This window comes from Kribbella steppae (assembly GCF_004342025.1).
GTDB lineage: Bacteria > Actinomycetota > Actinomycetes > Propionibacteriales > Kribbellaceae > Kribbella > Kribbella steppae.
Genome location: NZ_SLWN01000001.1, coordinates 293,972 through 406,618 on the forward strand (window position 1 = coordinate 293,972; position 112,647 = coordinate 406,618).

The window sequence follows — 112,647 nt, forward strand, 5'->3', positions numbered from 1 at the left end:
TCCGCCCGCCGCGCCAGCCGCCTCCGCCGGCCGCCTCCGCCCGCCGCGCCAGCCCAACACCTGAGGGGTTAACCCCTCACCTTGTGGGTTGCCCACCGAGATTCTCAGTGGGCAACCCCCCAACTGAGTAGGCAACCGGGCTGCGTCGAGGGGGTGCGGGCGCGGCTGTGTGTGGCCTAGGTTCGGGGTTTGTGACGTGAATATGTCTATTTCTTGAATTCAAGTCTTGACGTCAAAGCTTCACGCCGCTTGACTTCGGTCAGGCCTACTCGGGCCATCACGTCAAGGAGCCGCCACATGTTCGTCTCTCCAACTCGTCTCGTCGGCCTCGGCCTGACCGTCTCGGCCCTCGCCCTGTCCCTGGTGGCTTGCGGGTCGGACGAACCCGCCGCCGGAGGCTCCGGTGAGGCCAAGAAGATCGCGCTCCTGCTGCCCGAGTCGAAGACGACCCGCTACGAGGCGCTCGACCGGCCGCTGTTCACCGAGGCGCTCAAGGCGGCCTGCGCGAACTGCGAGCTGATCTACAGCAACGCCGACCAGGACGCGGCGAAGCAGCAACAGCAGGCCGAGGCGGCTCTCACCCAGGGCGCGAACGTGCTGGTCCTCGACCCGGTCGACGGCAAGGCCGCCGCCGCGGTGGTCGCCTCCGCCAAGGGTCAGAGCGTTCCGGTGGTCGCCTACGACCGGTTCATCGAGAACGCCGACTACTACGTCTCGTTCGAGAACGAGGCGGTCGGCAAGCTGCAGGCGCAGACCCTGGTCGAGGCGTTGCAGGCGGCCGGTAAGACCTCCGGCAACCTGGCCATGATCAACGGCTCGCCGACCGACCCGAACGCGGCCGACTTCAAGAAGGGGCGCGCACAGCGTGCTCGACTCCAGCGGCTTCAAGGTCGCCGCCGAGTTCGACACCCCGGACTGGAGCCCGGACAAGGCGCAGGCCTGGATGGAGGGCCAGCTCAGCGCGATCAAGAACGGCCTGGTCGGTGTGTACGCCGCCAACGACGGTACGGCGGGTGGCGCGATCGCAGCCCTCAAGGGTGGTGGCGTGACCCCGCTGCCGCCGGTGACCGGTCAGGACTCCGAGCTGGCCGCGATCCAGCGGATCGTCGCCGGCGACCAGGCGATGACCATCTACAAGGCGGTCAAGCCGCAGGCCGAGGCGGCCGCCAAGGGCGCGGTGGCGCTCGCGAACGGCGACAAGCCGGAGTCGACCACCGACAAGAGCGGCGTACCGTCGACGATCCTCGACCCGGTCGCCGTCACCAAGGCCAACATCAAGGACACCGTGGTGAAGGACGAGCTCTACAAGGTGACTGACATCTGCACCGCCTCGTTCACGGCCGCCTGCACCGCCGCCGGCCTCAGCTGACCCGCCCCCTGGCGTTGCCCCCGCAGTGAGGTGCGGGGGCAGCGCCGGGTCAGCACCATCCCGACGGCCGCGGCGCCGCGTCGCGCTGTCCCCAGCGGCGCATCGCCGGGATCATGGCCTGAAGACAAGCCCAGGAGGCTGATCGAGTGACTGTCACCCCCACACCGGCCCCGGTCGGCACCAGTACGGTGCTGGCCCTACGGGGCATCTCCAAGCGCTTCGGCGCGGTCCAGGCCCTGAAGAACATCGAGCTGGACGTCCGGGCCGGTGAGGTCCTGGCCCTGGTCGGCGACAACGGCGCCGGCAAGTCGACGCTGGTGAAGACGATCGCCGGCGTCTACACCGCCGACGACGGCACGATGGTCTTCGACGGCCGGGAGGTGCGGGTCGGCAGTCCGGCCGAGGCGCAACAGCTCGGTATCGCCACGGTCTTCCAGGACCTGGCGCTGTGCGACAACCTCGACGTGGTCGCGAACCTGTACCTCGGCCGCGAGCTGCGCAAGGGCCGGGTCCTCGACGAGGTCGAGATGGAGCGCTCGTCCTGGGAACTGCTCCGCCAGCTGTCGGCGAAGATCCCGTCGGTCCGGATCCCGGTGGCCAGCCTGTCCGGCGGCCAGCGGCAGACCGTCGCGATCGCCCGCTCGCTGCTCGGCCAACCCAAGGTCGTGATGCTGGACGAGCCGACCGCGGCCCTCGGCGTAGCTCAGACCGCCGAGGTCCTCAACCTGGTCGAGCGGCTGCGCGAGCGGGGTCTCGCGGTGATCCTGATCAGTCACAACATGGCCGATGTGATGGCGGTCGCCGACCGGGTCGCCGTACTCCGTCTGGGCCGCAACAACGGCGTCTTCGAGGTCAGCGAGACCAAGACGCAGGACATCATCGCCGCCATCACCGGCGCGACGAACAACGCGGTCTCCGAGCGCGCAGCGCGCCGGACCCGTGAGGAGGGGACCGCATCATGACGCTGCACGGATCAGAGATCCGGCCGCAGGACACCCCGGGCCCGGCCGCCGGGAACGGGAACGGCACGCCGGCCGAGCTGCCGGCCGACCTGCAGGACGAGCGGCTGATCGCCAGCCACGGCATCAGCGGCGCCGTCTCGGCCTTCACCGCCCGGCTCCGCTCCGGCGACCTCGGCTCGGTGCCGGTGGTGGTCGGGCTCATCATCATCTGGGCGGTCTTCCAGATCGCGAACAGCTCGTTCCTGTCCAGCCGCAACCTGGTCAACCTCACCCTGCAGACCACCTCGGTCGGGGTGATTGCCATCGGCATCGTCCTGGTCCTGCTGCTGGGCGAGATCGACCTGTCGGTCGGTTCGGTCAGCGGGCTGTCGGCCGCCGTCCTCGGGGTGACGTTCGTCAACCAGGGCTGGCCGCTCGTGCTGTCGCTGCTGACCGGGGTCGCGCTCGGCGTCGTGATCGGACTCTTCTACGGCGCCCTCTACACCAGGTTCGGCGTACCGAGTTTCGTGATCACGCTGGCCGGTCTGCTCGGCTTCCTCGGTCTCCAGCTGCTGGTGCTCGGTAAGGAGGGTTCGCTGAATCTGCCCTTCGACTCCGCGCTCGTCGGGTTCGCCACTCGCAGCTTCCTCTCCCCCGCGTTGGCCTACGGGCTGGTCGCGGCGGTCGTCGCGGTGTACGTGCTGACCCGGCTGCGCGGCCGCGGTGCCCGGACGGCGGCCGGGTTGTCGGCGGCACCCAACTCGATCATCGCGATCAAGGCCGGCGCGCTCGCCGTCGTCCTGCTCATCCCGGTGATCGTCCTGAACGGCGACCGCGGTGTGTCATCGATGTTCCTGCTCTTCCTCGGGCTGGTGGTGGCGACCGATTTCGCCGTACGACGGACGCGCTGGGGCCGCTCGGTCGTCGCGGTCGGCGGCAGTGTGGAGGCCGCCCGGCGGGCCGGTATCAACGTCCGGATGATCTACCTGTCCGTGTTCGCGGCCTGCTCCACCTTCGCCGCCGTCGGCGGTCTGCTGGCCGCCGCCCGGCTGGTCGCGGTGAACCAGAGCAGCGGCGGCGCCGACACCAACCTGAACGCGATCGCCGCCGCGGTCATCGGTGGCACCAGCCTGTTCGGCGGCCGTGGTTCGGCGTACTCCGCCCTCCTCGGCGCCCTGGTGATCATGTCGATCTCCAACGGTCTCGCCCTGCTCAGCCTCGACTCCAGCGTCCGCTACATGGTGACCGCCGGCGTCCTGCTGATCGCCGTCACCATCGACTCCCTCAGCCGCCGCAGCCGCCAGGCGCACGGCCGCGCCTAGAGCACGGTGGGCTCTCTCTTCTGACCCTGACCAGGCGGGAGCCCACCGTTTCCAATCCGGCAGCCTGATCTGGTGGCAGGATGTGCCGCATGACGTCCCGAAAGCCCATCAGGGCGGAGCAAACCAGTGAGGACCAGACGGTCACGCCGCTGGAGTTGTTCTTCGACCTGGTGTTCGTGTTCGCACTGACTCAGATCACCGCGCTGATGGCGCACGACCTCAGCTGGCACGGCGTACTGCGCGGAGTCCTGCTGACCGGATTGCTGTGGTGGAGCTGGATCGGCTTCTCCTGGTTGTGCAACCTGGTCAAGGCCGACGAAGGGTCGGTCCGCGGTGTCCTCCTGCTGGCGATGGCTGCGATGTTCATGATCGCGCTCGCCATCCCGGAGGCGTTCCACGATCTGCCCGGCGGCCTGTCCGGCCCGGTCGTGATCGCCTGCGCGTACTTCGCCTTCCGCACCTTGCACCTGGTGCTGTTCTGGTTGATCGCCGACGGTGACGCGGTGCTGCGCCGTACCCTGATCCGGTTCGCGCCGTCGATGCTGGGCGCGACCGCTCTGCTGCTGATCGCCTCGCAGCACCACGGCAGCACCCAGACCATGCTGTGGGCCGCAGCTCTGCTGGTCGACTACGGCGGCACCTACCTGATCGACGCGCGGGGCTGGCGATTCCGGTCGGCCGCGCACTTCGCCGAGCGGCACGCGCTGATCGTCATCATCGCGCTCGGCGAGTCGATCGTGGCGATCGGTGTCGGCGTCACCGACCTGCCGATCTCCTGGCCGATCATCATCGCGTCGCTGCTCGGTCTGGGGGTCTCGGCCGCGCTCTGGTGGATCTACTTCGACGCCACCGTGCACTACGGCGAACACGCCTTGGCCGCGGAACCGGCGGAGACCCGGGCAAAGCTGGCCCGCGACGCGTACACGTTCTGGCACTTCCCGATGATGGTCGGCGTCGTCCTGCTGGCGCTGGGATTGAAGAAGGTGCTCGAGTACGTCGGTGACACCGAGCACCATCACCTCGACGACCCGCTCAAGGGCGTCGGCCTGTTCGCACTCTTCGGCGGCGTGGCGGTCTACCTGCTCGGCCACGTCGGCTTCAAGTGGCGGACGATGCACAAGGTGGGTGTTTCGCGACTGATCACGGCCGCGCTTGCGCTGATCGCCGTACCGCTGGTGGCGAAGGTGCCGGCGTTGGGGCAGCTCGGCGTACTGGCCGCTCTGCTGGCCGGGCTGGTGGCGTTCGAGTCGGTCCGGTTCGCGCAGGAACGCGATCAGCTCAAACACGGCGAACAGCACGCATGAGAAAAGCCCCCGACGAGCGGGGGCTTGCTCAACAGCAGGTGCCTCAGGCGGTGGCGGCGGTCAGGTCGACCTTGGGCTCCGCGAAGTGGCAGGCGGCGGCGTGGCCGGAGCCCGACTGCGGCTTGGCCTCGAGCGGCGGCTCGTGCGTCACGCAGATGTCCTCGGCCTTCCAGCAGCGGGTCCGGAACCGGCAACCGCTCGGCGGGTCGATCGGCGAGGGTACGTCGCCGACCAGCCGGATCCGCTCCTTCGGCGGGACACCGCGGATGGTGCCCAGGTCGGGAGCGGCGGACAGCAGCGCCTGCGTGTACGGGTGCTGCGGAGCGCCGTAGATCTGGTCCCGCGCGCCCTGCTCGACGATCTTGCCCAGGTACATCACCGCGACCCGGTCACAGAAGTGCCGGACCACGCCCAGGTCGTGGGCGATGAAGACGAACGCGATGCCGAGGTCGCGGCGCAGGTCCTCCAGCAGGTTCATCACCTGGGCCTGGATGGACACGTCCAACGCGGACACCGGCTCGTCGGCGATGATCACCTCGGGCTCGACCGCGAGCGCCCGGGCGATGCCGATGCGCTGCCGCTGGCCGCCGGAGAACTCGCTCGGGTACCGGTTGTGGTGCTCTGGGTTCAGGCCGACCCGCTCCAGCAGCTCCTGGACCCGGTCGAGCTCCTTGCCCTTCTTGACCAGGTTGTGCACCCGCAACGGCGTACTGATGATGTTGCTGACCGTCTGCCGCGGGTTCAGCGAGCTGTACGGGTCCTGGAAGACGATCTGCAGCTCCCGGCGGAACGGGCGCAGTTCCCGCTCCTTCAGCCGCGCGATGTCGGTGCCCTTGAAAATGATCTGCCCCGCGGTCGGGGTCAGCAGCCGGGTGATCATCCGGCCGGTGGTCGACTTGCCGCAGCCGGACTCGCCGACCAGCCCCAGGCTCTCGCCGGCGTTCAGGTCGAAGCTGACCCCGTCGACGGCCTGGACGACCTTCTTGGTCCGGCCCAGACCGGCCGCTTCCTTGATCGGGAAGTGCATCTGCAGATCGCGGACCTGCAGCAGCGGGGTCCCGGAATCGGGCGCCGAGCTCGCCCCGGGAACGCTGTCGATCTTGCGCACAGTCTTGCTCATCTCTCTCCTCAGCCCCTGTCAGCCCAGTCTCGGCGCGACCTCGGCCTCGTAGATCGAGGCCTTGTCGTGCAGGTGACAACGGGACGTGTGGGCACCGGCACCGTCGACCGGCAGCAGCTCCGGCAGATCAGTTGTGCAGCGCTCGCCCTTCACCCGGTCCGTGTACGGACAGCGCGGGTTGAAGGAGCAGCCGGTGGGCAGGTTCAGCAGGCTCGGCGGCAGGCCCTTGATCGGCCGCAGCTTCTCGGTCGCGGCCGAGACGGTCGGAATCGACTCGAGCAGACCCCAGGTATACGGCATCCGCGGCCGGGCCAGCACGTCCTCGGCGGTGCCGTACTCGACGCAGCGACCGGCGTACATCACCAGGACGTCGTCGGCCATCTCGGCGACCACACCGAGGTCGTGCGTGATCAGCACGATCGCGGAGCCGAACTCCTTCTGCAGGTTGTTCAGCAGGTCCAGGATCTGTGCCTGGACGGTCACGTCGAGCGCGGTGGTCGGCTCGTCGGCGATGACCAGCTTCGGGTCGTTGACCAGGCCCATCGCGATCATCGCGCGCTGCCGCATACCGCCGGAGAACTCGTGCGGGTACTGCGAGAAGCGGCGCTGCGGGTTCGGGATGCCGACCAGGTCGAGCATCTCCAGCGCACGCTTCTTGGCGGCGTCCTTGGACACCTTGTTGTGCACCCGGTACGCCTCGGTGATCTGGTTGCCGACCGTGTACAGCGGGTGCAACGAGGACTGCGGGTCCTGGAACACCATCGCCACCGCGTCGCCGCGGACCTTCATCAGCTCGTTCTCCGGCAGGCCGACGATCTCGTCGCCGCCGAGCCGGATCGAGCCGGTGATCCTGGTCCGCTTGCGGTCGTGCAGGCCCATCACGGCCATGCTGGAGACCGACTTGCCGGAGCCGGACTCACCGACGATCGCCAGCGTGCGGCCGAGCGGGACCGAGTAGCTCAGCCCGTTCACCGCGCTGACCACGCCGTCCGCGGTCGGGAACTTGACGGTCAGGTCCTCGACCACCAGGTACGGCGTCTCGCCGCTGGGGTTGATCAAACCCTGCCGGCGCTCGCGGGTGGCGATCGCCGGGCCTCGCTTGGCCTCGGCCGCCGGCGTCTCCGGCTGGCCGGCTGCGCTCTCGACCATGGTGTCCTTCCGGTCCTCAGGGGCGGGTGTGCTCACGAAAGCCTCACCCGCGGGTCGATCAGGCTGTAACCGATGTCCACCAGGAAGTTCATCACAACGATCATCACCGATGCGACAAGCACTGTGCCCATGATGACCGGCAGGTCATAGCTGTTCAAGCTGTCAAGGACCAGCACGCCGAGGCCCGGCAGGTCGAAGATCCGCTCGGTGAAGATCGCGCCGGCCAGGCTGGCGGCGACGTCCAGACCGAAGATCGTGACGACCGGGATCAGGCCCGAGCGCAGCGCGTGCTTGTAGGTGACCTTCCGGTCCGACAGGCCCTTGGCCCGGGCGGTCCGGATGAAGTCCTCGCTCAGCGTCTCGACCATGGAGCCACGGGAGTAGCGAGCGTAGGAAACACAACTGTAGATGCCGAGCACCAGCCAGGGTGTCAACAGACCCGCGAACCACTTCCCGATGTTCTCCGACGGCGGCGTCCAGGACCCGCGCGGGAGGATCGGGTAGAGGATGGTCAGGTAGAGCGAAATCATCAGGGCGACGATGTAGTACGGCACCGAACTGAGCACCAGGGTGCTGGTCATCAGGCCCCGGTCGCCCACCGTGCCGCGTCTCTTCGCGGCCATCGAGCCGACGAAGACACCGACGGTGAGGACGATGACGGCGTACCCCATCACGAGCGACAGCGTCACCGGGAACCGCGCGGAGAGCATCTCGAGCACGGGGCGGTCGTTCTTGAACGAGTAGCCCAGGCAGGGTGCGTCACAGTGCCTGACGACACCGGACGTGGTGAAGTCGCGGCCGGCGAAGATGCCCGCGGTGTACTCCGCGAATTGCTGCGCCTTCGGCTGGTCCAGATGCAGGTTTGCCTTGATCTCGTTGTATCGCTGCTCGGTGCAGTTCCGCTCACCACAGATCGCACCGGCCGGGTCGGTCGGCGCGATGAAGAAGAGCGCGAAGGTCGCGGCGAGCGTGACCAATATGACACTGAGCGCGCTGACCAGCCGGCGCGCCACGAAATAGATCACGGGGTTTGTCTCCTCACCGATCGGAGTGGTGCCCGGACGAATCCGGGCACCACTCCACCGTTCAGATCAGATCTACTACCTCAGGTGCGAGGAGGAGATCAGGGCTGCTTCAGGTACATCGACGTGAACTCGGGCATGCCCTGCGTCATGTCGTTGACCGCGTGGCCGATGTTCTTGCCGATCGGGGAGTTGGTCGCGCTGTAGTACAGCGGCAGAGCCGGGAGGTGCTTCTCCAGGATGTCCTTGTCGACCTTCGTCCATTCCTTCAGCTGCGCGTTCGGGTCCATCGCCGCGACCTTGTCGATCTCGGCGTCCAGCGCCTTGTCCTGGAGCTGACCGATGCTGTTGCCCAGGGCAATCGCGTCGGACTTGAACAGGACCGGGAACCAGCTGGTGCCGGACGGCCAGTCGGAGCACCAACCGGTCGGGGACTTGCCGATGTTGACCGGAGCGTCCTGGTCACCGATGAAGGTGCGGTACTTGGCCTTCGGAACACCGATCGCCTTGACCTTGAAGCCGGCCTTCTCGTAGACCTGCTTGCGCAACTGGGTGACCTGGGTCGAGATCTTGTCGTCGATCTGGTAGTACCAGCTCAACTCGAAGTTCGCCTTGCCCAGCTTGGCCAGCTCCGACTTGACCTCGGCGGCGACGGCGTCGTCCTCGGCGCCCTTGCCGGTTCCGGTCAGGCCCGCCACCTCGTACTTCTCGAAGCCCGGAACGGCCGGCGGCAGGATCGTCGAAGCCGGCGGCGAGTCGTTCGGGTTCAGACCGGCGACCTTACGCCACGAGTCGTACGGGTGCGCCTTGGCGATCAGCTTGCGCACCTCGAGCGGGATCTTCCGGGTGTCCATCGGGTAGGTGATGGTGCACGGACCCTGGCCCTTGACGAGCTGAGCCTGGTCCTTGACCTCGGGCAGCAGGCTGACGTCGAGGTTGGTGTAGTTCAGCGCGTTCGCGTCCGGACCGGCGCTGGCCAGCACCTGGCGCTGGGCCTTGATCAGGTCCTGGCTGAACTTGAAGTCCCAGCCATCGACGTACTGGTGCCGCACCGGGTCGGTGGCCGGGTCCCAGTTCGGGTTCTTCGACAGCTTGAGCTGCGTACCCGGGGTGTACGAGTCGACCTTGTAGGGGCCGGTCGCCATCGGGCGCTGCTCGTAGTTCTTCTGGGTGTCCTTGGCCTGCGGGATCGGCGTGAACATCGGGAACGCCGCGTAGAACGGCAGGTCGTCGAACTTCTTCGCCAGCTTGATGACCAGGGTGCTCTCGTCCGGCGTCTCGACACCGGCGTAGTTCGCGCCGTTCGCGCCGTACGGACCCTTGTACTTGTCGCCGTCCTTGAAGAACTGCAACTGGTACGTCGGTCCGGCGTCGTACAGGTCGTGCGCGAAGGACCGCTTGATCGCGTACGCGTAGTCGGCGGCCTTGACCGGCGTGCCGTCCATGTACTTGATGCCCTGCTTCAGCTTGAACGTCCAGGTCAGGCCGTCGGCCGACTTGGTGCCCAGGTCCTCGGCCAGGTCCGGCACGAGGACCGGCTTGCCGGTGCCCTCGTCCAGCCGGTACTGGGTCAGGGCCCGGTACATCAGCTTGCCGATCTGGTTGCCGTCGACGTAGTAGATGTTCGTCGGGTCGAAGGTGTCCGGCGTGACGTCGGACAGGACGGTGATCGTGCCGCCCTTCTTCGCGCCATCGACCTCCTTGGCCGGCCCCTTGGCAGTCGGGTCAGTGGCCTTCTCCTGCGCGGTTTCATCGCCGGTGCCGCCACCACCGCCAGAGTCGTTGCTCGACGACGGGCTGCCGCATGCCACGGCGGCCAGCATGACCGTCGCCGCTACTGCGGTGATCCGTTTCCACTGCATGGTCGTGTTTCTCCTTTTCTGCCGCTGGGGCAATCGCCGCACTACCGGCGAGTCTTGGGGTCGAAGGCGTCGCGGACGGCGTCGCCGAGGAGGGCCAGTGCGAGCACCAGCATGGTGATACCGATCACCGGCAGCCACAGGAACAAGGGGTAGGCCTTGAACCAGTTGGTGGCGACGGCGATCGTCTGGCCCCAGGACGGGATCGGTTCAACCAGACCGACACCGAGGAAGGACAGACCGGCCTCCGCTGTCACGTACGCGGGCAGCGACAGCGATGCCGAGATGACAATCGGAGCCACCAGGTTCGGTAGCAGTTCCTTGAACAGTACCTGGCGGGTGGGAACGCCGATCGCCTTGGCAGCCAGGACGAACTCGCGCTCGCGCAGCGACAGCACTTCGCCGCGGATGATGCGCGCCAGCCCGGCCCAGCCGAAGAACGACAGCACGAAGATCAGTACGTAGAACCTTGTCGACGCCTGTTGCTCCGGCGAGAGGTTGAACGAACCGCCGCGCCAGGACTCGACGATCGGAACCATCGCGATCGCGAACAGCAGGTACGGCAGGCTCAGGACGAAGTCGATGAACCAGGAGATGACCCGGTCCACCCAGCCGCCGAGGAAGCCGGCCAGCAAGCCCATCACGACACCGACGACGGTGCCGAACAGGGTCGCGGTGAAGGCGACGATCAGCGACGGGCGGGCGCCGTAAACCCAGCGGGCGAAGTTGTCCCGGCCGGTCTTCGGCTCGACGCCGAACCAGTGCGTACTGGTCGGCCCGCTGATCGGGAAGCCGAACTCGTCGACCAGGTCGGTGTGGAAGGTGCCGTAGTCCTGGCCCTCCAGCTTGGACAGCAGCGGCGCGAAGACGGCGACCAGAATGAACAGCAGCACGACGGTCGCGCAGATCACGGCCACCTTGTCCTTGCGCAACCGGTCCATCGCGATCCGGGTCGGGGACTTGCCATGCGCAACCGCGGCACCACGTACAGGTTCCGCCGACGCCGGGTGTTCCTCGACGCCGACCGAGGCGTCCGGGGGACCAATTGTCATTCGCGCTCCGTCAGCTCTTTCAGCCAGATTCGGTTCGTATGATTCGGCAGCAATCGGGTAGATCGTGCCGAACCTTTTGCTGTGTGGAGGGCCTGCGTCAAATCCCCTTGACACCCGCGATCCCCCACAACCGCGCGCTAGCCTGCCTGACACTGTGACACCAAACCAGCGGTGCTAGGCACCAGTGCACAAATCGTTACCGGAACGGGTACCGGACCGGAACATTTGCCCCGATTCGTCACCCTTTGCGATCAATCCTTCGCAAAACGCGTCGGCACAGCACCGACAGTGGCCAATTTGTGCCACATTATGACGCTATGTGATGGCGAGACACGTTCTGTGTCTGGTTGCTAACTGTGACGGAACAGCCGAGGAGCCTCTGGCTGGTGCTCCAGCTCCCGGACTGCGTGACCGGGTGACGATCTCCCGCGCGTGGGTAAGAACAGTCGGCAGCTCGGCCAGAAGGAAGCCGTTGAACCGCACCGCGGCAGCTGACTTACCAGTCCCGGCCGCCCCATATAGACAGACAACAGCCGGTACGCCGGACCTGGGAATGGTGACCGCTCCACGGCCGGGCGGCAGACAGGCCTGCCGCCCTGGCCGTGGTGGTCAGCTTTCGCGCACGTGGACGGTGACGAACGGCGGCTTGACCACGTCGAAGGACTCCTGGCGGCCACGGATGTCGACGGTGACCTGATCGCCTTCCTTGATCGTCGCGTCGAGCAGGGCCAGCGCGATGCCCTTCTTCAGCGTCGGCGAGAAGGTGCCGGAGGTGACCTCGCCGAGGGCGGTGCCGGACGGGTCGAGGACCGTCATGTGCGGGCGCGGGATGCCGCGGCCGACGGCGCGCAGGCCGCGCAGGATCCGGGCCGGGCCGCGCTCCTTCTCCGCCCGCAGCGCCTCGTCACCCCAGAAGTGCTCCTTCTTCCACCCGACCGCCCAGCCGGACCGCGCCTGCACCGGGGTGATGTCCGGGGAGATGTCCTGACCGTGCAGCGGGTAGCCCATCTCGGTCCGCAAGGTGTCCCGCGCACCCAGTCCGGCCGGGACGATCCCGTACTGCGCTCCGGCCTCGAGCAGCGCGTCGAACACCGCGACCGCGCCCTCGTTCGGCACGACGAGCTCGTACCCGCGCTCACCCGTATAACCAGTCCGGCAGACGACAACCGGCGTACCGGAGAACTCCGCGGTCGCGAACGACATGTAGTCGTGCCCGGTCGGCAGTCCGATCGCGTTCAGCACGTCGTCGCTGTTCGTGCCCTGGACCGCGAGGATCGCGTAGTCGTCGTGGGTGTTGGTCACCACCACGCCGTCCGGCGCGTCCGCCTGCAGCAGCCGGACCACCTCGGCCGTGTTGGCCGCGTTCGGGATCAGGAACACGTCGTCGTCGGCATGCAGGTAGGCGATCAGGTCGTCGACTACTCCCCCGCGCTCGTTGCAGCACAGCGTGTACTGCGCCTGGCCGGGAGCGATCTTGCCCAGGTCGTTGGACAGGCAGGAGTTCACGTACGCCGCCGCACGGGGGCCCTTCACCGTCGCCTTGCCCAGGTGGCTGACGTCGAAGACACCGACCGACGTACGGACCGCGGTGTGCTCCGCGACCACCCCGCCGTACTCCAGCGGCATCTCCCACCCGCCGAACTCGGCGAACTTGGCTCCGAGGGCGACATGGCGCTCGTGCAGCGGCGACTTCTTCAACTCAGGCGACTCGGTCATGGAGGGGAAACTACCCGACGCGTAGCATGCGGAGGCAGCATTCACGTACCGTCACGACCGGCCTTCTGCCCGCCGGTCAAGGAGGACTGAGATTTCCGTGAGCACCATCACCCTGAGCAAGTCCGATGCGGCCGGTGTCCGGACCGACGCCGTGGTCATCGGCGTGGTCAAGGTCGGCGGCGGTGTCGCCCTGCCGGCCGGCACCGAGTCGCTGAACGCCGCGTACGGCGGGAAGCTGGCGGAGGTGCTGTCGGGTCTCGGCGCCACCGGCAAGGCCGGCGAGGCCACCTTGGTGCCCGGCCCGAAGCCGGGCAAGTCGGCCAACCTGATCGCGGTCGGTCTCGGCGAGGCGCCCGACGGTGCGCTGAAGACCGAGGACCTGCGGACCGCGGCCGGCACCGGTGTCCGCGCCGCCAAGACCACCCAGTCGGTCGCCTTCGCGCTGCCGACCCCGGATGCCGACTGCATCCGCGCGATCGCCGAAGGCGCCCTGCTCGGCCGCTACTCGTTCACGGCGTACAAGTCCTCCTCGGAAGGTGCCAGTGAGGTGCCCGGCGCCCTGACGGTGCTGACCGACCTGGCCCGGAACAAGGAGGCCAAGGCCGCGCTCGAGCGGGCCGAGGTGACCGCCGACGCGGTCCACCAGGTGCGCGACTGGGTGAACACCCCGCCGTCGGACCTGAACCCGGCCGACTTCGCCGCGCAGGCGCTCAAGCTCGGCAAGGAGTACGGCGTCAAGGTCGAGGTGCTGGACGAGAAGGCCCTGGCCAAGGGCGGGTACGGCGGCATCCTCGGCGTCGGCCAGGGGTCGAACAACCCGCCGCGGCTGATCCGGATCAGCTACACCCCGAAGAAGCCGGTCACCCACCTGGCCTTCGTCGGCAAGGGCATCACCTTCGACTCCGGCGGCCTGTCGCTGAAGACGGCCAGCGGGATGGTCAGCATGAAGGCCGACATGGCCGGTGCCGCCGCGGTGATCGGCGCGACCGTCGCGATCGCCCGGCTCGGCCTGCCGGTCCAGGTGACCACGTACGCCGCGATGGCCGAGAACATGCCGTCCGGGTCGGCGGCCCGGCCGTCCGACGTCCTGACCATGTACGGCGGCAAGACCGTCGAGGTGCTGAACACCGACGCCGAGGGCCGGCTCGTCCTCGGTGACGCCCTGGTCCGCGCGTCCGAGGACCAGCCGGACCTGATCGTCGACGTGGCCACCCTGACCGGCGCCTGTGTCGTTGCCCTGGGCACCAAGGTGGCCGGCGCGTTCGCGAACACCGACGCCGCCCGCGACCGGGTCGTGGACGCCGCGATCGCGGCCGGTGAGGCCATGTGGCCGCTGCCGATCCCGGCCGAGATGCTGGACAAGCTGAAGTCGCACTCGAAGGTCGCAGACCTGGCCAACATCACCGGCGAGCCATGGGGCGGCGCGCTGGCCGCGGCCGCGTTCCTCGGCGACTTCGTTGCCGACGGCATCGACTGGGTCCACCTCGACGTGGCCGGCCCGGCCTTCAACGAGGGCGGCGCCAGCGGTTACACCCCGGGCGGCGGCACGGGGTACGCCGTACGCACCCTGGTGGAACTGGCCGCGTCAGCGAGCTGAGTAGCGAATCTCCAGCATCGTGCAGCCGCCGGTCGTGACGTACGGACCGTGCGGCATCCCCGGCGGCCTGCACGCGTAGTCGCCGGGGCCGAATGTCCGCTCGAGGGTGAGATCGGTCAGCTCACCCTCGAGCAGATAGACCTCCTCGACGTACTCGTGCCTGATGACGTCGTTCCCTGAGATGGTGCCGGGCGCCCAGCGGGCGATTCTCGTGAGCGTGCCGTCGTGGGGATCCTGACTCAGGATGCGTTGGGCGATCCCGCCGCCCGCATCGGTCCAGGCCAGATCTGTCGTGGTGAAGAACTCTCGCTCGTCCTTCATGTGTCAGTCCCAGGCCGGGGCGAGCTCTTCGACTGTGTAGTGGATGCGGCTGGTGAGGCGGCGGGGGTCGGTGAGCTCGACCCGCCACGCGTCGGCGAACTGGTCGACGCCGGCGATCATCGGGATCGTCCCACTCAGCAGCACTGTGCCCGGGACCACGCGGTCGCCGAGTTCCTTCAGCCAGTACGACGGCGGCAGCAACTGCGCGAGGGTGCCGTCCTGGATCAGCTGCTCGGTGTCGCCGTGCCGGACCCACGCCTTCAACGTGAACTGGTCCAGCTCGTGCTCGATCTCGCTCAGCGGCCAGGCGACGTCGCCGAGCACGTCCGGCGCGGACTGCTTGCTCCAGGCAACACCGTGGACCTCGAGCGCCCGGTCGGTGTGATCACACGCGACCGTCAGCAGAACGTCGTTCTCCCCAACGACCAGCGCCCATTCCGCCTCGCCGGACGTCTTGGCGTGTGCGACCTGGACGACGTCCGGCCGTCCGACCAGTGACGCGGACAGTGGGTACAGGGTCGGGATGCGGCGCGGTGCCGGTATGCCGAGCTCGGCCAGCTCGTCCACGTGGTGCTGGACCTGCTCGGTGTCGCGGCCGGCGTACCCCGCGTTCAGGGCGTAGCGGACTGTGATCTCCCGCTCACGGCCGCCGGGAAGGGTGAAGCGCAGGGTCTGGGTCATCGGGCTTCCTCCGAAAAATTCTGGGTCAGCGCTTGCGTGAACACGTCGTATACAACGAGTATGGAGCATCCACCCAAGGAGGTCCACCTCGATGTCCAGCTCTCCCACTGTCGTCCACGGACCTGTCTCAGAGCGCCGCAGTCTGTACAAGGCGTTCGCCGCGAGCCTGTCCGGCACGTCGCTGGAGTGGTACGACTTCGCCGTCTACAGCTCTGCCGCCGCGCTTGTCTTCGGTGACCTGTTCTTCCCGGGCAGCGACCCGCTCACCGGTACGTTGCAGGCCTTCGCGACGTACGCGGTCGGGTACGTCGCCCGTCCACTCGGCGGCATCTTCTTCGGCCGGCTCGGCGATGTGATCGGCCGCAAACGGGTCCTGGTCGCCACGCTGCTGCTGATCGGCGTGGCCACGTTCTTCATCGGCCTGCTGCCGACGCATGCACAGGCTGGAGCGATCGCACCGACGATGCTGGTCGTACTCCGCTTCGCACAGGGCGTCGGGGTGGGCGGCGAGTGGGGTGGAGCCGTTCTGCTGAGTAGTGAGTTCAGCAAGGCCGGTGAGCGTGGCTTCTGGGCTTCAGCGGCTCAGGTCGGGCCGCCACTCGGCACGCTGATGGCGAACGGCGTACTGGCTGTTCTGGCCGGCACACTGTCCGAGGAGGCGTTCTTGAGCTGGGGTTGGCGGCTCGCCTTCCTGTTGTCCGCCGTACTCGTTGCCTTCGGTCTGCTGATCCGGACGAAGCTGGAGGAGACTCCGGTGTTCCGCGAGTTGGAGGCGCGTGGCGATCGGCCGACCGCACCGGTGTCGGAGGTGCTGCGGACGCAGACCCGGCCGTTGATCGCGGCCATCCTGGCGCGGGTCGGACCGGATGTGCTCTACGCGATGTTCGCGGTGTTCGTGCTCACCTACGCGACCAAGGAGTTGGGGATGAGTCGCGGTCAAGCCGTCACCGCCGTGCTGGTCGGCTCTGCGTTCCAGGTCGGGCTGATCCCCTTGTCCGGTTGGCTTTCGGACCGGTATGGCCGTCGTACGGTCTATGCGATCGGAGCGGTCGGTGGAGCGGTGTGGTCGGTGGTGTTCTTCGCCGTGGCGTCGTCATTCGCGACTGTGCTGCCTGGTGTGGTGATCGGGCTGCTGTTCCACTCACTGATGTACGGGCCGCAGGCTGCCTTTGTGTCGGAGCAGTTCACGGCGCGGCTGCGGTACACGGGCAGTTCGCTGGCCTACACCTTCGCGGGCGTGATCGGCGGTGCGCTGGCGCCGCTGGCGTTCACGTACTTCCTGGCGAAGTCCGGCACCGAGTACGTCATCGCGGCGTACATCGTGGTGGCGTGCGCGGTCACCCTGGTCGGTCTGCGGCTCGGTCAGGCGGTCGACGACTCCGTCGACGCGGCGGTCAGCCCTGCATGAGCAGAGAGCCGGTGCTGTCGAGGTGGCCGAGGATCGCTTTCTCGGCCACCTCCGGCTTGCCCGCCGCCAGACCGTCGACGATGGCCTGGTGCTCATCGAGAACCTCCTGCCGGCGGGTGGCGCTGCGCTGCAGGGCGACGACACCGAGCAGCACGTGCTTGGCGCGGAGGTTGTCGTACAGCCGGCCGAGCACCGAGTTGCCGGCCGCATCGACCAGGAGCGCATGGAACTGGCTGTCCAGCTCGATGAACTCCTTCGCGTCGCCGTTGTCGACAATCGACCGCTGCTGCTCGAGTACGGCGGACATCGCCTCGACCGGGGCGTCGCCGGCCGCGAGCGAGGTGGTCGCCGCCCAGGTCTCGATCACCCCACGGGCCTGCATCATCTCCGCGATCTCCCGGCCCGGCACCGGTGCGACGAACGCACCCCGGTGCGGCACCAACTGGACCAGGTCCTCGGCTGCGAGCATCAGCAATGCCTCGCGGACGGGAGTCCGGGAGATCCCGACCTCGGTCGCCACTGCCTGCTCGTTGATGAACGTCCCCGATACCGCGGGGTCGCTCAGGACCGTCCCCCGCAGGTATTGATAGGCGCGATCCCGGCCGGAGTCCCCACTCAATCGCATACTCAATGTATACAGCCTTGGAGGCCAAGATGTCAGATCGCAGCACGGCACGTCTGCGAGTCGCCGCCGCTCAGGTCTCGGCCGGTCCGGACCCGGTCGCCAACCTGGCCGGCGCGGTGGAAGCGGTACGACGAGCGGCCGCCGACGGAGCCTCGTTGGTCGTGCTGCCGGAGGCCGTCATGGCCTGTTTCGGCACCGACCTGGCGTCGGTCGCCGAACCACTCGACGGCCCGTTCGCGACCGGCCTGCGCAAGGTGGCTGCGGACCTCGGGGTCGTGGTCGTGGCCGGTCTGTTCGAGCCGGCTGAGGACGGGCGGGTGCACAACACGCTGCTCGTCACCGGTCCGGGCGTGGAGACGTCGTACCGGAAGATCCATCTGTACGACGCCTTCGGATCGCACGAGTCGGACACCGTTGCCCCCGGCAAGGAGCTGGTGACCTTCGGCTACCGCGATCTGACGATTGGGCTGGCGACCTGTTACGACCTGCGCTTCGCGGATCAGTTCACGGCACTCGGTCGGCTCGGTGCGGAGTTGATCGTCGTACCGGCGTCGTGGGGTGCGGGTCCGGGCAAGGAAGAGCAGTGGGATCTGCTGACGCGGGCGCGGGCAGCGGATGCGCAGGCCTGGGTGTTGGCGTGCGACCAGGCTTACGTGCCGCCGGTCGGCACGGATCCGCTGGGTATCGGCCGGAGCAGCCTGACTACTCCCTTGGGGCAGACGGCTGCTCGGTTGGGTGCGGGCGCTGACATCCTGCAGGCGACCGTCGACACGGCTGTGGTCGCGACGGTGAGGTCGCGGGTGCCCATTCTTTAATACAGCCCTTTAGGCGAGGCCGTTCTTCTTCATGCGGGCGTTGTACTCGCGCATGCGGGGCGGGTAGCCGACCACCGCGGCGTCGTACGACGGAATGCCCAATCCGTTGGCGAACTTGTGCGCCCACTCGACCGACGGGACCCGGCGCCGGGTCCACTCGCCGTCGATGGCGACCAGCAGAAGGGTGTACTCCGTCACCGCCGTCCGCGGCTCGACGAATCCCTCGACGCCTTGGCGGGTTTGGGCGAACTCCCGCAGGTGTGCCTGGTCAGGGTTGTCCGACCGGCGCATCGTGCCCGGCTTCTGCCGGCGACCGAACCACTTCATGGGGCAAGTGTCCCCTATCCGGGCAACTCTCCGCAGAAATCCTGCATAACGGTTCCGGCCAGCCCGGGGGTGGCGCCGGGCGGCATCGGTGAAAAGATGACGCCGGGCCGGAACCGCGATCCGGGGCCTGCCCGCCGACCAGACCCACGGAGGAACCTGTGACTGAGAGTGGTACGACGTACGACCTGGTGATTCTTGGTGGCGGCAGCGGTGGCTATGCCGCCGCGCTGCGGGCCGCGACCCTCGGCCTGTCGGTCGCAGTGGTGGAGAAGGACAAGGTCGGCGGGACCTGCCTGCACCGCGGCTGCATCCCGACCAAGGCGCTGCTGCACGCCGCGGAGGTGGCCGACTCGGCCCGCGAAGGTGAGCAGTTCGGTGTCCGGACGACGCTCGAGGGCGTCGACATGGGCGGGGTGAACAAGTACAAGGACGGCGTCGTCGACCGCCTCTTCAAGGGTCTCCAGGGTCAGCTCAAGGCTCGTGGCATCACCGTGATCGAGGGCGAGGGCCGGCTCACCTCCCCGACCACAGTGGATGTCGGCGGTACGTCGTACACGGGTAAGAACGTCATCCTTGCCTCCGGCTCGTACTCGCGATCGCTGCCCGGGCTGGAGTTGGACGGTCACCGGGTGATCGCGAGCGAGCACGCGCTGACGATGGACCGGGTGCCGGAGTCCGCTGTGGTGCTCGGCGGTGGCGTGATCGGTGTGGAGTTCGCCAGCGCCTGGACCTCTTTCGGCACCAAGGTGACCATCGTCGAGGCGCTGCCGCGGCTGGTCCCGGCCGAGGACGCCGACTGCAGCAAGACGCTCGAGCGGGCGTTCCGCAAGCGGAAGATCGCCTTCAAGACCGGCACCGCCTTCGAGTCCGTCGAGGTTGTGGACAACGGCGTGAAGGTGACCGTGGCCGGTGGTGAGGTGATCGAGGCCGAGGTGCTGCTGGTCGCCGTCGGCCGTGGCCCGAACACCTCGGGCCTGGGGTACGAGGAGGTCGGCGTCGCGCTCGACCGTGGATTCGTGACTGTCGACCCGAACACCCTGCTGACCAGCGTGCCGGGGGTGTACGCGGTCGGCGACATCGTGCCGGGGCTGCAGTTGGCGCACCGCGGGTTCCAGCAGGGCATCTTTGTTGCCGAGCACATCGCCGGGCTCAACCCGACCCCGATCGACGAGGCCGGCATCCCGCGGGTGACCTACTCCGAGCCCGAGGTCGCCTCCGTCGGCCTGACCGAGGAGCAGGCCCGGGACAAGCACGGCGAGGTCGACATCCTGAACTACAACCTCGGCGGCAACGGCAAGAGCCAGATCCTGAAGACGGCCGGGTTCGTGAAGCTGGTCCGGGCCAAGGACGGCGCCGTTGTCGGCCTGCACATGGTCGGCTCCCGGGTCGGCGAACTGATTGGCGAAGCCCAGCTGATCTACAACTGGGAGGCCTACCCGGCCGACGTCGCACCACTCGTCCACGCCCACCCGACCCAGAACGAGGCCCTCGGCGAAGCCCACCTCGCGCTTGCCGGGAAGCCGCTGCATTTCCATGACTGAGATCCCCGGACGGACCACTGGACCGTCCGAGTAGGTTTATGGCCGTAGGGGCGTGCGGGTCGCCTGTGACCCGGATCCCGCGCGCTCACGCGGCACCGTAGGCTGACCTCGACCGATCGACGAAGGAGCAACGACCGTCATGCCGACCTCTGTATCCCTGCCGGCCCTCGGGGAGAGCGTCACCGAAGGAACCGTCACCCGCTGGCTCAAGCAGGTCGGCGACACGGTTGCCGTTGACGAGCCCCTGCTGGAGGTCTCGACCGACAAGGTCGACACCGAGATCCCCTCGCCGGTGGCCGGCACCCTGCTCGAGATCAAGGCCGCCGAGGACGAGACCGTCGAGGTCGGCGCCGAACTCGCCGTGATCGGCGACGCCGGCGAGAGCTCCGGCTCTTCCGCTCCAGCCGAGGCACCCGCTGAGGCCCCGGCCGAGCAGGCCCCGGCTGCCGAGGCTCCGGCCGAGCAGGCCCCGGCTGCCGAGGCTCCGGCCGAGCAGGCCCCGGCTGCCGAGGCTCCGGCCGAGCAGGCCCCGGCCGAGTCGGCGCCCGCTCAGGAAGCTCCCGCGGCCGAGGCCGAGCAGGCCCCCGCGCCGTCGCAGGCCTCTTCCGACTCCTCGGCGCCCGCGGAGGCTCCGGCCGCATCCGGTGGTTCGGGTACGTCGGTCACCCTGCCGGCGCTGGGCGAGAGCGTCACCGAGGGCACGGTCACCCGCTGGCTGAAGCAGGTCGGCGACGACGTGGCGGTCGACGAGCCGCTGCTCGAGGTCTCGACCGACAAGGTCGACACCGAGATCCCCTCGCCGATCGCCGGCAAGCTCCTGGAGATCAAGGTCGCCGAGGACGAGACGGTCGAGGTCGGCGCTGAGCTCGCCATCGTCGGCTCGGGCGACGCCGCCCCGGCGTCCTCCCCCGCACCCGCCGACGCCCCCGCCGAGTCGGCACCCGCCGAGTCGGCACCTGCCGCCCAGGCTGAGGCTCCGGCTGCTGCCCCGGCTCCGCAGGCCGCGCCCGCGCAGGCTCCCGCCGCTGCACCGGCCCCGCAGGCCGCACCGGCTCAGGCTCCGGCCGCAGCCGCTCAGCCGCCGGCCGCCGCACCCGCTCCGCAGGCCGCACCGGCACAGGCTCCCGCAGCTCCCGCTCCGGCCGCATCGGCGCCGGCTGCTTCCCCGAATGGCTCCACCTCTGAAGGCCCGAACTACGTCACCCCGCTGGTGCGCAAGCTCGCCGCCGAGCATGAGGTCGACCTCAACGCCGTACAGGGCACCGGCGTCGGCGGCCGGATCCGCAAGCAGGACGTCATCGCCGCCGCCGAGGCCAAGAAGGCCGCCGCCGCCGCACCGGCCGCCGCGCCGGCTGCTGCTGCCCCGGCCGCCGCTGCCCAGGCCGCTCCGATCAGCCCGCTGCGCGGCACCACCGAGAAGATGAGCCGGATCCGCAAGGCGATCGCGTCCCACATGGTCAACTCGCTGAAGGTCTCGGCCCAGCTGACCACCGTGGTCGAGGTCGACGTCACCGAGATCGCCAAGCTGCGGAACGCGAAGAAGGCCGAGTTCGAGGCCCGCGAGGGCGTCAAGCTGTCCTTCCTGCCGTTCTTCGCCCTGGCCGCGATCGACGCGCTGAAGCAGTACCCGAAGCTCAACGCCTCGATCGACGACGAGAAGGGCGAGATCACGTACCACGCCGCCGAGCACCTCGGCATCGCCGTGGACGTGGAGAAGGGCCTGATGGTCCCGGTCGTGCACAACGCCGGCGACCTGAACATCGCCGGCCTGGCGAAGAAGATCGCCGACCTGGCCGAGCGCACCCGCACCAACAAGGTGCTGCCGGACGAGATGGCCGGCGGTACTTTCACCATCACCAACACCGGCAGCCGTGGCGCGCTGTTCGACACGCCGATCCTGAACCAGCCGCAGGTCGGCATGCTCGGTACCGGCGCCGTGGTCAAGCGTCCGGTCGTGATCACCCACCCGGAGCTCGGCGAGACGATCGCGATCCGGCAGATGGTGTACCTGGCGCTCACCTACGACCACCGCCTGGTCGACGGTGCCGACGCGGCCCGCTACCTGACCGCCGTCAAGCAGCGCCTCGAAGAGGCCCAGTTCGACGTCTGATCCACACCCCGGCGCCGGGTCCGTCCCTCTCGGACGGGCCCGGCGCCGTGTGGTTTCCGCCCGGGTCCAGCGCCGTTTCGTTTCCGGCCGGGGTACCGCGTCGGCAGGACGATCCTCAAGGAGCAAGCAGGATGAAGTACGTGCTGGCCGGCGCCTCCGGCTTCCTCGGTACAGCGCTCGCCCGCGACCTGACCGCCGATGGCCATGAGGTCGTCCGCCTGGTACGTCGTACGCCCACCACACCGGACGAGGTCCGCTGGGACCCGGCCCGCGGTGACCTGGATCCGGCCGCCCTCGGCGACCCCGACGTGATCGTCAACCTGGCCGGCGCGAACATCGGCCGACCGTGGACCCCGACGTACCGGTCGGTGCTCCGCGAAAGCCGGGTCAGCACGACAAGCACGCTGGCGAACGCCGCCGCAGAACTCGAGCGACGGCCGGTGCTGATCACCCAGAGCGGCATCGGCGGATACGGCCTGGACTGCGGCGACCGCATTCTCACCGAAGACTCCGAGCTCGGCGACGGCTTCCTCGCCGACGTGGTCCGCGTCTGGGAAGGCGCCCTCGAACCTGCCCGCGCCGCCGGCTGCCGCGTCGCCGCCATCCGCACCGGCATCGTCCTCGACCGCAAGGCCCCAGCGTTCCAGTTGCTGATCCTCCCCTTCCGCCTAGGCTTCGGCGGCCGCCTAGGCCCAGGCACCCAGTACTTCCCGATCCTCTCCCTCACCGACTGGCTCCGCGGTGTCCGCTTCGTCGCCGAACACGACGCCGTCAGCGGGCCGGTCAACCTCGTCATCCCACACCCGGTCACCAACCAGGAATTCACCGAACTCGTGGCCACGGCCCTCCACCGCCCCGCCCTGTGCCCCGTCCCGGCCTTCCTCATGAAGGCCGCCCTCGGCGAGTTCGCCTGGGAACTCCTGGGCAGCAACCGATCCCTCCCCACCCGCCTCCAATCCCAAGGCTTCACCTTCCACCACCCCACGCCCCAATCAGCCCTCTCCGCCGCTCTAGCGACCTAATCACCACCAGCCAGCCCCGCCCGCTTGTTGGGTGGTGTGGTGGGTGCGGTTAGGCGGAGGTGATGGCGGCAATCCGCCAGGCGGATGTGGTTGAGCGTTGGGTGGTTGGCGTGCTGGTGAGGGTGATTCGGCGGGTGGCGGGGGCGCCGGCCGGGAGGGTCGCTGTGGTGCCGGAGGGGTCTATGGCTTGGCCTCCTGTCAGGTGGTCGACGGTGCGTAGGACGACCGTCGACGGGGTTTGGCTTTCGATGGTGGTTTTGTCGATGCGGATCTGCAGGCCACGGACTCGGATCTGATGCTTGCGGTACGTCGTTAGTAGGGCGCGATCGGCTTCCCACGGTTCGGTGCCGGGCACATAGATGGCGTCGAGCAGGGCGAGGTCGAGCGTCCAGAACGCTTGTGCGCGTTGGGTGTCGAGCGCCTCAAGCGTTCGGGTCCACTCCCCCGCGTCAACGCGTGATGGTTGCGCTGGCGCGGTCGGGCGCGAGGTAGTTGCCCGCGCATTGGGTGTCGTAGGGCTCGGCGAGCGTGTGGGTGTCGTAGGGCTCAGTGAGCGTGTGGGTCTCGCAGGGCCCGGTGATTGGGCTGGCGACTGCTCGGTGCGGTCGGCAACTGCTGCTGTGCCAGCCGGGTTGTCCAGGACGCCGACAGTGAGCAGGCCGAAGATGAGTACAACGACCGCACCGACTCCGACCGCAGCCAGTACGCCGTACGCCGATTGGCGGAACCCAAAGCGTCGGCTTCCTCTCGTCCCCGAAGCCGGACCTGACGCCGCCAGGGCCGAACCCGATGTTCCCGAAGTCGAACCTGACATCTGCACAGCCGAACCAGACGTGCCCGAGGCAGATCCTGATGCCCTCGGCACCGACCCCAATCCACCTGCTCTGCTTAGCGCCATCCTCGACCCGGGCCCATGAACAGATCGCATGAACCGTCTCCAGCGTGCATACCTTCGCCGCCAGGTACGACGGCGGCGTAGGGCTGTGCGCGACGACCTGCCCGGCGGACGGACGAATCCGGCCGCACCATCACCCCACGCAACGCTCGTGGAGGTTGCTGCGCTGGATGTCGGGTCGCCGGCGCTGGTTGCGGGATGGTCAGCGTCGCTTGCGGGGTGGAAGGCGTCCAGGATGGGTGCGGCTGCGAGCTCGGGCGGCACTGGTGTGTGGGCGGGCTCGGCGACGGCCTGGTCGGGTACGTCTCCCAAGCTCGCCCCGGCGACCCCGAGTCTGAATGCGGGGTCGAGGGCTGGGGTGTGGGCGGGGGTGGTTGTGGGGTCGGGGGTGAGTGGGGTGGTGGCGGGTGGGGCGAGGCGGGACAGGGGGTTGATTGGGGTGGGGGTTGGACGGGTGCGGCGGGTGAGGTTGGGGAGGCGGGGTTTGCGGCGGGCGCGCTTGGTGGATCCAGGGGTTGGTTTGGGTGGGGGTGGTTGGGGCGGGGTGGGTTGAGAGGGGTGTGGGGAGGACGGCTTCTTCGGGGGTGGGGCTAGGGGGTCGCGGGCGCGGTGGATGGGGTCGTCTGTGGTTGGGGGCTTGGTGGTTGGGCGTGGGCGTGGTGGTGGGGTGGTGCTGTTTGTGGAGGTGGAGTCGTCGGTGGGCGTGGGGTCTTGGGTGAAGGCGAGGTTGATGGGGATGGGGGTTGTGAGGGTCAGGAGATCGTGAGGGCGGGTGGTGGTGAAGAGGTTGGGCGTGAAGATGCTGGGGTCGCCTCCTGACTGGTGGGCGACTGCGGGCAGGGAGGTCAGGTCGTCAGTAGGTGTGGCGGGGCGGGCGGTGTGGAGCACGGCATCGGTGAGGACCGGGCGGCCGTCGGCGTCGAACATGATGTTGGCCGGGGTCACTCGGCCGTGAGTGAGGCCGGCGTGGTGGAGGTAGTCGATGGCTGCGGCGAGTGGGCTCAGGAGCGTGACGAGCTCGCCGTCCGTGAGCGGTCCGCGGCGACTGAGTAATGCGGTCAGCGTGCCGGCTACGACGTACTGGCTGAACAGGAGCCACTCAGTGCCGGTCTCGCGGACCTCTCGGAGGCGCGCGACGTGCGGGTGATCGATGCGCTGCAGGACTGTGAGGTCTTCACGGAGCTCATTTGGGTGTGAGATCGCTGTCATCGGGACGCGTTTGAGCACAGCGTTGCGGCCGGAAGCGCGGTCGCGAACGAGCCAGACGGTGCCGGCCGATCCGGACCCGAGCTTCCGGCGCAGGCTGTAGCCGGCGATGTCTTCGAGTGCCATGCCTTAGAGAGTGCACGAATCGCCGCCACCGCCCCGAAAGTTATCCACAGTGATGATTTGGGTTGCCCCGCGCGGATGACCCAGTTATCCACTGACGATGCTGTCTGTGGCTTGATCCGTCTTCGTGCGGGGTGCACGTACCGGCCGGACGGAGCGTGACCTGATAGGAGCTTGGCCGCGATCGTCATGCCGACTCAGCTCTGTTCACCGTCACGATGGTGCGAATGTGCCACCACCAACCCACCCGCGACTATGTAACCCGCCGGCCCGCCCAGGGCCTCACCACGAAAGAGATCATGCGCTGCCTCAAGCGCCACATCGCCCGCGAACTCCTGCCCCACATCCACCAAGCCCTCACCTCAACTCCTTGACGATCTAAAGGAGCGTAGTGAAGATCCGACTGGACCTCGGTCAGTCGATGCCTTCGACGATGCGGAAGTCGCGCTCGACGCCGTCGGAGAGGGCGACCAGCGCCTCCTGGTAGGCCGCACTCTCGCGCGCCGCGACGGCCTGCTCGAAGCTGTCGAACTCGACCAGGACGGTGCGTTCGGCGATTCCGGCGTCGTGGGCGACGACCCGACCGCCACGGATGAGGGTCCGCCCGCCAAAGGCCTGGACGGCCGGACGGGTCAACTTGTTGTAAGCGGCCAGCTTCTCAGGGTCTGAAATGGTGCGGTAAACGCTGACCCAGTAGCCCTTGGGCATGGAACCTCCAGTGTTGGGATGAGTGCATCTGACTTACGGGTTGGTCTCGGACGAGCGACGGCGGGCGAGAGCGAGGCTTGTCAGCGTCGTGATCGCCATAGCGCCGATGCCGACCAGCGCCGCGGTGGTGTAGGCGCTGTCGTCGGGGAAGAGGTGGCCGGGGCCGGTGCCCGCGGCGAGGATCAGGCCGCCGATGGCGCTGCCCAGGGAGTACCCGACGCTGCGGACGACGTAGTTGAAGCTCATGGCGCTCGACGTCTCGCTCTTGGGGGTGACGGCGAGGATGACGCCGGGCATCGCGGCCGAGAAGCCGCCGACGCCGAAGCCGAGCACGCCCATCGCCACGAACAGTTCGGCCAGGTCCGACCGGGCCGCCGCGAACAGGGCGAACCCGCCGCCGACCACGACGGCGCTGCCGGCCAGGAGCAGGGGGTCGGCGATCCGCGTCCGGACCCGCGGCGTGAGCTTGCCGGCGACGAACCCCAGCACCGAGAACGGGATGAGGACCAGCCCGGCGACGAAGGTCGTCAGCCCGAAGCCGTAGCCGGCGCCGTGCGGCGTCTGCGCGTACCGGGTGATGAGCGTGAGCAGGAGGTACATGCCGATCCCGCCGACGAACATGGCGAGGTTCGCTCCCGCGACCGCCGGGTGCCGGACCGCCCGCACATCGACCAGGGGCGTCGTGCTGCGCAGCTCGATCACGGCCCAGACGCAGAGCAGCACCACCGCGACGACGGCGAGGCCCGCCGCCACGGCGAGGTGCCGGCTCCACAGATTCCGTTCGCCGGCGAGGAACAGCACCAGGAGCAGCGCAGCGGCCAGGACGACCGCGCCTGCCACGTCCACGTGGGCGGAGCGGCCTTCGGGGGCTTCGGGCATGGAGCGCCACGCGGTCAGGAAGGCGACGGCGGTGACGAGCAGACCGAAGCCGTAGGCGGCGCGCACCCCGCCGAGTTGGGCGAGCAGCCCGGCGAGGGGGTAACCGACACCGACCCCGATGATCGAGACCACCGAGATCAGGGCGATGGTGGCCGCGCTGCGCGCCTCGGGGAGATGGTCGCGGGCCACGCCCATCATCAGCGCCGTCAGACCGAGCCCCACACCTTGAGCAGCCCTGCCGACGAGCAGCCACGCGAACGGCAGCGGCAGCACGGTGAGCGCGCTGCCGGCGACGACGACCGCCAGCGTGACGAGAATCGTGGCCCGCCGGTGCGGGCCTGCTCCGAGCCGGCCCAGGACGGGCGTGGCGACGGCGCCGCTCAGCAACGCGACGGTCAGCGTCCACTGCGCGCTGCCGAGCGAGACGTGGAACGACGTCGCCACGCTGGTGATGAGCGGCGCCCCAAGGCTGGCGACCGCTGCCACGACCAGCGCGATGAACATCAGGGCGGGGACCAGCAGCCGCGCCTCGGAACGCGCCACCGGGAACGCCTTCACCGGAACCCCGCCGACCGGCTGCCCGGTCACTGCTTCGGCCCCTCGCGGTCCTGGCCTTCGAGCTCTGCCAGATGCTTCAGCGCCGGAAGGGCCGCCACCAGCGCCTCGACCTCGTCGCCGGTGAGCTCGCCGATCAACCGCTCGAACGCGTGGACGCCCGCCTGGCGCCGCGTCCGGACATAGGCGGCGCCGGCCTCGGTCAGGCACACCAGCGTGACCCGCTTGTCGGACGCGTCGCCCCACCGCTCGACCAGGCCGGACTCCTCCATCACCCGGACCAGGGCGGTCATCGCGGGCTGCGTGACGCCCTCGACCGCGGCCAGATCGGTGATGCGCCGCGGGCCGGTCCGGTCCAGGGTGGCCAGGGTGGCGGCGGACGTCAGGCTCATGTCCCGGGGCAGGCGTCTCACGGCCCTGGTGGCCAGGCCGTAGAGGGCTGCCCCAATGGCGGCGGACCCGCCAGGAGCGGTGTCTTGACGACTCATGCTCGAAGCATAACATCCTTATATTCATAGTTTATGGAAATGGTCGACTGGCGCGGGCGGCCTCGATCCGCACCCGCGACGGCGGCCGGCGCCCTCACCCCACTCCTTGACGATCTATAGGAGCGTCAGGCTGCCTGGCGAGAGCGCCGTACGACGGTGGGCTGTGGACGGCGGCGTACGGCGGGTGCGAGGGCCGCATACACTCGAGGGCGTGAGGGAGATCAGGTATGTGGAGGCCGGGTTCGGTGCCGGCGCGGTGGACTACGAGACCGCGTGGGCCGAGCAGCGGCGCCTGCACGCGGAAGTTGCCGAGGGCACCGGTGCGGACACGGTCATCCTGCTCGAGCACCCACCGGTGTACACGGCGGGCAAGCGGACCGAGCCACACGAGCGGCCGCTCGACGGGACGCCGGTGGTCGACGTCGACCGCGGCGGGAAGATCACCTGGCACGGTCCGGGGCAGCTGGTGGGCTACCCGATCGTGAAGCTGGCCTCACATGTGTACGTGGTGGACTACGTACGGCGGCTGGAGGAGGCGCTGATCGCGGTCTGCGCCGACCTCGGGGTGAAGACCGGGCGGGTCAAGGGACGCAGCGGCGTCTGGGTCGCGGCGGACGATCGCGGCCGGGAGCGGAAGATCGCGGCGATCGGGATCCGGGTCTCGCAGGGCGTGACGATGCACGGGTTCGCGCTGAACTGTGACAACGACCTGGGGTGGTTCGACCGGATCGTGCCGTGTGGGATCTCGGATGCCGATGTGACCACGCTGTCCAAGGAAGTCGGGCGGGATGTGGCGGTGACGGAGGTGCTCGAGTCGGTACGGCGGCATCTCGACCGGATGCTCGCGTGGGAAGAGTACGAGCGGACTCCCGACATCGGGCACGAGGAAGAGCCGACGGCGATCACTTACGGGCTGACTGTCTGAATCAGCATCGCTACCGCGATGTTCTGGGTAGCTCCCAGCGGTTGTGGATGGGGCCAATTGCTGGGTGCCTGGCGGCTCCGGGCATGGAGTGCCGCGCGGATGGCGTTACGGGCCGATTGCTAGGGGTGGCGGGCTCGGGAGGCCTGGTGCGATTTGGCGGTTTGGTTGGTTTGGTCGGGGTTGAGGATTGTTCTCAGCTGGGCGTCTAGCTTGGCTGTTTGGGTATTCTTGGTGGATTGGTCTTGGAGTTCGTGGGGGTCCGCCTCGGTATTGAAGAGTTGCGGCGGTTGGGCGGGGCCGTAGTAGCAGTATTTCCAGGGGCCGGACTTGAGCATGTAGCCGGCGTCGGGCATGCCCTGGGCGTGGTACTCGGAGAGGACCGGGCGGTCGACCGGATCGAGCAGGCTGTGGCCGGGGAGGGCTGGGTCCGGGGGTAGGCCGGCGATCTCTCGGAGGGTCGGGAGTACGTCGATCAGGCTGACGTGGGAGGTGATCCGCGCCGGAGCCAGCGACGGGTGGCGGAGCAGGAGCGGGACGCGGACGGCTGGTTCGTAGAAGCATTGCTTCTGCCAGATGGCATGGTGACCGGCCATCTCGCCGTGGTCGCTGGTGTAGATCACGACCGTGTCGTCGGGGATGGCGGCCAGCAACCGGCCGATCTGGTGATCGAGGTGGCTGATCAGCGCCCAGTAGCAGACCGTTGCCTCGCGAACCTGTTCCTCGGTGATCGGCTCGTCGTTGCGGAACCCGTGCCGCAGCAGCGAAATCACCGGATGCTGCGACGACACCGACTCATCCCACGACGGAGGCAGTTCCACCTCGGCCGGATCGTAGAGCGCCCGGAACTCCGGCGGTGCCACCAGCGGGAAGTGCGGATGCATGTACCCGACGTACAGCAGGTACGGCTCCGGTCCCGGATCGCGGAGGAAGTCGAGAGCAGCGTCGGTCGCGTCGACGTCGTGCTGGGTGTGCACGTGATCGCCGGCGCCGTGCTCGGTCACGTGGGAGTTGGTGGGTCGTTGCCAGTCCGGCGTACGACGAGGTGGCCGGCCACTGTGGTCGAGCCAGAAGTCCAGGTCGTCGGTGAGCCGACGGTCGAAGCCGAGCAACCGGTCCGGTCCGTTGAAATGTGTCCGGCCGGCGATCACGGTCTGGTAGTCGGTCAGGTGATGGCCCCACGACCGAAACTCCGGGCCGGGGATGACACCGTTGTCCCAGGCCCCGATCTGGTGGACGTACTGGCCGGCCATCAACGACAGGCGCGACGGGACGCACATCGGGCTGTTCGTGTACGCGCGGTCGAACGACAGGCTCTGCGCGGCGAGGCGGTCGAGGTTCGGTGTTCGCACCCCTGGGTGACCGGCCCATCCCGCAGCGGTACCGGTGTGTTCGTCGGACAGCACAACCACGATGTTCGGTCGGTTCACGACGTACCACCCTATGTTCAAGGAAGCGTTTGCCTGGCGGCGGTCCAGCCGCCATCCGGTGGGTTGCGAAGTGTCTGCCGGGTGTGACGGCAAAACGTCGCTACCTTGGTGGTGTGTCCAAATTTCTTGGGTTCTTGCTCGGGGTGGTCGTTGCACTGGCCGGGCCTGCGGTGTTCGGAGTCCTTGCCGCGCCGGGCGGTATCGAGCTGAATGCGAAGGAGATGGCGCTTGCCTACGGCATCGGCGCGCTGATCTTCTGGACCGTGGTGTCGTACTTCTCGGGCGCCGGTGCGCTCGGTGCGTTCGTCGCCTTCGGCACGCTGATCTATTGCTGGCTCTGGATCCCGAACCGGACCACGAACTTCCTCAACGACGTCCCCGGAGTGACCACGGGGATGATCGAGGGGTCCAGGCAGTACACGCTGAACGGCGTCGTACCGATCCTGACAGTGATCTCGCTGGTCTACGGGATCCAGTTGATCGTGCAGAGCGCGCAGCGTCGGCGGCGGGAGCGCGCGGAGGCCGAGCGGCTGCAGCGCGAGCAGGAAGCCGCGCAGGCGCAGCAGGAGGCCGAGTCGGCAACGCTCTACCCGGTTGCTGGGAGCACCTATCCGGCCGAGGGCGGTCCGTACGCCGGTTCGTACGGGAACAGCAACCGGTTCGACGACTTGTTCGACGAAGACCCGGAGCCGGTCCGGCCGCGGAATCAGGCGGACGAGCAGACCTCGCAGTTCCCGGTCTCGGCGCCGGACCAGACCGCGCAGTTCCCTGGTAACGACGGGCCGGACAACGGTGCCCAGGGCAACGATTCGGCCGACGACACCGTGCTGGTCCCGACGGATCGCGACGAGACGACGCAGGTGCCGGTCGAGAACGACGAGACCGCGCAGGCGCAGGCAACCGGGCCTACTCCCCCGCAGTCGGAGCAAGAGCAGCCGACCGTAGATGCGGACGAGCAGACGGTCGCGGCACCTGGCGGTGCGGAGGAGCAGCGGCCGGCCGAACCCCAACCGCAGGAGCAGCCGGTCGCCAAGGCAGACGCACAGCCGGTCGCCGCCGCGACGGCACCCGCCGGGGCGACGGCACCCGCCGGGGCGGACGAGCAGCCGACTGCCGCTGCTCCGGTCGAAACGGGTGAGCAGCCGACTGCGGTGGCGCCAGTCGCGGCGGAGGAGCCGAAGGCGGAGCAGCCGGCTGGGGCGGATCAGGACGAGACGGTTGTGGCGCCTGTTAAGGCGCCGGAGCAGGTGGATGAGCCTCGGCAGGAGAAGAAGGGTGCTGACGGCGGTCAGCAGGCTATGGCTGCGCCGGTGACGCAGGCCAAGGGGCCGGCGGCGTCGACGGCTAAGGAGCAGATGGGGCAGCAGTACCGCGAGCGGATGGACAACCCGGAGGACACCGGGGAGCTCTACATCAGTGCGTTCGAGAACCCTACCCAGGTGAGCATCCGCCCGGCCGGAGCCTAGAAGCGCTGGAGACAGAAGCCCGGCTGGGGTTCACAAGCCCAGCCGGGATTGGGAAACCTGCTGGGATTCAGAAGCCTCGCTGGGGTTAGAAGCTCACGCCACGTGCATGCGTTGGACCTGGTCGCGGCGGGCGTGTTCGGCGAAAGCTTCGTCGTACGCCAAAGTCGCCATCTGCAGCACGTCGCGCGCCATCTGCGCTCGCGGCGACTCCATGCTCCACGCCAGCATCAGCTTGCGGTGGATCGGGTCGCCGACCAGTGTGCGGGTGGTGACGTCGCTGGAGAGCATCCGGTACGACGTCGGTGAGATCAGCGCGACGCCCTGACCGCTCGTCACGAAGCCCATCAGCACCGAGGTGTCCACCGAGTGGTGCTCCACCTTCGGCTGGAATCCGGCCTGCTCGCACGCGGCCCGGAAGAGTACGTGGAACCCGCTGTCGTCCGGCGGCTCCCCGATCCACTCCTCCCCCGACAACGCCGAGAGCTCGATCTCACCGCGATGCCGCGACGCCATCGCCAACGGGTGGTCGGCGGCCATCACGACGTACGCCGATTCCGACTCGACGACTGTGCAGAACTCGACACCACTCGGCAGCCGCAGCTCGAAGCCGGGGAACTCCCGTAACAGCGCGAAGTCGAGCCGTCCGCTCTCCAGCTGCTGCAGCAGCACGCTGGTGGACCACTCGACCTCGATGCTCACCTGCTCGATCTCACCGTGGTCGCGCAGGCGGCTGGCGATCCCGGACATCGGCGCGGTAGGGAACCCGCCGAGCCGTACGGCGCTGGACTCGACCGCGGTCATCGCGGACACGGTCGCGGACAGGTGGTCGACGTCGACCAGGATGGCCCGGGCGCGATCGACGGCGTACCGGCCCAGTGCGGTCGGGGTGACGCCGGTGCGGGAGCGTTCGAACAGCTCACCACCGAACGCGGCCTCGATCCGTTTGAGCTGCGCGGTCAGGCTCGGCTGGCTGACCTTGAGCCAGCGGGCGGCCCGTCCGACGGACCCCGCTTCAGCCACCAGGACCACCACCCGCAGGTGGCGCAGCTCGACGTTCATGCGTTGAGACCGTAGTCCAGGTCTCCCTACAGCACACAGCTATCGAGTGTTGCGGTTTCGTCTCAGCCAGGACCAACCCTGTAACGCTGGCCCCGGCTGTGACGATAGGTCAGGACGATTCGAGGGCCAGTGCCTCACGGTAGCCGAGCCGGCGGCCGGTCTGCAGCAGCGTGCGCTCGTACAGCCGGGCGCCGAGGCGGACGATCAGCACCGTCGCGACGAGCAGGATCGCGATCGCGAGCAGCGGCTGCCACAGCGGCACCTTCTCGGTCAGCATCCGCCCCGGCATCGCCATCGACGACGCGATCGGCACGAACGACGCGACCGTCTTGGCCGACGCCCCGGCGAACACCGCGAAGAAGAACGGGATCATCAGGATCATCTGCCCGGGCAGCGTGGTCGACCCGAGATCCTCCTGCCGGGTGGCCAGCGATCCGGCCACCGCCCACAACCCTGCCAGCGCGACGAACCCGAGGACGAAGAACACCACGAACCAGCCGGCCACCGGCGCGACCACCTGCAGGATCGCGAGCTGGTCGGTCGCGACCAGGCCGATCACCGAGGCACCCGCGATCACGACGATCTGCGACAGCGCGAGCACGGTGTTGCCGAGCACCTTGCCCCACAGCAGCGAGCGGATCGGTACGGCGGCGGCCAGGATCTCGACGACCCGGCTCTCCTTCTCCTGCACGACGCTCTGCGCGATCATCATGCCGAAGCCGAGCGCGGTCATGTAGAACACCAGCGCCAGACCGATGTTGACGAAGTCGGCCACGATGTCAGGCAGCGGTGCCGGCTTCAGCAGCTCCAGCTGGATGTTCGTCCCGGCGCGCAACTGCTCCGGCGTGAGACCGGCGCGCGCCGCGTTCTGCTCCATCCCGACGCTGACGGTTGCTTCGCGCAGCGCCCTCTCCAGCCCGGAGTCGACCCGGTCCTTCCCGAGGACGACGAACCCGTCGGTGCCGGGCAGCAGCGCCGCCTCCGCCTCACCGTCGGTGACGAGCTTCTCGGCCGCCGGACGATCTGCCGCCCGGGTCACCTCGAAGCCGTCGTCACCGTTCGTGGCCGAAGCCTGCTGGACGACCTTCGCGCCGCCGTCGTCGATCACCGCGATCTTGTCCGGACCGCCGCGGCCCGCGAGCAGCGCCGGGATGATCACCGCGGCCAGCACCAGGACCAGCATGAACGCGGTCGAGCCGAGGAAGGTCTTGTCCCGCAGCTTGGTGGTGATCTCGCGCTCGGCGATCAGCAGCGCGGGACGGTCAAGGGTACGGTCGTTCATCGGGTCGCCTCCCGGAAGACGTCGCTCAGTGCCACCCGTTCCGGCGCGAACTGCAGCACCGGCCCGCGGGTGATCGCCTGCTGGAGAACCTGCTGCGCAACACCGTCGTCCTCGACGTCGAAGAGCGCCGTACCGCCGGCGACATCGCGCACCCGGATGCCGCGGACGTCTCGCAGCCAGCCCGCGTCGCCGTCGACGATCAGCTTGTAGGTCAGGGACGGCCCGGCGGCCAGTTCGGCAACGGGGCCTGCGGCAACGACTTTGCCGCGGGACAGGACGACGAGGTCGTCGCAGAGCCGCTCGACCAGGTCGAGCTGGTGGCTGGAGAACAGCACCGGCACCTCCTCCGTGACCTCCTCACGCAGCAGGTCCACCATCGCGTCGACCGCGAGCGGGTCGAGACCGCTGAACGGCTCGTCCAGGACCAGCGCGATCGGCTCGTGCACCAGCGCCGCGGCGATCTGCACCCGCTGCTGGTTACCGAGTGACAGCGTCTCCAGTACGTCGGTCGCCCGCTCGCCCAGCCCGAGTCGCTCGAGCAGCTTGTCGGTGCGCTCGGTCGCCCGGATCGGGTCGAGCCCATGCAGCCGGCCGAAGAACACCAGCTGGTCGCGGATCTTCATCTTCGGATACAGCCCGCGCTCCTCCGGCATGTATCCGAAGTCACGCCGGATCACCTGCGTCAGCGGCGCGTCGTTCCACCGCACCTCGCCCGCGTTCGCGGCCAGCACGCCGAGGATGATCCGCATCGCCGTCGTCTTGCCGGCCCCGTTGGCCCCGACGAACCCGGTCATCCGTCCCGGTACGACGTCGAAACTCACGTCGTCCAGCGCCAGCTGTTCCCCGAACCGCCGGGTCAATCCAGCCACGCTCAGCATCCGTCACCGTTCCCATTCACTTCGGCCCCCTCGCCAGGCCCGCGCCTGACCGCCTCCGTCAGGAAGTAGTTCAAAGTTAGTGAACCGGTGCCACACGCACGTCGGCCCCCAGGGTGATCACGCAGGTCATCCGCACGGCGGACCTGGTCACCACCCGGGGGGCCGGGACGGACCGACTTCAGCTGTCGGCGTCACCCTCCAGCGCCTCGACGGCGCCGAGCAGGCTCCGCAGACCGATCTCCTCCCGCTCGACGTCGGCCGGGTCGACCGTCCACTCACTGGGCGGCAGCGCGGCGGCCTCCGTGGGGTGACTGGACTCGACCATGCTCAGGTCGGCCTGGACCTCGTGCTCGAGCTCGTGCAGGAAGTCACCGCTCATGACGGGTTCCACTCGCCGTAGTGGACCCGGCCGAGGGTGGCCTCGCCGATCGGGACGAGCGAGTCCTCGACCAGTTCGGAGCCGAAGTAGGTCGCCTTCGGGTCGGTGATCACCTCACGCTTGTCGCCGAGCTCGGCGAGTGCCTTGCGGAAGAACTCGTCCATCCGGTAGCGGTCGGGCCCGGCGATGTCCTTGCGCCCGTTCAGCGGCTCACCGACCGCGACCTTGGCGACCTGGTCGGCGACGTCGTCACCGGCCATCGGCTGCCAGCCCACCGGCGCCATGTGCACCCCGTCGTCCTGGGCCGAGGAGTCCGCGATGGCCCGGACGAACTCGAAGAACTGGGTCGCGTGCACCAGCGAGTACGGGACCCCGGACTCCTTGATCAGCCTCTCCTGGGCCAGCTTGGCGGCGAAGTAGGCGTTCTCCGGCATCCGCTCGGTGCCCACGATCGACACCGCGACATGGTGGCCGACCCCGGCGGCGGCCTCCGCGGCGAGCTGGTTCGAGGTGGAGGTGGTGAAGAAGTCCATCACCGCCTTCGCCTCGAACGAGGGCGAGTTGGACACGTCGACCACCACCGAGGCGCCCGCCACCGCCTCGGCCAGGCCTTCGCCGGTGAGGGTGTTCACCCCGGTGTTCGGTGACGCCGCGACGACCTCGTGTCCGTGCGCCTCGAACCGCCGTACCAGCTTCGAACCGATCAGCCCCGTGCCACCGATCACCACGATCTTCACAGCCACTCTCCTGTCCCCGGGCACCCCGCTGGCGACCGGTCGCCAGCTAAGACAGGACAGCCCCTGGACTTGTGACCGTCACAAACCGCGAGCCTGTCCTGTCTTGGCTGGCAGACCGAACTGACTGGGGAGGACAAGGACCGTTGCCCATTGCATCGAGCCGCTTCAGGATCCGGATGACGGCCCGGCCGATCGACGAGCCGCACCGGACCTCGAGCCCGCTGGAACTGCTGTTCGATCTCACCTTCGTGGTGGCGGTGGCCGCAGGGACGGCCGAGTTCGCGCACACCATCGCCGACGGTCACGCCGCGGTGGTCGAGTTCCTGATGGTGTTCTTCTGCATCTGGTGGGCCTGGATGAACTTCACCTGGTTCGCCTCCTCCTACGACACCGACGACGTCCTCTACCGGCTGCTGACGATGCTCCAGATGGCCGGTGTGCTCGTGCTGGCGGCCGGAGTCCCGGCCGCGACCGCCGAGTCCGACTACAGTGCCGTGCCGTTCGGGTACCTGATCATGCGGATCGGCCTGGCCGCCCTGTGGCTGCGGGCCGGCTACGAGGACCCCGAGCGTCGCCGTACGGCGTTCCGCTACGCAGGCGGGATCCTGACCCTCAACGCGTGCTGGATCCTGGCACTTGTGCTCACCCACATGGCGTTGTGGCTGTTCGTCGTACTGGTCGTGCTCGAGCTCGCTTTGCCGTTGTGGGCCGAGCGGCCGCGGGCCACCAACTGGCACCCGCATCACATCGCCGAGCGGTACGGACTGTTCGTGATCATCCTGCTCGGCGAGAGTGTGCTCGCGGCCAGTCGAGGCGTCCAGAAGGCACTCGCGGCCGGTGACATCAGCAGTTCCTTCCTGCTCGTCGCCGGGGCCGGCCTGGTCCTGCTCTTCGCCCTCTGGTGGCTGTACTTCCTGCACCCAGCCGGCCACGGCCTGAGCGAGCGACGGGCCGCCTCCTACCGGTGGGGGTACGGTCACTTCTTCCTGTTCGCCGCTCTGGCTGCCGTCGGAGCTGGGCTCGAGGTCGCCGTCGAGGAGGCGGCGCACCACTCCACCTCGACGACGGTCGGGTACGCCGTCGCGATCCCGGTCGCGGTGTACTTGCTCACGCTCTGGCTGGTGCACGCGCCGATCATCTCGCCGCCGGTCACCACACCCGCCCTGATCCTGGGCAGCGTTGCGCTCGTCCTGCTGTTGCCGCTCGTGCTTCCGCCGGTCGCCGTGGTGGTCGCGGTCGCGGGTGTCGTCGTACTGATCGCGGCTCTGGTGATGATTCGCGCGAATCAGCTGGCCGGGTCGTCGCCGGGGGTCACCAGTCCGCATTCGTAGGCGAAGACGACGGCTTGGACTCGGTCGCGGAGGCCCAGTTTGAGCAAGACCCGGGAGACGTGGGTCTTGACGGTGGCTTCGCCGACGTAGAGCTGGTTGGCGATCTCGGTGTTGGTGAGACCGCGGGCGATCAGGCCGAGGACCTCGCGCTCGCGGTCGGTCAGCTCCTCGAGCAGGTCGGGGCGGTAGACGCGCTCGCCACCGCCGGTGAACCGCTTGATGACCCGCCGGGTCACCTCGGGAGCGAGCAGGGCGTGACCGGAGTGCACCACCTGGATGGCGTCGACCAGGTCCTCCGGTGCAGTGTTCTTCAGCAGGAACCCGCTGGCTCCGGCGCCGAGCGACTCGAACAGGTAGTCGTCCCGGTCGAACGTGGTCAGGATGACGACCTTGCCGGCATCCGCCGCGACGATCCGCTGGGTCGCGGTGATCCCGTCCATCCCGGGCATCTGAACATCCATGAGTACGACGTCCGGCCGCAGCGCGAGGGCGAGGTCGATCGCCTTCTCGCCGTCCGAGGCCTCACCGACCACCTCGATATCCGGCTCGACCGACAGGATCATCCGGAACCCGGCCCGGACCAGATCCTGGTCGTCCACCAGCAGCACGCGCATCGGCGCGGTATCTGCCTCACTCACGACTGCTCCTCCTTGGCCAGCGGGCGATTCTGGGGGTCGAGCGGGATCCGGACCCGGACCCGGAAGCCACCGACCGGGCGAGGTCCGATCTCGGTCTCGCCACCGAGCAGACCGACCCTCTCACGGATCCCGACGTGGCCGAGCCGGCTCCCCACCGGGGCGTGTTTCGGCCGGCCGTCGTCGATCACCTCGAGCTCGACCGAGTCACCGAGATAACGCAGCGTGATGTGTGCGCTACGAGCGGTCGAATGGCGTCGTACGTTGGTCAGGGCTTCCTGGGCGATCCGGTAGACCGAGACCGAGACCGTCTCCGGCAGCTGGACCGGGTGGCCGATCTGGTGGAACCCGACCGACAGACCCTCGCCGTTCACGTCCGCGATCAGTGCGGGCAGCCGGTCGGCGCCGGCCTGCGGGGCCTTCGCCGCCGGGGCCTCGACGTCGAGGTCGGGGTCGGCCGCGCGGAGCATGCCGAGCAGCTGGCGCATCTCGTTCACCGCGGTGCGGCTGGAGTTCTCGATCACGCTGAGCGCGTTCTTGGCCGCCTCCGGGTCGGTCTCCATCACGCGGCGGGCACCGCCGGCCTGGACGCCGATGCTGCTGATGTGGTGGGCCACGACGTCATGCAGCTCACGGGAGATCCGGAGCCGCTCGTCGATCACCGCGCGCCGGGCGTTGGCCTGCTGCTGGGCGGCGAGCTCGGTCGCCTGCTGCTCCAGCTCGTAGCGCTGCCGCGCGGTCCCCCACGCCGTACGTCCCCAGAAATAGGCGCCGAAGAAGTAGAGAACGTTCAACGCGAGCGTGATGACGACGCCGGAGATGTACGGCGACAGCAGGCCGTTGTTGGGGCCCTTGATCTCGTCGTTCTCCAGGGCCCGGACGAAGTTGAGCACGAGCCAGCCGAACATCCCGATGAAGACGAGGCCCACCGCGGCCTTCATCAGCCGCCGGTCCCGCGCCCAGGCGACCGCCGCGTAGATCGCCATGAACTGGGTCGCCTGGGTGATCAGGTTGCCGGCGAAGGCGAAGGTCGCGCGCTCGCCGGCGACGACGAACAGCACGGAGACGACGAGCAGCACCGGGATCGGCCACCGGCGCCGGAAGCACAGCGGCAACGCGCCGGCCGCGCTCAGCACGTACGGCTCGACACCACCGATCCCGAGGTCGACCTGGTTCGGCGCCGCTCCGCGGGCCAGCTCGGTGCCGATCACGGCGGCGACCGCCATCCCGAGCCCGAGCAGGATGTCGTACTTCTGCTCCTTCGGCGTCGGCCCGGGCCGGCGCCAGCCCTGCACGGTCGTCCCGGTCGCGGGCGGTGTCCCCGGTTCGGACACCTTCGATTCCCCGGTACGACGTCCCACCGGGGACTGGGCCGTAGTGGACATAGTCCATCAGCCTAAGGGGTGATAGCTGCTGTCCAGGGGACGCGTACCCTGGAGGGCGTGACGATCGCCCCAGAAGGACGGAAACTGCTCAGGCTCGAGGTGCGCAACGCGGAGACCCCGATCGAGCGCAAACCCGAGTGGATCAAGACCCGGGCGAAGATGGGCCCGGAATATCAGGCGCTGCAGAAGCTGGTGAAGTCCGAGCAACTGCACACGGTGTGTCAGGAAGCCGGCTGCCCGAACATCTTCGAGTGCTGGGAGGACCGCGAGGCGACCTTCCTCATCGGCGGCGACCAGTGCACCCGGCGGTGTGACTTCTGCCAGATCGACACCGGCAAGCCGGAGGCGCTGGACCGCGACGAGCCGCGCCGAGTAGCCGAGTCGGTCCGGACCATGGGCCTGCGCTACGCGACCGTGACCGGTGTCGCCCGCGACGACCTCGACGACGGCGGCGCCTGGCTGTACGCCGAGACGATCCGCCAGATCCACGAGCTCAACCCCGGCACCGGGGTGGAGATGCTCGCGCCCGACTTCAACGCCGTACCCGAGCAACTGGCCGAGGTGTTCTCCTCCCGGCCGGAGGTGTTCGCGCACAACGTGGAGACGGTGCCGCGGATCTTCCGCCGCATCCGGCCCGGGTTCCGGTACGAGCGGTCCCTGAACGTGATCACCCAGGCCCGCGACTACGGCCTGGTGACCAAGTCGAACCTGATCCTCGGCATGGGCGAGACCCGCGAGGAGGTCAGCCAGGCGCTGCGCGACCTGCACGACGCCGGCTGCGAGATCATCACCATCACCCAGTACCTGCGCCCCTCGGTGCGGCACCACCCGGTCGAGCGGTGGGTCAGGCCGGAGGAGTTCGTGGAGTTGAACGACGAGGCCGAGCAGATCGGCTTCGTCGGAGTCATGTCCGGGCCGCTCGTACGTTCGTCGTACCGGGCCGGTCGGCTGTACCGTCAGGCTGTGGAGTCGCGGATGAGTTCCGCGAAGCAGGCATAAGAGGACACGGACAAAGGTAGAGATGGCCAAGAAGGACGCACCCGCCGAGAAGACCGGCCGGCTCAAGCAGATCCGGTCGGCGTATCAGCTGACCAAGAAGTCCGATCCGAAGATCGGACTGGTGCTCGCCGGGATCTTCCTCGGCATCGTCGCCGTGTTCGTCGCGGTCTCCATCCTGGTCGGACCGCTGCTGGTCTGGCTGCCGCTGGGGGTGGCGCTCGCCTTCCTGGCCACCACGATCATCTTCGGTCGCCGGGTGGAGAAGGCGGCGTACAGCCAGATCGAGGGCCAGGCCGGTGCGGCCGCGTCGGCGCTGCAGACGCTGCGCCGCGGCTGGAACGTGACGCCCGCGATCGCGGTCACCAAGAACGCCGACATCGTGCACCGGGTCGTCGGCCGGCCAGGCATCGTCCTGGTCGGCGAGGGCCAGCCGAGCCGGGTGAAGAACCTGCTCCAGGCCGAAGGCAAGAAGCACACCCGGGTCGCGGGTGGCGCGCCGGTGATCCAGATCGTCGCCGGTCAGGGCGAGGACGAGATCGACATCCGCAAGCTGACCAAGCACGTGATGAAGCTGCCGGCCGCACTGCAGCCGTCCGAGATCACCGACCTGCTGCAGCGGCTGAAGGCGCTGGACGCCGTCCGGCCGCAGGTGCCGATGCCCAAGGGCCCGGTGCCGACGAGCCTCAAGGGTGCCCGTCAGGCGATGAAGGGGCGCTGACGGGCGCTGGGGGTTCTCTCAGCGTGAGATGCCGGTAACCCGGCGGCCGCTGAGTAGTTGATCTGTCGTGACGTGGCACGAGTGTGCCTTCGTGTCGCGCTGTGGGGTGGGGGTCGGGCCTTAAGGTGCGACCAGGACAGATCGAGACACGAGGTAGACGGATATGACGGATCTCATGCCGAGGGTGCACCAGCCGGCGGCTGACACGTGGCCCTCGCTGGCCCGGCCGCGGTCGAACCCGGTCCGCCGGGCCGGCGCGATGGCCGCGATCCGTCTGATCGCCAAGGACCTGCCGGCCACGATCCATCTGGACAACAACCGCTCGTACGGCCTGGGCGGGCCGGCCATGCGGGTGCACCGGAGCTCGGCCTTCCTCGACCGGCTCGGGCAGGACGCCGGGTCCGGGTTCGGCGAGGCCTATCTGGCCGGCGACTGGGATCCTGAGCCGGGGACAGACCTGGCCGACCTGCTGGTCCCGTTCGCCGAGCGGTTCAGCAACGAGGAGACCCGGCACCTGCTGCCGAAGTGGGCCCAGTCGCTGCGCTGGCTGGTCACCCGGTCCCAGCCGGGCGACCAGGAGAACGACCGGGCCGGCGCCCGGGAGAACGTCAGTCGCCACTACGACCTGAGCAACTCGATGTTCGCCGAGTTCCTCGACCCGACCCTGACCTACTCCGCGGCGTACTTCGGCGACGCCGCCACGGCCGATCTCGCGACCGCGTCGTACGACGAACTGACCCAGGCCCAGCTGAACAAGCTCGACTCGATCCTGGATGCGGCCGGGGTGGAGTCCGGATCGCGGGTGCTCGACATCGGCTGTGGCTGGGCGAGCCTGGCGATCCGCGCGGCCCAGCGAGGTGCGTGGGTCACCGCGATCACGATCGCCCCGCAGCAGGCGTTGCTGGCGCAACGCAAGATCGCCGAGGCCGGGGTGAGCGACCGGGTGCAGGTCGCGCTGCGCGACTACCGCGACCAGATCGGCGAGTTCGACGCCGTGCTGAGTGTGGAGATGATCGAGGCGGTCGGCGAGCGGTACTGGCCGGTCTACTTCGACGCGATCGAGCGGCGGCTGGCGCCCGGCGGGGTCGGCGTGGTGCAGGCGATCGTGATGCCGCACGAGCGGATGCTGGCCACCCGGAACACCTTCACCTGGGTGCAGAAGTACATCTTCCCCGGCGGCCTGATCCCGTCGATCAAGGTGATCGAGGACGTCACCGCCACACACACCGGCCTGCACGTCGACGTGATCCGGCACCTCGGCGCCGACTACGCCCGGACGCTGCGGATCTGGCGCAACCGCTTCGTCGACCGCTGGCCCGCGATCGCCGACCTCGGCTTCGACCACACCTTCTGCCGGATGTGGGAGTTCTACCTGGCCTACTCCGAGGCCGGCTTTCGCACCAACTACCTCGACGACGTCCAACTCCGCCTGACCCGGCGCTGACAGCGGTACGACGTACGCCGGCACCGCGATCGGGCGTCGTACCGGTGGATCAGCGGTGGACGACGACGGTGTTGGCGGCGCGGTCGTGGAGGCCTCGGCGGTCGCGGTCGTAGACGACGGCGGGGATGAGCAGGCAGAGCAGGAAGGCGCGGATCACACCGGCCAGCAGGCCTGGCTGGGTGGTGTAGCCGGCGCTGCCAGGGCGGACCGGGATGACGCGGAGGCCGCAGATGCGGTGGCCGATGGTGGACCCGGCCAGACCGGTCAGGATCGCGGTGATAGCGAAGAAGGTGACCAGCTGGGCGATGCTGTAGTCGTTGCCGCCCGCCCACATCGGCTGGGAGGTGATCGCGGACGCGACCAGACCGGCGATCAGCCAGTCCAGGAACAGCGCGAGCACCCGGCGGCCCCAGCCCGAGACCGAGCCCGGGCCCTCCTCGGGCAGGCCCAGCCGATTGCCCGGAAACCGGAATTCTTGGGTGGGTCCTGTGCCCGGCTGCGGGGATGATGCCATGATGGCTAGCCTACGGACACGGCCTGGACCTGATCACAGCGGATCGGGATATCTCAGGGCGTAACCGCCGTACACCAGTGGGTCAGCGCGGACACGCTGGGCGTAACATCCGCGAAACATCAGGGTCACGACGGGTTAATCGTCGGGCCCTACGTTCAGATGCAATCTCTGAGCCACCCCGAGGAGTACGAATGTTTTCCAGCGCTGAGGAGCTGCTCGCCTACGTCAAGGACGAGGGCATCGAGATCATCGATGTCCGGTTCTCCGACCTGCCGGGCATCATGCAGCACTTCACCGTCCCGGTGTCGTCGTTCGGACCTGAGGTCTTCGAAGAAGGCCTGATGTTCGACGGCTCGTCGGTGCGCGGGTTCCAGCAGATCCACGAGTCCGACATGAAGCTGCTGCCCGACCCGACCACTGCCTTCCTGGACACGTTCCGCGGGACGAAGACGCTGGCGATCAACTTCTTCGTGCACGACCCGCTGACCGGCGAGGCCTACAGCCGTGACCCGCGCAACATCGCCCGCAAGGCTCAGGAGTACCTGAAGTCGACCGGTATCGCGGACACCGCGTTCTTCGCACCCGAGGCCGAGTTCTACGTCTTCGACGACGTCCGGTTCGAGACCAAGCAGAACTCCGGCTACTACTCGATCGACTCGGTCGCCGGCGCCTGGAACACCGGCCGGGTCGAGGACGGCGGCAACCGCGGCTACAAGGTCCGCTACAAGGGCGGCTACTTCCCGGTCGCGCCGACCGACCACTTCGGCGACCTGCGCGACCAGATCACGCTGAACCTGGAGAAGTCCGGTCTGCTGGTCGAGCGCGCCCACCACGAGGTCGGCACCGCGGGTCAGGCGGAGATCAACTTCCGCTTCGACGAGCTGCTGAAGACCGCCGACAACCTGATGAAGTTCAAGTACATCGTCAAGAACACCGCCTGGCAGGCCGGCAAGACCGCGACCTTCATGCCGAAGCCGATCTTCGGCGACAACGGCTCCGGGATGCACGTCCACCAGTCGCTGTTCTCCAACGGCGAGGCGCTGTTCTACGACGAGGCCGGCTACGGCGGCCTGTCCGACGTCGCCCGCTGGTACATCGGCGGTCTGCTCAAGCACGCCCCGTCGCTGCTGGCCTTCACCAACCCGACGGTGAACTCCTACCACCGCCTGGTGCCGGGCTTCGAGGCGCCGGTCAACCTGGTCTACTCGCAGCGCAACCGGTCCGCCTGCATCCGGATCCCGATCACCGGCTCGAACCCGAAGGCCAAGCGGATCGAGTTCCGCTGCCCCGACCCGTCCGCCAACCCGTACCTGGCCTTCTCGGCCCAGCTGCTGGCCGGCCTGGACGGTATCCGCAACAAGATCGAGCCGGCCGACCCGGTCGACAAGGACCTGTACGAGCTGCCGCCGGAGGAGCACGCCGGTATCGCGCAGGTGCCGACCTCGCTGCCGGCCGTGATCGACTCCCTCGAGGCCGACCACGCCTTCCTGCTCGAGGGTGACGTGTTCACCTCCGACCTGATCGAGACCTGGGTCGACCTCAAGCGCGAGCAGGAAATCGCCCCGATCCAGCTCCGCCCCCACCCCCACGAGTTCGAGCTCTACTACGACGTCTGAGTTCAGAACTCCGAAACACCAGCGGCGGCTGCTGTGCTCCGGCACAGTGGCCGCCGCTGTGCGTCAGGCATCCAGTGGGCTGTGATCGCCCACGAACCAGAGGTGCCCGAACGGATCTGTGAACGTGCCTTGCCTGTGCGGACCCCACGGCATGGAATGAACCTCGATCGGATCTACCGCTGTCGCTCCAGCAGCGACCGCGCGACCTACGAACGCATCGGGATCCGCGACGAAGACCTCGATTCGGGTCGAGGTCGTCCCCAGCACCGCCGGCGCGGCCCAGCCGTTGTTGCCAGGTTCACCGAGGAGAAGCGGCGCACCGGCGACCCGCAATCCCGCCACCGACCCGAGGTCCCATTGAAGCTCCGCCCCGATCGCCGTGCGGTACCAATCGACGGCTGCCGGAACGTCCTCGACTGCGAGCATGACCGAGATGGTCAGAGAGCGCACGTCCTCCATAGGCCCATCCTGTTCGATGAGTACGCCGACCGTCCACAACCCGGCCCTCGACGCTCAGCCGCTCAGCCACCCCGCAGCAGACGGCCGACCCGGAACCTGGGTTCCGGGTAGGCCGCCGGTCTCGTTTCTGCTAGCCGGTGTACGTCGCGGTGACGTGGTACACCCGGCCGCCCCAGCCTTCGTCGGGGAATGAGTCGGAGATGCGGATGTAGGCAGCCTTGTTCGGGCCGAGGTGGGGGGTCAGGTCGAACGTCTGGGTGGCCTTGTTCTGGCCGTCGTGGACGTGCTCGGTCTCTCGCGCGACAGTGGTCCACTGCTGACCGTCGCCGCTCACCTCGACGACGTACTCGTTGTCGAGCGTCAGCGTGGCGGACGCCGAGGTGGTGTCGGACGGGAACGGGAAGCGGTAGACGAAGTACGCATGACCGTCGGCGAAACGGTTCTGGATCCCGTTGCTCTGTGAGCCGCCGGCGTCCCACAGCCACGGGCTCTCCGCCGCCGTACCGGTGTCGAAGTCCGCGGTGTGCGCCACCAGGATCTCGGCCTGCGTGCTGAACGACAGCAGCGGACCGGACGTCGCGGTCACGGTCACGGGGTAGCGGCCGTCCGGCGTACCAGCGGGAATCGCCACGTCGAGCTCAACGTTCGCCCGCGCGGGTACGGCGTTTCCCGTGGGGCGAAGCGTCACGGTTGCCCGGCTCGGGGTCACGGTCCAGCCAGTGGGGCCGGTGGCTCGTACCTCGGTCTTGATCACCTGTCCCGCCGGTGCCCTGGCTTGGAGCCCGGCCACGAGCGCGACGTGGGTCGCACTCCCGCTCGCGGGCATCACGACCGGCTGGGCCGGAGTCATGGCCGCTGACAGCGACTGCACCGGCGGCAGCGCTGGTACGGCGGCGATCAAGGCACTGAGCGCACTGGCCTGAGTACGCCAGTCGAAGACGTTCGGGTTGTCCGAACTGGTGGCACCGGACCACCGCTGGCCGAGCCGTCCAGCCGCGTCACGGTCGCTGTCCCAGACGTTGGCGGCCTGCTTGGCGAGGAAGGCGGCGTACCGAGGGTCGCGCGTGGTGTCGGCCAGGTCCATCCAGTAGCGCATGAAGATGCCCTTGAACTGCTTCTGGTTGTCGTCGCAGACCTTGCCCGGAACATCGCAGGACTCGGTCAGGACGCCGTTCGAGACCAGTCCCCCGGCGCCGGTCGCCGAGTCGGCCAGCCGCCGTACGGTGGTCAGCAACTCGGGGTTCCGAGTCGCCCGCCACAGCTCGAGACCGGCTCCGATCGCCAGGCCCTGGTTGTAGGTCCACACCGTGTCGTTGTTGCTCTGGCAGGTGCCGGTGTTCAGACCGTCGTTGACGAGGCCGCCGGAATTGATCATCCCGCTGCCCGTGAACCAGTTCCACCCCTGCTGCGCGCGGCCGAGCCAGTGCCGGTCACCCGGGATCCGGTTGTGCAGCTCGGCGGTGAGGCGGATCCAGAGGCCGTTGGTGACGGCGTTCTTGTAGGTCCGCTCGGCGTCCCACCAGACACCGCCGCCACAGGTGTCGTCCCAGTAGTCCTCGACGTACTCCGCGATCGTGACCGCCATGTCGAGGTACTTGCGCTGCTTGGTCAGGTCGTAGGCCTGGATCCAGGTCAGCGCCCACCACTCGGAGTCGTCGATGGCGCGGCTGGTGAAGTTCCCGAGCAGCGGATCACCCGACAGGTACCCCGCAGGGAACACGCCTTTGTCCTTCTCGAACGTGTTGTCCAGCTGCTGCAGATAGCGGCGATCTCCGGTGCGCTGCATGTAGTCGCCGATCGTCTGCAGGGCGACGGCGGAGTTCCACCAGCTGGAGGGGAACCATGCCTTGACCGGCTCGTACGAACTCATCAGGACGTCGGCGGCGACCCGGGCCCGCGCCGTCGCCGTCGGGCCGTCGGCACCTCCCGCCGGATCGGCTTCGGCAGACGGTAGGGACACCAGCCCGACGGCCAGCGTGACCACGCCGGCCATCAGTGCGCACAGAACGCGCGGACGACTCAACACCATGATCGGATCTCCTCGAGTGCTTCGTGGCGGTTCGGCTGACCGAGGTTGGAAACGTTTCATCAGGTCTCGCTGGAGTATCGTGGTCGCCCCGGACAACGATGTCAATGGCGTGGCCCGGGTGTGCTTGACCAGCGGGCGAGACAGCTCAAAGTCGACTATCCGAGTGCACTTAGACTGTTTTGCATGACTTTCCTCTGGTACATCCCGAATCAGGTCGATCCCGGGCATCGCGGGGATGACGCCGTACGAGGGCACAACAGTCTGGAGCGGTTGACCGAGCTGGCTCGGCTGACCGAGGACCACGGGTGGGGTGGGGCGCTGCTCGGGACCGGGTGGGGGCGGCCTGACACGTTCACGGTCGCGACCGCGCTGGCTGCGCAGACGACGACCTTTCAGCCGTTGATCGCGATCCGGCCTGGCTACTGGCGGCCGGCGCACTTCGCGTCGGCAGCGAGCACGCTCGACCAGCTGACGGGCGGTCGGGTGCTGGTGAACATCGTGTCCGGGCAGGACAACTTGGCGGCGTACGGCGACAGTGAGGGCGACCAGCCGCAGCGGTACGCACGGACCAAGGAGTTCCTCCAACTGGTACGGCGGTTGTGGACCGAGGAGGACGTGACCTACGAGGGCGAGTACTTCTCGGTCACCGGATCCACGGTGGCGACGCGTCCCGTCGTACGCGAGGGAAGGCTTCACCCGCGGCTGTACTTCGGTGGCGCGTCCGACGCCGCTCAGCGGGTCGCCGCGACCGAGGCGGATGTGCAGCTGTTCTGGGGTGAGCCGCTGGACGGAATCGCCGAGCGCATCAGCACGCTGCGGCAACTGGAGGCCGAGCTGGGGCGTGAGCACGCGCCACTCGAGTTCGGGCTGCGCATCACCACGCTCGTCCGTGACACCACCGAGGAGGCCTGGGCGGACGCGGAGGCGAAGGTCGCGAAGATGGCCGAGGCTCACGGCTCCCGTGATCGCCGCTGGTTCAAGGCGGTCGGCCAGCAACGGCTGCTGGACCTGGCCGAGCGGGGCGAGGTCCTCGACGACAACCTCTACACCGCGCCCGGCAAGTACGGCGGCGGAGGCGCCGGTACGACGTGGCTTGTCGGCTCGGCCGACGACGTCGCGAAGTCGCTGCGCAAGTACCAGGACCTCGGCATCACCCACTTCGTCCTGTCCGACACGCCGTACCGCGAAGAGATCGTCCGCATCGGCGACCAGCTCCTCCCGCTGCTCACGAACGGGTCCTGACCAAACGCCGTGCCCTGACGACACGGACCTGACACCACGGGTGCCGTCCGGCCGATAGTGTGCTGCCTCTTGGGACGAAACTCGCCCGCCCGGTGCGTCCTTTTCCCTTGACGATCGCATGCCGATTGTGATCGGTTGATTACCGAGCGCCAGCGCTGGGTAAGCGGTGTTCGTGAGGCATGTGAGGAGCACGTGATGGTCACATATTTGCCGCGGTCCGCCTGGAACGCGCGGCCACCGAACGGCGGGCCGGGCAACCTGACGGTCTCCCGGGTCCAGGGTGCGGTGATCCACTGGCCAGGGACCGGATCGACAAGTGTCATCCACAGCAAGGCGGCGGTCGCGTCGGCGTTGCGCGGCTGGCAGAACTTCCACATGGACGACCGGGGCTGGTCCGACATCGCCTACCAGATCGCGGTCGACCAGGCCGGCCGGGCCTGGACACTGCGCGGGTTGCGGACCCAGTCCGGTGCCAATGGCAACAATGATCTCAACGAGCGGTACGGCGCGATCCTGCTGGTGCTCGTCACCGGCGAGCAGCCGACCGCCGCGATGAAGGCGACCACCCGCGGGGTGATCGCCGACTTCCGCAGATTCTTCCCCCGCGGTACGGCGATCCGGCCGCACTCCGCGGTCCGGCCGGACGGTACCGACTGTCCCGGCCCGGCCGCCCGGGCCGCGATCGCCCGCGGCGACTTCACCCCAACTTCGTCGGAGGACGACATGACCCCCGCCCAGATGCAGGAACTGAAGAACTTCATCGAGGCCCGCAGCCAGGCCTACGCCCTCTGGGTGCACCGGCAACTGCGCACGGACCTGTCCGCGGTGGTGAAGGCGTACGCGCTCGACATCAAGAACTACGAGCGCCAGACCGACGCCGCCGACGCCCAGCGCGCCGCGGCCGCGGTCTGGGCGACGGCACCCGACAACTTCCCGACGAACACCGAGCCGAAGCCTGCCCCGGACCCCGGGCCGGAGCCCGACCCCAGCGCGGAGCCCTACCTCCTGCTCCCGGAACCGGAGGAGCTGCCGACCGTCGACACGACGCCGGACGCCTCCCTTGCCGACGGGAGCGCGCCGGCTGCCGACGGGAGCGCGCCGGCGGCAAGCGCGGACCCCGAGCCGGCTGGTCAGCCGGAGTCGGGTTCGGACCCGGAGCCCAACCCCAGCCCGCAGCAGTAACAGCAGCGCCCTTCAGCGTCCTGCGGCTTTGAGCACCCGCAGGGCGTTGAGGGTGATCATCTCGTTCGGCCCAGTGCGCCCCCAGTCGACGACTTCCGGCGTACGGTCGGCACCCGGCCGACTCCACCACTGCTGCCCCGCGTGCCAGCGACCATCCGGTTGCTGCTGCCGCTCCAACTCGTCCAGCGCGTCACCAGCTCGCTCGTCCTGCACCAGTCCGAGCCGCGACAACACCAGCAGCGCCTGCAGGATGTCGTAGTGCCAGTACGGCGGATAGCTCGGCCGCAGCCACCTCTTGTTGATGGCCTCGCCGGTCGACAGGCTGCGGAACACCCGGTGCTCCAGGAACAACTCCCCAGCCCGTACGGCGGCATCACGCGCAGCGGTGTCACCTGTCGCGCGGTGGTACTCGTGCAGCCCCCAGGCAGCCGCATGCGTCTCGTGGAACGAGGACCGCCGGCCAGACGCGTTGCGGTCGCAGTTCCAGCCGCCATCGGGCCACTGCCACTCCAGCAGCCCCTCGGCCAACTGCTGTACGCGCGGATCATCCGCCATCCCCAGCCGACTGCACGCCCCGAGCGTGTTGCCCTCGATCGACCCACACCGCCGTACCAGTCCGTCGACGACGCTCACGCCGTACCGCAGGGACCGCATCACCTCGGCCAGGTCGTACTCCGCAGCCGCCACCGCCCGCGGCTCGCCCGCGGGCACCTCCAACTCCACCAACGACACAATCCGCCAGTGCGCCCCGGTCCACTTCTTGTAGGCCCGCTTGTCCCCGCACGCACCATCAAGCAGGGCCCGCACCTTAGGCCCACTCAGCACATCCTCGCCGTGCGGCCGCCCAACCAGATCCCGCCGAGCCATCCCCCGCACCGCCGGCTCCCCCGACCCCAACAACCACGCCACCCCATCCACCCGCCCATTCTGTGTCGGCGGGGGCTGGTTGGGTAGGTGGGTGGATATCAGTGAGCTGTCGGAGCGGTTGGAGAAGTTGTCGGTGCGGTACGGCGAGTTTCTCGGCTTCGAGCGGGATCCGGACTGGTTCCTGCTCAAGTTGCAGGAGGAGATGGGTGAGCTGACCCAGGCGTACCTCCAGCACACTGGCCGCGCTCGCGCCAAGGGACTCAGCCCGGCACAGATCCGCGACACGTTCCACCAGGAGTTCGCCGACGTCTTCTGCCAACTCCTCCTACTCGCCCGCCAGCACGACGTCGACCTGCCCGGCGAAATCGACAAGAAATGGCTCGCCCACGAGATCTAGCTGTTGCCTGAGGCAACCGGCTGGGCGCCGGCCGGGGCACTCCGGACAGCGCTGGATCGTCCTGGGCGGGCGGTCATGGCCAGCACGACGAGAATGCCGATCGTGATCAGGTTGGCGACCAGTAGGCTCACCCACAGCGGGTTGAAGAGAACGTAGTCGCTGACCAGCGCGGCGGCGTAGCCGAGTGGCCAGGCCAGCGTGCCGGCCAACTTCTGGCCTCGGGTCCAGCGGTCGGAGGTCCACAACAGCCAGACGCCGGCCAGCCAGCCGATCACCAGGACGAACGGCCCGATCAGCAGCAGCAGGAGGGGCGTGTCAGCAGGTTCTCAGTCGGATTTCGGTCGGATGGAGAACATCACGGCCAGGACGAAGGCCGGGATCGCCAGCACCCAGGTGGAGCTGAGGCCGAGGAGGACCGGGGCCAGGCAGAGCAGCAGCAGATCGAAGCCGCGGATGGGCTGGGAGAACATGCCGGGTGGGATGGCGCCCATCGGGGAGGCGACCAGAGGCCCTGAGTACGACGGCGGTCGCGCTGAGGCCTGGCGTACGGCGCCAGCGATGATGCCGGCGGCAACGGCGAAGGTGGTCGCGCCGTCGCCCAGGGCAGGGAAGGCGAGCAAGGCCCACAAAAGGGTGAAGCCCGCGGGGACGACCGCCATGATGACCCGGAGTTCGCGAAGATCCATGCCGAGGGCCCGGACCAGCCCGGTGGACCGGCAGACCGACCTCAGCCCATCCATCAGCGGGCGGATGGCGACGAAGCCGGCGAACCCGGCCGCGACCGGGACGAGGACCTGGACGCCCGTGCCCGCAACGGCATACGGGACGACCAGCAACGCACACCCGATGATCAGCCGTCGAGGCCACCGCAGGATCCGCAGGAACTCCCGGTAGACAACTGCCCCACCGTGGGACCCGCGACCCCGCCGCGACCGGACGCGCCCCTTCAACCGCCAGTGCCGACCGGCGACGACGTCGGCCAGCATGCTGATGTCCAGGCTGCTGGCCGCACCCGCCAGCCCGGCCAGGAGCTCTCCCCCGGCGATCACAGTGGTTCGGGTCAGATTGGCGAGGGTCCGCGCGGTGACGATCACCAACGCCAGGACCACGACCAGACAGACCACGCCCACCACCAGGAACCGCGCGGTCTCAGCTGTCAGCCAGGAATCGACGGACCGGACGTCCTCGAAGGTGAGGATCACGTTCGCGGTCTGCTGCACGTCGTTGGAGTCACGCTGGGTCGCGAGCCAGACCGCGGGGATCGCGGCGGCGACCAGCAGGACATCGGCGACGCGCAGCGTCCACTTGGCGCGCACCGCGGACTGCTGCGCCCAGACCGTCACACACGCGGCACCGACCAGCAGCGAAGCCGTCAGCACCGAGGCTTCCCCGATCGACCGCAACTGTGCGCCGAGCAGTGCCCAGGAGATCACCGAGGCCAGCGCGCCGGCCACGGCCACGCTCCCGATCATCCACCAGTACGCCGGCCGCAGCAGGGCCGTCCGGTTGACCGGAGTGGCGAGCAACCAGAAGCCTGCTGCTCGCGACGCCGACACGGGTCCGACGCTCAGCAGCACCCGCAACGTCGTTGCTACCAGCAATGGCACGAGGATCCAGGGCAGGTAGTAGGCCAGATCCAGGCAGGCCCGCGACGTACAGTGCGCCGCGTTCTCGTTCAGGTGCCGGACGACGTTACCGCCGGTCGCGCCGACCATCGCGAGCGTGAAGATGACCAGGTAGACGTTCTCGAAGACCTGCCAGAACGAGCGGTCCGCGTGCCTGCGCCGGGTCGTGCGCATCCAGGCCCGCACCGATCGCGACGCCGGGATCGCACCGAAGTCAGCCGGATCGAAGACGACCGGCCCCTCAGCAGAGGTCATCGGGCCTCCCGGCCTGGACCGAGGAGCCCGGTCATGGGGCCCCCGGCCTGGACCGAGGAGCGCAGGGAGCGAAGCGACCGGAGTGACGAGGGAAGGCCGGGAGCTAGGCCCCATGACCACGCCGGCGCCGAAGGCCCGGCCAAAAGCACCGTCATGGGAGCGGTGTCAGGGTGACGACGGAGTCGGCGACGGCTTCGACCAGGGCCGGGTCGTGGCTGGCGAAGAGGATCGCCGTACCGGACTGCTTCTCCGCGATCAGGCGATCCGACAACCACTGCACGCCGTCGGTGTCCAGCCGCGCCTCGGGCTCGTCCAGCACCATCAGCGTGCGCGGGCGGACCAGCGCCGTCGCCAACGCGAGGCGACGGCGCTGACCCGAGGACAGCGATCCCGGCAGCTGATCGGCGGCCGGCAGCAGCCCGATGTCGTCGAGGAGGGTGTCGACCAGGTCCTCCGGCTCCGGGTTGCCGTGGGCGCGGGCGAGCAGGTCCAGGTGCTCGGCCGCGGTCAGGTCCGGGAAGAAGTCGAGGTCGTCGAGCAGCGTGGCGACGTCGCGTCGTACCGTCTCGGCGCGCTCGTCGATCGGCTGGCCGTCGAGCAGGATCTTGCCCGCTGCCGGTTCGGCCGAGCCGACGATGCATTTCAGCACGGTCGTCTTGCCGGCGCCGTTCGGCCCGACCAGGGCGATCGCCTGACCAGCGGCCAGGGTGAACGTCAGACCCTCGATGACCGGGCGGTCGCCGTACTTGTGCTGCAACTCCTTCACGCTCAACCGAGCCGCGGCCTTGCTCACTTCTTGCGGACCAGGGTGAGCCCGTCGCCGATGCCGAGGATGACCACGTCGACCCGGTCGTCCTTGGCGATGTGCGCGTTGAACTCCTTGCGGTCGACGGGGTCGTGTGAGTGCTGGCCGACGACCCGGCCGGCGGCCAGCGTGTTGTCGAACAGCATCAGCCCGTTCGGCCGGATCAGCGGCACCAGGCGCTCGAAGTAGTCGATGTACCCCGGCTTGTCCGCGTCCACGAAGGCCAGGTCGAACGACCCGTCCAGCTCGGCCGCGAGTGCGTGCCCGTCGCCGATCCGTACCTCGATCCGCTCGGCGACACCGGCCCGCTCCCAGTACTTGCGGCCGATCGAGGTCCACTCCTCGCTCGCGTCCAGGCAGATCAGCTGCCCGTCGTCCGGCAGCCCGCGCGAGATCGCCAGCGCGGAGAACCCGGTGAAGGTGCCGATCTCGACCGCCCGGCGGGCCGAGATCAGCCGGGTCAGCGTGGTCAGCAGTGCCGCCTGGTCGGCGGTGGTGAGCATCACGGACACCTCGCCGAGCTGCCCGGTCTCGGCCACCAGGTCGGCTGCGATCTCGTCCAGCGGCATCCCGTGCGCGACCATGTAGTCGTGTAATTCGTCGGTCACCAGCACCTGATTACCCATCGAATCCTGCCTTCGGTGTATTAGATCGGTCGCCTGTAGTCTCTATGGGTTGCCCAAACGCCGCGCACCCACCCCACTGAGGAGCACCCCGCATGCGCATCGCCGTCGCCGGTTCGATCGCGACCGACATCCTGATGACGTTCCCGGGCAGGTTCAAGGACCAGTTCCTCGAGGAACAGATGCACAAGGTCTCCCTGTCCTTCCTGGTCGACGAGCTGGTCGTCCACCGCGGTGGCGTCGGCGCGAACATCTGCTACGGAATGGCCCAGCTCGGCCAGCCGTCGCTGCTGGTCGGCTCGGTCGGCGCCGACTTCGCCGAGTACGGCGCCGCCCTCACCGAAGCCGGCGTGGACGTGTCCCATGTGCGCGTGTGCGAGAACGTCCACACGGCCCGGTTCACCTGTACGACGGACCTGGACGCGAACCAGATCGCCTCGTTCTACACCGGTGCGATGGCCGAGGCGCGGGAGCTCGACCTCGGGGCGATCCATGCCGCGACCGGCGGGATCGACCTGGTCCTGATCGGCGCGGACGACCCGGAGGGCATGCTCAAGCACACCGAGCTGGCCAAGGCGAACGGGATCGCGGTGGCCGCGGACCCGTCGCAGCAGCTGGCCCGGATGGAGTGCGACGACATCAAGCGGCTCATCGACGGGGCGCAGTACCTGTTCAGCAACGAGTACGAAGCCGGCCTGATGGTGCAGAAGACCGGCTGGAGCCACGAGGAGATCCTGGCGCGCGTCGGCGTACGCGTCAGCACCCACGGCGGCGACGGTGTCGTGATCGAGAACGCCGGCGGCATCCTGGCCAAGGTCCCGGCCGTCCCGGCTCCGGGCCTGGTCGACCCCACCGGCGGCGGTGACGCCTTCCGGGCCGGCTACCTCACCGGCCGCGCGGCGGGCCTCGACCACGAAGCCGCCGCCCAGATCGGCTGCACCCTGGCCACCACAGTCCTCGAAACCGTCGGCACCCAGGAGTACACCCTCGACCGCCCCACCTTCCTGAAGCGCCTCGCCGCCGCCTACGGCTCCCCCGCCGCCACCACCGCCGCCGAAGCCCTCCACCTCAACTGAGCCCCGACCGCCGGGGCTTGAACACCTTCTGGTGGGCTGGCACAGGAAATAACCTGTCCGAGCCAGCCATTTCCTGTTCAAGCCTCGGCGACTGTCTCTAGCCTTCGGGGTTGCTGGCCCACAGACCGCGGACATGGCCGATGTGCCGGCGCATCGACTGCTCGGCTCCCTCGGCGTCGCGGGCCTCGACCAGGTCCATCAGCTCGTGGTGCTCGGCGGCGGACTGCACCAACCGGCCGCTCTCGACCAGCGGGGTGAGGCCGAGCAGGCGCGTCTGGGAGCGGAGGTCGGAGACGACGTCGACCAGCTTCTGGTTACCGGAGTACGCCAGCAGGGTCACGTGGAAGACCCGGTCCGCCTCGATGTAGGCGATCAGGTCCCCCGCCTCAGCCGCCACCACGATCTCCTCGGCCAGCGCCCGCAACCGGGGGAAGTCCTCCGCCGGAACCACCGGTACGACGTCCCGGATCGTCGGCGGCTCGATCAGCTGTCGCAGCGACGCCAGGTTGTCCAGGTCGTCGTCGGACATCTCCGTGACCCGGAAGCCCTTGTTCCGCAGCGAGATCACCAGGCCCTCGCGGACCAGGTCCAGCATCGCCTCGCGCACCGGCGTCGCGGACACCCCGAACCGCGCGCCGAGCATCGGCGCCGAGTACACCTCCCCCGGCACCAGCTCGCCGGAGATCACCGCAGCGCGCAGCGCGTTGGCCACGCTGTCGCGCAGGTTCTCCCGCTGTTTCAGCCGCCGCACACTCGGCAACGGCCCGATCGAATCGGCCGACATCCGATCACCTCCCCGCATCGTCCGGCCCCATTGTGGGGCACTCATCTGGGATCAGACCGCTCAACCCGCCCGTACGCCGCCACCCACCGACCGGACCAGCTCGGTCAGACGGTTGAACACCCGCTCCGACGAGAGCCCGTCATGCTCGTACTCGTTCGTCACCCAGGCCTGCATGTTCCCCACCCGCGCTGCGGTGTCGAGTTGCAGCCCGGAGTCGACGTACATGTCGTCGTAGTACACCGCCGCAGCGACCGGTACGTCGTTCGCCGCCAGCCTGTCCAGGTCGTACAACGACGACCACTGCCCGCGCGCAGCCAACGCCTCGACCGCAGCCTGGAAAGGTCGCAACACCCGGATCTCCGCGAACATCCAGGGGTACATCATCTCGCCGGTGAACTGCAGCGGCCGCGCGTCCTCCGCGAACTCCGGATGCAGCCCCCGCTCCGCCTCGGCCGCCCAGCTCGTGGCACCGGCGCCGGACCCGTAGATGCTCTCCTGCAATGCCGCGAACAACGGCCCGCCGCTGTAGGACGACCGGTCCATCACCTGACTCAGGAACGTGTCCGACAGCTCGTCACCGTCGAACGCCTCGTCCACCAACCAGTGCATCCGCTCGTACCCGGGCTTCATCCCGAAGTCGATCCCGAGCGACTGGAAACGCCGTACCGTCAGCCGATCACCGTCCGGCAGCCGTACGTCGTCCGCCGCGAGCCGATCCGCGATCGCGCCGATCCGCTTCACGTTGTGCGGATAGCGCCGGTAGAACTCGCGGTTCTTCGCGGCCACCCGGGGATACGTCCGCCGGTAGACCTCGGCCGCCGACGGATCGATCGAGGCCAGCCCGCCGGTGACGTAGCAAGCCGTCAAACCCGAGGGCGCCTGCGAGAGATAGGTCAGCGTGAGGAATCCGCCGTAGCTCTGGCCGAGTGTCGACCACTTGTTGCTGCCGAAGACCGTCGTACGCAGGTGCTCGGCGTCGCGCACGATCGAGTCCGCCCGGAAGCAGGCCAGGTAGTCGGCGCCCTCCTCGGCGGTGGCGAACGACGCCATCCGCCGCCCGGAGATCGGCGTACTGCGACCTGTGCCCCGTTGGTCGAACAGGATCACCCGATAAGTCTTCAGCGCCTGCCCGATCCACCCTGACGGCTCGGTCGGCCGCGGCGACTTGCCGCCCGGCCCGCCCTGCAGGAACAGCAGCAGCGGCAGGTCCTCGTCCTGCCGGACCGGGTCGACGAGCTCCCGCGCGAAGACCGTGATCGTCTCCGAAGGGTTCGACCAGTCGAGCGGCACCTCGACCGTGTGCTCCCGGACGTGCATCCCCGGGATCGTGTAGCTGATCATCGAGCCTCCCTAGCCCGACGCCGCCGGTCCCACTCCGGATTGATCCGGGGTACGGCGGCCAGCAACGTCTTCGTGTAGTCGTCGCGGGGTTCGCCGAACACCTGGTCGCGTGACCCCAGCTCCACGATTCTGCCCTTGTTCATCACCGCGACCCGCTGCGAGATCTGCCGTACGACGGCCAGGTCGTGCGCGATGAAGATGTAGCTGAACCCGCTCTCCCGCTGCAGCCGCATCAGCAGCTGAAGCACCTGGGCCTGGATCGACACGTCGAGGGCGGACACCGCCTCGTCGCAGATCACCAGCTTCGGGTTCACCGCGAGTGCCCGGGCGATCCCGATCCGCTGCGCCTGACCACCGGAGAACTGGGCCGGGTACCGCTGGCAGTGGTCCGGGTTCAGCCCGACCCGCTCCATCAGCTCCTGCGCGAACGCGCGCCGGCCGCCCGCAGGCGCGATCCCTTGGTAGGTCAGCGGCGCGGTGATGATCCGCTCAACCGTGTACCGCGGGTTCAGCGACGAGAACGGATCCTGGAACACCACCTGCACGTCGTTCCGGAACCGGGCCAGCTCCTTGCCACTCGCCCGCGTCACGTCCTGCCCGTCGAACTCGACCGTCCCGCTGGTCGGCTCCAGCAACCGGGCCGCGATCCGCGCGGTGGTCGACTTCCCACTGCCCGACTCCCCCACGATCGCCAACGTCTCGCCCAGCTCGACATCGAAGCTGACGTTGTCCACCGCGGTGAACGCCGACTTGCGGGCCGCCAAACCTTCGCCCCGACTGACGAACTGCTTGGTCAGCTCACGAACCTTGAGCAACGTCATACGGCCCTACTTTCGGCTGGCACCGCGTCATCGATCCTCGGTACGGCGTCCAGCAGCGTCCGCGTGTAGTCGTGCTGCGGATTCGAGAACACCTGCTCGGCCGTGCCGTACTCGACCGCGTCGCCTTCGCACATCACCAGCACCCGCTGGGCGATCGAGCTGATCACGGCCAGGTCGTGGGTGATGAAGATCATCCCGGTGCCGGTGGTCGACTGCAGCTCGGCCAGCAGCTCCAGGATCTGCGCCTGCACGGTGACGTCGAGTGCGGTCGTCGGCTCGTCCGCGATCAGCAGCGACGGCGAGCAGCACAACGCCATCGCGATCATGATTCGTTGCCGTTGGCCACCGGAGAACTGGTGCGGATAATGGTCGATCCGCCGGGCCGGATCGGGAATGCTGACCCGTTCCAGCGCCTCGATCGCCACCCGCCGGGCCGCCCGGCGCGAACCACCGCGATGCGCCCGGTACATCTCCTCGATCTGCAGCCCCACCGTGTAGTAAGGATTCAGGGACGACAATGGATCCTGGAACACCATCGAGATCAGGTTGCCGCGCACCGACTGCAGTTCCCGGTCGGACTGCCCGAGCAACTCCGTGCCGTCCAGCCGGATGCTCCCCGTGGTCCGCGCGCCCCGAGGGAGCAACCCGAGTACGGCGAGCGCCGTCATCGACTTGCCCGACCCGGACTCGCCCACGATGCCGAGCGTGTCGTCGCGGCCGACCGTGAAGGACACGTTCTTCACCACGTCCACCGGACCACCCCCGGTCGGCAACGTGACAGTCAGGTCCTCCACCACGAACAGGTCATCCTTCATGACGTGGTCACCCTCACTCTCGGGTCGAGGGCGGTGTAGACGAGGTCGACGACGACGTTGCCGATGACAACGAAGAAGGCGGCCAGCAGGGTGACCGCCATGATCACCGGCTGGTCGTTCTTGGCGATCGAGTCGGCTGCCATCTTGCCGATCCCGTTCAGCCCGAACACGGTCTCGGTGATCAGCGCACCGCCGAGCAGGCCGGCGAAGTCCATCCCGAAGATCGTGGTGATCGGGGTCAGGGCCGGCCTGAGTGCGTGCCGCCGCATGATCAGCGGCCGGCTCAGGCCCTTGGCCCGGGCGGTCCGGAAGTAGTTCTCGGACAACGTGTCGATCACGTTGGAACGGGTCAACCGCGCGTACAGACAGGCATAACCGACGGCCAGGACCGTCCACGGCATGATGTACGACTCGAACCACAGCATCGGGTTGTCCGCGAACGCCGGCGCCGACGGGAACGGCAGCACCTGCAGCTTCACCACCAGCACGAACTGGAGCACGAGCGCCAGCACGTAGTTCGGCACACTCACACCGCCGAGCGCGAGCGCCATCGCCGTACGGTCCCACCAGGTGCCCTGTTTGATCGCACTGATCAGACCGCCGATCACGCCGGCCAGCAGCCACAGTACGGCGGCGCCGACGGCGACCGTGATGCTGACCGGGAGCCGCGCGGTGATCATCTTCCAGACCGACTCGTTGGTCTGGAAGCTGTAACCCAGACAGGGCGCCGAGCAATGCACGGACCCGTAGTCGCGGCCGACGAAGATGCCCTGCAGGAACTCCCAGAACTGGGTCAGGATCGGCTGGTTCAGACCCAGCACGTCGCGAATCGAGTCGATGCGCTCCGGCGTACAGGTCTTGCCGCAGATCATCACCGCGGGATCCGGGGACAGCTTGAAGAAGATCAGGTAGGTGAACAGACAGACGGCCAGCAGGATGAACACCACTCCCCCAAGACGACCGAGTACATAGCGGGTCATGGGGCCTCCCGGCCTGGACTGAGGAGCGCAGGGAGCGAAGCGACTGGAGTGACGAGGGAAGGCCGGGAGGCAAGGCCCCATGACCACGCCGGCGCCGAAGGCCCGGCCAAAAGCACAGTCATGCGGCCTCTCCCTGGTCGACGACCGAGCGGATCTTGTCGCCGAGGACGGTCAGCGACAGCACGGTGAGGAACAGGAACACTCCGGGGATCGCGAAGAACATCGGGTCGACCGAGTACCAGCTCACCGAACTCGCGATCATCTGGCCCCAGGACGCGGTTGGCGGTGAGACACCGACGCCGAGGAAGGACAGGCCGGCCTCGGTCCCGATGTAGCCGGGAATGGCCAGTGTCGTCATCACGATGATCGAGCCCCGCAGGTTCGGCAGGATCTCCCGGAACACCACCGCGGAGTCCTTCGCACCGGACGCCTTGGCCGCCTCGACGAACTCACGATTGGCCAGCGTCATCGTCTGACCGCGGATCACCCGGGCCAGGTACGGCCAGCCGAACGCGCTGATCACGATCACCAGCAGCACCGGGCGGTTCCCGGCCGGCAGCGAGGACAGGATCGCGATCATGAAGATCAGCGCCGGGAACGCCATCAGGAAGTCCATCAGCCGCGAGATCACCTGGTCGACCCAACCGCGGTAGAACCCGGCCAGCATGCCGAACACGACCCCGAGGATCCCGGTCAGCAGGGTCGCCGACAGCGAGATCGTGATCGAGACGCGGGCGCCGTACACGATCCGGGCGAACAGGTCGCGACCGTTCTGCGGCTCGACGCCGAACCAGTGGTCCGCGCTGATCCCGCCGAGCGCGCCGTGCGGGACGCCGCCGAGATCTGAGTTGATCGCGGCGGAGTCGAACTCGTACGGCCCCCAGCCGCTGATTTTGGTGATCAGCGGCGCGGCGACCGCCATCAGAAGCACGATCGCCAGGAACAGCACGCAGGCCAGCGCGCCCTTGTCCCGGGTGATGGTGGTGAGGATCCGCCGGCTCGAGGTCGGGGGACCGCCGGCCGGAGCCGGGGTCCCCACCTCCTCGACCTCGAGCAGTACCGGGCTCGCGGTCATCGGCTACTTCCCGGCGTCCGCGAGACCGACCGAGACCAGGTCGATCCCACCGGAGAACCCGTCGTGCAGGTAGGCGCCGGCGATGTTGGTGCCGACCAGCATCAGCACCTTCTCGTACAGCAGCGGGACGACCGGGGCGAGCGCCATGATCTGCTTGTCCAGTTCGCCGTACGCCGCGTTCGCCGCGGTCACGTCGGTCAGCTTGGCGATCTCGTCGATCTTCGCGTTGACGCCCTTGTCGTTCAGCTGGGACAGGTTCGAGTTGCCCTTGGTGGTGATGTTGCGGCCGTCGAACAGCGGCGGCAGGAACGTCGCACCGGACGGCCAGTCCGGGCACCAGCCGGTGATCGCCATGTCCTTCTGCTGTGACGGCGTACCGATCACCTCGTAGTACGTCGAGGTGTCGATCGGGTTGATCTTGACGGTGATCTTCAGCGGCTCCAGCGCCTGCTGGACCGCCACCGACATCGCCTGCATCTTCGGCTGTGTCCGGGTGTCGAGGGTCAGGGTGAAGCCGTTCGCGACGCCGGCCTCGGTGAGCAGCGCCCGGGCCTTCTCGATGTCGCCCTTGTGGTCCGGGCTCGGGTACGGGTCGTAGTCCACCCGGCCGGCCACGGTCGGCGGCTGGATGCTGGTGGCGATGTCGGCCAGCGTCGAACCGCCGACCGCGTCGCGCACGGTCTGCTTGTTCACCGCGAGGTTGATCGCCTGCCGGACCCGGACGTCGTTCAGCGGCTTCTTGGTGATGTTCAGACCCATGTACGTCGTACAGCCGCCGAGACCGGTCATCGTGCGCTGCTTGAGCTGCGGGGTCTGGATCCGGGCCACCGAGGCGGCCTGGACGGTGCCCGCGATCGCGTTGATATCGGTGCCCTGGCCGGCGATCATCCGCTCGTCGATGGTGGCCGGGTCGAGACCGAAGGTCCACTGGAACGCGTCCGGGTTCGCAGTCCGGACCTCATCGGTCTTCTTGTCCCACTTGTCGTTGCGGACCAGCTTGAGCGACGCGCCCGGCTTGTACTCGGCCAGCTTGTACGGACCGGACGAGATCGGCTTGCTGTCCAGTTGGTTGCCCGCGCCCTGGCCCTTCGGCACCGGTACGAAGGTGTTCTGCGCGACCACGCTGCCGAAGTCGGCGTACGGCTTCTTCAGGTGGAAGACGATCGTCTTCGCATCCGGTGTCGCGATCGTCGGCAGGTCACCCGACTTGTACGGCCCCTGGTAGGTCGCCGGCGCGTCGATGATCTGCTTCGCGTACGGCGATCCGATGCCGACCTCGGGGTCCCAGGCCCGGGACACACCCCACTTCACGTCCGCGCTGGTGATCGGCGCACCGTTCTCGAAGAACAGCCCGTCCTTCAGCGTGAAGGTCCAGGTCTTACCGCCCTCGGACGGCTTGCCGGTGTCGGTCGCCAGGTCGGGGACGATCTTGGTGCCGTCGGCACCGGGTGCGGCGCCCTGAGTGGTCAGGGTCCGGTAGATCAGCCGGTAGAAGTTGTTGACACCACCGTCGAAACCCCGGGCGGGGTCGAGGTGGGAGAAGCCCGCGTTCGCGAGCACCTGGAGCGTTCCGCCCTTCGCGGTCTCGCCGCCCGGACCGGCCGACGAGTCGGCGGCACCGGTCGCGCCACCACCCGAGCAGGCGCTGAGCACCAGCACTCCGGACAGCGCGAGCCCCAGTAGTGCTCCGACGCGGGGCACTCGCATGGATCTCTTCATGTGCCTTCTCTTTCAGTTCGCGGCGCGTAGCCACACACGCATGGCCAGGGCCTGACGGTTTCCCCAGAGGAAGTACGGGACGAAGGTCGCCGGCACTTCGCTGATGGCGGTCTGGGCTTCTTGATCAGTGATCACGGGATAAAGCTCGGGAGACGGTGCCGACGCGACACCCGCTGTGAGTTCGAGGACGAGGGCCTCCGGTACGCCGTCCACCACCGACCGCTGATACGCGGTCGCACCGGCCACAGCAGCGGGCGTCAGCAACAGGTCGTCGACCGGTGTCAGCACGTCTTGTTGCTCAACGCAATAGACCAGCGGGCCCCGGGCAACAGCAAGCGCGCCTCGAGTCGCATCCAGGTAGGGATGTGAACCGTGCGCCCTCGGTGCCATCGGCAACGTCAGCCGAACGGAGTCCCCGGCAATGAACCGCCGCCGCACGACCGCCCAGCCGTCGTTCACCACCGCACCGTCGATCTCGGCGCCGGTGCACCACCCAGGGATCCGCAAAGCGATCGCCTGCTCGTCCTCCGGCGCGCTGTCGACGGTGATGGTGATCTCGCCGTCCCACGGGTAGTTGGTCCGGACGGTGACGGCGAGGGTCTCGGTGGTGATGCGTGCATCGGCGTACACACCGACGTACAGCGTGTCGCCCTGCTGCGCCGCGACGTGATCCTGGAGCTCGGACATCCAGCGGACGATGTTCGGCGGGCAGCACGGGCAGCCGAACCACGACCGGCGCAACGGCTCTCCACCGCTCTCGGCGCCCGACCGCTGCTCGTGATCCGGCCGACGCTGCAACGGGTTGTCGTAGAAGAACGCCGTACCGTCGGCCGAAAGCCCAACGGCATAAGCGTTGTAGAGCACGGTCTCGTAGACATCGAGGTACGACGCTTTGCCCGTGGCAAGGAACATCCGCCACGCCCACTGCATCGTCGCGATCGCCGCACACGTCTCCGTGTAGGCGCGCTCCGACGGGAGCTCGTACCGGTCGCCGATCGCCTCGTCGGAGTGCCGGCTGCCCAATCCGCCGGTGAGGTACAGCTTGGTCGCGACCATGTCGTCCCACAGCCGCTCCAGCGCCGCGAGCAGGGTCGGGTCGTCGGTCTCGAGAGAGACATCCGCGGCACCGGCTGCCAGATAAGCCATCCGGACGGCGTGACCCGTGACCGAGGGGAGTTCGCGGAACGGCGCGTTGTCCTGGAAGTACTCGGCCGGGAAGATCGTGTGCTTCAGCTTCCCCTGACCACGACGGTCGACGAACAACTGAGCCTGGGTGAGGTAGTCCGCGGTGCCGGTTTCTCGATACAACTCGACCAGCGCCATCTCGACCTCGGGATGCCCGTCCACGACCTCCTCGCCGTCCTTGCCGAACTTGCGGACGACGAGGTCCGCGAACCGGGTGGCGATTGTCAACAATCGGCGGTCGCCCAGTCGACGATTCGCCGCGACGGCGGCCTGGATCAGGTGACCGAGGTTGTAGAGCTCATGTCCCCAGCCGAGATCGGACCACGGCTGGTTGGGCTGGTCCGGGTCCTGGAAGTACGAGTTCAGGTAGCCGTCCTCGGCCTGCGCCTGCTCGAGAAGTTCGACCACTTCGTCGAAGAACTCCCGCGCTCCGGCCGGCGCGTCGTCCTGGCCGATCTCGTAGGCGAGCCCTTCGAGCGTCTTGTAGAGATCGGTGTCGAGGAACGGGTACCGCCCCCGGTACGCCCCGACCGACGGGTCGGCCAGGCGGCGGAGGTTCTCCAGGTTGCCCGCCTTCCGCAACTCCGCGATCGCATGCGGAACCGTCGCCTCCCGATTCCGCCGCTGCCAGTCCGCCAGCAGCCCGCCCGTCAGCTCCACCTCACCCACAGGCAGCACCACTCCGCGACCAGCCCGCACCGCTCCACTCATCCAAGCACTCCAGTACCGTGTGACATTGCACAGACCCTAAGTGCAATGTCACACCTTGCCAAGAGAAGACGAAAGACGTTTACACGCCGGACACAACTTCCGCCGCGACCCACTGCCCCCTTCGGTGGTCCAAGGTGGTCGGCATGAGCGGACCGCCCCTCGATCTACGCCGCCGCACCCGCCACCCCCGCCGCGGGCCTCTTCCGCGCCACCGCCGCCGCCGCATGACCCTGCCCCTCGTCTGGGTGCTGACCGCCTGGGCCTACCTCGTGGCAGCGCTCTCCTGCTGGCGACCGGCATCTTCGTCGGCGTTCGACGCGTGACCGGGTGAGCTAGAGGCGCGGGTCGACCGGCTCCGACTCGAGGGCGAGGACGGCGAAGACGCATTCGTGGATGCGCCAGAGCGGTTCGCCGCGGGCGGCTCGTTCCAGCGCCTCGAGACCGAGCGCGTACTCACGCAGCGCGAGCGAGCGTTTGTGGCCGAGGTTCCGGTCGCGGAGGCGCTCGAAGTTGGCCGGCTCGGTGTAGTCCGGTCCGTAAATGAGCCGCAGGTACTCCTGCCCACGCACCTTCAGCCCCGGCTGCGCCAACCCCTTCGCCGTCCGCGTCAGGTTGGCGGCCGGCTTCACCACCATCCCCTCGCCACCCGCCGCGGTGAGCTCCTCCCACCACGTGATCCCGGCGTCCCAGTTGCCGGCATCAACGAAGAGTCGCCGAGTCGGCGTGATCAGCGACGGCCCAACAGCCACCAGTCGGTCCGCGATCCCGAGGTGCCACGCATGCGGTCTGTCCTGGTACGTCGTACCTTCCGACGCCAGCACCTGGAAGGGCGCCAGCCGGACCCCGTCGAGCCCGGCAGTCGGCCAGCAGTACCGTCGGTACGCCTCGGTGAAGCGCTCCGCGTTCGTCGTACGACGCTTGATCCGCGCCAACTGATCGCCCACGTCGAGCCCGGCGGCGACGGCTGCCTCCAGCGCTGCGGTTGCCGCTGGCAACGACGTACGGGCGGCCGCACCGACAGCGGCGTACTGGTTCCGGAGCAGGTCCTCGGCCTTGGCGCTCCACGGCAGCAGCTCGGCATCGAGCAGGAGCCAGGAGGTGTCGAGCTCGTCGAAGATCCCGGCCTCGGCGACGACCCCTCGCAGCGCGAGCAGCAGTTCGTCGGTCAGCGCCCCGTCGAAGAACGACCGTCCGGTCCGCGTGTGGATCGCGCCGCGTCCGGCCAGGCCGAAGCGCTTCTCCGCGACGTCGTCGTACCGCGTCAGCAGCACGACCGCCCGCGACCCCATGTGCTTCTCTTCGCACACCAGCTCGGTGACGCCCTGCCCGCGGTACGTCTCGAAGGCCTGCAGCGGGTGCTCGAGCAGCCCTGGTTCGGGTGAGGTGGTGACCGGGCTCATCGTCGGCGGCAGGTACAGCAGGAACCGCGGGTCGATCGCGAACCGGCTCATCACCTCCAGCGCGGCCCCGGCCTGCTCCGCGCGGATGCTGAGCCGCCCGTGCGTCGACGTCTCGATGACCCGCCGGCCGGTGACGTCGGTGAGCTCGAGTACGTCGGGCTCACGGGCCGGTGCGGTTGCCACGTGCAACGGCTTGGCCGGCGCGTAGTACTCCTCCGCCGCCTGGACCGAGGCCAGTTCGCGTTCCGGATAGCGCAAAGCGGTGAGCGATCCGCCGAAGACACAGCCGGTGTCGAGGCAGATCGTGTTGTTGATCCACTCCGGCTCGGGCGTCGGCGTGTGCCCGTAGACGACCATGGCGCGACCGCGGTACTCGTTCGCCCACGGGTAGCGGACCGGCAGCCCGAACTCGTCGGTCTCGCCGGTCGTCTCGCCGTACAGGCAGAAGGAACGGACCCGGCCGGACGCGCGGCCGTGCATCCGCTCGACCAGGCCGGCGTGCGACACGACCAGCCGGCCGCCGTCGAAGACGTAGTGCGAGATCAGGCCGTCGACGAACGTCTCGACGGCTTCGCGGAACTCCGGCGGCTCACCCGCCAGCTGTTCCAGCGTCGTCTCCAGACCGTGGCTGATCTTGACGTTGCGACCTCTGAGCGCCTTGAGCAACTTGTCCTCGTGGTTGCCGGGCACACAGAAAGCGTGGCCATTGGCAACCATCCCCATGACGAGGCGCAGTACGCCAGGAGTGTCCGGCCCGCGGTCGACCAGGTCGCCGACGAAGATCGCCCGACGTTCCGGATGTACGGCGTCGATCGCACGGCCGGCGTCGTCGCGGGTGATGGCGTAGCCGAGGTTGGTGAGCAACTCCTCCAGCTCGGCACGGCAGCCGTGGATGTCGCCGACGATGTCGAACGGGCCAGTCTGATCCTTGAGGTCGTTGAACAGCCGGGTCCGTTCGATGCTGACGGCATCGATCTCGTCGACGCTGTCGAGTACGTGCACCGTGCGGAAGCCCTCACGTTTGAGGCTGCGCAGACCGCGCTTCAGCTGTGACCGCTGCCTGGCGATGACCTTCGCACCGAACTGCCGGTCCGGTCGTTGCTCGTTGCGCTCGACACACACCCGCTCAGGCGGATCCAGAACGATTGCCACCGGCAACACATCGTGCTCACGTGCGAGCGCGACAAGCTCCTTGCGCGCCTCCGGCTGCACGTTGGTCGCGTCGATCACGGTCAGCCGGCCGGCCGCGAGCCGCTTACCCGCAATGAAGTTCAGCACCTCGAAGGCGTCCTTGGACGCCGCCTGGTCATTCTCGTCGTCGGACACCAGCCCACGACAGAAGTCGCTGGAGATCACCTCGGTGGGTTTGAAGTGCTTCCGGGCAAAGGTCGACTTCCCCGACCCACTCGCACCCACCAGCACGACAAGAGAGAGCGCCGGAATCGAAATCGCCGCCATCAGCCGGCCACCTTGTCCTGGAGCTTGAAGAGAGCGAGCTGGGTCGGCGGACCGACTTCCGGATCCACCGCGCCGACCGGACGGAACTCCACCGAATAGCCGTACAGCTCAGAAACCCGCGTCGCCCACTGATGGAATTCAGGCCGGGTCCATTCGAAGCGGTGGTCGGGGTGACGGAAGTTGCCGGCGGGGAGTGACTCGAAGCGCACGTTGTACTCGCTGTTCGGGGTGGTGACGACGACAGCGCCCGGGCGGGCGGCCTGGAAGACGGCCTTGGCCAGAGCCGGCAGCCGTGGGGGGTCGACGTGCTCGATCACCTCCATCAATACGGCGGCATCCAGGCCGACCAGCCGTTGGTCGGCGTACGTCACCGACGACTGCAGGAAGCGCAGCCGCTCCCGCTGGCGATCGGGGAGCTCGTCGTAGTGCAGACGCCGTTTCGCGCTGATCAGCGCCCGCGCCGAGACATCAGTGGCGAACAACTCCCCGACCATCGGGTCCTTCAGCAGCTCACCAACCAGCGCGCCCTCACCGCAGCCGAGATCCGCGATCCGCCGAGCACCGAGTTCCTTCAGGACGGCGGCGACCGTCGTACGGCGTTCAACAGCGAGCGACACCGGACCCTCCGCGTCGTCCGGAACGGCCAGTGGCTCGGTGAGCCCGTCGGCCTCGGCGAGGCGTTCGAGGGCGGTGTCGGCGAGGTAGCGCCGGTGGGCCAGGTAGCGGTGGGAGATCAGGTCCTTCTCCGGGTGCGCACCGAGCCAACCCTCGCCGGCGCGAACAAGCTTGTCGACCTCGTCGGACCCGACCCAGTAGTGCTTGGCGTCGTCCAGGACCGGGAGCAGCACATAGAGGTGATTGAGTGCGTCAGCCAGCCGGAGTACGCCGGTCAGCCGCAGGTCGACGTACCGGGAATCACCCCACTCAGAGATCTCCCGGTCGAGCGGCACGGGGCGAGCGTCGACGGTCCAACCCAGCGGACCGAACATCCGCTCAGCCAGCTCAGTACCACCTCGGCACGGGAGCGCGGGGATGTGGATCTCGAGCGGGATCGGCCGGGCGGCGAGCTCGGGACGGGCGTCGCAACGGCCGTTCATCGCCGTACGGAAAAGCTTCCCGAGTGCGACGGCGAGCAGGCTGGAGGCGGCGTACGGGCGGTCGTTCACGTACTGGCCGAGGGTGAAACCTTCCGCGGCCTTACCGCGGCCGGCTCGCACCAGCGCGATCGGGTCGATCTCGAGCAGCACCGCCGCCGTACAACGATCGTTTGATGCTTCCGGGTAAAACACCTGCGCGGTGCCACCGGTGATCTCGATGCCCTGCGGTCGCGCCGGATTCTTGTGCAACAGGAACCCGAAATCGCTCGCGGGCGCGTCAACTCCGGCAAAGTCGGTGGCAAGCGTCAGAAACACGTCCGTATTCGATCACGCCGAGCGGTCGCGAACCCACCGATTTGTCAGGAGTTGAAGGGATTTCGCCGCCTGCGGACGATCGAACATTGAGACACGCTGACGGAAGTCTGGCGTGTTGCCCGGAATGGTTCTAGCTTGTTTTCGAGAAGATGAGTCGCTACAGACCGTCCTTCCCCGCTGACAGTCGGTATTGTCCCCGGTTTGTGGCGAGTGCCCACCCACGCCGACCACGGGGAAAGGACCATGGCAGCATCCTCAGGCCTACCCAGTTCCGACAGACCCAGTTCCACCAGAGCAGGTCGTCCCGGCGAGGTCCGCCGGTGAAACCCCAGACCTTCGAACTCGTGCGCTACACCGACATCAGCGGAGTCTCCGGTACCGGCACCGTCGCGGAAGGGTGCGTCTTCACCGACGGCTCGGTCGCGCTGCGCTGGCACGGCCCGAACCCCTCCACGGCCGTCTGGCCGGACCTCGACTCCATCCTGGCCGTCCACGGCCACTGCGGCGCCACCGTCGTCCGCTGGCTCGACGTCTCCGAGATGGAAACGGTCCCCGGCACCGACCTGCTTCCCGGCGAAGTAGCCCACATCCTCGCCACCGGACGCAACACCCACCACCCGAAGGCGGTGGCCACAGCCTGACGTACGACGCCCAAGGAAGGACGTCGTACGAAACGGTCAGGGAGTCAGACCGGTCAGGGCGAAGAACTCCTGACGGGAACTGGGGTTCTCCCGGAGGATGCCGTGCAGGGACGACGTCACGGTGCGAGAGCCGGTGGCACGGACACCGCGCAGCGACATGCACTGGTGCTCGGCCTCGATCACCACGCCGACGCCCTTCGGCGCGAGGTGGTCCTGCAGCCAGTCGGCGACCTGCTTGGTCAGCCGCTCCTGCACCTGGAAGTCACGGGCGAACAACTCCACCACGCGTGCCAGCTTCGACAGCCCGAGGATCCGCTCCCCCGGTAGGTACCCGACGTGCGCGACGCCGTGGAACGGCAGCAGGTGGTGCTCGCACAGCGACTGCACCGGGATGTCCTTGGCCAGGACGAGTTCGTCGTATCCCTCGTCGTTCGGGAATGTGGTCAGCTCGAACTCCCGCGGCGTCAGCATCTCGGCGTACGCGTTCGCGACCCGGCGCGGGGTGTCGGCCAGGTGCGCGCTGTGCGGGTCCCGCCCCAGGGCGACCAGCAGATCGGTGACCGCCCGCTGGGCGGCGGGGAGGTCAATCTCCGCACGGCCGGCGACGATGCGGAGGGGGACGGACTCGAGATCAGCCGAAATCGCCATCAACACACTCCCTGAGTTCTCAACGAACTGCCATCATAACTGTTTTATCAACCGATGTTGGCGATAGAATCAACCCGTGGACACGTCCTGGGACGCACAGGTTCAGGCGGTCGCCGTTCTCGAGGAACCGACCCGGCGCCGCCTCTACGAGTACGTCGTCGCCCAGCCAACACCGGTCGGCCGGGACGACGCGGCGACCGCGCTCGGCATCCCCCGGACCACGGCCGCGTTCCACCTGGAGAAGCTCACTGAGGAAGACCTCCTCGCCACCTGCTACGAGCGCCGCAGCGGGCGCACCGGCCCGGGCGCCGGACGGCCGGCGAAGCTCTACCACCGGTCCGAACGTGAGATCGACATCACCCTCCCCGAGCGTCAGTACGCCGTCGCCGGCCGCCTGCTTGCCGCCGCGGTCGAGGACGCCGAAGCATCCGGCGGCTCACCCCGCGAGGCCGTGAACCGTCGCGCCCGGGAGTACGGCGAATCACTCGGCCGGACGGCGGGCGAAGGGTCGGTGGACCAGATCCTCAAAGCCCACGGCTTCGAGCCTCGTCCCGACAAGGACGGCATCGCGCTCGCCAACTGTCCGTTCCAACGCATCGCCAAAGACCAGCCCCAACTGGTCTGCGGGATGAACCTGCACCTGCTGGCCGGACTCATCAGCACCCTCGACATCCCGTACGAAGCCCGCCTCATCCCAACCCCCGGCCAGTGCTGCGTCCGCCTCGTGCCGGCCGGTCTAAGCTCGGCGGGTGGCTAAGAGCAAGCAGAGTCAGGGCACACCGGCGACGGTGACGTTGACGAAGGCGAAGGTCGAGTTCACCGCGCACACGTACGACCATGACCCAGGCGCGAAGTCGTACGGGCTGGAGGCGGCCGAGGCTTTGGGTCTCGCGCCCGAGCAGGTGTTCAAGACGCTGCTCGTCGAGGTCGACGGGAAGCTGACCGTCGGCGTCGTACCGGTGGACAAACAGCTCGACCTGAAGGCGATCGCGGCCGCGGCCGGCGGGAAGAAGGCGGTGATGGCCGACCCGGCCGCCGCCGAACGCACCACCGGGTACGTGGTCGGCGGCATCAGCCCGATCGGTCAGAAGCGCGCCCTGCCGACGGTTATCGACGCGACTGCCACCGACCACGACACCGTCTACGTCTCGGGCGGCCGCCGCGGCCTCGACATCGGCCTAGCTCCGACCGACCTGATCACCGTCACCAACGCCCGCACAGCGACCATCGCCCGCTAGCTCCACAAGGCTGGCTGGCGCGTCGGGATCCCCAGGACGGAGCGCCTTCGGTCGTGACGGGTCAGTCAGCCGGTGATGCTTGGGTGGCCGGTTTCGAGGTGGGCGGTGAGGCGACGGCGGTAGGTCGCGTCTTCGGCGGCCGTGACCTCGACGTCGTACCAGCCGCGGTCGGTCGGCCAGGGCAGCTCGCGGGTCTGCTTGCCGCGCAGCTCCACTGTCACCGTCTTGCTGCCGTAACCGCGGGCCTTCACCTTCAAGGTCAGCGGCTTCCGCGACGTGTTCACCAACTCCAGCTCGAGTGAGTTCCGGTCCCGGCGAGCGCGAACGTCGAGGCCGGCCGCGGCGCCGTCGGCTGATCCGGCCAGCTCGACCCAGAACCGGTTCGGCCCCTGGACGGCGAGCTCGTACGGCCCGTCGACCGCGATCACCTCGGCGCGTTCCCGCCGTACGTCGACATGCTCGGGCGCGGGCAGTTCACCGCCGTACGAGTAGATCGCGAAATGCACGGCCTCGGTGCCCTTGTTGCCGAGGGCCAACGTCAGTTTGCCATCGGCAACGAAGCCGGAAACCGACGGCTGGTAAGGCAATGCGCGGGCCGGCCGGTGACCAGGCTCCTGCTGCGGCACGGCCTGGTCGGCCGGCGGGGTGGGCTTCCAGCGCTCGATCGGCGCGGGCACCGGACCGGGTGCGTCCAGGGACGGCTGCCGGTAGGTGCGGCCGAAGTCGAACGCCGACGTGAGGTCGCCGCAGGCGGTCCGGCGCCAGCTGCTGATGTTCGGCTCGCGGACGTCGGTCCAGCGCTCGAGGAACCGGATCACCGAGGTGTGGTCGAACACCTGCGAGTTGACGTGCCCGCCGACCGACCACGGCGAGACGACGGTCATCGGCACCCGCGGGCCGAGGCCGATCGGCTGACCGGCGTACCAGTCGTCGCCGTTACCCGAGTCCGGCCGCGGCGCGACCGGCGGCGGGACGTGGTCGAAGTACCCGTCGTTCTCGTCGAAGTTGATCAGCAGCACGGTCTTGGACCAGGTCTCCGGGTCCGAGGCGATCGCGTCGAGCAGGTCGTAGACGAGGTTCGCACTGCCGACCGGCGTGGACGAGCCGGGGTGCTCGGAGTCGATCGCGGACGGCACCAGCCAGCTGACCTGCGGGAGCTTGCCGGCCGTGATGTCGGCGCGCAGCCGCGGGACCAGCGACTCCGGCTCGGACCGGTACATCGCCTGGTAGAACAGCTTCTGGTCCTTGGCGGGCTGCTTGGCAACGGCGGCCTGCAACTGCTTCAACGCCGCGGCCTGCTCGGCCGGCGTCTTCGCGAAGAGCTTGTCGTAGAACTCCTCGGTGGTGCGGTAACCACCCGGCACGGACGCGAGGATCCGGTGCCCGAGCTCCTTGAAGGTCGTGAAGTACTCGACCGCGTTGTCGGTGAAGTTGTCCCACTCCTGGTAGATCTGCCACGACACCCCGGCCTGCTCGAGCCGTTCCGGGTACGACGTCCAGTCGTAGCCCTGGTGGTCGTAGGAGTACGCCGCGTTGGTCACCGCGCGTTGCGTCGTACCGGGCTCGTATCCCGTCGTCCCGGACCAGAGGTAGTTGCGGTTCGGGTTGGTGGAGCCGTTGACGGAGCAGTGGTAGGCATCGCAGATCGTGAAGGTCTCGGCGAGTTCGTACTGCAGCGGGATGTCGCGGCGGTCGTAGTGGGTCATCGTGGCCGCGGTCTTGGCCTGCACCCAGTCGTCGTTCCAGCCGTTGCCCCAGGCCTGGGTGGCGTCGCTGTAGCCGTGCGGCAGGGCACCGAGGTACTGGATGTCGTCCGCCTTCCGGCCGGCGTCCGCCGCGGCCTTGCGGATCGAGAACGGCAGCACCTCGCCACCACCGGCCTTCGGCTGGTGGAACACGCTCTTGCCGTTGCGCAGCCGCAGCGGCTGCCGGTCCCCGAACCCACGCACACCGCGCAGCGTCCCGTAGTAGTGGTCGAACGAGCGGTTCTCCTGCATCAGCACGATCACGTGCTCCACCGCGCGCAGACCACCGCGCCTCACCGGTTGCGCCATCGCCGTGTGCAGCGACGGGGGGAGCAGCGAAGCCGCCACTCCCCCTGCCGCCGAGCCGAGCACCAGACGCCGAGAAATCTCAGTCATGCCCGGGACACTAGGACCGCCCTGTAGCCGCCGCTAGGCCAGAAGGTGAACAACCGGGCGACCTACCTGGCGCGCCGCTCCAGCACTGCGGCCCGCAGGTTCTCCAGCACCGACTCCGTGGTTTCCCAGCCCATGCACGCGTCGGTGATCGACTGGCCGTAGGCGAGCTCGCGCGTCGGGTCCAGGTCCTGGCGGCCCTCGACCAGGAAGGACTCGAGCATCACGCCGACGATCGCGTCGTTGCCGGCCGCCACCTGTTGGCCGATCTCCTCCGCGACCACCGGCTGACGGCGGTGGTCCTTGCGGCTGTTGCCGTGGCTCGCGTCGACCACCGCGCGCTCCTGCAGCCCGGCCTTGCGCAGCTGCTCCATCGCACCGGCCACGGAATCCGTGTCGTAGTTGGGTCCGCTGTCGGATCCGCGCAGTACCAGGTGACAGTCCGGGTTGCCGCGGGTGTGCAGAATCGCGGGGGCGCCGTCGTGGTCGATACCGGTGAAGACGTGCGGTACGGAGGCGGCCTTGATCGCGTCGACCGCCGTACCGATGCTGCCGTCAGGGCGGTTCTTCATGCCGATCGGCATCGACAGACCGGAAGACAGCTGCCGGTGCACCTGACTCTCGACCGTGCGTGCGCCGATCGCACCCCACCCGACGGTGTCGGCGATGTACTGCGGTGTGATCGGGTCGAGGAACTCGCAACCGACCGGGAGGCCGAGCTCGAGGACCTGCAGCAAGAGCTGACGGGCCGTGCGCAGGCCTCGGTTCACGTCACCGGAGCCGTCGAGACCCGGGTCGTTGATCAGGCCCTTCCAGCCCAGGGTGGACCGCGGCTTCTCGAAGTACACGCGCATCACCACGAGCAGACCGTCGGAGAGTCGCTCGGCCACGGGTCGGAGGCGTTCGGCGTACTCGAGGGCCGCCTTGGCGTCGTGCACCGAGCACGGGCCGACGACGACCAGCAGGCGGTCGTCAACGCCGTTCAGTACGTCGCTCACGGCCTGGCGACCGTCGACCACGGTCTGGGCGAGAGCGTCGCTGAGGGGCAACTCGTCGTGCAGGGCGAGCGGTGTGATCAGCGGGACGGTCTTCTCGATCCGTCGGTCGACGACCGCGGCCTGATCCGTCTGCCTCGGAAGGGTGTTCATCTGCTGGGTCTCCTTTGATGGCCGGCCACGCCAGGAGGTCCTAGGCACGCGCCGGCGGGAGTGAGAAAAGGCAAGGACGGATGTCCTTGCCTTCGGGCCGGCGTTGGTGTCTTCGGTGGGCGTCAGCAGGCGGCTGAGTCGCCCGGCACCAGGGCCGGCCACTCAAAAAATCGCCAATAGCTGCGCTTCACGAGTACGACGATAGCACTCCAGGAAATGCCTGGCATCCGAGCCTTGGTCATGGTTGTCTCAGCCGGTGAGCATCCGAACCGCGCGACCGAGCGAGCTGCCGTTGCTCCAGTCGCTCGAACTCGCCGCTGGAGTCCTCTTCCGCGACATCGGCATGACCGACGTCGCGGAACACCCGCCACCGGTGGAGGTCTTCGAGCACTTCCGGCAGGCTGGCCTGCCGCGTGATTGCTCGTCAGTAACCACGGGCGGTCCGCTGTCGTTGAGGGCTGCAACGGCCTAGACGATGAGGGGTGCTGTGACGGTGGTTGGTCCGCTCGGGGTACACGTTCTGCTCGGTGACCGCCGGCACGGGGCCGGACGGTGAGGCCGCGGACCTTCGAACTGGTTCGCTACCGCGATCCCAGCGGCGTCTCCGGCACCGGTGTGGTGGCCGAGGGCTGTGAGTTCAGCGACGGCTCGGTGGCGCTGCGCTGGTGCGGTAACAACCCCGCGACGGCGGTCTGGCCGGATATCGACTCCGTGCTCGCCGTCCACGGTCACCAGGGCGCGACCGAGGTGCGCTGGATCGAGGAGCAGTCCAGGTCGAGCCTCTTCGACGAGTTGCACCAGGTCCGTCCGCCCAATTCCGTCGCCGACCCACTGCCGGGCAGCCACGCCCGCGGATGGGCAGGCGCCCGCCATCTCAGGTAGAAACATGCCCGTGACGCAGATCTACCTGGTTCGGCATGGAGAGCCGGACTACGAGCTGGTCGACTCCCGTGGTCTGCCCGGGATCGCGGCCGACACCGCCCCGCTCACCCCGGTCGGCGCCAAGCAGGCCGAGGAGCTCGCAGACCTGCTCAGCGGCATCGGAGCGACGTACCTGGTCAGCTCGCCGTTCACCCGCGCCCTGCACAGCGCCGCGATCATCGGGCACCGGCTTGCCCTCGGCGTACGGGTCGACTACGACCTGCGCGACTGGCTGCCGGACCACACCGGGTCGTGGCGCGGTCTGGCCGACGTACGGGCCGCTCAGGCCGAGTTCGAGGCGTACGACGGGGAATGGCCCGAAGGCATCCAACGTCCCTGGGAGCCGCTGTCCCGGGTCCGCGAGCGGGCTCGGGCCGCGCTGGGCCGGCATACCGCCAGCACGGACGGACCGGTGCTGGCGATCACCCACGCGATGGTGATCCGCGCGCTGACCGGCGAGACGGGTACGGCGCACGGCGCGCACGAGTACTACCGCTACGATCCAGCGGACGATGGGGCATGACTGAGCGGAGCGAACTCATCGATGGCACAGCCTGGACTACCTCGCGTCCTGGGCGTCGTTGCCCTCGGCGGGATCATCGGCTCGCTGGCCCGCTACGGACTTGCTGAGGCGTCGCCGCACGGGCCGGGCGAGTTTCCCTGGTCGACGTTCGCAACGAACGTGGTCGGCTGTTTCGCGATCGGTCTCCTGCTGGCGCGGTTGACGCCGCGATCGCACCCGCTGCTCCGACCGTTTCTCGGCACCGGCATCCTCGGCGGGTTCACGACCTTCTCGACGTTTGCCGTCGACACCGAGAAGCTGCTGCCCGAGCACGTGGTCGTTGCCCTGGTCTACTTCTTCGGGACCGTCGCGGCCGGGTTGCTCGCGGCAACGCTCGGCGAGTGGGCCGGGCGGCCGCGATGAACATCCTGCTCGTCGCACTCGGTGCGGCCGTCGGCGCTCCCCTGCGGTTCCTGGTGGACAAGCACATGGTCGGCCGGTTGTTGCTGAGTACGACAGTCACTGCGCCGCTGCCGTGGGGAACCTTCACCGTCAACATCCTGGGCAGCTTCCTGCTCGGGTTGCTCACCGGAGTGACCGATCGGACCACGACGTTGCTCGTCGGAGTCGGGTTCTGCGGCGCGTTCACGACGTACAGCACGTTCGCCGCGGAGACGACGGCGCTCGCTGCTTCCGGGCATCGCGGGAAGGCGTTGCTGAACGTCGTACTCAACCTCGGCGTCGGCCTACTGGCCGCCGTACTCGGTGCTGTGCTCGCCTGAAGCAATTGAGTGACTCATGTCACACCAGGTGATGACGTGAACACAGTCACCGCGTGAACTGGGCCCGATCACGACCTGCGACGCCAGGTGCCGATAACAAATGGACCGAACTTCGAGACAACAAGGGTTGAACTCGGTGTGAGTTGAGCATAGTTTTCACCGAGCGCCCGTCCGCGCTTACGGTGAGTCAAGGAGGTTGCCATGTCGAGAGGGATGCCTCGCCTGCCCCGCCCGCTCATGGATCTGTGGGACTGGCAGTCGCAAGCCGCGTGCCGCGACGTCAACCCGGAGTTGTTCTTCTCGCCCGAATCGGAGCGTGGCGTTCGCAAAAGGGCCCGCGAGATGGTGGCGAAGTCGCTCTGCGGAACCTGCCCGGTTCAGCCCGAATGCCGTCAGCACGCGCTCTCCGTCGGAGAGCCGTACGGCGTCTGGGGCGGCACCACGGAGTCCGAGCGCGACAACTCCATCCTGCCCGAGCACCGTAAGTCGGCGTGACGGAGCAGCTTCTCCACCACCCGCCATCAGCCGAAGTCCTCGCCGGTGAGGCCTGCGCGAAAGCTCAGGCCTTACCGTCGTCGGACTCTGACGGTGTCTCGTCCTCAGCCTTGGGCTTCGGCTTGGGCTTGCGGTCCGGTGGGTCCGGCTCGGCCTCGGGTTCTGGTTCCGGCGGCGTCCGATCCTGCGGCGGCTTCGCGGTCGTCCGCGGGTCGCGATAGCGGTCCAGGGACTTGAGGAAGTCCGGATCGTCGTCCGGCGCGACCGGACGGGTGGACGGCTTCGGCGGCCGGACGGCGCGATCGCGACGGCCGAGCTGAGTGCGGAGCATCAGCAGCCAAACGATCGGCCCGATGAACGGGACGAACACGATCAGGACGATCCACACCAGCTTGGGCAGGTGCGGCACGTCCTCGTCGGGCGTCTGGATGCAGGAGAACAGCGCATACACGCTGAGCGCCAGGCTGATCAGGAACGGCAGAAATCGAACCACGCTCCAACAGTACGGCGCGACGCCGAAAGCACCGCATCCCCGGGCCTGCCGGTGGTCAACCCGTAATCCGTCACCGGGCCGTGACGGTCAGGCCACGGGCGCGCAGAACCGAGTTCTCCAGCGGACGGAACACCAGCAGTTCGATCCCGACGCCGACGACGAAGATCAGCAGGATGCCGGCGAACACCATCGAGATGTCCGACAGCGACATGCCGTTGTGCAGGAACTGACCGAGCCCCTCACCGAGCTCCGGCGAGGTCGCGATCAGCTCCGCGGCCATCAGCGACCGCCACGAGAACGCCCAGCCCTGCTTCAACCCACCCAGGAACCCCGGCAGCGCGGCCGGCAGGAGGATGTACCGAATTCCGCCGAGCCGTCCGGCACCGAGCGCCTTGCCGACCCGCGGCAGGATCGGCGGCACCTGGTCCAGACCGGACACCAGCCCGTTCGCGATCGACGGTACGGCGCCCAGCAGCACGACCCAGTAGATCGCCCGATCGTTCAGCCCGAACCACAGGATCGCGGCCGGTACCCAGGCCACCGACGGCAGGCTCTGCAGACCCGACACCAGCGGACCGATCCCCCGCCGTACGACGGAGATGTTCGCGATCGCCAGACCCAGCGGTACGGCGATCAGCAGCGAGATCGCGAAGCCGATGACGGCCCGGTGCACCGATACCCAGAACAGCTCGAGGATCTCCCCCGTCGTCACCAGTTGCCAGATCTGCCCCCACACGTCGACCGGCGCCGGCAGCTTGAACTCCGGCCAGAACGCGGCCGCCCACAACGCCTGCCACACCGCGACGAGCAGTGCGATCGCGACAACAGGCGGCAGCACCCGTCCGGCGATCCGCCGAGCCAGTGAGCCTTCACTGGGGTTGACCGGCGTGTCCAGCGCGTCCAGGCCGGCTTCGACGGACCCAGGATCGTACGCCGCGTCGTACAACTCGTCCTTGACGTCAGGCTGCGGCATGACTGCTGATCACCTTCCGCAGCGCCGCGTTGATCTCGTCGACCGCACCGGCTTCGTCCGCACCGGTCAGTCCGTCGACGTCCCACTGCCGCACCACCCGACCGGGCCGCGACGACAGCAGTACGACGCGCTGCCCGAGCCGCACGGCCTCGCGTACGTCGTGCGTGACGAACAGGATCGCCGTACCGGTCGCACGCCAGATCCGCAGCAGCTCACCCTGCAGTACATCCCGAGTGATCGCGTCCAGCGCGGAGAACGGCTCATCCATCAGCAGCAACGACGGCTTGCCCGCGCTGGCGCCGGTGTTGTCGTCGGTAGACGCGAGAGCCCGTGCGAGCGCGACCCGCTGCCGCATACCGCCGGACAGCTCGTGCGGCCGCTTGTCACCGAGTCCTGCGAGTCTGACGAGCTCCAGCAACTCAGCAGCCTTCGCACGACGCGCAGCCTTCGGTACGCCGGCCATCCGCAGCGGCAGCTCGACATTCCCGGCAGCCGTCAGCCACGGCATCAGCGCGGGCTCCTGGAACACAACCGCCGGCCGCGACGAGCTCAGCTCGATCCGCCCGTTGGTCGGCTTGTCGAGACCGGCCACCAGGTTGAGCAGCGTGGTCTTCCCGCAGCCGGACGCACCGAGCAGGCAGACGAACTCACCGGCCGCGACGTCGAGATCGACACCTTCCAGCGCCACGACAGCAGTGCGGCCGTGACCGAACGCCTTGCCGACCTGGTGGAACCGCACCGGCCGCACCACGCTCTGCTCAACCTCGACTGTCGCGGTCATGGTTTGCCACCCCCTACTTCGTGTCCAGGCCGGCCGCGTCCACGGTCGGCTTCCCTGCCTTGGTCAGTACGTCGTTCAGCGGGCCGAGGTCGGCGAATCCGGCAACCGTCGGCGCTTCCTTAGCGATCCCCGCGGTGACCGAGTCCTTGGCCAACTGCGGGAACGTCGAGGCGATCGGGTCCGCGGTGATCTGGATGTTGGCGAACGCACGGTCGATGACGGCCGGCTTCAGCGCCTTGCCGGTCAGCTCCTTGAGCTGCGCGTTCACCACCGTCTTGGCGGCCGCCTTGTCGGTGGTGGCGAAGTCGATCGCCCCGACCAGGCCGGTGAGCAGCGCCTTCACGGACTCCGGGTGCTCCTGCAGGAACTGGGTCCGGACGATCAGCACGGTGGTCGGGAACTTGCCGTCCGGCCACAGGGTCGCCTCGTCGAGCAGCACCTTCGCGCCGGCGTCCAGGACGAGCCGCGACGACCAGGGCTCGGGCAGCCAGGCCGCGTCCACGTCACCCTTCTTGAACGCGTCCAACGTCTGCGCGTTCTCCAGGTTGGTGACCTTGACCTTGCCGGTCAGGTTCTTCTCGGCCAGCCACTTCTTCAGCGAGACGTCCTGGGTGTTGCCGAGCTGCGGGGTGACGACGGTCTTGCCGACCAGGTCCTCCGGCTTGGTGATCGTCGGCTTCACCACCAGTTGCGCACCGCCGGACGTCGTACCGGCGATCAGCCGGACGGCCTCGCCGTTGGACTTCGCGTAGGCGTTGATCGCCGGGCCGGAGCCGATGAAGGACGCGTCCAGCGAGCCGCCGAGCAGTGCACCGACGGCCTCGGGTCCGGCGTTGAACTTGGTCGGCACCAGCTTGGTGCTGCCGAGTTCCTTGGTGAACAGGCCCTTGTCCAGGCCGACCAGTGCGGCGGCGTGGGTGACGTTCGGGAAGTAGCCGAGCCGCAGCTCGGTCGCCGGGCCCTTGTCCGACGAGGCGGCCGGGGCGTCGTTGCCCTCCGCGCGGGAGCAGCCGGCGACGGCCATCACCAGGGACAGGACGGCGGCGGAGGCGGCGAAGAGACGACGGGCAGGACGAGTTCTGGACATGCTCAGTAGACCTTCAACTGTGCGGGCGGCCGGAGCGGCCGCGGGCGGAGGACGAGCAGGAATGTGGTGACGAGGTCAGACGGTCTCGAGTTCGCGCTCGGCCTGGACGTCTGCCCGGCGGCCGGTGCGGCCGCTGGTGCGAACGCTGTAGGCGACGACCGCGGCCCATCCGACGATCAGAGCGCCGTACACGAGGTAGCGCGGGCCTTCGGCCACGCCGAGTCCCTTCAGCAGGGTGCGGGCGTTGGTCAGGATCAGCACCAGGCCGACGCCGACGCCGAGCCAGCGAGTCGCCAACCGGGACACCAGCCATGCGGCCAGTGGTGCAGCGAGCACGCCGCCGATGAGCAGCGCGCCGACGATGCCGAGCGGCAGGTTCTCCCTGCCGAGGCCGACAAGGAAGCCGATGCTGGCGGCGACCGAGACGACGAACTCGGCCGCACTGACCGAACCGACCGTGCGGCGCGGGTCGAGCTTGCCGCTGCTGAGCAGGGTCGAGGTCGCGACCGGGCCCCAGCCGCCACCGCCGGTGGCGTCGATGAACCCGGCCACCAGGCCCAGCGGGCCGAGGAACTTGCCGGCCGGACGGCCTTCCATCACGGCCCGCACCTTCCCGGTCGCGAACCGGGCCAGGATGTAGATGCCGATCAGGAGCAGCAGTGCGGCGACCCACAATGAGGCCGATTCGGTCGACAGACCGGACAGGAACGTCGCGCCGGCGAAGGCGCCGATGCCGCCCGGGACGCCGATCAGCGCGACCACGCGCCAGTCGACGTTGCCGAACCGCCAGTGCGACAGACCGGACGCGAGCGTGGTGCCCACCTCGGCGAGGTGGACGGAGGCGGACGCGACGGCGGGCGTGATGCCGGTGATCAGCAGGGCCGTGGTGGCGGTGACGCCGTAGGCCATGCCGAGGGTGCCGTCGACGAGCTGGGCGACGGAACCCAGCAAGGCGATCAGGATGAGACGACGCACGGAACTGCTCCTACGGGTCGGGGAGGAGGCGCTGACGGGCGAGGAGTACGCCTAAGGTCAACAACCCGCGGAGTTCACGCGCAGCAGGTCGACGTGCCGGCGCCGCGTGAGGGCGTCGCCGGGAGCGTTTCGGGTGACCTGCATGCATCCATGAAAGCGGACAAAGTCGAGCAAGATGCTCAGGTTTCACGATGCGAGACGAGAAATCACAAATTGAGACAAACGATCACTTCCGATCAGCCGTGCAGGGCGGAACTGCGGACGGGATCACCACTGGGCGCAGAAACGGACGCGACCAGTTGTGGTCACAGTGTTGAAAGCGCAGTGCTCGCCTGCCTACGGTCCTCGGGGTGTCGACGAGCCTGAGGAGCCGCCTGATGCACGATCTGCCGGACGGATGGACGCCTGGTGGTCCACTGAACGCCGGAACACTGAAGACCGAGTACGCCGTGCATCCGCTGGGCACTGATGTCCGGCGGCCACGGCTCGGATGGATCGCGACCGCTCCCGGATTCGGCGCGACACAAGCGTCGTACCAGATCCTCGTCGCGTCCTCACCGGAGCTGCTCACGCCGGAGAACGCCGATGTGTGGGACTCGGGCAAGGTGAGCTCGTCACGGACCTTCGGCATCGAGTACGACGGCCAGGCCCTGACCCCACGCACTCGGTACCACTGGACCGTCCGGCTCTGGGACGGCCTGGACCGTGAAGGCAGCTGGGCCGAGCCCGAGTGGTTCGAGACCGCACTCCTCGACGAGGGATGGGGCACCGCGCGCTGGATCGGCGGCACGACCGACAGCGCACCTCTCCTTCGGCAGGCCTTCACGACCGACGGGACGGTGAAGCAGGCCCGGCTGTACGCGAGCGGTCTCGGGTACGCCGACCTGCGACTGAACGGTCAGCGGATCAGCGACGCCGTACTCGATCCCGGCTTCACCGACTACGACCACACCGTGCTCTACGTCACGCACGACGTCACCGACCTGCTGCGGTCCGGCGACAACGTGGTCGGCGCCGAGCTCGGTCGCGGATTCTTCGGACTGACCACCCCCAACGCCTGGCGCTGGCACCAGGCGCCCTGGACCGCTGAGCCTCGGCTGCTCGCCCGCCTCGTCATCGAGTACGACGACGGTCGCACGACCGAGGTGGTGTCGGACGAGTCCTGGCGCATCACCGGCGGCCCGACCATCTCGGACGACCTCTACACCGGCGAGACGTACGACGCCCGCCGCGCCCGCCCCGGCTGGGACACCGCCGGCTTCGACGACTCCGCCTGGTCGACGGCCACCGTCGTGGACGCGCCCAAGGGCTCGCTCCAGGCCCAAGCCCACGAGCCGATCCGCGTCGTCGAGACCGTCCGACCCACTGACATCACCGAAGTGCGGCCAGGCGTCTGGATCGTCGACTTCGGCCACACCACGGCCGGCTGGACCAAGCTCACCGTGAACGCCGACGCCGGCACCGTCATCAGCCTGACCCACGGCGAGACGGTCGCTGATGACAACGTGGTGGCGGTCAACGTGCACGTCGAGGGCGACCGGATCCAGCGCGACGAGTATATTGCCGCCGGCAACGGTATCGAGGAGTGGGAGCCGCGCTTCTCCTACAAGGGCTTCCGCTACGTCCAGGTCGAAGGCATCACCGATCGGCCCGATGTGCTGATGCGGGTGGTGCACTCGGACGTTCGTGACGTGACCCGGTTCTCTTCGACGCAGTCGTCGTACGAACAGTTCGACCAGGCGATGCGTCGTACCGTCCTGAACAACCTGCACGGCATCCCGACCGACACACCGTTCATGGAGAAGAACGGGTGGACCGGTGATGCGCAGGTGGGCGGGCCGACGATGCTGGCGACGCTCGATCTGGCCCGGTTCTTCACCAAGTGGCTGGGCGATATCCGCAACAGCCAGGCCGAATCCGGGCAACTTCCGGTGATCGTCCCGTCGAGCGGCTGGGGCTTCACCGACCTCTCCCCCGCGACCGAATGGCCGACGGTGTACCCGTTCCTGCTCCGGGAGATGCATCGCTCGTACGGCGACGAGCGGTTGCTGCACGAGCACTGGGATTCGCTGACCCGCTACCTGGCCTGGGAGCTCGACCGAGTCGAGGACGGCCTGTCCGTCAGCGTGCTCGGCGACTGGCTCCCACCCGGCTTCGGCAGCGGCCCAGCGCCGGAAGACCGCCGGCTCACCGGGACGGCGTACCTCTACCGAGCGCTGATCGCGGCCGCCGAGATCGGCGACCTCATCGGCAAGCCGAACGACTACCGGAAGTCCGCGGCCGAACTGAAGGACGGTCTCAACCGCGCGTTCCTGGATCGCGAGGCAGCGGTCTACAAGTCGGGTGACGACCCGGACTACCGGCAGACGTCCAACGCGGTCCCACTGGCATTCGGCATCGTCCCGGACGAGTTGGTACGACGGGTTGCCGCCAACCTGGCCGCGGATGTCGAGGCCCGTGGGTTCCACCTCAACACCGGCTGCCTCGGCGTCGGCGTGCTGCTGCCGGTGCTGACCGCACACGGGTACGCCGACGCGGCGACGAAGGTCGCGTTGCAGCGGAGCTACCCGAGCTGGGGCTACTGGTTCGACCTCGGCGCGGACACGATGTGGGAGAAGTGGGAGGAGGACTCGCGGTCGCGGAACCACTACTTCCAGGGCACCGTCGTGCAGTGGGTGTATGAGAACGTCGCCGGTCTGCGCAACCTCGATGCGGGCTGGCAACGGATCCTCGTCCGGCCGGACGCGCGTGGTGAGGTCGACTCGGCGACGATCCGCACCGACACGATCCGCGGCCGGGTGACCGTGGCTTGGAAGCGAGTGAGCCGGGTGCTGTCGCTGGACGTCCAGGTTCCCGTGGGTACGACGGCCGAGGTCCACGTACCGTCCGCGGCTGCGTCGGACGTCACCGTCGTACCGGCTCCGTTCGCGAGTGAGGCGTCGTACGAGGACGGTTACACCATCTACACCGTGCCGGCCGGGCTGTGGAACTTCACGAGCCGGTCGGCATGACCTTGGTGTAGAGGAGGTCGCGGCACTCGCGGCCCTCGGCCTGGGCACGCGACTCGAACTTGGTCACCGGACGCCATTCGGGTCGCGGGGCCCAGCCGTCGTACTGGTTGCGCAGCAGCGGCTCGGCCTCGCACACCTCGAGCATCCGGTCCGCGTAGTCCGCCCAGTCGGTTGCCAGGTGCAACGTTCCGCCGGGCTGCAGGCGGGACGCCACCAGCGCGACGAACGGCGGCGTGACGAGCCGCCGCTTGTGGTGCCGCTTCTTCGGCCAGGGGTCCGGGAAGTAGATCCGTACGCCGGCCAGCGCACCGGGCGCGACGTGGTCGCGGAGGAAGTCGAGCGCGTCGCCGTGCAGCATCCGGACGTTGTCGAGGTCGTACTTCTCCACCCACAACATCAGCTGACCCAGTCCGGCCGGATACACCTCGGCGGCCAGGTGGTTCACCTCTGGCGCCGCCACCGCGAGCTGAGCGGTCGCATCACCCATCCCCGACCCGATCTCCAGCACGGTCGGCGCCTCCCGGCCGAACCAGTCGGCCAGATCGACGTACCCCGGCGGCAGCTCCTCCAGCTTCCGGCCGAGCGACGCCCAGTTCGTCTCCCAGACCCGCTTCTGCCCAACCGTCATCCGAACAGTCCGCCGGACATGGCTGAAAACCCCAGCCTGCCTGACCTCATTCACCGCCTCCACCGCCTCCACCGGCACGAGTGTATTAGTCGTCCCAGAACAGGCGAGCGACGGTGTTGTGGGCACGGCGGGTGATGCGGAGGTAGTCGTCGGAGAAACGGCTCGATTCGCCCGGCGGGTAGCCGCAGATCTGGGCGACCGCGGCGAGGTCCCGGGGGTCTGTGGGCAGCGAGTCGCCAGGGCGGGCCCGGACGAGCATGATCGCGTTGCGGATGCGGGTCGCCATCTCCCACGCGACCCGCAAGGTTTCCGCGTCCGTCGCCTCGACCAGTCCGGCCTGCACTGCAGCTTGCAGTGCACCGAGGGTGCGCGTCGTACGCAGTGCAGGGACCCGATTGGCCTCGCGCAACTGCAGCAGTTGCACGGTCCACTCGATATCGGCCAGACCGCCCCGGCCGAGCTTGGTGTGGGTGCTCCGATTGGCGCCACGCGGCAGGCGTTCGGCGTCCACTCGCGCCTTGATCCGGCGGATCTCTATCACGTCCCGGTCGCTGACACCGTTCGCCGGGTAGCGCAGCGGGTCGATCAGATCGCGGAACGCCTCGCACAGGTCGGCATCCCCGCACAGCGGATCCGCCCGCAACAACGCCTGCGCCTCCCACACCGCCGACCAGCGTTCGTAATAGGACGCGTACGACGCCAACGTCCGGACCAGCGGCCCCTGACGACCTTCCGGGCGAAGATCCGCGTCGACCTGGACGGCCGGGTCGGCGCCGGGCAACGCCAGCAGCCGCCGAAACTCGGTCGCGGTCTGGGTGGCGAAATCGGTCGCAGCCTTCTCGTCAGCACCCGGCACCGGATCGTGAACGAACATCACGTCCGCGTCGCTGCCGTAGCCGAGCTCGTGCCCACCGAACCGGCCCATCGCGACGATCGACATCCGGGTCGGCTCGGGCTCCCCCTTGGCGATGGCACGTCTGGCCACTTCAAGTGCGGTGGTCAGCGTCCCGACCGAGATCGTCGTCAGCGCGTCACCGACCGTCTCGACGTCGAGCAGACCGGACAGATCGGCCGCGGCCACCCGGAACAACTCGCGGCGCCGGACCGCGCGGATCGCGGCCACCGCCGCCTCGGGCTGCTCCTGCCGGCCCGCCGCTGCGGACATCTCGGACAGCAAACCGTCCAGCGTCCGCGGGACGAGCTCGCGTTCGTCAGCGAGCATCGCGGTCGCCTCGGGCGCACGCTGCAGCAGGTCGACGGCGTACCGGCCGCTCGCGAGCAGGTGGGCGAGTCGCTCGGCCGACGCGCCCTCGTCGCGCAACTGGCGCAGGTACCACGGCGTCGACCCGAGCGTGTCCGAGATGGTCCGGAACGCGAGCAACCCGGCATCCGGATCAGGCGATTCCGCGAACCACCCGAGCATCGCCGGCAGCAGCGCCTTCTGGATCGACGACCGTCGCGAAACCCCTTCGGACAGGGCCTCGATATGCCTCAGCGCTGAGGCCGGATCGGCGTACCCGAGTGCGGTCAGCCGCTGCTTGGCGGCCTCTGGCGTCAGCCGCACCTCGCCGCCGGGGATCCGCGCAACGGCTGCGAGTAGTGGTCGATAGAACAGCTTCTCGTGCAGGCGTCGTACCTCGAGCGCGTGCTTCTTCCACGCCGCGGTCAGTTCGGTGACCGGGTTCTTCGTGAACCCGAGCGACCGTCCGAGCCTGCGCAGATCTGCTTCCTCGTCAGGGACCTGATGGGTACGGCGCAACCGATACAGCTGGATGCGGTGTTCCATCGACCGCAGGAACCGATACGCGTCGGCCAGAACGGCACCATCGCTGCGGCCGACGTACCCGTTGGAAGTGAGCGACTCGAGCGCGACGAGCGTCGTCCCGCTGTGGACCGCGTCGTCACTCCGGCCATGGACGAGTTGCAGCAGTTGTACGGCGAACTCCACGTCGCGCAGACCACCGGGACCGAGCTTGAGTTGGCGATCCACATCGGCCGCCGGGATGTGGTCGATCACGCGACGCCGCATCCTCTGGACGTCGTCGACGAACCCGGGCCGGTCCGCCGCCGACCACACCAGCTCACCGGTCTTCTCGGCGTACCGCTGACCGAGCTCGACGTCACCCGCGACCGGGCGGGCTTTGAGGAGCGCCTGGAACTCCCACGTCTTCGCCCAGCGCTGGTAGTACGCGAGATGGCTGTCGAGGGTCCGGACCAGCGGGCCGGACTTGCCTTCGGGGCGCAGTGCGGCGTCGACCGGCCACAGGGTGCCCTCGGCGGTGTGGGCCGAGCAGATGCGCATCGTGGCAGCGGCGAGCTGGGTCGCGGTCTTCAGCGCGGGCGCTTCGGGCTCGCCGTCGAGCGGTTCGGCGACGAACAGAACGTCGACATCGCTGACGTAGTTCAGCTCGCGGCCGCCACACTTGCCCATGGCAATGATCGCGAGCCGGCAGTCGGCGGCGGCCGGGTGCGCGGCGAAGTACTGGTTCCGGGCGATGTGCAGCGCGGTCTCCAGTGCTCCCCCGGCAAGATCGGCCAGGACGGCGGCCACCTCGTCGACCAGCAACCCTTCGGCGAGATCACGCGCCGCAAGCCGCAGCAACAGCCGCCGATACTCGACCCTCAGCGCGTCGACCGGATTGGGCGCATCGACCGCGGTGGCGAGCCTGGCCGCGACGTCATCAGCCGACGGCCGTACGCCGGCCAGCGCCGGATCGGCCAAGTCGTACCAATGCCGCGGGTGCAGGCCGAGATGCCGGCCGAGCGCCTCACTCGCGCCGAGCACGGACACGAGCCGGCGACGGAAGTCGTCGTCCACCTCAAGTGTGCGCGCGAACGCGGCGACGTCGTGCTGGTTGCGCTCCAGTGCCTCCGCCAGCCCGCAGAGTCCGAGCAGGGCGAGATCCGGGTCAGCCGACTCGGACAGCGCGGTGATCACCTGCTCGTTGACCATCGGACTGCGCGCATCCAGCCGGTCCAACTGCTCGATCATCACGCCGGCCCGCCGCGGATCGGCGAACCCCAGCCGAGCCAGCCGCCCCTCCCAAGACCCTCTGCGCACCTCGGCCACGCCTGCAGGCTACCCAATCCCCCTCGGCCCACCCTCGGCCCCACTTTGTGCACCCACCGAGCACTTCGCGACGCGAACTATGCTCGAACCGTGCACAAGGTCGACGGCGCATCTCGGTTGGATCGCGACCGCGTTGCGACGAATACACGGTGTCGTGTAGCGGATTCGCTCAGTAGTCGGCATGATGGCGTCTCATGGTCATGATGACGGGGTCGCTCGCTGTTCGGGGCTCGGTGGTCTGGTTGACGCCCCAGCAGGGCGGGCGAGTGTCGGGTCCGCCTGAGCCGGATTACGACTACGACTACACAGCCACCGCCTACCTCCCACCGAGATCGGCGGACGACGGCCAGGCCGGGATCGCGTTGCGCCGCTTCGCGCCGGGCGCCTGGCGCACCCAGGCCGAGGGGATTCTCGTTCCCGCAAAGGGGAATCGCGCCCAGCAGGTGATCCCCGGCTGCATCGTGGTGATCACCGAAGGGACCCGGCCGGTCGGTCTGCTCACCGTCGAGGAGGTGCACGCCCTCGCCCCCGACGGATCGCCGATCCTGCCGCCGGCACCGGCTGATTTCAGCGTGCCCACGTCGCCTCCGCCGGTCGATCCGCCGTACCGCCATTCGACCGCCGCCGCGCGCTGGGCCTCGCAGCATGCCTCTGACGACCAACTCCTCAACCTCTGAACACACTCTGTTGCACAAGACCGCCACCATCATCGGTGCCGTCAGCAACGGGCTCCCGGTGCTGGACCGGATCGCCGCGACCCCGCGGAGCCGATCCGCATCCTCAGCGTGCTGGTCGGTTGATCCCTTAGAGCGAGGTCAGAATGTGGCGATCGGGTTGACCGGGCTGCCGGACGTACCGGCGAAGCGGACCGGCGCGACCGCGAACTGGAAGTCCCACTGGCCGAGCTCGGCAGCCGTCGTCGCGCACACCTCCAGGTCGCAGTTGTCGAGCAGCCACAGACCCATCGCAACGAGGCTCACGGCGTGAATCGGCATCAACACGTCGTCGTACCCCGACGGCTGAACGTCCTGGGGGGTGTCAGCGCCGATCAGCGCGACCTCCCGTTCTTGCAACCACGGCAGGCAGGACGCATGCCAGCCGGCCTGCGTGATACCGCCGGCATCACCCGCCTCGTGCCGGACGCGGCCATAGCCGGTCCGCAGGAGTACCGCATCGCCGGATCGCACCCGCACACCCTGGCGACGCTCGGCCTCCTCGAGATCCTCGGGAAACACACCCTCACCCGGTTCCAGCCACGGCACATCGCGGACCCTCGCAATGTCCAGCAGGACACCCCGCGTGATGATCCCGTTCGCCGCCGCCGTGACGGCCGCCCACGCCGATCCCGTTGCGGCGTCGACCAACGAGTGCGAGCGCCCGTTGTACATCGTGCCGTCCCAGAAGAGGTGGCACGGCGAGTCGACGTGGGTGATCGTGTTGCCGTGGAACATCATGCCGAGCCGCTCGTTCGAAAAGCCCCAGCGCCGGTCGTTGCGGAATCCGGCCGGCATGTTCTCGGCGCCCGGCATGTCGGCCGCGCACGGGCACGTCGTCGTCGACCGCTCCATTTCTGCCGGTGCGGCAACCTCCCTTGCGCACGACACGCTCCTGCCGTGGCGCACGGCCCGCGCCGCCGCCAGCCGGACGTCGTCGGTGATGTGGTTCAGAGTGCCGAGCTCGTCGTCGTCGCCCCACCGTCCCCAGTTCGACAGCGTGTTGAAGTACCCGAGCACGTCGTCCTGTGTGGGCATCGGTCGCCCTGCCGTCATCCCAGCATCAACTCCTCCGGTCACGCAGTTGATCACACGGCGGATGAGTCACGCAGACACGCCGAGCCTTCTCACACACGCGCTTAGAGGACGGGCAGCAGCTTGTTCAGCTCGAACGGGGTGACCTGGCGGCGGTAGTCCTGCCACTCGGCGCGCTTGTTGCGGAGGAAGAAGTCGAAGACGTGCTCGCCGAGGGTCTCGGCGACCAGTTCGCTGTCCTCCATCGCGCTGATGGCTTCGGCGAGGCTGCTCGGCAGCGGCTTGATGCCGAGGGCCTTGCGCTCGCGCGACGTCAGCGACCAGACGTCGTCCTCGACTTCGCGCGGCAGCTCGTAGCCCTCCTCGATGCCCTTCAGGCCGGCGGCCAGCATCAGCGCGAAGGCGAGGTACGGGTTCGCCGCCGAGTCCAGCGAGCGGAACTCGACGCGACTCGACTGGCCCTTGTGCGGCTTGTACATCGGCACCCGGACCAGCGCGGACCGGTTGTTGTGACCCCAGGAGATGAACGACGGTGCCTCGTCGCCGACGGCGAGCCGCTTGTAGGAGTTCACCCACTGGTTCGTCACCGCGGTGATCTCGGCCGCGTGCTGCAGCAGGCCGGCGATGAAGGCGCGGCCGGTCTTGGACAGCTGGTACTGCGCGCCGCCCTCGAAGAACGCGTTCCGGTCACCCTCGAACAGCGACATGTGGGTGTGCATCCCGGACCCGGGCTGGTCGCTCAGCGGCTTGGGCATGAACGACGCGTAGATGCCCTGGCTCAGCGCGACCTCCTTGACCACCACCCGGAAGGTCATGATGTTGTCCGCGGTGGTGAGCGCGTCGGCGTACCGCAGGTCGATCTCCTGCTGGCCGGGACCGCCCTCGTGGTGGCTGAACTCGACCGAGATGCCCATCGACTCCAGCATCGTGATCGCCTCGCGGCGGAAGTCGTTGCCGATGCCCTGCGGGGTGTGGTCGAAGTACCCGGACGAATCCACCGGCTCCAGCTTCGTGCCCGGCGCGCCGGTCAGCGACTTGAACAGGTAGAACTCGATCTCGGGGTGCGTGTAGAAGGTGAACCCGAGGTCAGCCGCCTTCGACAGCGTCCGCTTCAGCACATACCGCGGGTCGGCGAACGACGCGGACCCGTCCGGCATGTTGATGTCGCAGAACATCCGCGCGGTGCCCATCGTCTCGCCCCGCCAGGGCAGGATCTGGAACGTCGACGGATCAGGCTTGGCCAGCATGTCCGCCTCGGTCACCCGGGCGAAGCCCTCGATCGCGGATCCGTCGAACCCGATCCCCTCGGCGAACGCGCCCTCCAGTTCCGCCGGCGCCACCGCCACCGACTTCAGGAACCCGAGCACATCGGTGAACCAGAGCCGCACGAACCGTACGTCGCGCTCCTCGAGCGCGCGCAGTACGAACTCCTGCTGCTTGTCCATCGGCCAGTCCACCTCTCGCTCAGCATCGATCTCACAGGGCCCTCACACAGTCTGCCCCTGCTCTGTTAAGCAGACGTTACGTGCTCGTGCGGACAACGCACCGATCAGGGCCTAACGTTTCGGTGTGCAGACGATCTTCGGTGCTGGTTACCACGCCGCCCTGATCGTGGCCGCGATCCTCTGTGCCGCCGACCTGCTGCTCAGCACCGCGCGCTCCGTCCAGTCGATCCGGGGCTGGCGGCCCGCCGAGCGGGACGTGCTGGGCCGGCGCTGGCTCCCGGTCCCGGAGCTCGGCTTCGGCATGTTCGCGTTCTGCTGCACCGGCCTGGTCACGCTCGGCCTGACCCACCACAACGCCGACGACCTGCCGACCAAGCAGATCCTGTTCGCCGCGCTGGTCTTCGGGTACGCCGGTGCCGTGCTGTCCCGCGTGGTCCGTACCCCCGGCCCGGGCGGCCGCCGGTTCCGGCTACGCGCCGGCCTGCTCCTTGGCCTGCCGGCCCTCTTCGGCCTGGTCTTCGGCCTCTCCGGCGTCGCCGTCTGAGTCTCGCCCACTTTCACGCCGGCGCTTGAACCACGGCACGATCCGCTCCAGCGGCGCGAACGCCAGCCAGCAGACCACCGTCGGCAGGAAATGGATCAGCAGGATCGCCGTGTTCGCCGCGTGGAACCCGAGGAAGAACAGCGCCCCGAGCAACTGCCACCGCCCCTTGAGCCACAGGATCACCGGCGACAGGATCTCCGCGATGATCCCGACCCACTGCATCACGTGCAGCATCCACGGGTGGTGCAGCAACCATTCCCCGACGGGGTGCGGCCGCCGTACGATCGCCCACGTCAGTACGGCGCTGCCCGGCCAGGTCAGCGCCCACCCGGCACTCCGCAGTTTCGCCACGGCGGACAGGAAGTACGTCGCGATCACACTGATCTGCACGCACCGGACTGCCCACCCGGCGGCCTCCGACCTGGTCTGATCGCCGTACGACGCCAGACCACGCTTGCCGGCCTTCACGGTCGGGAGCACCCACAGCGCGACCACCAGGGCGAGGTGGTCGTGGTCGACTTTGCCGTCGCTCATCCCGATCAGCACCCACCAGGTGAACGCCGGTGCCACGATCCAGCCGGCGATCCGCGGGAAGTAGTTCGTCGCGCCGAGCAGGCAGGCCACGATCAGGACGACGTACAGGGTGGTCGTGTTCGCCACCGACGGCTCGGGCAGCTCGAAGATGCGGGCCAGCAGCAACGGCTGGTAGAGGCCGGAGTGCTCGCCCTTGAGTCGGGTGTCGCGGACGAACGCGTGCATGTCGAGGATGACGAACAGGTAGAGGACCGTCCGCAACCAGGCGACCCGAGCCAGCGCGATCGTCGGCGTGAACCAGCCCGCGACGCGTGCCGGCAGTGATCGGCGGACCGGCGCCGCAGCGTCGATCGCGCTCATCGGCGCACCTCCCACGTGGCCAGCACTTCGGGCGTCGGCGGGCCTTCGACCCGGCCCTTGACCAGCTGGGTGGTGTCGCGGATCAGCTCGAGCTTCACGTACTGAGGCTTGTCCGGGTGCTTCTTCGCCCACCCGTCCGCGACCTGCTGCAGCAATGACGGGTCCTTGACGATCTCCCCGGTCCGCGCCTCGATCTCGGCCCGGGCGACCCCGGCGCCCTCGATGTTCAGCGGTACGTCGACCGTCGTACCGGCGTCGGTCTGGGCGGTGATCCGGGTGTAGGTGATGGATGCGTCGTCCGGCACCGACATCGCGTACTGCGACATCGGCCCGAACGGCCAGGCGTCGTCACTGGCCCGGACCGATCCGTTGATCAGCAGGCCGATCCCGACCACGGCCACGAGGACTCGCAGCCCTTTGCCGACCCGTCCCAGCCGGACGTCCCCCGCCGGCTCCTGCCCACTCGTCACGCCCGCCATTAGACACCACTCCCGACCGCCCGCCGCGGTTTCACCCGACGCGTGGTAGGGAATTTTCTACAACATGACCGCCCCAGAAAGTTTCCAACCTGCCCGGATGTCCCGGCGTGCCGGTACGACGTACGGTCTCGATCCGCACGCGGCGATCGTCGGCCACCGCGATTACAACGCGACCCAGTGCCCCGGCAACGTCTTCTATGCCCGTCTCCCCGAACTCCGCGACCGGGTGGCCGCCGTACTGGGTTGATAGGTGAACTTGCGGATCAGGATCTCGAACGGTCCCCGGTAGCCAGCCCGCCGCATCCGCTCGGCCAGGAGGACAGTCGCCAGCCAGGTCACGATGGCGAGGAGTGCCGTCGTGGTCGTGCTGAGGGTGTCGGACAGGTCGAGCAGGTACGGCGTGAAGACGACGGTCCACACCACCGACTGGGCCAGGTAGCAGGTCAGTGAGCGCTGACCGACCGCGGCGATCGCCAGGGTTCCCCGGCCTTGGCGATCGCTCAGCCTCATCCCGATCAGCACGATCAGAGCGGCGTACCCGAATCCTCCGAGGACGCCGGACGAGTCGTGCAGGGGGCCGATGATGCTCAGCGTGTGGTCGCTCGGCCGGCCGATCACGCCGCCGACGACCAGCGACACCGGCAGGGCGCCGACGACCGCGACGGTGATGCCGATGATCGCGGTCGACCAGAGCAGAGTGCGATGCTCGGCCGGATGTTCGAGGACCCGCCGGCGGCCGGCCCACAGCCCGATCAGGAACGGCGCGATGAACCCGATCGGGCCGAGCAGCGCGATGAACGGCTGGACGACGATCCGGTCGGCGTACTGGTCGAGCAGGTTCTGCGGCAGCATCGAGGGATCGACCGGGTCGGTCGCCGTCGACAGCGAGTCGCCGCTGGGCAGCGATGAGAGCACCAGCATGAACGCGGCCACGATGAACAGCCAGCGGTCCTTCCAGCGCAGCGCCCAGACGCCGAGGAAGAGGAGTACGCCGTACGCCGCGAGGATGTCACCGACGTACAGCAGCATCGCGTGCAGGAAGCCGAGGACGACCAGCACCAGACTTCGTCGCCGGAGCAGTTTCCGGATCGGCCGCCACTCTTTCCCGGCCTCGCGCTGCCGCCGGACGATCTGCGCGACGCCGTACCCGAACAGCACCCCGAACATCGGGAACGAGCGGCCGTCGACGAAAGTCGCGATCAGGAAAGCAACCGCCCGGTCGACCACCGACCCATCGGTCGGGAATCCGCCGAAGATCGAGGGACCGTTGACGAAATAGTGCGAGTTCGCCAACGCGATGAACAGCAGCATGAACCCCCGAGCCAGGTCCGGGCCCAGTGCCCGCTCGGTCAACCCCGTCGGCCCAGCCTGAGACGTCATACCCCCAGTGAATCGGCCGCTCAGCCCCCTCACAGCCACCAAAAGTCAGCGACCGGTCGAACCTTGGTCGCTACTACGTTTGATCAACGTGTACATCGGGAGTGGGTTCGAGCCAGGGAACCAGTAATGTGCTCCCGTGCCTCAGCTACGGGTTGCTCTCGCTCAGCTCAATGTGACCGTCGGTGACATCGACGGGAACGCCGAGAAGATCGTCGCGTGGACCCGTAACGCCGTCGAGCGGGGTGCCCATGTGGTGGCCTTCCCGGAGCTCGCCCTGACCGGCTATCCGGTCGAGGATCTGGCCCTGCGGGCCTCGTTCGTGGACGCGTCGCAGGCCCGTATCCAGGACCTCGCCACCCGGCTGGCCGACGAAGGTCTCGGCGACATCGTGGTCGTCTGCGGCTACCTCGACCGCGCCACCGGTACGGCGATGGGCGTCGACCGGCTCGGCCGGCCCAAGGGCTCCCCGACCAACAGCGCCGCGGTGATCCACCAGGGTCGCGTCGTCACCAGCGCGGTCAAGCACCACCTGCCGAACTACGGCGTCTTCGACGAGTTCCGGCACTTCGTCCCCGGCAGCACCCTGCAGGTGGTTCGGATCCACGGTGTCGACGTCGCGCTGGTCATCTGCGAGGACCTCTGGCAGGACGGCGGTCCGGTCGCGGTGACCAAGGCCGCGGGTGCCGGTCTGCTGCTGGTCATCAACAGCTCGCCGTACGAGGCCAACAAGGACGACGTCCGCGGTGACCTGGTCCGACGTCGTGCCCGCGAGGCCGGTTGCTCGCTCGCCTACGTCAACCTGGTCGGCGGCCAGGACGAGCTCGTCTTCGACGGCGACTCGCTGATCGCCGATGCCGACGGCAAGGTGTTCGCCCGCGCCCCGCAGTTCGAGCAGGGCAGCATGGTGGTCGACCTCGACCTGCCCGCGCCGGCAGGTACGCCGTCCGGGTCGCACGAAGGCATCGACATCGTCCACACCGTGATCCAGGACGACGCGTTGCCGTCGTACGAACCGATCGCCACGGCTGTCGCGCCCCGGCTGGCGGACGAGGCCGAGATGTACGGCGCGATCGTCACCGGACTGCGTGACTACGTGCAGAAGAACGGCTTCAAGTCGGTCCTGCTCGGGCTGTCCGGCGGCATCGACTCGTCGCTGGTCGCCGCGATCGCCTGTGACGCGATCGGGTCCGAGCACGTCTTCGGCATCTCCAACCCGAGTGTGTACTCCAGCGACCACTCCCGCGACGACGCGGCCGAGCTCGCCGCCCGGACCGGTCTGAACTACCGGGTGGTGCCGATCCAGCCGATGGTGCAGCCGTTCATCGACACCCTCGGCCTGACCGGTCTGCCCGAGGAGAACCTGCAGGCGCGGGTCCGGGCGGTGATCTGGATGGGCCTGTCGAACGCCGACGGCCACCTGGTGCTTGCCTGCGGCAACAAGTCCGAGCTGTCCGTCGGCTACTCGACCATCTACGGTGACGCGGTCGGCGGGTACGCACCGCTGAAGGACGTACCGAAGACGGTGGTCTGGCGGCTGGCGAAGTGGCGCAACGCGGACGCGAAGGCGCGCGGCCAGCAGCCGCCGATCCCGGAGAACTCGATCGCCAAGCCGCCGTCGGCGGAGCTGCGGCCAGGCCAGCAGGACACCGACTCGCTGCCGCCGTACGACCTGCTCGACGACATGCTGGACGACTACGTCGAGCAGGACCGCGGCAGCGCCGAGCTGGTCGCGGCCGGGTTCGAGACCGAGCTCGTGAGCAAGGTGATCCAGCTGGTCGACCGGGCGGAGTACAAACGGCGGCAGTATCCGCCGGGCCCGAAGATCACCCACAAGGCATTCGGCCGGGACCGCCGACTGCCGATCACGAACGCCTGGCGTGAGGACGCCCGCAAGGCGGCGCACGTGAAGGCTACGGACAGTTCGGCGACACCGGCGACGGATGAGGACGTCCCGGTGTCAGGTGAGGACACCGGTTCGGACGTACCGGTGACTGGTGAGGAGGCCCGGAAGGTGGCGGAGAGCACTGACTGATTCCTGGCGGTACCGCCCGACCTCCGACACCCCGTGGGGCTCCCCCGAGGAGTTCACGGACCGCTCCGGCCTGCCCTCCGACGATGTGAGCGATCGCTCAGGCGCAACCGGTAGCGCTCACCCTCCGCAACGGTGGGACGATGAAGGCATGGTTGACAACTTCCAGTCGGCCGGTACCCAGGACGACGACGAGCTGCCCTCGCCGTACGGGACCGGACCGAAGAACCGGACAACCGAGGAGCACCGCCGCTCGGAGTACGGCGACGACACCTGGCGGGACCGCGGCAACGGCCTCGGACTCGACCCGTCGCCGTCGTTGCCGAACGCCCCCAGGTCCTACGAACGCGGCCCGGTGCCCCAACAGCCGTACGTCCCGAAGCCTCCGTACCTGCCGGCATCGCCCCCGCCACCGCCCGCGCAGCAACCACAGCAGCAGCGGTACGGCGACCAGCCGCAGCCTCAGCCTCGTCCGTACGGCGAGCAGCCGCAGGGCCGCACGTACGGCGAGCAGCAGCGGTCGGAGTACTACGGCGAGTCCGCGCGCACAGAACCGGGTCGTGGAGAGCCGGGTCGTGGAGAGCCGAGTCGTGGAGAGCCGAGTCGTGGTGAGCCCGGTCGTGGTGAGCCCGGTCGTGGTGAGCCGGGACGTGGTGAGCCGGGTCGTGGTGAGCCGGGGCAGGCTCGTGGTGACGAGTCGCCGTTCGGTCAGTTCCAGGAGCAGAGCCCGTTCCGGCCGCAGCAGCCACAGCAGACGCCGGTAGGCCCTCCCCCGCCGCAAGGTCGGCCGAGTCCGTTCGGTCCAGGGAGTAACGGCGTACCGCCGAACCGGCAGGCGCCGGCGCCCGGCACACCGCCGCAGCAGCCGCAGCGCCCGCCCGCTCCACCGCAGGCCGGCAACAACGGTCTGACCCAGCACGCACCGGCACCGCACGGTTCCAACGGGACCAGCAACGCCAACTGGAGCGGCCCTGCCCCAGCAGCTGCGCAGAATGGCACGCCCGCACACAACAACGGCGTGACTCCGCAGCAGCCACAGAGCCAGGCACCAACGCCACCGCCTCCTCCCGCGCAGCCGCAGGGCCAGCAGCCTCCGCAGCAGCCGCAGAACCAGCGGCCCGCATCGCCTCCTGCGAACCCACCGGGCAACTACGTGGGGGACACTCCGACCATCACGGCGTACCTGCCGGAGATGCTGGAGGGCAACTACGGGCAGGAGTCCGGAGGACAGTCGGACAACGGCTACCCGTCCGACCCGAGTGCGGAGTACGAGAGCGACGCACCGGTGAGCGAGCAGCCCAAGCGTGTCGGCGCGCGGCGACGTGCGGACGTGCAGCAGGACGCACCGAGCCAGGTGGCGAACGAGAACACCGGTTCACACCGTGCTCGGCGGGCTCAGGCCGCCGGCGGCGAGGCCGAGGCCGAGGCCGGCAACCCTCCTGCACCGACCAATGCCGGCGGTTCTCCCGCACCGACTACCCCCGCGCCGAGTACTCCCGGCGGCGCTCCCGCGCCGGCTAGTGCACAGGTGAGCAGTCCTGTCACTGCACAGGTGGGCGGTCCTGCAGACGCTCAGGCATCCGCTGGGTCTCCAGCTCAGGGATCCTCGGCCGCGGGCCTGGGTGAGGGCAGCAAGCGGCCGCGCCGATACCGCATCCACCACCTCCGCGACATGAAGAACCGCAGCGAGAAGTGGGCGATGCTGACGGCGTACGACCAGTACACCGCTGAGATCTTCGACCAGGCCGGCATCCCGGTGCTGCTGGTCGGCGACTCCGCCGCGAACAACGTCTTCGGCTACGAGACGACTCTCCGCGTCACAGTCGACGAGCTGATCCCGTTGGCCCGCGCGGTCGCCGGTGCTGTCGACCGTGCACTGGTCGTCGCGGACCTGCCGTTCGGCTCGTACCAGGCGTCACCCGAGCAGGCGTTCCACACCGCCGTCCGGTTCATGAAGGAAGCGGGTGTGCACGCGGTCAAGCTCGAGGGCGGCCGGACCGTCGTACCGATGGTGGAGAAGCTGACCCAGTCCGGCATCCCGGTGATGGCGCACATCGGCTTCACACCGCAGAGCGAACACAGCATCGGTGGTTACCGGGTCCAGGGTCGCGGCGACCAGGCGGCCGGGCTGATCGACGACGCGATCGCACTGGCCGAGGCCGGCGCGTTCTCCGTCGTCCTCGAGATGGTGCCGGGCGACGTCGCCGCGGAGATCACCAAGCGCGTCACGATCCCGACCATTGGCATCGGCGCAGGCCGCGACACGGACGCACAGGTCCTCGTCTGGCAGGACATGGCCGGCATGCGCTCCGGCACGATGCCCCGCTTCGTCAAGCGGTACGCCGACCTACGCGGCATCCTCACCTCCGCAGCCACCACCTACGCCGCCGAAGTAGCCTCCGGAGCCTTCCCCACCGACGAACACACCTTCTAGCCGCACCCGGTCGGTCGCCCCACGCGTGCTACGCGGTGGGTTAGATCCAGGGCAGGGTTGAGCGTTCGGTCCAGTACTCGTCTGGTTGTTGGACGAACTCGGTGAGGGGGCCGGCGGTCTGGTGGGCGAGGTTGCTGGCGAGTTGCTCCGCGGTGCTTGCGCCGCTGAGGACGACGTCGGCCCAGGGCTGTGCGGCCGCGGCGCCGATCGCCAGTGCGTCGGGCGTGATGCCGTGCTGACGGGCGTACTCGTTGAACGGGGTCTCACCGGCCTTCGCGGTCAAACGTCCGTTGGCGACGGCTTCCTTCACCACCACGAACCAACCTGCGCCGTGCGCCTCGGCGAGCGCGGCACCGGCTGAGGTCTCGAGCACGTTCCAGGTCGCCTGCACAGCGGTGAACGGTCCGTTGAGCTCCAACGCCGTGCGCAGAGTCTCGGCCTGCTGTGGTCCGCTTGTCGACAATCCGACGCGTACGCCGTCGGCCGCAAGCTGACCGAGGCGGTCCAGCAGTTGCGCGTCGCCGAGCGCCGGACTGTCCGCCGTGAGGCTGTGGACCAGGTAGAAGTCGGGTGCTCCACCAAGCGCTTGAAGGGTCTCTGGCCATTGCCGTTCGAACGTCGCGAGCGAGTGGTCCTTCACCTCGTGTGTGTCCACGTCGTGCCGCCAGTCGGCGACGTACGTATAGCCCCACTTCGAACCGATGGTGAGCTGGTCACGTCGCTCGGGTGTCAGCCACTCGCCGAGGAAGACTTCGGCAAGACCGTACGAACGCGCGGCGTCGAAGTAGCGAACACCGGCCTGCCAGGCCTGCTCGAGGAGTTGATGTGTGCGCGCTCTCAGGTCCTCGATCGCGCGCCCCGGCGGCAGATCCTCGTCGTGTCCGAGGTTGATGTACCCGGGTCGTCCGAGCGCTGCCAGTCCGAGGCCGATCGTTGCCGTCATACGTCGATCGTGCCACCTGATGTGTACGGCAACTAATGTGAGACGCGCCGCATCAGCCGACGCGGGACGGCCTTCCTCGTCTAGCGTTTTGTTGTGTGAGCGATCCTCGTCTGCCACCACCAGGCACCGTCGTCCGGCGTACGACGGCCCGCGTGCTGCCGGTCCGCCCGGACGGCAAGGTGCTGCTGCTGCACGGCTGGGATCCGCTGAAGCCACAGACGCCGTACTGGTTCACCATCGGCGGCGGCGTGGAAGCCGGTGAGACGATCGTGGAAGCGGCCAGCCGCGAACTGCGCGAGGAGGTCGGCATCCACCTGCCGATCGACTCACTCGGTACGCCGCTGGCGACGAACACGATCGAGTTCGAGTGGGGCGGGTGCCCGATCATCCAGACCCAGACGTTCTTCGCGGTCGCGGTGGACGGCGTCGACGTGACGTTCGCCAACCAGGAGCAACTCGAGCTGGAGACGATCAGCGCCCACGGCTGGTGGTACGGCGACGACCTCGAGGCCACCGGTCAGGCCGCCCACGTCACCATCCCCGGACTGCTCCGCCAGGCGGCCGACGCCATCATCCTGCGCCGCGCGTCCTGACTCACCGCATCCTGCGTCAGCACCGCACGTGCTGAGACACCGCGTCAGCGGCTGCGGGCCTCTTTGAGGACCTTCTTCTTGATCTTCTTGTCGACCTCGTAGTGGATGCGATCGAGCCGCTGCGCGCAGCCGGCATCAGCCAGCCGCTTGAGGACCACCGGGCACTTCTTGCACCTCGGCTTGTCCTTGCAGCACTTCTTCTTCGCGGTCATCGATGGCACGCAGCGAGTGTAGGTGAGGCATACCTAACCGTCTAGCTGACCGAGCAGGCATCGTGTCGCACATCACTGCGCCCGTCCGATCAGCATCACAGCCGTCCGATCAGCGTCACAACCGTCGGCTGAGCGGCTCAGTCGAGCTGTCTGGTGAGCACTTCGCGCGCCTCGACGAGTGACGGGCCGTACCAGGTCAGATGCCGGCCGGAGACACACTTCGCCGGCCGGGTGAATGCCTCCGGACCATCATCGGGTGAAAACGCATAAGGCTCGTCCGGCAGTACCGCGATGTCGTAACCGGGCAACGCATCAGGATCGATCCGCGGATAACGTTCACCGGATTCCGCGAACACGTTGTCGATCCCGATCCGCGACAACAGATCACCGGCGAATGTGTCCCGTCCCAACGCCATCCACGGTCTCCGCCAGATCGGTACGACGGCCCGCCGCCGCTTCCCGTCGTACGGCGTACTCCACACGTCGCGCGCTTGTCGCAACCAAGCCGGCAACTCACCGGTGATCGCAGACAGCATGCGTTCGAGTGAGTCGAGTGATTCGGCGACGGTGATCGGCGAGGTGGTCCAGACCGCGATTCCACTCGCCCGCAACGCGTCGAGATCGACCGCTCGATTCTCTTCGGCATTCGCGATGACGACGTCGGGTGCGAGTGCACGGATGCGATCGAGATCCGGATTCTTCGTACCCCGCACACGCGTCACATCGAGCTGTCGCGGATGCGTGCACCAGTCCGTCGCACCGACCAGAAGATGTGCATGCGTCACTGCGATCGACTCGGTCAACGACGGCACGATGCTGACCACGCGACGCACTGTCGACGGCATCGCAACGACGTCGCCGAGGTCGTCCGCAAGCTCTCTCATCATGCGTCTCCGACGTCGTCACACACGCTCTTCGACACGTCCGTCACCTCACTTCGCGCAGGCCGTTGCCGAGGACAACACTCCCCGAAAGTGCGGTTCGACACGAACTTTGTGCGCGTGTCGCCAAGAAATTCTTGAGCCCTTCGGGCATCCTCTTAGCGCGACGGAATCCCTTCTGCACAAGGATTTTCGGCATTTGCGCGCCTGCTTGCGGCCAGGACGCCTTAACCTGAAGACGTTTCGGGTGCTTTACGTAGCCACCAAGTGTTGTCATCATCATGACGACGAGGAATCCACCGTGGTTTTCCTCAGCCGCACCAAGGAGGCAGAGTGCCAGCCAAGAAGGCAGCCGCAGGGAAGGCGACAGCCAAAAAGGCTTCTCCCGCCAAGAAGACTGTCGCGAAGAAGGCCAGCGCCGCGAAGACGACAACCGCGCGCAAGGTCAGCGCAGCGAAGAAGACAGTGACGAAGAAGGTGAGTGCGGCAAAGAAGGCGCCAGCAAAGCGCAGCGCTGCCAAGGCGCCCGCCAAGAAGACCGCTGCCAAGAAGACAACTGCTGCGAAGAAGACCACCGCGCGGAAGACGACGGCGAAGAAGACGGTCGCGAAGAAGGCGCCGGCGAAGCGGACGACGGCCAAGAAGACCGTCGCGAAGAAGGCGCCCGCGAAGCGGACGACGGCCAAGAAGACCGTGGCCAAGAAGGCGCCCGCGAGGAAGACGGTCGCGAAGAAGGCGCCCGCCAAGAAGACCGCGGCGAAGAAGGCCCCGGCCAAGAAGACCGCCGCCAAGAAGGCGCCGGCGAAGCGGACCGCGGCGAAGAAGGCGCCCGTCCGCAAGGTCGCGGCGAAGAAGGCCCCGGCACGCAAGGCTCCGGCCCGCAAGACCGCGGCCCGCCGGGTCACCCGCTGAACCGGGCGTTCGCTCTGACGCGACGCCAACCAAAAAGCCGAGGGGCACCACCATCAACGGTGGTGCCCCTCGGTGCGTTCAACGATCGGTCGTCGGACCGCACCATCACGCAGCGCCTTGCTCTGTGGTCTGTCGTCGTTGCACACCTTCACAACTTCGCCGCGGAGCGGCTGCTTCGTGCTCAGCGGTCAGTCGTCGTTCCACTTGGGGTCGTTGTCCCAGGCCTCATTGCGTTCCTGGACCTTCTCCAGTGCCCGGGCCGCCTCTTCCGGCGAGCTGTAGGGGCCGAGCCGGTCGGCTGATTTCTCCCCCTGGTAAGGCTCGACCTTGCCGGTCTTGACGTTGTAGTACCACTCGTTGCTGTGATCGTCGCTCATCTGGATGACCGCCTCCCGGGAGTCTTGTCGCAGCTCACTACAATGTTCCCACCATGTCGCCTCTCACTCCCGGCATCATCTCGCCGCGCCGCGAAGTCCCCGCGTCCATCCCGCGTCCCGAATACGTCGGGAAGCCGGCTCCGACGCCGTACGACGGCTCCTACGTCACAGCACCTGAACTGATCGAGAAGATGCGCGTCGCCGGGAAGCTGGCAGCCCAGGCGTTGCAGGCGGTCGGTGACGCGGCGAAGCCAGGTGTCACCACCGACGAGCTGGACCGGGTCGGCCACGAGTACTTGATCGAGCGCGGTGCGTACCCGTCGACCCTCGGCTACCGCGGCTACCCGAAGTCGCTGTGTACGTCGGTCAACGAGGTGATCTGTCACGGCATCCCCGACGACCGCCCGCTCGAGGACGGCGACATCGTCAACGTCGACATCACGGCGTTCCTGGACGGTGTGCACGGCGACAACAACGCCACCTTCCTGGTCGGCGACGTGGACGAGCAGACGCGACTGCTGGTCGAGCGGACGCGCGAGGCGCTGAACCGCGGGATCAAGGCGGTCAAACCGGGTCGCCGGGTCAGCATCATCGGCCGGGTGATCGAGTCCTACGCCAAGCGCTTCGGGTACGGCGTCGTGCGCGACTTCACCGGCCACGGCATCGCGACGTCGTTCCACTCCGGCCTGATCATCCCGCACTACGACGACGAGCGCTTCGACGACGTGATCGAGCCCGGGATGACGTTCACCATCGAGCCGATGCTCACCCTCGGCACCCACGAGTACGACCTGTGGGACGACGGCTGGACCGCCACCACCAAGGACAAGTCCCTCACCGCCCAGTTCGAGCACACCCTGGTCGTCACCGACACCGGTACCGAGGTCCTCACCTTGCCGTGAGGCTCACGCAGTACGAGCACTCTCATCTCCCGGGAGTGCTCGCCCGGTATCTACCCGTAATCCTTCAGGTTGCGACGACGACTCTGCGACCGAGGGCGACCGTGGGTACCGCGTCGGCGACGGTGAAAGTGATGGGGTGGCCGGCTCGGTGGTTGATGGCTCGGGTGCAGAGGTCGGCGTACGACAGGAACTCGGCGGCACCGTGGTGGCCGGCGGCGGTCTTGGAGATGATCTTGCCGGTGGCAAGCAGTGCGTGCAGGCGCGCAGCCACCTCAGCCGGAAGGATCATCGGTTGGAGGCCGAGCGGATGAAGGCGGCCAGGTCTTTCGACTGCTGCACCCGGGACGGCTCGTGGAGGTACATCATGTGGCCCGCCGGGTAGTACTTGGTCTCGATGTTGCCGACCAGGTCGGCCGGGATCTGGAGGCGGGCCAAGGAGTGTTCGGTGGCGAAGTACGGCGTGGCTCCGTCGTAGTGGCCGGACGCGACGTGGACCTTGAGGTGGGGGTTGACCCGCATCGCGTCAGCGAGTTTGTCCGCGACGGTGATCTGCTGGCCCTCGAACTCCTTGAAGGACCAGTTCTTGGCCGCGTCCATGTTCAGGATCTCGTACGGCAGATCGTTCTTGTAGTCGAGTTCCACCCGCACGTAGTGGTTCAGCGCGGCGGTGTAGGGCCCGATGATCGCGCTGAACGACGGGTCCTTACCCGGCGTCTCACCGGCGTAGTCCGCGTCCCACCCGGTGAAGCGGCCGTCCAGCCGGCCGACCACCTGGCGACGTGACCGGAGCAGTTCGGCGAAGAAGCGCATGTGCTCGATCCGCAGGTTGACCCGGTCGAGGTAGTCCTCGGACAGCCCGGTCAACGTCGCCAGCCGGGTGACCACCTCGGCCCGGTAGTCAGCCGGGATCCGGTTGCCCTGGGCAAGCGCATTCGGGTAGCGTCCGGCCGCGAACCGCTCGGCGTCCGCGAGCACCTCGTCCAGCGATTGATCCGGCCCGAGACCGTGGTAGTGCGCGATGGCGGCGTACGACGGCAGGAACAACGTGTACGGCACATCGTTGCCCGGCGCGAAGTCGAGGGTGCCGAACTCGAGCACAGCGGAGATCAGCATCACGCCGTTCAGGTACATGCCGTACCGCTCCTGCAGATGCGAGGCCAGTCCGGCGGCGCGCGTCGTACCGTACGACTCACCGGCCAGGAACTTCGGCGACATCCACCGCCCGTTGCGCGACGTCCACAGCCGGATCACCTCGCCGACGGACTCCAGGTCGCGGGTGAAGCCGTGGTAGTCGCCCGGCTTCTCGCCCTCGACGGCGCGCGAGTAGCCCGTCGACACCGGGTCGATGAAGACGATGTCGCTGTGCTGCAACAAGGACTCGGTGTTGTCCACCAGCCCGTACGGCGGGGGCGCGAGCTCACCGGCGTCACCGGACACGACCCGGCGCGGACCCAGCAGGCCGAGGTGCAGCCAGATGCTCGACGAGCCCGGGCCGCCGTTGAACGCGAACGTCACCGGCCGGTCGGCGGCATCGGCGTCGTCCAGCGTGTACGCGGTCAGGAACACCTCCGCCTTCGCCCGGTGCCCGTCGAACTTCCCCTCGGTCAGCACCTCCTGCCGCAGTACGATCCGCCCGGTCGTCGCGGTGTACTTCAGCTTCTTCCGGCCGATCGACAGCACGTGCTGCGTCGACACCAGATCGTCGGTGGGCGTCTTGGCCTCGGCCGGCTTCTGCTCCTCGGCCGCCACCTCGGCCACGGACTCGGTGCTCTCATCCTTCGCCATGCCGAGCACCTTAGTTCACCCGCAAGAGCGGCTCGCTAACGGTGAAGCCACGGAAAGCCGCACCACACCGGGACGGGTGCGGCACTAGCCTGTGGGCATGGCGACGATTCTGCACATCGCGTTTCCGGACCAGTGGGAAGCCGCCAAGCAGGCAGGCTGCTACCGGTGGTCGACGCGGGGCAAGAGCCTCGACGACGGGGCGACGTTCATCCACGCCTCCCGGCCGGAGCAGGTGGCCATGGTGGCGAACTTCGTGTACGACGACGTCCACGAGCCGCTGTGCCTGCTGGTGATCGACACCGAGCGCCTGGTGTCCGCGCTCTGCGACGAGGACCTGGACGCGATCGGCATCAGCTTCCCGCACATCTACGGCCCGTTGAACCTCGACGCGGTGGTCGACGTACGCCCGTACGAGCGGGCTACCGACGGCCGTTGGCCCGAGGTGACCACCGAGGCCGTATCCTGAACGCGGAACGGGTCGGTCGGGCGATCGCGTCGTCCACCCCACCGGTGGACGCCGAGGAAAGTCCGGACTCCACAGGGCAGCGTGGTGGGTAACACCCACCCGGGGCAACCCGCGGGACAGTGCCACAGAGAGCAGACCGCCAGCGGCTTCGGTGAACCCCGTGGTTCATCGGAGTGCGGGTGAGGGTGAAAGGGTGGTGTAAGAGACCACCAGCTCCGCAGGTGACTGCGGAGGCTCGGTAAACCCCACGTGGAGCAAGGCCAAGAAGGACGATGGGCAACCACCGTCCGCGCGAGCGTTCGAGGGCTGCCCGCCCGAGCTCGCGGGTAGGCCGCTGGAGGTGCCCGGCAACGGTCACCGTAGATGGATGGTCGCCGACCACAGAATCCGGCTTACAGACCGGCCCGTTCCCTCACACACCAGCCGATCTACCGGATTCGGCACTGGGTGATGGCAGGCTTGGGGTTATGGCGCGCAGAGGGGTACGTCGGGTACGTACGGGGATCGTGATCCTCGTACTGTTCGCGCTGCTCGCCGGGAGCGGATATGTGGGCTGGGTGGCGGTCCAGCGGTCGGAGCCGGTGGCACTACCCGACCCGACCGGCAACTATCAGGTCGGCCGGCGGACGTTCGAGTGGACCGACACCGGCCGCAAGGATCCGTACGGCGAAGGGCAGCGCCAACTGTCCGTCTGGCTTTGGTACCCGGTGGCCAAGAGCACGACCGGTCGCAAAGTGCAGTACGCGCCGGGCCTGTGGAGCGACCTCCAACTGAAGGCACCCGCCTCGGTGTTCCAGGGAGCGTTCGACACGCTGCGGGACCCGGCGTTCGACCGGGTGGCAGTCGCACCCGGCCGGTTCCCGATCGTCGTACTGATGCCGGGCTTGGGCCTGTCGGCGCCGATGTACGCGAGCCTGGCCGAGGACCTCGCGAGTCACGGCTACCTGGTGGCTGGCGTGACGCCGACGTACAGCGCGGACCTCACCGTCCTAAACGGGCAGAAGGTCGAGAGCACCGAGGCCGCCAAGCCGAACGACCTCGAGAAGGAAGGCGATCGCCTCGTCGGCACCTGGGCCGCCGACGCCCGGTTCGCCGGCTCGACGGTCGCCAAGCAACTGCCGAACAGCGTGGAGTCCGGGATCGGCACGTCGTACGTCGGCCACTCGTTCGGCGGCGCGGCAGCACTCGAAGCCTGCCGGACCGACGGCCGGTGTGCGGCTGCGGTCGACCTGGATGGCAGCCCGTACGGCGAGGCGGTGACGAAGGGCGTGCAGGCGCCGATCCTCCTGCTCGGCGCCGACGACTCCTGCATCACCGGCGTCTGCGGCCCGGACGCCCGCGGCGACGAGGACCGGGACCGCACCCTGTCGTTGCTCAAGGCAAGCAGCAGTACGTCGTGGTGCGCCACCATCCCGGGGACGCGCCACTACAACTTCACCGACTACGGCGCCTACTACCTGGCCCTGCCGCTCCGGACGTACCTCCCACTCGGCAGCGCCGGACCACGCCACGCTCTCCGCGTCCAGAACGGCTACGTCAGCACGTTCCTGGCGCACGCCATCTATCGCTCCCCAGCCCCAGGCGCCCCCGCCTGCAGCTCCTAGAGATCGAGCTCGTACGTCTGGCCGACGAGGCTCTCACCCCAGGAGTCATGCTGCTCGGAGCCGGTGAGGCGGAAGCCGCGGGCAAGGTAGATGTGCCCGGCGGCGACCAGCGGATCGTTGGTCCACAGCACCATCCGCTTGTAGCCGACCGCGCGGGCGAAGGCCAGGCAGGTGTCGACCAGGTCAGCGCCGAGGCCGAGACCGCGCGCGTCCGGGGTGACGAGCAGCAGCCGCAGTTGAGCGGTCGTCTCGTCCGGACCGCGCACGCAGAAGATGCTGCCGGCCCGAACGCCGTCCACCTCGGCGATCCACGCGGCCTCCCGTGAGTCGTCGTAGTCGGTCGCGTACGCCGCGACGATCTGCGCGATCAAGACCTCGTACGACAGACCCCAGCCGTACTCCGCCGCGTAGATCTCGGCGTGCGACTGCACCACCCAGCCAAGGTCGCCCGGCTCCCCCAGCTTCCTGATCAGCTTTGTCATCAACCCTACCCAATCTACTGACACGACTGTTTCAGTAAGCGATACTAGCGTTGTGCCGACCACGAAGCCAGCCCCGTCCGCGCGCGAGCAGGAACTGCTCGAGCGCGCCTACGCGTACTCGCTCACCCACGGACTGGCCGACCTGTCGCTGCGCCCGCTCGCGACGGCGATCGGCTCCAGCCCACGGGTCCTGCTGTTCCTGTTCGGCAGCAAGGACGGCCTGATCCGCGCCCTCCTCGCCCGAGCCCGCGTCGACGAGCTCGAACTGCTGCGGCAGCTCGACGCCCGGTACGACGAACCGCCAGGACTGACCGTGGTCGCCAGGGAGCTGTGGACGTGGCTGGCCGCGCCCGAACGACGGCCGTTGATGAAGTTCTGGGTCGAGGCGTACGGGCGCTCGCTGGTCGCGCCAGAAGGCCCGTGGGCGGACTACGGCCGCTCGACGGTGGACGACTGGCTCGAGCTGCTCAAGGCAAGTCAGCCCGATCCCGGGTCCGCCGAGGCGGAGGCACGTCGTACCGCCGTGCTGGCGATGCTCCGCGGCGCCCTGCTGGACCTGCTGGCGACCGGTGATCTCAAGCGCACGACCAAAGCGGTCGAGGATTACCTAGGAGACTAGTTCGAAGGCGACCAGGCGCTTGGCGATATCGGCTTCGACGAGTTTGACGCGGACCGGCCGGCCCAGCGGCAGTGGCGTCGTACCGGACAGGCGCCCCTCGATCGCCAACGTGGACAGCACGACGATGCCGCGGGTGTTGTCGCGTTTGTCGACCTCGGTGATGACACCGTCGAACTCGGAACCGACCTCATCGGCCACCAACCCGGCCTCGACCATGCTGACGATCGATCGCTCGTACGCGTGCGCCCGGCGATCCGCGTCGTCCATGGTCTTCGGGATCTCGTCCATCGACTCGCGCACCCACGTCGGCACCTCGGTGCCCGCGGACAGCGCCACGCAGATCTCCGCGGTCCACCGGTCCACCAGCCGCCGCAGCGGCGCGGTGACGTGCGCGTACTCCGCCTTCATCGCCGCATGCTCCGGCTGCTCCGGCACACCGTCGGAGAACGCGCTGTACCCGGCGCCGCGGAACAGCACCGTGCACGCCGCCAGCATCGCCGCGTGCGCCGGAACCTTCGGATCCAGCCCATGGATGAACGCCGCGTACGACGTCCCGTCCGGCCAAGTGATCCCGAGTGCCTTGGCCGTGTTCCCCAGCTTGCGGCGCAGATCCTCGTGCGACTCCGGCAGCGTCCGCAGGATGCCGATTCCGCCGCGCATCATCAGCTGCGCGGCGGCCATCCCGGTGAGCAGCGAGATCTGCGCGTTCCAGCCCTCGACCGGTAGTGGTGCGCGGAACTCCAGACCCCAGCCGTGGTTGGAGGTGACGACTTCCTGGTCCGGGATGGGCAGGTTCACGCCGCCGCGGGCTAGCTCGCGCTGCTCACGGAGCTTGCCGACCTCGCGCAGCAGTTGCAGCGACTCCGAGGCGTTGCCGGCGTCGAGGTCCTTCTGGACGCCGGCGTAGTTGAGCTTGGCGCGCGACTTCACCAGCGCGCGCTCGCAGACCACCTTGGTGCCTTCACCGGCCGCGTCGACCGAGATCGTCCACAGCACGGCGGGACGGACCTGGTCGGGCAGCAGCGAGGCCGCACCCTCGGACAGCTCCGGCGGGTGCAGCGGGGTGCGCTTGTCCGGGGCGTAGAGGGTCTCGCCGCGACGGCGGGCCTCGACGTCGATCGGGTCGCCGGGCTGGACGAACGCGGCGACGTCGGCGATCGCGTAGTACACCGTGTAGCCGTCACCGTTGCGCTCGATGTACAGCGCCTGGTCCAGATCCATCGAGTCCGGCGGGTCGATGGTGACGAAGTCGAGGTCGGTCCGGTCGAGCTCAGGCAGGCGAGGGTTCTTCGCCGCCTGCAGCGCCGCGGCGACCACCTCGGCCGGGAACTCCGCCGGGACCTCCAGCTCATGCCGGATCGCTTGCAGTGACGCCCGGAAGACTTCCGGCACAGCCTCGGCGAAATGAACCCTCTGCAAAGGCACGTGAGCTCTCCGTCCTGGTCAGCGCACTCGGTGTGTGCGTGAGGTCAGACTAGCGAGGGTTGCACATTGAAGGAGCGCAGTGAGGCCAGGCCGTCGGCGTACCAGTGAATCTCGGTGAGCGTTGCCGGGCGCAACTCCATCCGGAACATCGACGACATCGGGGCCTGCAGCACCGACCGCACCATCAGCTTGATCGGCGTGACATGGGTGACGACGACAACGGTCTTGCCCGGGTATCTGGACAGCAGCCCGTCCCGCGCCGACCGGGCCCGCCGCGCGCACTGGTCGAACGACTCGCCCCCTGGCGGTGCGACCGCGGTCGACTCCATCCACGCGTTCAGCGCGTCCGGCCACTTCTGCTGGACCTCCGCGAACGTGTGCCCGTCCCAGTCACCGAAGGAGCACTCGACCCAGCCGTCGTCGACAACCGGCTCGAGCCCGAGACCGGCCGCGACGATCTCTGCCGTCTGCCGCGTCCGCAGCATCGGCGACGTCACCATCGCGTCCACGCCACCGATCCGGGACAGGTACTCCGCGGCCGCGTGCGCCTGAGCCCGGCCGGTGTCGCTCAGCCCGGGGTTGTCGCCACCGGATCCGGAGAACCGCTTCTCCACGGTGTGTGGAGTCTCGCCGTGGCGCAGGAAGATCAGCTGCGTCGGCGGCTCGGCCTGCGCACCCCAGCCCTGGATCGCCTTCTGCAGATCCGACGGTTCCTTGACGGCCGCAGCCTCGACGACTGAAGGCTTCAGCGGGATCGGTACGCCGTCCAGGGCCATGTTCGCCAGCGCGTCCGCGGCGGCGTTCTGCGCCCGCGGCACCCAGGTCCACTCGGTCCCGAACGGCGCCAGCCCTTGGGCCTTGATCGCGAGCGGCTGCAGGTCCGGGTGCTTGATCTTCCACCGGCCGGCCATCTGCTCGATCACGAGCTTGGAGTCCATCCGCACCTCGATCGAGGCGTCCGGCGCGTACTCCGCGGCCAGCTCGAGCCCGGCGATCAGACCGGAGTACTCGGCGACGTTGTTGGTCGCGATGCCGAGCGTCTTCCCGGACTGCGCGATCACCTCGCCCGTCACTGGGTCGCGGACCAGAGCGCCGTACGCCGCCGGCCCAGGGTTCCCGCGTGACCCACCATCAGCCTCGACGATGACATGGCGATAAGTCATGCGGCGCTCTCCGGCGTGCGGACGAGGATCCGGCCGCACTCCTCACACCGCAGTACGGCGTCCGGCGGGGACGCCTTGATCCGGTTCAGGTCGGACGGCGCCAGCTCCATCCGGCAGCCCATGCACCGCTTGCCGACCAGCGGCGCGGCACCGATCCCGCCGTTGTGCTCGCGGAGTCGCTGGTACTGCGTGACGAGAGCATCCGGGAGCTCGGCGGAGATCGTGGCCCGCTGGTCGCCGAGCTGCGCGCGCTGCTCGTCGAGCTCCTTGAGCGCCGCGTCGCGGGAGGTCTCCAGCTCGGCCTGCCGGCCGGCGAACGTCTCGGCGCGGGTCCGCAGGTCGGCCTGCACCGCCTCGGCCGCCTCCAGCTTCTCCATCACCTCGAGCTCGGCATCCTCGAGATCGGAGATCCGCCGGTCCAGCGAACCGACCTCGTGCTGCAGGTTCTCCAAGTCCTTCGGCGAGGTGACCTGCCCGGAGTCGAGCCGCTGCTGGTTGCGGGCCTTGCGCTGCCGCACCTGCTCGACATCACTGTCGGCCTTCTTCTGCTCCCGCTGCAGGTCGCTGACCTCGGTGTCGGCGGTGACG

General features: G+C 68.4%; 109 protein-coding genes, 1 other RNA gene and 1 pseudogene (1 of these 111 running past the window's edge). 45 read left to right on the plus strand and 66 right to left on the minus strand.

Features of this window, described 5'->3' with window-relative positions; all coding sequences use genetic code 11:
- Nucleotides 1-297: 297 nt before the first annotated feature.
- The 5 genes and pseudogenes from EV652_RS45685 to EV652_RS01325 form a co-directional block, all read left to right on the plus strand.
- Nucleotides 298-789 (plus strand): annotated as a pseudogene (locus tag EV652_RS45685) (substrate-binding domain-containing protein); the annotation flags it as partial.
- Nucleotides 790-865: 76 nt separating this feature from the next.
- On the plus strand, nt 866-1,369 hold the full coding sequence (locus EV652_RS45690) for a substrate-binding domain-containing protein (RefSeq protein ID WP_255512555.1): 504 nt from the start codon (nt 866-868) through the stop codon (nt 1,367-1,369).
- A gap of 146 nt (nt 1,370-1,515) precedes the next feature.
- Nucleotides 1,516-2,331 carry an ATP-binding cassette domain-containing protein gene (locus EV652_RS01315; RefSeq protein WP_199237949.1) on the plus strand — a complete coding sequence of 272 codons (816 nt, stop codon included), beginning with the start codon at nt 1,516-1,518 and terminating at the stop codon, nt 2,329-2,331.
- The gene (locus tag EV652_RS01320; RefSeq protein ID WP_199237950.1) at nt 2,328-3,632 is read left to right on the plus strand and encodes a sugar ABC transporter permease; all 1,305 of its coding nucleotides are present in this window, start codon (nt 2,328-2,330) and stop codon (nt 3,630-3,632) included. Before EV652_RS01315 ends, EV652_RS01320 begins: the two co-directional genes overlap by 4 nt.
- An 89-nt stretch (nt 3,633-3,721) precedes the next feature.
- Nucleotides 3,722-4,936, plus strand: coding sequence for a low temperature requirement protein A (locus EV652_RS01325; RefSeq protein ID WP_132207087.1), 1,215 nt, complete (start codon nt 3,722-3,724; stop codon nt 4,934-4,936).
- Nucleotides 4,937-4,979: 43 nt separating this feature from the next.
- Here EV652_RS01325 and EV652_RS01330 read toward each other — a convergent pair whose 3' ends face one another.
- The 6 genes from EV652_RS01330 to gcvT form a co-directional block, all read right to left on the minus strand.
- Nucleotides 4,980-6,056, minus strand: coding sequence for an ABC transporter ATP-binding protein (locus EV652_RS01330; protein ID WP_132207088.1), 1,077 nt, complete (start codon nt 6,054-6,056; stop codon nt 4,980-4,982).
- A gap of 18 nt (nt 6,057-6,074) precedes the next feature.
- Complete coding sequence (locus tag EV652_RS01335) at nt 6,075-7,205, minus strand: ABC transporter ATP-binding protein (RefSeq protein ID WP_242001552.1); 1,131 nt, start codon at nt 7,203-7,205, stop codon at nt 6,075-6,077.
- Nucleotides 7,206-7,237: 32 nt separating this feature from the next.
- Nucleotides 7,238-8,230, minus strand: coding sequence for an ABC transporter permease (locus EV652_RS01340; RefSeq protein ID WP_132207089.1), 993 nt, complete (start codon nt 8,228-8,230; stop codon nt 7,238-7,240).
- A gap of 98 nt (nt 8,231-8,328) precedes the next feature.
- The gene (locus EV652_RS01345; RefSeq protein ID WP_132207090.1) at nt 8,329-10,089 is read right to left on the minus strand and encodes an ABC transporter substrate-binding protein; all 1,761 of its coding nucleotides are present in this window, start codon (nt 10,087-10,089) and stop codon (nt 8,329-8,331) included.
- 41 nt (nt 10,090-10,130) lie between these two features.
- Nucleotides 10,131-11,138: an ABC transporter permease gene (locus EV652_RS01350; RefSeq protein WP_132207091.1), complete on the minus strand. Its 1,008-nt coding sequence runs from the start codon at nt 11,136-11,138 to the stop codon at nt 10,131-10,133.
- 609 nt (nt 11,139-11,747) lie between these two features.
- A complete protein-coding gene (gene gcvT / locus EV652_RS01355; RefSeq protein WP_132207092.1) occupies nt 11,748-12,854 on the minus strand; it encodes a glycine cleavage system aminomethyltransferase GcvT in 1,107 nt (368 codons plus the stop codon).
- A 97-nt stretch (nt 12,855-12,951) separates the two neighbouring features.
- On the opposite strand from gcvT, the gene EV652_RS01360 reads away from it, so the two are divergent.
- Complete coding sequence (locus tag EV652_RS01360) at nt 12,952-14,451, plus strand: leucyl aminopeptidase (RefSeq protein ID WP_132207093.1); 1,500 nt, start codon at nt 12,952-12,954, stop codon at nt 14,449-14,451.
- On the opposite strand, the gene EV652_RS01365 is transcribed toward EV652_RS01360, so the two are convergent.
- Both EV652_RS01365 and EV652_RS01370 read right to left on the minus strand, forming a co-directional pair.
- The gene (locus EV652_RS01365; protein WP_132207094.1) at nt 14,440-14,772 is read right to left on the minus strand and encodes a cupin domain-containing protein; all 333 of its coding nucleotides are present in this window, start codon (nt 14,770-14,772) and stop codon (nt 14,440-14,442) included. The two genes, EV652_RS01360 and EV652_RS01365, sit on opposite strands and share 12 nt — an antisense overlap.
- A 3-nt stretch (nt 14,773-14,775) precedes the next feature.
- Nucleotides 14,776-15,453, minus strand: a complete 678-nt coding sequence (locus EV652_RS01370; protein WP_132207095.1) for a DUF2848 domain-containing protein — start codon at nt 15,451-15,453, stop codon at nt 14,776-14,778.
- 91 nt (nt 15,454-15,544) lie between these two features.
- On the opposite strand from EV652_RS01370, the gene EV652_RS01375 reads away from it, so the two are divergent.
- Nucleotides 15,545-16,861, plus strand: a complete 1,317-nt coding sequence (locus EV652_RS01375; protein ID WP_132207096.1) for an MFS transporter — start codon at nt 15,545-15,547, stop codon at nt 16,859-16,861.
- Here EV652_RS01375 and EV652_RS01380 read toward each other — a convergent pair.
- A complete protein-coding gene (locus EV652_RS01380) occupies nt 16,848-17,486 on the minus strand; it encodes a GntR family transcriptional regulator (protein WP_132207097.1) in 639 nt (212 codons plus the stop codon). The genes EV652_RS01375 and EV652_RS01380 overlap by 14 nt on opposite strands.
- Before the next feature lie 29 nt (nt 17,487-17,515).
- Between EV652_RS01380 and EV652_RS01385 the strand changes: the two genes are divergently transcribed.
- Nucleotides 17,516-18,301 (plus strand): carbon-nitrogen hydrolase family protein, encoded by a 786-nt coding sequence (locus EV652_RS01385; RefSeq protein WP_132207098.1) that lies wholly within the window; start codon nt 17,516-17,518, stop codon nt 18,299-18,301.
- Nucleotides 18,302-18,310: 9 nt separating this feature from the next.
- Here EV652_RS01385 and EV652_RS01390 read toward each other — a convergent pair whose 3' ends face one another.
- Nucleotides 18,311-18,628, minus strand: coding sequence for a hypothetical protein (locus tag EV652_RS01390; protein ID WP_132207099.1), 318 nt, complete (start codon nt 18,626-18,628; stop codon nt 18,311-18,313).
- Nucleotides 18,629-18,786: 158 nt separating this feature from the next.
- On the opposite strand from EV652_RS01390, the gene lpdA reads away from it, so the two are divergent.
- The 3 genes from lpdA (at nt 18,787) to EV652_RS01405 (ending at nt 23,301) form a co-directional block, all read left to right on the plus strand.
- Nucleotides 18,787-20,169, plus strand: a complete 1,383-nt coding sequence (lpdA, locus tag EV652_RS01395; protein WP_132207100.1) for a dihydrolipoyl dehydrogenase — start codon at nt 18,787-18,789, stop codon at nt 20,167-20,169.
- 139 nt (nt 20,170-20,308) lie between these two features.
- Nucleotides 20,309-22,279, plus strand: coding sequence for a 2-oxoglutarate dehydrogenase, E2 component, dihydrolipoamide succinyltransferase (gene sucB / locus EV652_RS01400; protein ID WP_132207101.1), 1,971 nt, complete (start codon nt 20,309-20,311; stop codon nt 22,277-22,279).
- Between the two features lie 131 nt (nt 22,280-22,410).
- Entirely contained in the window at nt 22,411-23,301 is an 891-nt protein-coding gene (locus tag EV652_RS01405) for a TIGR01777 family oxidoreductase (RefSeq protein ID WP_132207102.1), read from the plus strand.
- A gap of 49 nt (nt 23,302-23,350) precedes the next feature.
- Here EV652_RS01405 and EV652_RS46095 read toward each other — a convergent pair whose 3' ends face one another.
- From EV652_RS46095 to EV652_RS01430, 4 genes are all read right to left on the minus strand, one after another.
- Nucleotides 23,351-25,528: a protein kinase domain-containing protein gene (locus EV652_RS46095; RefSeq protein ID WP_158441064.1), complete on the minus strand. Its 2,178-nt coding sequence runs from the start codon at nt 25,526-25,528 to the stop codon at nt 23,351-23,353.
- A gap of 411 nt (nt 25,529-25,939) precedes the next feature.
- Nucleotides 25,940-26,233, minus strand: a complete 294-nt coding sequence (locus EV652_RS01420) for a DUF1330 domain-containing protein (protein WP_132207103.1) — start codon at nt 26,231-26,233, stop codon at nt 25,940-25,942.
- A gap of 33 nt (nt 26,234-26,266) precedes the next feature.
- Nucleotides 26,267-27,700: an MFS transporter gene (locus EV652_RS01425; protein WP_132207104.1), complete on the minus strand. Its 1,434-nt coding sequence runs from the start codon at nt 27,698-27,700 to the stop codon at nt 26,267-26,269.
- Nucleotides 27,697-28,155 (minus strand): MarR family winged helix-turn-helix transcriptional regulator, encoded by a 459-nt coding sequence (locus tag EV652_RS01430; protein ID WP_242001489.1) that lies wholly within the window; start codon nt 28,153-28,155, stop codon nt 27,697-27,699. The genes EV652_RS01425 and EV652_RS01430 overlap by 4 nt, the downstream gene beginning before the upstream one ends.
- Nucleotides 28,156-28,366: 211 nt before the next feature.
- Here EV652_RS01430 and lipB point away from each other — a divergent pair, with 211 nt between their 5' ends.
- On the plus strand, nt 28,367-29,080 hold the full coding sequence (gene lipB / locus EV652_RS01435; protein ID WP_132207105.1) for a lipoyl(octanoyl) transferase LipB: 714 nt from the start codon (nt 28,367-28,369) through the stop codon (nt 29,078-29,080).
- Between the two features lie 119 nt (nt 29,081-29,199).
- Here the strand turns inward: lipB and EV652_RS01440 are convergent, their stop codons facing one another.
- Nucleotides 29,200-30,507 carry a sulfatase family protein gene (locus EV652_RS01440; RefSeq protein ID WP_158441065.1) on the minus strand — a complete coding sequence of 436 codons (1,308 nt, stop codon included), beginning with the start codon at nt 30,505-30,507 and terminating at the stop codon, nt 29,200-29,202.
- 113 nt (nt 30,508-30,620) lie between these two features.
- Between EV652_RS01440 and EV652_RS01445 the strand changes: the two genes are divergently transcribed.
- Nucleotides 30,621-31,973 (plus strand): DUF4153 domain-containing protein, encoded by a 1,353-nt coding sequence (locus tag EV652_RS01445; protein ID WP_132207107.1) that lies wholly within the window; start codon nt 30,621-30,623, stop codon nt 31,971-31,973.
- Nucleotides 31,974-32,066: 93 nt separating this feature from the next.
- Here EV652_RS01445 and EV652_RS01450 read toward each other — a convergent pair whose 3' ends face one another.
- The 5 genes from EV652_RS01450 to EV652_RS01470 form a co-directional block, all read right to left on the minus strand.
- On the minus strand, nt 32,067-33,032 hold the full coding sequence (locus EV652_RS01450; RefSeq protein ID WP_132207108.1) for a LysR family transcriptional regulator: 966 nt from the start codon (nt 33,030-33,032) through the stop codon (nt 32,067-32,069).
- A 109-nt stretch (nt 33,033-33,141) separates the two neighbouring features.
- A complete protein-coding gene (locus EV652_RS01455) occupies nt 33,142-34,314 on the minus strand; it encodes an ABC transporter permease (RefSeq protein WP_132207109.1) in 1,173 nt (390 codons plus the stop codon).
- Entirely contained in the window at nt 34,311-35,192 is an 882-nt protein-coding gene (locus tag EV652_RS01460) for an ABC transporter ATP-binding protein (protein ID WP_132207110.1), read from the minus strand. Before EV652_RS01460 ends, EV652_RS01455 begins: the two co-directional genes overlap by 4 nt.
- Nucleotides 35,193-35,370: 178 nt before the next feature.
- Nucleotides 35,371-35,571: a hypothetical protein gene (locus tag EV652_RS01465; RefSeq protein ID WP_132207111.1), complete on the minus strand. Its 201-nt coding sequence runs from the start codon at nt 35,569-35,571 to the stop codon at nt 35,371-35,373.
- The gene (locus EV652_RS01470) at nt 35,568-36,308 is read right to left on the minus strand and encodes an SDR family oxidoreductase (protein ID WP_132207112.1); all 741 of its coding nucleotides are present in this window, start codon (nt 36,306-36,308) and stop codon (nt 35,568-35,570) included. The genes EV652_RS01465 and EV652_RS01470 overlap by 4 nt, the downstream gene beginning before the upstream one ends.
- Before the next feature lie 176 nt (nt 36,309-36,484).
- Between EV652_RS01470 and EV652_RS01475 the strand changes: the two genes are divergently transcribed.
- Nucleotides 36,485-37,639, plus strand: coding sequence for a low temperature requirement protein A (locus EV652_RS01475; RefSeq protein ID WP_132207113.1), 1,155 nt, complete (start codon nt 36,485-36,487; stop codon nt 37,637-37,639).
- Here EV652_RS01475 and EV652_RS01480 read toward each other — a convergent pair.
- Together EV652_RS01480 and EV652_RS01485 are read right to left on the minus strand one after the other, a co-directional pair.
- Complete coding sequence (locus EV652_RS01480; RefSeq protein ID WP_199238005.1) at nt 37,594-38,253, minus strand: response regulator; 660 nt, start codon at nt 38,251-38,253, stop codon at nt 37,594-37,596. The two genes, EV652_RS01475 and EV652_RS01480, sit on opposite strands and share 46 nt — an antisense overlap.
- A gap of 20 nt (nt 38,254-38,273) precedes the next feature.
- Complete coding sequence (locus EV652_RS01485; RefSeq protein ID WP_132207115.1) at nt 38,274-39,659, minus strand: sensor histidine kinase; 1,386 nt, start codon at nt 39,657-39,659, stop codon at nt 38,274-38,276.
- A 57-nt stretch (nt 39,660-39,716) separates the two neighbouring features.
- On the opposite strand from EV652_RS01485, the gene lipA reads away from it, so the two are divergent.
- The 3 genes from lipA (at nt 39,717) to EV652_RS01500 (ending at nt 42,820) form a co-directional block, all read left to right on the plus strand.
- Entirely contained in the window at nt 39,717-40,658 is a 942-nt protein-coding gene (gene lipA / locus EV652_RS01490; protein ID WP_132207116.1) for a lipoyl synthase, read from the plus strand.
- A 22-nt stretch (nt 40,659-40,680) separates the two neighbouring features.
- Nucleotides 40,681-41,376: a DUF4191 domain-containing protein gene (locus tag EV652_RS01495; RefSeq protein WP_132207117.1), complete on the plus strand. Its 696-nt coding sequence runs from the start codon at nt 40,681-40,683 to the stop codon at nt 41,374-41,376.
- A 163-nt stretch (nt 41,377-41,539) separates the two neighbouring features.
- Nucleotides 41,540-42,820 (plus strand): SAM-dependent methyltransferase, encoded by a 1,281-nt coding sequence (locus EV652_RS01500; RefSeq protein ID WP_132207118.1) that lies wholly within the window; start codon nt 41,540-41,542, stop codon nt 42,818-42,820.
- 49 nt (nt 42,821-42,869) lie between these two features.
- Here the strand turns inward: EV652_RS01500 and EV652_RS01505 are convergent, their stop codons facing one another.
- On the minus strand, nt 42,870-43,334 hold the full coding sequence (locus EV652_RS01505; RefSeq protein ID WP_132207119.1) for an RDD family protein: 465 nt from the start codon (nt 43,332-43,334) through the stop codon (nt 42,870-42,872).
- A gap of 191 nt (nt 43,335-43,525) precedes the next feature.
- On the opposite strand from EV652_RS01505, the gene glnA (EV652_RS01510) reads away from it, so the two are divergent.
- The gene (gene glnA / locus EV652_RS01510) at nt 43,526-44,950 is read left to right on the plus strand and encodes a type I glutamate--ammonia ligase (RefSeq protein WP_132207120.1); all 1,425 of its coding nucleotides are present in this window, start codon (nt 43,526-43,528) and stop codon (nt 44,948-44,950) included.
- Nucleotides 44,951-45,013: 63 nt separating this feature from the next.
- Here glnA (EV652_RS01510) and EV652_RS01515 read toward each other — a convergent pair whose 3' ends face one another.
- Together EV652_RS01515 and EV652_RS01520 are read right to left on the minus strand one after the other, a co-directional pair.
- The gene (locus EV652_RS01515; protein WP_132207121.1) at nt 45,014-45,409 is read right to left on the minus strand and encodes a VOC family protein; all 396 of its coding nucleotides are present in this window, start codon (nt 45,407-45,409) and stop codon (nt 45,014-45,016) included.
- A gap of 130 nt (nt 45,410-45,539) precedes the next feature.
- Entirely contained in the window at nt 45,540-47,438 is a 1,899-nt protein-coding gene (locus EV652_RS01520; protein ID WP_132207122.1) for a glycoside hydrolase family 76 protein, read from the minus strand.
- Nucleotides 47,439-47,621: 183 nt separating this feature from the next.
- Between EV652_RS01520 and EV652_RS01525 the strand changes: the two genes are divergently transcribed.
- A complete protein-coding gene (locus EV652_RS01525) occupies nt 47,622-48,680 on the plus strand; it encodes an LLM class flavin-dependent oxidoreductase (RefSeq protein ID WP_132207123.1) in 1,059 nt (352 codons plus the stop codon).
- A gap of 195 nt (nt 48,681-48,875) precedes the next feature.
- Nucleotides 48,876-49,862 carry an N-acetylmuramoyl-L-alanine amidase gene (locus EV652_RS01530; RefSeq protein ID WP_132207124.1) on the plus strand — a complete coding sequence of 329 codons (987 nt, stop codon included), beginning with the start codon at nt 48,876-48,878 and terminating at the stop codon, nt 49,860-49,862.
- A gap of 12 nt (nt 49,863-49,874) precedes the next feature.
- On the opposite strand, the gene EV652_RS01535 is transcribed toward EV652_RS01530, so the two are convergent.
- Nucleotides 49,875-50,780, minus strand: a complete 906-nt coding sequence (locus tag EV652_RS01535; protein ID WP_132207125.1) for a glycoside hydrolase family protein — start codon at nt 50,778-50,780, stop codon at nt 49,875-49,877.
- A gap of 40 nt (nt 50,781-50,820) precedes the next feature.
- Here EV652_RS01535 and EV652_RS01540 point away from each other — a divergent pair, with 40 nt between their 5' ends.
- Complete coding sequence (locus EV652_RS01540) at nt 50,821-51,126, plus strand: nucleoside triphosphate pyrophosphohydrolase family protein (RefSeq protein ID WP_199237951.1); 306 nt, start codon at nt 50,821-50,823, stop codon at nt 51,124-51,126.
- On the opposite strand, the gene EV652_RS01545 is transcribed toward EV652_RS01540, so the two are convergent.
- The 4 genes from EV652_RS01545 to EV652_RS01560 form a co-directional block, all read right to left on the minus strand.
- Complete coding sequence (locus EV652_RS01545; protein WP_132207126.1) at nt 51,123-51,401, minus strand: hypothetical protein; 279 nt, start codon at nt 51,399-51,401, stop codon at nt 51,123-51,125. The two genes, EV652_RS01540 and EV652_RS01545, sit on opposite strands and share 4 nt — an antisense overlap.
- A gap of 51 nt (nt 51,402-51,452) precedes the next feature.
- Complete coding sequence (locus tag EV652_RS01550) at nt 51,453-53,006, minus strand: DUF6297 family protein (protein WP_132207127.1); 1,554 nt, start codon at nt 53,004-53,006, stop codon at nt 51,453-51,455.
- Nucleotides 53,007-53,157: 151 nt separating this feature from the next.
- Nucleotides 53,158-53,799, minus strand: a complete 642-nt coding sequence (gene ccmA, locus EV652_RS01555) for a heme ABC exporter ATP-binding protein CcmA (protein ID WP_132207128.1) — start codon at nt 53,797-53,799, stop codon at nt 53,158-53,160.
- Complete coding sequence (locus EV652_RS01560) at nt 53,796-54,437, minus strand: O-methyltransferase (RefSeq protein ID WP_132207129.1); 642 nt, start codon at nt 54,435-54,437, stop codon at nt 53,796-53,798. The genes ccmA and EV652_RS01560 overlap by 4 nt, the downstream gene beginning before the upstream one ends.
- A gap of 92 nt (nt 54,438-54,529) precedes the next feature.
- Between EV652_RS01560 and EV652_RS01565 the strand changes: the two genes are divergently transcribed.
- The gene (locus EV652_RS01565) at nt 54,530-55,510 is read left to right on the plus strand and encodes a carbohydrate kinase family protein (RefSeq protein ID WP_132207130.1); all 981 of its coding nucleotides are present in this window, start codon (nt 54,530-54,532) and stop codon (nt 55,508-55,510) included.
- Between the two features lie 97 nt (nt 55,511-55,607).
- Here EV652_RS01565 and EV652_RS01570 read toward each other — a convergent pair whose 3' ends face one another.
- The 8 genes from EV652_RS01570 to EV652_RS01605 form a co-directional block, all read right to left on the minus strand.
- Nucleotides 55,608-56,294 (minus strand): GntR family transcriptional regulator, encoded by a 687-nt coding sequence (locus tag EV652_RS01570; protein ID WP_132207131.1) that lies wholly within the window; start codon nt 56,292-56,294, stop codon nt 55,608-55,610.
- Nucleotides 56,295-56,354: 60 nt separating this feature from the next.
- A complete protein-coding gene (locus EV652_RS01575; protein ID WP_132207132.1) occupies nt 56,355-57,635 on the minus strand; it encodes an alpha/beta fold hydrolase in 1,281 nt (426 codons plus the stop codon).
- On the minus strand, nt 57,632-58,456 hold the full coding sequence (locus tag EV652_RS01580) for an ABC transporter ATP-binding protein (RefSeq protein ID WP_132207133.1): 825 nt from the start codon (nt 58,454-58,456) through the stop codon (nt 57,632-57,634). The genes EV652_RS01575 and EV652_RS01580 overlap by 4 nt, the downstream gene beginning before the upstream one ends.
- A complete protein-coding gene (locus EV652_RS01585) occupies nt 58,453-59,271 on the minus strand; it encodes an ABC transporter ATP-binding protein (protein WP_132207134.1) in 819 nt (272 codons plus the stop codon). The genes EV652_RS01580 and EV652_RS01585 overlap by 4 nt, the downstream gene beginning before the upstream one ends.
- Nucleotides 59,268-60,251 carry an ABC transporter permease gene (locus tag EV652_RS01590; RefSeq protein ID WP_132207135.1) on the minus strand — a complete coding sequence of 328 codons (984 nt, stop codon included), beginning with the start codon at nt 60,249-60,251 and terminating at the stop codon, nt 59,268-59,270. The genes EV652_RS01585 and EV652_RS01590 overlap by 4 nt, the downstream gene beginning before the upstream one ends.
- A 118-nt stretch (nt 60,252-60,369) precedes the next feature.
- Nucleotides 60,370-61,326: an ABC transporter permease gene (locus EV652_RS01595; RefSeq protein ID WP_132207136.1), complete on the minus strand. Its 957-nt coding sequence runs from the start codon at nt 61,324-61,326 to the stop codon at nt 60,370-60,372.
- Between the two features lie 3 nt (nt 61,327-61,329).
- Entirely contained in the window at nt 61,330-63,033 is a 1,704-nt protein-coding gene (locus tag EV652_RS01600; RefSeq protein ID WP_132207137.1) for an ABC transporter substrate-binding protein, read from the minus strand.
- Nucleotides 63,034-63,057: 24 nt separating this feature from the next.
- Nucleotides 63,058-64,941, minus strand: coding sequence for a glycoside hydrolase family 127 protein (locus tag EV652_RS01605; protein ID WP_132207138.1), 1,884 nt, complete (start codon nt 64,939-64,941; stop codon nt 63,058-63,060).
- A 143-nt stretch (nt 64,942-65,084) separates the two neighbouring features.
- Here EV652_RS01605 and EV652_RS01610 point away from each other — a divergent pair, with 143 nt between their 5' ends.
- Nucleotides 65,085-65,264, plus strand: a complete 180-nt coding sequence (locus EV652_RS01610; protein WP_132207139.1) for a hypothetical protein — start codon at nt 65,085-65,087, stop codon at nt 65,262-65,264.
- Nucleotides 65,265-65,273: 9 nt separating this feature from the next.
- Here the strand turns inward: EV652_RS01610 and EV652_RS01615 are convergent, their stop codons facing one another.
- Entirely contained in the window at nt 65,274-67,799 is a 2,526-nt protein-coding gene (locus EV652_RS01615) for a polynucleotide kinase-phosphatase (protein ID WP_132207140.1), read from the minus strand.
- On the minus strand, nt 67,799-69,211 hold the full coding sequence (locus EV652_RS01620) for a 3' terminal RNA ribose 2'-O-methyltransferase Hen1 (RefSeq protein WP_132207141.1): 1,413 nt from the start codon (nt 69,209-69,211) through the stop codon (nt 67,799-67,801). Before EV652_RS01620 ends, EV652_RS01615 begins: the two co-directional genes overlap by 1 nt.
- Before the next feature lie 320 nt (nt 69,212-69,531).
- On the opposite strand from EV652_RS01620, the gene EV652_RS01625 reads away from it, so the two are divergent.
- Nucleotides 69,532-69,852 (plus strand): hypothetical protein, encoded by a 321-nt coding sequence (locus EV652_RS01625; protein ID WP_132207142.1) that lies wholly within the window; start codon nt 69,532-69,534, stop codon nt 69,850-69,852.
- 36 nt (nt 69,853-69,888) lie between these two features.
- Here the strand turns inward: EV652_RS01625 and folE are convergent, their stop codons facing one another.
- The gene (gene folE, locus EV652_RS01630; protein ID WP_132207143.1) at nt 69,889-70,500 is read right to left on the minus strand and encodes a GTP cyclohydrolase I FolE; all 612 of its coding nucleotides are present in this window, start codon (nt 70,498-70,500) and stop codon (nt 69,889-69,891) included.
- Nucleotides 70,501-70,576: 76 nt separating this feature from the next.
- Between folE and EV652_RS01635 the strand changes: the two genes are divergently transcribed.
- Together EV652_RS01635 and ybaK are read left to right on the plus strand one after the other, a co-directional pair.
- On the plus strand, nt 70,577-71,257 hold the full coding sequence (locus EV652_RS01635) for a helix-turn-helix transcriptional regulator (RefSeq protein ID WP_132207144.1): 681 nt from the start codon (nt 70,577-70,579) through the stop codon (nt 71,255-71,257).
- Entirely contained in the window at nt 71,250-71,738 is a 489-nt protein-coding gene (gene ybaK, locus EV652_RS01640; protein ID WP_132207145.1) for a Cys-tRNA(Pro) deacylase, read from the plus strand. The genes EV652_RS01635 and ybaK overlap by 8 nt, the downstream gene beginning before the upstream one ends.
- A 65-nt stretch (nt 71,739-71,803) precedes the next feature.
- Here the strand turns inward: ybaK and EV652_RS01645 are convergent, their stop codons facing one another.
- Together EV652_RS01645 and EV652_RS01650 are read right to left on the minus strand one after the other, a co-directional pair.
- Nucleotides 71,804-73,879: a phosphocholine-specific phospholipase C gene (locus EV652_RS01645; protein WP_132207146.1), complete on the minus strand. Its 2,076-nt coding sequence runs from the start codon at nt 73,877-73,879 to the stop codon at nt 71,804-71,806.
- A 62-nt stretch (nt 73,880-73,941) separates the two neighbouring features.
- Complete coding sequence (locus EV652_RS01650; protein WP_132207147.1) at nt 73,942-75,024, minus strand: 3-deoxy-7-phosphoheptulonate synthase; 1,083 nt, start codon at nt 75,022-75,024, stop codon at nt 73,942-73,944.
- Nucleotides 75,025-75,280: 256 nt separating this feature from the next.
- Here EV652_RS01650 and EV652_RS01655 point away from each other — a divergent pair, with 256 nt between their 5' ends.
- The 6 genes from EV652_RS01655 to EV652_RS01680 all read left to right on the plus strand — a co-directional run bounded on the left by EV652_RS01655 (nt 75,281) and on the right by EV652_RS01680 (nt 77,724).
- Entirely contained in the window at nt 75,281-75,496 is a 216-nt protein-coding gene (locus EV652_RS01655; protein ID WP_132207148.1) for a hypothetical protein, read from the plus strand.
- A gap of 80 nt (nt 75,497-75,576) precedes the next feature.
- Nucleotides 75,577-75,906: a hypothetical protein gene (locus tag EV652_RS01660; RefSeq protein ID WP_132207149.1), complete on the plus strand. Its 330-nt coding sequence runs from the start codon at nt 75,577-75,579 to the stop codon at nt 75,904-75,906.
- A gap of 4 nt (nt 75,907-75,910) precedes the next feature.
- A complete protein-coding gene (locus EV652_RS01665) occupies nt 75,911-76,468 on the plus strand; it encodes a histidine phosphatase family protein (protein WP_242001490.1) in 558 nt (185 codons plus the stop codon).
- Nucleotides 76,469-76,489: 21 nt separating this feature from the next.
- Nucleotides 76,490-76,870 (plus strand): fluoride efflux transporter CrcB, encoded by a 381-nt coding sequence (crcB, locus tag EV652_RS01670; RefSeq protein WP_132207150.1) that lies wholly within the window; start codon nt 76,490-76,492, stop codon nt 76,868-76,870.
- Complete coding sequence (gene crcB / locus EV652_RS01675) at nt 76,867-77,229, plus strand: fluoride efflux transporter CrcB (protein WP_132207151.1); 363 nt, start codon at nt 76,867-76,869, stop codon at nt 77,227-77,229. Before crcB (EV652_RS01670) ends, crcB (EV652_RS01675) begins: the two co-directional genes overlap by 4 nt.
- A gap of 201 nt (nt 77,230-77,430) precedes the next feature.
- Entirely contained in the window at nt 77,431-77,724 is a 294-nt protein-coding gene (locus tag EV652_RS01680) for a WhiB family transcriptional regulator (RefSeq protein WP_132207152.1), read from the plus strand.
- Nucleotides 77,725-77,788: 64 nt separating this feature from the next.
- On the opposite strand, the gene EV652_RS01685 is transcribed toward EV652_RS01680, so the two are convergent.
- The 6 genes from EV652_RS01685 to EV652_RS46100 form a co-directional block, all read right to left on the minus strand.
- Complete coding sequence (locus EV652_RS01685) at nt 77,789-78,217, minus strand: PLD nuclease N-terminal domain-containing protein (RefSeq protein WP_132207153.1); 429 nt, start codon at nt 78,215-78,217, stop codon at nt 77,789-77,791.
- Between the two features lie 70 nt (nt 78,218-78,287).
- Nucleotides 78,288-79,190 (minus strand): ABC transporter permease, encoded by a 903-nt coding sequence (locus tag EV652_RS01690; protein ID WP_132207154.1) that lies wholly within the window; start codon nt 79,188-79,190, stop codon nt 78,288-78,290.
- Nucleotides 79,177-79,971, minus strand: coding sequence for an ABC transporter ATP-binding protein (locus tag EV652_RS01695; protein WP_132207155.1), 795 nt, complete (start codon nt 79,969-79,971; stop codon nt 79,177-79,179). Before EV652_RS01695 ends, EV652_RS01690 begins: the two co-directional genes overlap by 14 nt.
- 13 nt (nt 79,972-79,984) lie before the next feature.
- Entirely contained in the window at nt 79,985-81,058 is a 1,074-nt protein-coding gene (locus EV652_RS01700; protein WP_132207156.1) for an ABC transporter substrate-binding protein, read from the minus strand.
- 75 nt (nt 81,059-81,133) lie between these two features.
- Nucleotides 81,134-82,033 carry a sulfite exporter TauE/SafE family protein gene (locus EV652_RS01705; RefSeq protein WP_132207157.1) on the minus strand — a complete coding sequence of 300 codons (900 nt, stop codon included), beginning with the start codon at nt 82,031-82,033 and terminating at the stop codon, nt 81,134-81,136.
- 57 nt (nt 82,034-82,090) lie between these two features.
- Nucleotides 82,091-82,177 (minus strand): putative leader peptide, encoded by an 87-nt coding sequence (locus EV652_RS46100; RefSeq protein WP_369409992.1) that lies wholly within the window; start codon nt 82,175-82,177, stop codon nt 82,091-82,093.
- Nucleotides 82,178-82,410: 233 nt separating this feature from the next.
- Between EV652_RS46100 and EV652_RS01710 the strand changes: the two genes are divergently transcribed.
- Nucleotides 82,411-85,044 carry a family 78 glycoside hydrolase catalytic domain gene (locus tag EV652_RS01710; protein WP_132207158.1) on the plus strand — a complete coding sequence of 878 codons (2,634 nt, stop codon included), beginning with the start codon at nt 82,411-82,413 and terminating at the stop codon, nt 85,042-85,044.
- On the opposite strand, the gene trmB is transcribed toward EV652_RS01710, so the two are convergent.
- On the minus strand, nt 85,025-85,672 hold the full coding sequence (gene trmB / locus EV652_RS01715; RefSeq protein WP_242001491.1) for a tRNA (guanosine(46)-N7)-methyltransferase TrmB: 648 nt from the start codon (nt 85,670-85,672) through the stop codon (nt 85,025-85,027). The genes EV652_RS01710 and trmB overlap by 20 nt on opposite strands.
- Before the next feature lie 85 nt (nt 85,673-85,757).
- Nucleotides 85,758-88,742, minus strand: coding sequence for a bifunctional [glutamine synthetase] adenylyltransferase/[glutamine synthetase]-adenylyl-L-tyrosine phosphorylase (locus tag EV652_RS01720; protein WP_369409988.1), 2,985 nt, complete (start codon nt 88,740-88,742; stop codon nt 85,758-85,760).
- 194 nt (nt 88,743-88,936) lie between these two features.
- Between EV652_RS01720 and EV652_RS01725 the strand changes: the two genes are divergently transcribed.
- Nucleotides 88,937-89,419 carry a hypothetical protein gene (locus EV652_RS01725; protein WP_132207159.1) on the plus strand — a complete coding sequence of 161 codons (483 nt, stop codon included), beginning with the start codon at nt 88,937-88,939 and terminating at the stop codon, nt 89,417-89,419.
- A gap of 138 nt (nt 89,420-89,557) precedes the next feature.
- On the opposite strand, the gene EV652_RS01730 is transcribed toward EV652_RS01725, so the two are convergent.
- Nucleotides 89,558-90,493: a cyclase family protein gene (locus tag EV652_RS01730; RefSeq protein WP_132207709.1), complete on the minus strand. Its 936-nt coding sequence runs from the start codon at nt 90,491-90,493 to the stop codon at nt 89,558-89,560.
- 101 nt (nt 90,494-90,594) lie between these two features.
- Nucleotides 90,595-91,935 carry a type I glutamate--ammonia ligase gene (glnA, locus tag EV652_RS01735; RefSeq protein ID WP_132207160.1) on the minus strand — a complete coding sequence of 447 codons (1,341 nt, stop codon included), beginning with the start codon at nt 91,933-91,935 and terminating at the stop codon, nt 90,595-90,597.
- A gap of 124 nt (nt 91,936-92,059) precedes the next feature.
- Between glnA (EV652_RS01735) and EV652_RS01740 the strand changes: the two genes are divergently transcribed.
- The gene (locus tag EV652_RS01740; protein ID WP_132207161.1) at nt 92,060-92,479 is read left to right on the plus strand and encodes a hypothetical protein; all 420 of its coding nucleotides are present in this window, start codon (nt 92,060-92,062) and stop codon (nt 92,477-92,479) included.
- Here EV652_RS01740 and EV652_RS01745 read toward each other — a convergent pair.
- Nucleotides 92,405-93,373 (minus strand): HTTM domain-containing protein, encoded by a 969-nt coding sequence (locus EV652_RS01745; RefSeq protein ID WP_132207162.1) that lies wholly within the window; start codon nt 93,371-93,373, stop codon nt 92,405-92,407. The two genes, EV652_RS01740 and EV652_RS01745, sit on opposite strands and share 75 nt — an antisense overlap.
- Nucleotides 93,370-93,852 carry a hypothetical protein gene (locus EV652_RS01750; RefSeq protein ID WP_132207163.1) on the minus strand — a complete coding sequence of 161 codons (483 nt, stop codon included), beginning with the start codon at nt 93,850-93,852 and terminating at the stop codon, nt 93,370-93,372. The genes EV652_RS01745 and EV652_RS01750 overlap by 4 nt, the downstream gene beginning before the upstream one ends.
- Before the next feature lie 97 nt (nt 93,853-93,949).
- Between EV652_RS01750 and EV652_RS01755 the strand changes: the two genes are divergently transcribed.
- Nucleotides 93,950-94,099 carry a peptidoglycan recognition protein family protein gene (locus EV652_RS01755; RefSeq protein ID WP_199237953.1) on the plus strand — a complete coding sequence of 50 codons (150 nt, stop codon included), beginning with the start codon at nt 93,950-93,952 and terminating at the stop codon, nt 94,097-94,099.
- On the opposite strand, the gene EV652_RS01760 is transcribed toward EV652_RS01755, so the two are convergent.
- Nucleotides 94,048-95,232, minus strand: a complete 1,185-nt coding sequence (locus tag EV652_RS01760; RefSeq protein ID WP_132207164.1) for a DUF418 domain-containing protein — start codon at nt 95,230-95,232, stop codon at nt 94,048-94,050. The two genes, EV652_RS01755 and EV652_RS01760, sit on opposite strands and share 52 nt — an antisense overlap.
- A 136-nt stretch (nt 95,233-95,368) precedes the next feature.
- Between EV652_RS01760 and EV652_RS01765 the strand changes: the two genes are divergently transcribed.
- Entirely contained in the window at nt 95,369-97,264 is a 1,896-nt protein-coding gene (locus EV652_RS01765; protein WP_242001492.1) for an NAD+ synthase, read from the plus strand.
- Between the two features lie 148 nt (nt 97,265-97,412).
- Nucleotides 97,413-99,695 carry a 3-methyl-2-oxobutanoate hydroxymethyltransferase gene (panB, locus tag EV652_RS46105; protein ID WP_369409989.1) on the plus strand — a complete coding sequence of 761 codons (2,283 nt, stop codon included), beginning with the start codon at nt 97,413-97,415 and terminating at the stop codon, nt 99,693-99,695.
- Between the two features lie 40 nt (nt 99,696-99,735).
- Here the strand turns inward: panB and EV652_RS01785 are convergent, their stop codons facing one another.
- A complete protein-coding gene (locus tag EV652_RS01785) occupies nt 99,736-100,638 on the minus strand; it encodes an aldo/keto reductase (protein WP_132207165.1) in 903 nt (300 codons plus the stop codon).
- Nucleotides 100,639-100,733: 95 nt separating this feature from the next.
- Between EV652_RS01785 and EV652_RS01790 the strand changes: the two genes are divergently transcribed.
- Nucleotides 100,734-101,231 carry an NUDIX hydrolase gene (locus tag EV652_RS01790; RefSeq protein WP_132207166.1) on the plus strand — a complete coding sequence of 166 codons (498 nt, stop codon included), beginning with the start codon at nt 100,734-100,736 and terminating at the stop codon, nt 101,229-101,231.
- A gap of 44 nt (nt 101,232-101,275) precedes the next feature.
- On the opposite strand, the gene EV652_RS43875 is transcribed toward EV652_RS01790, so the two are convergent.
- Together EV652_RS43875 and EV652_RS01795 are read right to left on the minus strand one after the other, a co-directional pair.
- The gene (locus tag EV652_RS43875) at nt 101,276-101,452 is read right to left on the minus strand and encodes a hypothetical protein (RefSeq protein WP_158441066.1); all 177 of its coding nucleotides are present in this window, start codon (nt 101,450-101,452) and stop codon (nt 101,276-101,278) included.
- A gap of 128 nt (nt 101,453-101,580) precedes the next feature.
- The gene (locus EV652_RS01795) at nt 101,581-102,330 is read right to left on the minus strand and encodes a helical backbone metal receptor (protein WP_132207167.1); all 750 of its coding nucleotides are present in this window, start codon (nt 102,328-102,330) and stop codon (nt 101,581-101,583) included.
- A gap of 327 nt (nt 102,331-102,657) precedes the next feature.
- On the opposite strand from EV652_RS01795, the gene EV652_RS01800 reads away from it, so the two are divergent.
- Nucleotides 102,658-103,236 (plus strand): histone H1-like repetitive region-containing protein, encoded by a 579-nt coding sequence (locus EV652_RS01800; protein ID WP_132207168.1) that lies wholly within the window; start codon nt 102,658-102,660, stop codon nt 103,234-103,236.
- A gap of 188 nt (nt 103,237-103,424) precedes the next feature.
- Here EV652_RS01800 and EV652_RS01805 read toward each other — a convergent pair whose 3' ends face one another.
- Nucleotides 103,425-103,613 carry a hypothetical protein gene (locus EV652_RS01805; protein ID WP_132207169.1) on the minus strand — a complete coding sequence of 63 codons (189 nt, stop codon included), beginning with the start codon at nt 103,611-103,613 and terminating at the stop codon, nt 103,425-103,427.
- A 53-nt stretch (nt 103,614-103,666) separates the two neighbouring features.
- Between EV652_RS01805 and map the strand changes: the two genes are divergently transcribed.
- Nucleotides 103,667-104,515, plus strand: coding sequence for a type I methionyl aminopeptidase (gene map / locus EV652_RS01810; protein WP_132207170.1), 849 nt, complete (start codon nt 103,667-103,669; stop codon nt 104,513-104,515).
- Nucleotides 104,516-104,579: 64 nt separating this feature from the next.
- Here the strand turns inward: map and EV652_RS01815 are convergent, their stop codons facing one another.
- Nucleotides 104,580-104,804 (minus strand): hypothetical protein, encoded by a 225-nt coding sequence (locus EV652_RS01815; RefSeq protein WP_132207171.1) that lies wholly within the window; start codon nt 104,802-104,804, stop codon nt 104,580-104,582.
- On the minus strand, nt 104,801-106,300 hold the full coding sequence (locus EV652_RS01820; RefSeq protein WP_132207172.1) for a S10 family peptidase: 1,500 nt from the start codon (nt 106,298-106,300) through the stop codon (nt 104,801-104,803). Before EV652_RS01820 ends, EV652_RS01815 begins: the two co-directional genes overlap by 4 nt.
- 97 nt (nt 106,301-106,397) lie before the next feature.
- On the opposite strand from EV652_RS01820, the gene EV652_RS01825 reads away from it, so the two are divergent.
- The 3 genes from EV652_RS01825 (at nt 106,398) to EV652_RS01835 (ending at nt 108,370) form a co-directional block, all read left to right on the plus strand.
- Nucleotides 106,398-106,766 (plus strand): DUF952 domain-containing protein, encoded by a 369-nt coding sequence (locus EV652_RS01825; protein WP_132207173.1) that lies wholly within the window; start codon nt 106,398-106,400, stop codon nt 106,764-106,766.
- Nucleotides 106,767-106,774: 8 nt separating this feature from the next.
- Nucleotides 106,775-107,177, plus strand: an RNA gene (rnpB, locus tag EV652_RS01830) — RNase P RNA component class A.
- Between the two features lie 56 nt (nt 107,178-107,233).
- Entirely contained in the window at nt 107,234-108,370 is a 1,137-nt protein-coding gene (locus tag EV652_RS01835; protein ID WP_132207174.1) for an alpha/beta hydrolase, read from the plus strand.
- On the opposite strand, the gene EV652_RS01840 is transcribed toward EV652_RS01835, so the two are convergent.
- Nucleotides 108,367-108,852 (minus strand): GNAT family N-acetyltransferase, encoded by a 486-nt coding sequence (locus tag EV652_RS01840; protein ID WP_132207175.1) that lies wholly within the window; start codon nt 108,850-108,852, stop codon nt 108,367-108,369. The genes EV652_RS01835 and EV652_RS01840 overlap by 4 nt on opposite strands.
- 52 nt (nt 108,853-108,904) lie before the next feature.
- On the opposite strand from EV652_RS01840, the gene EV652_RS01845 reads away from it, so the two are divergent.
- Nucleotides 108,905-109,471, plus strand: coding sequence for a TetR/AcrR family transcriptional regulator (locus EV652_RS01845; protein ID WP_132207176.1), 567 nt, complete (start codon nt 108,905-108,907; stop codon nt 109,469-109,471).
- On the opposite strand, the gene EV652_RS01850 is transcribed toward EV652_RS01845, so the two are convergent.
- The 3 genes in view from EV652_RS01850 to EV652_RS01860 are tightly spaced (at most 44 nt apart) and all read right to left on the minus strand, a layout consistent with a single transcriptional unit that may run on beyond the window.
- Entirely contained in the window at nt 109,460-110,896 is a 1,437-nt protein-coding gene (locus tag EV652_RS01850; protein WP_132207177.1) for an RNB domain-containing ribonuclease, read from the minus strand. The two genes, EV652_RS01845 and EV652_RS01850, sit on opposite strands and share 12 nt — an antisense overlap.
- A gap of 44 nt (nt 110,897-110,940) precedes the next feature.
- Complete coding sequence (locus tag EV652_RS01855; RefSeq protein ID WP_132207178.1) at nt 110,941-112,059, minus strand: bifunctional RNase H/acid phosphatase; 1,119 nt, start codon at nt 112,057-112,059, stop codon at nt 110,941-110,943.
- On the minus strand, nt 112,056-112,647 hold the 3' portion of the coding sequence (locus tag EV652_RS01860) for a zinc ribbon domain-containing protein (RefSeq protein ID WP_242001493.1). It continues 212 nt past the right edge of the window; the window shows 592 of its 804 coding nt (coding positions 213-804); its start codon lies beyond the right edge, outside the window; it ends in the stop codon at nt 112,056-112,058. Before EV652_RS01860 ends, EV652_RS01855 begins: the two co-directional genes overlap by 4 nt.

Excerpts from the sequence above, each read along its gene's own strand:
- EV652_RS01320 (WP_199237950.1), top strand. The coding sequence starts at position 2,328 with ATGACGCTGCACGGATCAGAGATCCGGCCGCAGGACACCCCGGGCCCG.
- EV652_RS01325 (WP_132207087.1), top strand. The coding sequence starts at position 3,722 with ATGACGTCCCGAAAGCCCATCAGGGCGGAGCAAACCAGTGAGGACCAG.
- EV652_RS01330 (WP_132207088.1), bottom strand. The coding sequence starts at position 6,056 with ATGAGCAAGACTGTGCGCAAGATCGACAGCGTTCCCGGGGCGAGCTCG.
- EV652_RS01335 (WP_242001552.1), bottom strand. The coding sequence starts at position 7,205 with ATGGTCGAGAGCGCAGCCGGCCAGCCGGAGACGCCGGCGGCCGAGGCC.
- EV652_RS01345 (WP_132207090.1), bottom strand. The coding sequence starts at position 10,089 with ATGCAGTGGAAACGGATCACCGCAGTAGCGGCGACGGTCATGCTGGCC.
- EV652_RS01350 (WP_132207091.1), bottom strand. The coding sequence starts at position 11,138 with ATGACAATTGGTCCCCCGGACGCCTCGGTCGGCGTCGAGGAACACCCG.
- gcvT (WP_132207092.1), bottom strand. The coding sequence starts at position 12,854 with ATGACCGAGTCGCCTGAGTTGAAGAAGTCGCCGCTGCACGAGCGCCAT.
- EV652_RS01365 (WP_132207094.1), bottom strand. The coding sequence starts at position 14,772 with ATGAAGGACGAGCGAGAGTTCTTCACCACGACAGATCTGGCCTGGACC.
- EV652_RS01370 (WP_132207095.1), bottom strand. The coding sequence starts at position 15,453 with ATGACCCAGACCCTGCGCTTCACCCTTCCCGGCGGCCGTGAGCGGGAG.
- EV652_RS01375 (WP_132207096.1), top strand. The coding sequence starts at position 15,545 with ATGTCCAGCTCTCCCACTGTCGTCCACGGACCTGTCTCAGAGCGCCGC.
- EV652_RS01380 (WP_132207097.1), bottom strand. The coding sequence starts at position 17,486 with ATGCGATTGAGTGGGGACTCCGGCCGGGATCGCGCCTATCAATACCTG.
- EV652_RS01385 (WP_132207098.1), top strand. The coding sequence starts at position 17,516 with ATGTCAGATCGCAGCACGGCACGTCTGCGAGTCGCCGCCGCTCAGGTC.
- EV652_RS01390 (WP_132207099.1), bottom strand. The coding sequence starts at position 18,628 with ATGAAGTGGTTCGGTCGCCGGCAGAAGCCGGGCACGATGCGCCGGTCG.
- sucB (WP_132207101.1), top strand. The coding sequence starts at position 20,309 with ATGCCGACCTCTGTATCCCTGCCGGCCCTCGGGGAGAGCGTCACCGAA.
- EV652_RS01405 (WP_132207102.1), top strand. The coding sequence starts at position 22,411 with ATGAAGTACGTGCTGGCCGGCGCCTCCGGCTTCCTCGGTACAGCGCTC.
- EV652_RS46095 (WP_158441064.1), bottom strand. The coding sequence starts at position 25,528 with ATGGCACTCGAAGACATCGCCGGCTACAGCCTGCGCCGGAAGCTCGGG.
- EV652_RS01420 (WP_132207103.1), bottom strand. The coding sequence starts at position 26,233 with ATGCCCAAGGGCTACTGGGTCAGCGTTTACCGCACCATTTCAGACCCT.
- EV652_RS01430 (WP_242001489.1), bottom strand. The coding sequence starts at position 28,155 with ATGAGTCGTCAAGACACCGCTCCTGGCGGGTCCGCCGCCATTGGGGCA.
- EV652_RS01450 (WP_132207108.1), bottom strand. The coding sequence starts at position 33,032 with ATGAACGTCGAGCTGCGCCACCTGCGGGTGGTGGTCCTGGTGGCTGAA.
- EV652_RS01455 (WP_132207109.1), bottom strand. The coding sequence starts at position 34,314 with ATGAACGACCGTACCCTTGACCGTCCCGCGCTGCTGATCGCCGAGCGC.
- EV652_RS01460 (WP_132207110.1), bottom strand. The coding sequence starts at position 35,192 with ATGCTGAGCGTGGCTGGATTGACCCGGCGGTTCGGGGAACAGCTGGCG.
- EV652_RS01465 (WP_132207111.1), bottom strand. The coding sequence starts at position 35,571 with ATGAGCGGTGACTTCCTGCACGAGCTCGAGCACGAGGTCCAGGCCGAC.
- EV652_RS01475 (WP_132207113.1), top strand. The coding sequence starts at position 36,485 with ATGACGGCCCGGCCGATCGACGAGCCGCACCGGACCTCGAGCCCGCTG.
- EV652_RS01480 (WP_199238005.1), bottom strand. The coding sequence starts at position 38,253 with ATGCGCGTGCTGCTGGTGGACGACCAGGATCTGGTCCGGGCCGGGTTC.
- EV652_RS01485 (WP_132207115.1), bottom strand. The coding sequence starts at position 39,659 with ATGTCCACTACGGCCCAGTCCCCGGTGGGACGTCGTACCGGGGAATCG.
- EV652_RS01495 (WP_132207117.1), top strand. The coding sequence starts at position 40,681 with ATGGCCAAGAAGGACGCACCCGCCGAGAAGACCGGCCGGCTCAAGCAG.
- EV652_RS01500 (WP_132207118.1), top strand. The coding sequence starts at position 41,540 with ATGACGGATCTCATGCCGAGGGTGCACCAGCCGGCGGCTGACACGTGG.
- EV652_RS01505 (WP_132207119.1), bottom strand. The coding sequence starts at position 43,334 with ATGGCATCATCCCCGCAGCCGGGCACAGGACCCACCCAAGAATTCCGG.
- glnA (WP_132207120.1), top strand. The coding sequence starts at position 43,526 with ATGTTTTCCAGCGCTGAGGAGCTGCTCGCCTACGTCAAGGACGAGGGC.
- EV652_RS01515 (WP_132207121.1), bottom strand. The coding sequence starts at position 45,409 with ATGGAGGACGTGCGCTCTCTGACCATCTCGGTCATGCTCGCAGTCGAG.
- EV652_RS01520 (WP_132207122.1), bottom strand. The coding sequence starts at position 47,438 with ATGGTGTTGAGTCGTCCGCGCGTTCTGTGCGCACTGATGGCCGGCGTG.
- EV652_RS01525 (WP_132207123.1), top strand. The coding sequence starts at position 47,622 with ATGACTTTCCTCTGGTACATCCCGAATCAGGTCGATCCCGGGCATCGC.
- EV652_RS01530 (WP_132207124.1), top strand. The coding sequence starts at position 48,876 with ATGGTCACATATTTGCCGCGGTCCGCCTGGAACGCGCGGCCACCGAAC.
- EV652_RS01550 (WP_132207127.1), bottom strand. The coding sequence starts at position 53,006 with ATGACCTCTGCTGAGGGGCCGGTCGTCTTCGATCCGGCTGACTTCGGT.
- EV652_RS01560 (WP_132207129.1), bottom strand. The coding sequence starts at position 54,437 with ATGGGTAATCAGGTGCTGGTGACCGACGAATTACACGACTACATGGTC.
- EV652_RS01565 (WP_132207130.1), top strand. The coding sequence starts at position 54,530 with ATGCGCATCGCCGTCGCCGGTTCGATCGCGACCGACATCCTGATGACG.
- EV652_RS01570 (WP_132207131.1), bottom strand. The coding sequence starts at position 56,294 with ATGTCGGCCGATTCGATCGGGCCGTTGCCGAGTGTGCGGCGGCTGAAA.
- EV652_RS01575 (WP_132207132.1), bottom strand. The coding sequence starts at position 57,635 with ATGATCAGCTACACGATCCCGGGGATGCACGTCCGGGAGCACACGGTC.
- EV652_RS01580 (WP_132207133.1), bottom strand. The coding sequence starts at position 58,456 with ATGACGTTGCTCAAGGTTCGTGAGCTGACCAAGCAGTTCGTCAGTCGG.
- EV652_RS01585 (WP_132207134.1), bottom strand. The coding sequence starts at position 59,271 with ATGAAGGATGACCTGTTCGTGGTGGAGGACCTGACTGTCACGTTGCCG.
- EV652_RS01590 (WP_132207135.1), bottom strand. The coding sequence starts at position 60,251 with ATGACCCGCTATGTACTCGGTCGTCTTGGGGGAGTGGTGTTCATCCTG.
- EV652_RS01595 (WP_132207136.1), bottom strand. The coding sequence starts at position 61,326 with ATGACCGCGAGCCCGGTACTGCTCGAGGTCGAGGAGGTGGGGACCCCG.
- EV652_RS01600 (WP_132207137.1), bottom strand. The coding sequence starts at position 63,033 with ATGCGAGTGCCCCGCGTCGGAGCACTACTGGGGCTCGCGCTGTCCGGA.
- EV652_RS01605 (WP_132207138.1), bottom strand. The coding sequence starts at position 64,941 with ATGAGTGGAGCGGTGCGGGCTGGTCGCGGAGTGGTGCTGCCTGTGGGT.
- EV652_RS01610 (WP_132207139.1), top strand. The coding sequence starts at position 65,085 with ATGAGCGGACCGCCCCTCGATCTACGCCGCCGCACCCGCCACCCCCGC.
- EV652_RS01615 (WP_132207140.1), bottom strand. The coding sequence starts at position 67,799 with ATGGCGGCGATTTCGATTCCGGCGCTCTCTCTTGTCGTGCTGGTGGGT.
- folE (WP_132207143.1), bottom strand. The coding sequence starts at position 70,500 with ATGGCGATTTCGGCTGATCTCGAGTCCGTCCCCCTCCGCATCGTCGCC.
- EV652_RS01645 (WP_132207146.1), bottom strand. The coding sequence starts at position 73,879 with ATGACTGAGATTTCTCGGCGTCTGGTGCTCGGCTCGGCGGCAGGGGGA.
- EV652_RS01650 (WP_132207147.1), bottom strand. The coding sequence starts at position 75,024 with ATGAACACCCTTCCGAGGCAGACGGATCAGGCCGCGGTCGTCGACCGA.
- EV652_RS01665 (WP_242001490.1), top strand. The coding sequence starts at position 75,911 with ATGCCCGTGACGCAGATCTACCTGGTTCGGCATGGAGAGCCGGACTAC.
- crcB (WP_132207150.1), top strand. The coding sequence starts at position 76,490 with ATGGCACAGCCTGGACTACCTCGCGTCCTGGGCGTCGTTGCCCTCGGC.
- crcB (WP_132207151.1), top strand. The coding sequence starts at position 76,867 with ATGAACATCCTGCTCGTCGCACTCGGTGCGGCCGTCGGCGCTCCCCTG.
- EV652_RS01680 (WP_132207152.1), top strand. The coding sequence starts at position 77,431 with ATGTCGAGAGGGATGCCTCGCCTGCCCCGCCCGCTCATGGATCTGTGG.
- EV652_RS01690 (WP_132207154.1), bottom strand. The coding sequence starts at position 79,190 with ATGCCGCAGCCTGACGTCAAGGACGAGTTGTACGACGCGGCGTACGAT.
- EV652_RS01695 (WP_132207155.1), bottom strand. The coding sequence starts at position 79,971 with ATGACCGCGACAGTCGAGGTTGAGCAGAGCGTGGTGCGGCCGGTGCGG.
- EV652_RS01700 (WP_132207156.1), bottom strand. The coding sequence starts at position 81,058 with ATGTCCAGAACTCGTCCTGCCCGTCGTCTCTTCGCCGCCTCCGCCGCC.
- EV652_RS46100 (WP_369409992.1), bottom strand. The coding sequence starts at position 82,177 with ATGCAGGTCACCCGAAACGCTCCCGGCGACGCCCTCACGCGGCGCCGG.
- EV652_RS01710 (WP_132207158.1), top strand. The coding sequence starts at position 82,411 with ATGCACGATCTGCCGGACGGATGGACGCCTGGTGGTCCACTGAACGCC.
- trmB (WP_242001491.1), bottom strand. The coding sequence starts at position 85,672 with ATGACGGTTGGGCAGAAGCGGGTCTGGGAGACGAACTGGGCGTCGCTC.
- EV652_RS01725 (WP_132207159.1), top strand. The coding sequence starts at position 88,937 with ATGGTCATGATGACGGGGTCGCTCGCTGTTCGGGGCTCGGTGGTCTGG.
- EV652_RS01730 (WP_132207709.1), bottom strand. The coding sequence starts at position 90,493 with ATGCCCACACAGGACGACGTGCTCGGGTACTTCAACACGCTGTCGAAC.
- glnA (WP_132207160.1), bottom strand. The coding sequence starts at position 91,935 with ATGGACAAGCAGCAGGAGTTCGTACTGCGCGCGCTCGAGGAGCGCGAC.
- EV652_RS01745 (WP_132207162.1), bottom strand. The coding sequence starts at position 93,373 with ATGAGCGCGATCGACGCTGCGGCGCCGGTCCGCCGATCACTGCCGGCA.
- EV652_RS01750 (WP_132207163.1), bottom strand. The coding sequence starts at position 93,852 with ATGGCGGGCGTGACGAGTGGGCAGGAGCCGGCGGGGGACGTCCGGCTG.
- EV652_RS01755 (WP_199237953.1), top strand. The coding sequence starts at position 93,950 with ATGTCCCGGCGTGCCGGTACGACGTACGGTCTCGATCCGCACGCGGCG.
- EV652_RS01760 (WP_132207164.1), bottom strand. The coding sequence starts at position 95,232 with ATGACGTCTCAGGCTGGGCCGACGGGGTTGACCGAGCGGGCACTGGGC.
- panB (WP_369409989.1), top strand. The coding sequence starts at position 97,413 with ATGGTTGACAACTTCCAGTCGGCCGGTACCCAGGACGACGACGAGCTG.
- EV652_RS01785 (WP_132207165.1), bottom strand. The coding sequence starts at position 100,638 with ATGACGGCAACGATCGGCCTCGGACTGGCAGCGCTCGGACGACCCGGG.
- EV652_RS01795 (WP_132207167.1), bottom strand. The coding sequence starts at position 102,330 with ATGATGAGAGAGCTTGCGGACGACCTCGGCGACGTCGTTGCGATGCCG.
- EV652_RS01805 (WP_132207169.1), bottom strand. The coding sequence starts at position 103,613 with ATGAGCGACGATCACAGCAACGAGTGGTACTACAACGTCAAGACCGGC.
- map (WP_132207170.1), top strand. The coding sequence starts at position 103,667 with ATGTCGCCTCTCACTCCCGGCATCATCTCGCCGCGCCGCGAAGTCCCC.
- EV652_RS01815 (WP_132207171.1), bottom strand. The coding sequence starts at position 104,804 with ATGATCCTTCCGGCTGAGGTGGCTGCGCGCCTGCACGCACTGCTTGCC.
- EV652_RS01820 (WP_132207172.1), bottom strand. The coding sequence starts at position 106,300 with ATGGCGAAGGATGAGAGCACCGAGTCCGTGGCCGAGGTGGCGGCCGAG.
- EV652_RS01825 (WP_132207173.1), top strand. The coding sequence starts at position 106,398 with ATGGCGACGATTCTGCACATCGCGTTTCCGGACCAGTGGGAAGCCGCC.
- EV652_RS01835 (WP_132207174.1), top strand. The coding sequence starts at position 107,234 with ATGGCGCGCAGAGGGGTACGTCGGGTACGTACGGGGATCGTGATCCTC.
- EV652_RS01840 (WP_132207175.1), bottom strand. The coding sequence starts at position 108,852 with ATGACAAAGCTGATCAGGAAGCTGGGGGAGCCGGGCGACCTTGGCTGG.
- EV652_RS01855 (WP_132207178.1), bottom strand. The coding sequence starts at position 112,059 with ATGACTTATCGCCATGTCATCGTCGAGGCTGATGGTGGGTCACGCGGG.